Source organism: Nonomuraea sp. NPDC048901 (assembly GCF_040649695.1).
Lineage (GTDB): Bacteria > Actinomycetota > Actinomycetes > Streptosporangiales > Streptosporangiaceae > Nonomuraea.
In genome coordinates this window covers 56419-171282 of the sequence record NZ_JBEZFW010000013.1, presented here as the reverse complement: position 1 = coordinate 171282, position 114864 = coordinate 56419, and the positions used below count along the sequence as shown (strand labels likewise).

The 114864-nt window shown below is 70.7% G+C and carries 103 protein-coding genes, 2 pseudogenes and 1 riboswitch (2 of these 106 cut by a window edge); of the genes and pseudogenes, 52 read left to right on the top strand and 53 right to left on the bottom strand.

Annotated features, from left to right (window positions below; translation table 11 throughout):
* Positions 1 to 1041 carry the 3' portion of an MDR family MFS transporter gene (locus AB0C30_RS38015; protein WP_357953142.1) on the top strand. 531 nt of this gene lie to the left of the window's left edge, so only the last 1041 of its 1572 coding nucleotides appear in the window; its start codon lies off the left edge, out of view; the stop codon is at positions 1039 to 1041.
* Here AB0C30_RS38015 and AB0C30_RS38010 read toward each other — a convergent pair.
* A complete protein-coding gene (locus AB0C30_RS38010) occupies positions 1022 to 1342 on the bottom strand; it encodes an STAS domain-containing protein (RefSeq protein ID WP_357953140.1) in 321 nt (106 codons plus the stop codon). The genes AB0C30_RS38015 and AB0C30_RS38010 overlap by 20 nt on opposite strands.
* A 68-nt stretch (positions 1343 to 1410) precedes the next feature.
* Between AB0C30_RS38010 and AB0C30_RS38005 the strand changes: the two genes are divergently transcribed.
* From AB0C30_RS38005 to AB0C30_RS37980, 6 genes are all read left to right on the top strand, one after another.
* A complete protein-coding gene (locus AB0C30_RS38005) occupies positions 1411 to 2373 on the top strand; it encodes a GNAT family N-acetyltransferase (protein WP_357953138.1) in 963 nt (320 codons plus the stop codon).
* 159 nt (positions 2374 to 2532) lie between these two features.
* Positions 2533 to 3387 carry a shikimate dehydrogenase gene (locus AB0C30_RS38000; RefSeq protein WP_357953136.1) on the top strand — a complete coding sequence of 285 codons (855 nt, stop codon included), beginning with the start codon at positions 2533 to 2535 and terminating at the stop codon, positions 3385 to 3387.
* Between the two features lie 15 nt (positions 3388 to 3402).
* The gene (locus AB0C30_RS37995; RefSeq protein WP_357953134.1) at positions 3403 to 5385 is read left to right on the top strand and encodes a TIM barrel protein; all 1983 of its coding nucleotides are present in this window, start codon (positions 3403 to 3405) and stop codon (positions 5383 to 5385) included.
* Positions 5351 to 6016 (top strand): TetR/AcrR family transcriptional regulator, encoded by a 666-nt coding sequence (locus AB0C30_RS37990; RefSeq protein WP_357953133.1) that lies wholly within the window; start codon positions 5351 to 5353, stop codon positions 6014 to 6016. The genes AB0C30_RS37995 and AB0C30_RS37990 overlap by 35 nt, the downstream gene beginning before the upstream one ends.
* Positions 6017 to 6215: 199 nt before the next feature.
* On the top strand, positions 6216 to 7562 hold the full coding sequence (locus AB0C30_RS37985) for an MFS transporter (protein WP_357953131.1): 1347 nt from the start codon (positions 6216 to 6218) through the stop codon (positions 7560 to 7562).
* Between the two features lie 460 nt (positions 7563 to 8022).
* Positions 8023 to 8262, top strand: a complete 240-nt coding sequence (locus AB0C30_RS37980; RefSeq protein ID WP_357953129.1) for a hypothetical protein — start codon at positions 8023 to 8025, stop codon at positions 8260 to 8262.
* 13 nt (positions 8263 to 8275) lie between these two features.
* Here AB0C30_RS37980 and AB0C30_RS37975 read toward each other — a convergent pair whose 3' ends face one another.
* The 6 genes from AB0C30_RS37975 to AB0C30_RS37950 form a co-directional block, all read right to left on the bottom strand.
* Positions 8276 to 8977, bottom strand: coding sequence for an ABC transporter ATP-binding protein (locus AB0C30_RS37975; RefSeq protein ID WP_357953127.1), 702 nt, complete (start codon positions 8975 to 8977; stop codon positions 8276 to 8278).
* Complete coding sequence (locus AB0C30_RS37970; RefSeq protein WP_357953125.1) at positions 8974 to 10818, bottom strand: branched-chain amino acid ABC transporter ATP-binding protein/permease; 1845 nt, start codon at positions 10816 to 10818, stop codon at positions 8974 to 8976. The genes AB0C30_RS37975 and AB0C30_RS37970 overlap by 4 nt, the downstream gene beginning before the upstream one ends.
* The gene (locus AB0C30_RS37965) at positions 10815 to 11684 is read right to left on the bottom strand and encodes a branched-chain amino acid ABC transporter permease (RefSeq protein WP_225292901.1); all 870 of its coding nucleotides are present in this window, start codon (positions 11682 to 11684) and stop codon (positions 10815 to 10817) included. The genes AB0C30_RS37970 and AB0C30_RS37965 overlap by 4 nt, the downstream gene beginning before the upstream one ends.
* A 7-nt stretch (positions 11685 to 11691) precedes the next feature.
* Positions 11692 to 12837: an ABC transporter substrate-binding protein gene (locus AB0C30_RS37960; RefSeq protein WP_357953124.1), complete on the bottom strand. Its 1146-nt coding sequence runs from the start codon at positions 12835 to 12837 to the stop codon at positions 11692 to 11694.
* 107 nt (positions 12838 to 12944) lie between these two features.
* A complete protein-coding gene (locus AB0C30_RS37955) occupies positions 12945 to 14708 on the bottom strand; it encodes a thiamine pyrophosphate-binding protein (protein WP_357953122.1) in 1764 nt (587 codons plus the stop codon).
* Positions 14705 to 16153: an aldehyde dehydrogenase family protein gene (locus AB0C30_RS37950; protein ID WP_357953121.1), complete on the bottom strand. Its 1449-nt coding sequence runs from the start codon at positions 16151 to 16153 to the stop codon at positions 14705 to 14707. The genes AB0C30_RS37955 and AB0C30_RS37950 overlap by 4 nt, the downstream gene beginning before the upstream one ends.
* Positions 16154 to 16338: 185 nt before the next feature.
* On the opposite strand from AB0C30_RS37950, the gene AB0C30_RS37945 reads away from it, so the two are divergent.
* From AB0C30_RS37945 to AB0C30_RS37935, 3 genes are read left to right on the top strand one after another with little or no spacing between them, the layout of a single operon-like run.
* Complete coding sequence (locus tag AB0C30_RS37945; RefSeq protein ID WP_357953119.1) at positions 16339 to 17112, top strand: IclR family transcriptional regulator; 774 nt, start codon at positions 16339 to 16341, stop codon at positions 17110 to 17112.
* Between the two features lie 34 nt (positions 17113 to 17146).
* Positions 17147 to 18301, top strand: a complete 1155-nt coding sequence (locus tag AB0C30_RS37940) for a CoA transferase (protein ID WP_357953117.1) — start codon at positions 17147 to 17149, stop codon at positions 18299 to 18301.
* Complete coding sequence (locus AB0C30_RS37935) at positions 18294 to 19082, top strand: citryl-CoA lyase (RefSeq protein ID WP_357953115.1); 789 nt, start codon at positions 18294 to 18296, stop codon at positions 19080 to 19082. The genes AB0C30_RS37940 and AB0C30_RS37935 overlap by 8 nt, the downstream gene beginning before the upstream one ends.
* Positions 19083 to 19091: 9 nt before the next feature.
* On the opposite strand, the gene AB0C30_RS37930 is transcribed toward AB0C30_RS37935, so the two are convergent.
* Positions 19092 to 21209: a PQQ-binding-like beta-propeller repeat protein gene (locus AB0C30_RS37930; protein ID WP_357953113.1), complete on the bottom strand. Its 2118-nt coding sequence runs from the start codon at positions 21207 to 21209 to the stop codon at positions 19092 to 19094.
* Positions 21210 to 21381: 172 nt separating this feature from the next.
* On the opposite strand from AB0C30_RS37930, the gene AB0C30_RS37925 reads away from it, so the two are divergent.
* Positions 21382 to 22260, top strand: a complete 879-nt coding sequence (locus tag AB0C30_RS37925) for a ThuA domain-containing protein (protein ID WP_357953111.1) — start codon at positions 21382 to 21384, stop codon at positions 22258 to 22260.
* 33 nt (positions 22261 to 22293) lie between these two features.
* On the opposite strand, the gene aroQ is transcribed toward AB0C30_RS37925, so the two are convergent.
* The 11 genes from aroQ to AB0C30_RS37870 form a co-directional block, all read right to left on the bottom strand.
* Positions 22294 to 22746 (bottom strand): type II 3-dehydroquinate dehydratase, encoded by a 453-nt coding sequence (gene aroQ, locus AB0C30_RS37920; RefSeq protein ID WP_357953110.1) that lies wholly within the window; start codon positions 22744 to 22746, stop codon positions 22294 to 22296.
* Between the two features lie 27 nt (positions 22747 to 22773).
* Complete coding sequence (locus AB0C30_RS37915) at positions 22774 to 24078, bottom strand: AAA family ATPase (RefSeq protein WP_357953108.1); 1305 nt, start codon at positions 24076 to 24078, stop codon at positions 22774 to 22776.
* Positions 24075 to 25502 carry a hypothetical protein gene (locus tag AB0C30_RS37910; protein ID WP_357953106.1) on the bottom strand — a complete coding sequence of 476 codons (1428 nt, stop codon included), beginning with the start codon at positions 25500 to 25502 and terminating at the stop codon, positions 24075 to 24077. The genes AB0C30_RS37915 and AB0C30_RS37910 overlap by 4 nt, the downstream gene beginning before the upstream one ends.
* Positions 25499 to 26599: a hypothetical protein gene (locus AB0C30_RS37905; RefSeq protein ID WP_357953104.1), complete on the bottom strand. Its 1101-nt coding sequence runs from the start codon at positions 26597 to 26599 to the stop codon at positions 25499 to 25501. Before AB0C30_RS37905 ends, AB0C30_RS37910 begins: the two co-directional genes overlap by 4 nt.
* A 31-nt stretch (positions 26600 to 26630) precedes the next feature.
* Positions 26631 to 27431: a hypothetical protein gene (locus tag AB0C30_RS37900; protein WP_357953103.1), complete on the bottom strand. Its 801-nt coding sequence runs from the start codon at positions 27429 to 27431 to the stop codon at positions 26631 to 26633.
* A 115-nt stretch (positions 27432 to 27546) separates the two neighbouring features.
* Positions 27547 to 27975 carry a hypothetical protein gene (locus tag AB0C30_RS37895; RefSeq protein ID WP_357953101.1) on the bottom strand — a complete coding sequence of 143 codons (429 nt, stop codon included), beginning with the start codon at positions 27973 to 27975 and terminating at the stop codon, positions 27547 to 27549.
* 285 nt (positions 27976 to 28260) lie between these two features.
* Positions 28261 to 28410: a hypothetical protein gene (locus tag AB0C30_RS37890; protein ID WP_357953100.1), complete on the bottom strand. Its 150-nt coding sequence runs from the start codon at positions 28408 to 28410 to the stop codon at positions 28261 to 28263.
* A gap of 19 nt (positions 28411 to 28429) precedes the next feature.
* Entirely contained in the window at positions 28430 to 29677 is a 1248-nt protein-coding gene (gene fmdA, locus AB0C30_RS37885; RefSeq protein WP_357953098.1) for a formamidase, read from the bottom strand.
* An 82-nt stretch (positions 29678 to 29759) separates the two neighbouring features.
* On the bottom strand, positions 29760 to 30416 hold the full coding sequence (locus AB0C30_RS37880) for an AmiS/UreI family transporter (RefSeq protein ID WP_357953096.1): 657 nt from the start codon (positions 30414 to 30416) through the stop codon (positions 29760 to 29762).
* Between the two features lie 144 nt (positions 30417 to 30560).
* Positions 30561 to 30836 (bottom strand): zinc ribbon domain-containing protein, encoded by a 276-nt coding sequence (locus AB0C30_RS37875; RefSeq protein ID WP_357953094.1) that lies wholly within the window; start codon positions 30834 to 30836, stop codon positions 30561 to 30563.
* Positions 30837 to 31204: 368 nt separating this feature from the next.
* Positions 31205 to 31894 carry a class I SAM-dependent methyltransferase gene (locus AB0C30_RS37870; RefSeq protein WP_357953092.1) on the bottom strand — a complete coding sequence of 230 codons (690 nt, stop codon included), beginning with the start codon at positions 31892 to 31894 and terminating at the stop codon, positions 31205 to 31207.
* 63 nt (positions 31895 to 31957) lie between these two features.
* Between AB0C30_RS37870 and AB0C30_RS37865 the strand changes: the two genes are divergently transcribed.
* Complete coding sequence (locus AB0C30_RS37865; protein ID WP_357953090.1) at positions 31958 to 32410, top strand: hypothetical protein; 453 nt, start codon at positions 31958 to 31960, stop codon at positions 32408 to 32410.
* Positions 32407 to 33057 (top strand): TetR family transcriptional regulator, encoded by a 651-nt coding sequence (locus AB0C30_RS37860; RefSeq protein ID WP_357953087.1) that lies wholly within the window; start codon positions 32407 to 32409, stop codon positions 33055 to 33057. The genes AB0C30_RS37865 and AB0C30_RS37860 overlap by 4 nt, the downstream gene beginning before the upstream one ends.
* 257 nt (positions 33058 to 33314) lie before the next feature.
* Here AB0C30_RS37860 and AB0C30_RS37855 read toward each other — a convergent pair whose 3' ends face one another.
* The 5 genes from AB0C30_RS37855 to AB0C30_RS37835 form a co-directional block, all read right to left on the bottom strand.
* Positions 33315 to 35090: a transposase gene (locus AB0C30_RS37855; protein ID WP_357953084.1), complete on the bottom strand. Its 1776-nt coding sequence runs from the start codon at positions 35088 to 35090 to the stop codon at positions 33315 to 33317.
* 648 nt (positions 35091 to 35738) lie between these two features.
* Positions 35739 to 35903, bottom strand: coding sequence for a hypothetical protein (locus tag AB0C30_RS37850; protein WP_357953080.1), 165 nt, complete (start codon positions 35901 to 35903; stop codon positions 35739 to 35741).
* Positions 35904 to 35951: 48 nt separating this feature from the next.
* On the bottom strand, positions 35952 to 36953 hold the full coding sequence (locus AB0C30_RS37845) for a phosphotransferase family protein (protein ID WP_357953078.1): 1002 nt from the start codon (positions 36951 to 36953) through the stop codon (positions 35952 to 35954).
* Positions 36950 to 38140 (bottom strand): acyl-CoA dehydrogenase family protein, encoded by a 1191-nt coding sequence (locus AB0C30_RS37840; protein ID WP_357953076.1) that lies wholly within the window; start codon positions 38138 to 38140, stop codon positions 36950 to 36952. The genes AB0C30_RS37845 and AB0C30_RS37840 overlap by 4 nt, the downstream gene beginning before the upstream one ends.
* 83 nt (positions 38141 to 38223) lie before the next feature.
* Complete coding sequence (locus tag AB0C30_RS37835) at positions 38224 to 38817, bottom strand: hypothetical protein (RefSeq protein WP_357953075.1); 594 nt, start codon at positions 38815 to 38817, stop codon at positions 38224 to 38226.
* Here AB0C30_RS37835 and AB0C30_RS37830 point away from each other — a divergent pair, their 5' ends adjacent.
* On the top strand, positions 38818 to 39045 hold the full coding sequence (locus AB0C30_RS37830) for a hypothetical protein (protein WP_357953072.1): 228 nt from the start codon (positions 38818 to 38820) through the stop codon (positions 39043 to 39045).
* 323 nt (positions 39046 to 39368) lie between these two features.
* Positions 39369 to 39710 (top strand): DUF6285 domain-containing protein, encoded by a 342-nt coding sequence (locus tag AB0C30_RS37825; protein WP_357953070.1) that lies wholly within the window; start codon positions 39369 to 39371, stop codon positions 39708 to 39710.
* A 66-nt stretch (positions 39711 to 39776) separates the two neighbouring features.
* On the opposite strand, the gene mctP (AB0C30_RS37820) is transcribed toward AB0C30_RS37825, so the two are convergent.
* From mctP (AB0C30_RS37820) to AB0C30_RS37805, 4 genes are all read right to left on the bottom strand, one after another.
* Complete coding sequence (mctP, locus tag AB0C30_RS37820) at positions 39777 to 41387, bottom strand: monocarboxylate uptake permease MctP (protein WP_357953068.1); 1611 nt, start codon at positions 41385 to 41387, stop codon at positions 39777 to 39779.
* Entirely contained in the window at positions 41384 to 41593 is a 210-nt protein-coding gene (locus AB0C30_RS37815; protein WP_225292873.1) for a DUF3311 domain-containing protein, read from the bottom strand. The genes mctP (AB0C30_RS37820) and AB0C30_RS37815 overlap by 4 nt, the downstream gene beginning before the upstream one ends.
* A 133-nt stretch (positions 41594 to 41726) precedes the next feature.
* Entirely contained in the window at positions 41727 to 43337 is a 1611-nt protein-coding gene (gene mctP / locus AB0C30_RS37810) for a monocarboxylate uptake permease MctP (RefSeq protein WP_357953066.1), read from the bottom strand.
* On the bottom strand, positions 43334 to 43543 hold the full coding sequence (locus AB0C30_RS37805; RefSeq protein WP_357953063.1) for a DUF3311 domain-containing protein: 210 nt from the start codon (positions 43541 to 43543) through the stop codon (positions 43334 to 43336). The genes mctP (AB0C30_RS37810) and AB0C30_RS37805 overlap by 4 nt, the downstream gene beginning before the upstream one ends.
* A 210-nt stretch (positions 43544 to 43753) precedes the next feature.
* Between AB0C30_RS37805 and AB0C30_RS37800 the strand changes: the two are divergent.
* A pseudogene (locus AB0C30_RS37800) lies at positions 43754 to 44468 on the top strand (SDR family oxidoreductase); the annotation flags it as partial.
* 21 nt (positions 44469 to 44489) lie between these two features.
* Here the strand turns inward: AB0C30_RS37800 and AB0C30_RS37795 are convergent.
* The 3 genes from AB0C30_RS37795 to AB0C30_RS37785 form a co-directional block, all read right to left on the bottom strand.
* Positions 44490 to 45431: a WYL domain-containing protein gene (locus AB0C30_RS37795; RefSeq protein ID WP_357953061.1), complete on the bottom strand. Its 942-nt coding sequence runs from the start codon at positions 45429 to 45431 to the stop codon at positions 44490 to 44492.
* Complete coding sequence (locus AB0C30_RS37790) at positions 45413 to 46999, bottom strand: CocE/NonD family hydrolase (RefSeq protein WP_357953059.1); 1587 nt, start codon at positions 46997 to 46999, stop codon at positions 45413 to 45415. Before AB0C30_RS37790 ends, AB0C30_RS37795 begins: the two co-directional genes overlap by 19 nt.
* A gap of 63 nt (positions 47000 to 47062) precedes the next feature.
* Positions 47063 to 48511, bottom strand: a complete 1449-nt coding sequence (locus tag AB0C30_RS37785) for a glycosyltransferase family 39 protein (protein ID WP_357953057.1) — start codon at positions 48509 to 48511, stop codon at positions 47063 to 47065.
* Between the two features lie 293 nt (positions 48512 to 48804).
* Here AB0C30_RS37785 and AB0C30_RS37780 point away from each other — a divergent pair, with 293 nt between their 5' ends.
* The 4 genes from AB0C30_RS37780 (at position 48805) to AB0C30_RS37765 (ending at position 53959) form a co-directional block, all read left to right on the top strand.
* Positions 48805 to 50934, top strand: a complete 2130-nt coding sequence (locus AB0C30_RS37780; protein WP_357953055.1) for an anthranilate synthase component I — start codon at positions 48805 to 48807, stop codon at positions 50932 to 50934.
* A 147-nt stretch (positions 50935 to 51081) separates the two neighbouring features.
* The gene (locus AB0C30_RS37775) at positions 51082 to 52230 is read left to right on the top strand and encodes an amidohydrolase family protein (protein ID WP_357953054.1); all 1149 of its coding nucleotides are present in this window, start codon (positions 51082 to 51084) and stop codon (positions 52228 to 52230) included.
* Between the two features lie 56 nt (positions 52231 to 52286).
* Positions 52287 to 53180: an ATP-binding cassette domain-containing protein gene (locus AB0C30_RS37770; RefSeq protein ID WP_357953052.1), complete on the top strand. Its 894-nt coding sequence runs from the start codon at positions 52287 to 52289 to the stop codon at positions 53178 to 53180.
* The gene (locus AB0C30_RS37765) at positions 53180 to 53959 is read left to right on the top strand and encodes an ABC transporter permease (protein ID WP_357953050.1); all 780 of its coding nucleotides are present in this window, start codon (positions 53180 to 53182) and stop codon (positions 53957 to 53959) included. Before AB0C30_RS37770 ends, AB0C30_RS37765 begins: the two co-directional genes overlap by 1 nt.
* Here AB0C30_RS37765 and AB0C30_RS37760 read toward each other — a convergent pair.
* Both AB0C30_RS37760 and AB0C30_RS37755 read right to left on the bottom strand, forming a co-directional pair.
* Positions 53956 to 54444, bottom strand: a complete 489-nt coding sequence (locus tag AB0C30_RS37760) for a MarR family transcriptional regulator (protein WP_357953048.1) — start codon at positions 54442 to 54444, stop codon at positions 53956 to 53958. The genes AB0C30_RS37765 and AB0C30_RS37760 overlap by 4 nt on opposite strands.
* Positions 54445 to 54457: 13 nt before the next feature.
* A complete protein-coding gene (locus tag AB0C30_RS37755) occupies positions 54458 to 54808 on the bottom strand; it encodes a DoxX family protein (RefSeq protein ID WP_357953046.1) in 351 nt (116 codons plus the stop codon).
* Between the two features lie 153 nt (positions 54809 to 54961).
* Between AB0C30_RS37755 and thyX the strand changes: the two genes are divergently transcribed.
* Positions 54962 to 55744, top strand: coding sequence for an FAD-dependent thymidylate synthase (thyX, locus tag AB0C30_RS37750; protein ID WP_357953044.1), 783 nt, complete (start codon positions 54962 to 54964; stop codon positions 55742 to 55744).
* 58 nt (positions 55745 to 55802) lie between these two features.
* Here thyX and AB0C30_RS37745 read toward each other — a convergent pair whose 3' ends face one another.
* Together AB0C30_RS37745 and AB0C30_RS37740 are read right to left on the bottom strand one after the other, a co-directional pair.
* Positions 55803 to 56111 (bottom strand): hypothetical protein, encoded by a 309-nt coding sequence (locus AB0C30_RS37745; RefSeq protein ID WP_225292858.1) that lies wholly within the window; start codon positions 56109 to 56111, stop codon positions 55803 to 55805.
* Between the two features lie 3 nt (positions 56112 to 56114).
* Positions 56115 to 57194, bottom strand: coding sequence for an exo-alpha-sialidase (locus AB0C30_RS37740; RefSeq protein ID WP_357953043.1), 1080 nt, complete (start codon positions 57192 to 57194; stop codon positions 56115 to 56117).
* Between the two features lie 141 nt (positions 57195 to 57335).
* On the opposite strand from AB0C30_RS37740, the gene AB0C30_RS37735 reads away from it, so the two are divergent.
* On the top strand, positions 57336 to 58154 hold the full coding sequence (locus tag AB0C30_RS37735) for a helix-turn-helix transcriptional regulator (RefSeq protein ID WP_357953042.1): 819 nt from the start codon (positions 57336 to 57338) through the stop codon (positions 58152 to 58154).
* Between the two features lie 314 nt (positions 58155 to 58468).
* Here the strand turns inward: AB0C30_RS37735 and AB0C30_RS37730 are convergent, their stop codons facing one another.
* Positions 58469 to 59587 carry a globin domain-containing protein gene (locus AB0C30_RS37730; RefSeq protein WP_357953041.1) on the bottom strand — a complete coding sequence of 373 codons (1119 nt, stop codon included), beginning with the start codon at positions 59585 to 59587 and terminating at the stop codon, positions 58469 to 58471.
* Positions 59588 to 59907: 320 nt separating this feature from the next.
* A complete protein-coding gene (locus AB0C30_RS37725; RefSeq protein WP_357953040.1) occupies positions 59908 to 60402 on the bottom strand; it encodes a CAP domain-containing protein in 495 nt (164 codons plus the stop codon).
* Positions 60403 to 61012: 610 nt separating this feature from the next.
* Between AB0C30_RS37725 and AB0C30_RS37720 the strand changes: the two genes are divergently transcribed.
* The 9 genes from AB0C30_RS37720 (at position 61013) to AB0C30_RS37680 (ending at position 68841) form a co-directional block, all read left to right on the top strand.
* Positions 61013 to 62527 (top strand): ATP-binding protein, encoded by a 1515-nt coding sequence (locus AB0C30_RS37720; RefSeq protein WP_357953038.1) that lies wholly within the window; start codon positions 61013 to 61015, stop codon positions 62525 to 62527.
* Positions 62528 to 62576: 49 nt separating this feature from the next.
* Positions 62577 to 62975: a roadblock/LC7 domain-containing protein gene (locus tag AB0C30_RS37715; RefSeq protein WP_357953035.1), complete on the top strand. Its 399-nt coding sequence runs from the start codon at positions 62577 to 62579 to the stop codon at positions 62973 to 62975.
* A complete protein-coding gene (locus AB0C30_RS37710) occupies positions 62972 to 63328 on the top strand; it encodes a DUF742 domain-containing protein (protein WP_357953033.1) in 357 nt (118 codons plus the stop codon). The genes AB0C30_RS37715 and AB0C30_RS37710 overlap by 4 nt, the downstream gene beginning before the upstream one ends.
* On the top strand, positions 63306 to 63902 hold the full coding sequence (locus tag AB0C30_RS37705) for an ATP/GTP-binding protein (protein ID WP_357953031.1): 597 nt from the start codon (positions 63306 to 63308) through the stop codon (positions 63900 to 63902). The genes AB0C30_RS37710 and AB0C30_RS37705 overlap by 23 nt, the downstream gene beginning before the upstream one ends.
* The gene (locus tag AB0C30_RS37700) at positions 63899 to 65095 is read left to right on the top strand and encodes a cytochrome P450 (RefSeq protein ID WP_357953029.1); all 1197 of its coding nucleotides are present in this window, start codon (positions 63899 to 63901) and stop codon (positions 65093 to 65095) included. Before AB0C30_RS37705 ends, AB0C30_RS37700 begins: the two co-directional genes overlap by 4 nt.
* Complete coding sequence (locus AB0C30_RS37695) at positions 65092 to 66315, top strand: cytochrome P450 (RefSeq protein ID WP_357953028.1); 1224 nt, start codon at positions 65092 to 65094, stop codon at positions 66313 to 66315. Before AB0C30_RS37700 ends, AB0C30_RS37695 begins: the two co-directional genes overlap by 4 nt.
* A 127-nt stretch (positions 66316 to 66442) precedes the next feature.
* Positions 66443 to 67129 carry a gamma-glutamyl-gamma-aminobutyrate hydrolase family protein gene (locus tag AB0C30_RS37690; protein ID WP_357953026.1) on the top strand — a complete coding sequence of 229 codons (687 nt, stop codon included), beginning with the start codon at positions 66443 to 66445 and terminating at the stop codon, positions 67127 to 67129.
* Positions 67130 to 67138: 9 nt separating this feature from the next.
* Positions 67139 to 68053 carry an alpha/beta hydrolase gene (locus AB0C30_RS37685; RefSeq protein WP_357953025.1) on the top strand — a complete coding sequence of 305 codons (915 nt, stop codon included), beginning with the start codon at positions 67139 to 67141 and terminating at the stop codon, positions 68051 to 68053.
* Positions 68050 to 68841, top strand: a complete 792-nt coding sequence (locus AB0C30_RS37680) for an enoyl-CoA hydratase/isomerase family protein (RefSeq protein ID WP_357953023.1) — start codon at positions 68050 to 68052, stop codon at positions 68839 to 68841. The genes AB0C30_RS37685 and AB0C30_RS37680 overlap by 4 nt, the downstream gene beginning before the upstream one ends.
* Positions 68842 to 69035: 194 nt before the next feature.
* Here the strand turns inward: AB0C30_RS37680 and AB0C30_RS37675 are convergent, their stop codons facing one another.
* Positions 69036 to 70217 carry an acyl-CoA dehydrogenase family protein gene (locus AB0C30_RS37675; RefSeq protein WP_357953021.1) on the bottom strand — a complete coding sequence of 394 codons (1182 nt, stop codon included), beginning with the start codon at positions 70215 to 70217 and terminating at the stop codon, positions 69036 to 69038.
* A gap of 26 nt (positions 70218 to 70243) precedes the next feature.
* The gene (locus tag AB0C30_RS37670; RefSeq protein ID WP_357953019.1) at positions 70244 to 70834 is read right to left on the bottom strand and encodes an SAM-dependent methyltransferase; all 591 of its coding nucleotides are present in this window, start codon (positions 70832 to 70834) and stop codon (positions 70244 to 70246) included.
* Between the two features lie 187 nt (positions 70835 to 71021).
* Here AB0C30_RS37670 and AB0C30_RS37665 point away from each other — a divergent pair, with 187 nt between their 5' ends.
* From AB0C30_RS37665 to AB0C30_RS37650, 4 genes are all read left to right on the top strand, one after another.
* On the top strand, positions 71022 to 72704 hold the full coding sequence (locus tag AB0C30_RS37665) for a histidine kinase (RefSeq protein ID WP_357953018.1): 1683 nt from the start codon (positions 71022 to 71024) through the stop codon (positions 72702 to 72704).
* The gene (locus AB0C30_RS37660) at positions 72701 to 73423 is read left to right on the top strand and encodes a response regulator transcription factor (RefSeq protein WP_357953016.1); all 723 of its coding nucleotides are present in this window, start codon (positions 72701 to 72703) and stop codon (positions 73421 to 73423) included. Before AB0C30_RS37665 ends, AB0C30_RS37660 begins: the two co-directional genes overlap by 4 nt.
* A gap of 186 nt (positions 73424 to 73609) precedes the next feature.
* Complete coding sequence (locus AB0C30_RS37655; RefSeq protein ID WP_357953014.1) at positions 73610 to 74197, top strand: phosphoribosylanthranilate isomerase; 588 nt, start codon at positions 73610 to 73612, stop codon at positions 74195 to 74197.
* Positions 74194 to 75036 (top strand): GNAT family N-acetyltransferase, encoded by an 843-nt coding sequence (locus tag AB0C30_RS37650; protein ID WP_357953012.1) that lies wholly within the window; start codon positions 74194 to 74196, stop codon positions 75034 to 75036. Before AB0C30_RS37655 ends, AB0C30_RS37650 begins: the two co-directional genes overlap by 4 nt.
* A gap of 522 nt (positions 75037 to 75558) precedes the next feature.
* Here the strand turns inward: AB0C30_RS37650 and AB0C30_RS37645 are convergent.
* On the bottom strand, positions 75559 to 76929 hold the full coding sequence (locus tag AB0C30_RS37645; protein ID WP_357953010.1) for an MFS transporter: 1371 nt from the start codon (positions 76927 to 76929) through the stop codon (positions 75559 to 75561).
* A 209-nt stretch (positions 76930 to 77138) separates the two neighbouring features.
* On the opposite strand from AB0C30_RS37645, the gene AB0C30_RS37640 reads away from it, so the two are divergent.
* From AB0C30_RS37640 to AB0C30_RS37605, 8 genes are all read left to right on the top strand, one after another.
* Positions 77139 to 77720, top strand: a complete 582-nt coding sequence (locus AB0C30_RS37640; RefSeq protein ID WP_357953009.1) for a CDP-alcohol phosphatidyltransferase family protein — start codon at positions 77139 to 77141, stop codon at positions 77718 to 77720.
* A 4-nt stretch (positions 77721 to 77724) separates the two neighbouring features.
* Positions 77725 to 80229 (top strand): mannose-1-phosphate guanyltransferase, encoded by a 2505-nt coding sequence (locus AB0C30_RS37635; protein ID WP_357953007.1) that lies wholly within the window; start codon positions 77725 to 77727, stop codon positions 80227 to 80229.
* 293 nt (positions 80230 to 80522) lie between these two features.
* Positions 80523 to 81035, top strand: a complete 513-nt coding sequence (locus AB0C30_RS37630) for an FHA domain-containing protein (protein ID WP_357953004.1) — start codon at positions 80523 to 80525, stop codon at positions 81033 to 81035.
* A gap of 58 nt (positions 81036 to 81093) precedes the next feature.
* Positions 81094 to 81756: a MerR family transcriptional regulator gene (locus AB0C30_RS37625; protein WP_357953002.1), complete on the top strand. Its 663-nt coding sequence runs from the start codon at positions 81094 to 81096 to the stop codon at positions 81754 to 81756.
* A gap of 109 nt (positions 81757 to 81865) precedes the next feature.
* A complete protein-coding gene (locus AB0C30_RS37620; protein ID WP_214634355.1) occupies positions 81866 to 82336 on the top strand; it encodes a bifunctional nuclease family protein in 471 nt (156 codons plus the stop codon).
* A gap of 148 nt (positions 82337 to 82484) precedes the next feature.
* Positions 82485 to 83105: a MerR family transcriptional regulator gene (locus AB0C30_RS37615; protein ID WP_357953000.1), complete on the top strand. Its 621-nt coding sequence runs from the start codon at positions 82485 to 82487 to the stop codon at positions 83103 to 83105.
* A 34-nt stretch (positions 83106 to 83139) separates the two neighbouring features.
* A riboswitch (glycine riboswitch) is annotated at positions 83140 to 83232 on the top strand.
* Between the two features lie 156 nt (positions 83233 to 83388).
* Complete coding sequence (gene gcvP, locus AB0C30_RS37610; RefSeq protein ID WP_357952998.1) at positions 83389 to 86226, top strand: aminomethyl-transferring glycine dehydrogenase; 2838 nt, start codon at positions 83389 to 83391, stop codon at positions 86224 to 86226.
* A gap of 294 nt (positions 86227 to 86520) precedes the next feature.
* Complete coding sequence (locus tag AB0C30_RS37605; protein WP_357952996.1) at positions 86521 to 87321, top strand: tetratricopeptide repeat protein; 801 nt, start codon at positions 86521 to 86523, stop codon at positions 87319 to 87321.
* Between the two features lie 133 nt (positions 87322 to 87454).
* Here the strand turns inward: AB0C30_RS37605 and AB0C30_RS37600 are convergent, their stop codons facing one another.
* Positions 87455 to 88345 carry a helix-turn-helix transcriptional regulator gene (locus AB0C30_RS37600; protein ID WP_357952994.1) on the bottom strand — a complete coding sequence of 297 codons (891 nt, stop codon included), beginning with the start codon at positions 88343 to 88345 and terminating at the stop codon, positions 87455 to 87457.
* Positions 88346 to 88521: 176 nt separating this feature from the next.
* Between AB0C30_RS37600 and AB0C30_RS37595 the strand changes: the two genes are divergently transcribed.
* Positions 88522 to 89538 carry a zinc-dependent alcohol dehydrogenase family protein gene (locus tag AB0C30_RS37595; RefSeq protein WP_357952992.1) on the top strand — a complete coding sequence of 339 codons (1017 nt, stop codon included), beginning with the start codon at positions 88522 to 88524 and terminating at the stop codon, positions 89536 to 89538.
* Positions 89539 to 89640: 102 nt separating this feature from the next.
* The gene (locus tag AB0C30_RS37590; protein ID WP_357952989.1) at positions 89641 to 90909 is read left to right on the top strand and encodes a multidrug effflux MFS transporter; all 1269 of its coding nucleotides are present in this window, start codon (positions 89641 to 89643) and stop codon (positions 90907 to 90909) included.
* Positions 90910 to 91046: 137 nt separating this feature from the next.
* On the opposite strand, the gene AB0C30_RS37585 is transcribed toward AB0C30_RS37590, so the two are convergent.
* On the bottom strand, positions 91047 to 91400 hold the full coding sequence (locus AB0C30_RS37585; RefSeq protein WP_357952987.1) for a hypothetical protein: 354 nt from the start codon (positions 91398 to 91400) through the stop codon (positions 91047 to 91049).
* Positions 91401 to 91482: 82 nt separating this feature from the next.
* Between AB0C30_RS37585 and AB0C30_RS37580 the strand changes: the two genes are divergently transcribed.
* Positions 91483 to 92088 carry an alpha/beta family hydrolase gene (locus AB0C30_RS37580; protein WP_357952985.1) on the top strand — a complete coding sequence of 202 codons (606 nt, stop codon included), beginning with the start codon at positions 91483 to 91485 and terminating at the stop codon, positions 92086 to 92088.
* A 4-nt stretch (positions 92089 to 92092) separates the two neighbouring features.
* Here the strand turns inward: AB0C30_RS37580 and AB0C30_RS37575 are convergent, their stop codons facing one another.
* Together AB0C30_RS37575 and AB0C30_RS37570 are read right to left on the bottom strand one after the other, a co-directional pair.
* Positions 92093 to 92290, bottom strand: coding sequence for a DUF5999 family protein (locus AB0C30_RS37575; RefSeq protein WP_214634349.1), 198 nt, complete (start codon positions 92288 to 92290; stop codon positions 92093 to 92095).
* A 202-nt stretch (positions 92291 to 92492) separates the two neighbouring features.
* Positions 92493 to 93053, bottom strand: coding sequence for a TetR family transcriptional regulator (locus tag AB0C30_RS37570; protein WP_357645222.1), 561 nt, complete (start codon positions 93051 to 93053; stop codon positions 92493 to 92495).
* 113 nt (positions 93054 to 93166) lie between these two features.
* Here AB0C30_RS37570 and AB0C30_RS37565 point away from each other — a divergent pair, with 113 nt between their 5' ends.
* Entirely contained in the window at positions 93167 to 93565 is a 399-nt protein-coding gene (locus AB0C30_RS37565) for a hypothetical protein (RefSeq protein WP_357952983.1), read from the top strand.
* A gap of 161 nt (positions 93566 to 93726) precedes the next feature.
* On the opposite strand, the gene AB0C30_RS37560 is transcribed toward AB0C30_RS37565, so the two are convergent.
* The 3 genes from AB0C30_RS37560 to AB0C30_RS37550 all read right to left on the bottom strand — a co-directional run bounded on the left by AB0C30_RS37560 (position 93727) and on the right by AB0C30_RS37550 (position 96756).
* Positions 93727 to 95052, bottom strand: a complete 1326-nt coding sequence (locus AB0C30_RS37560) for a sigma-70 family RNA polymerase sigma factor (protein ID WP_357952981.1) — start codon at positions 95050 to 95052, stop codon at positions 93727 to 93729.
* A gap of 173 nt (positions 95053 to 95225) precedes the next feature.
* Positions 95226 to 95573 carry a hypothetical protein gene (locus AB0C30_RS37555; RefSeq protein ID WP_357952980.1) on the bottom strand — a complete coding sequence of 116 codons (348 nt, stop codon included), beginning with the start codon at positions 95571 to 95573 and terminating at the stop codon, positions 95226 to 95228.
* A 46-nt stretch (positions 95574 to 95619) separates the two neighbouring features.
* Positions 95620 to 96756 (bottom strand): AMP-binding protein, encoded by a 1137-nt coding sequence (locus AB0C30_RS37550; protein WP_357952978.1) that lies wholly within the window; start codon positions 96754 to 96756, stop codon positions 95620 to 95622.
* Positions 96757 to 96804: 48 nt separating this feature from the next.
* On the opposite strand from AB0C30_RS37550, the gene AB0C30_RS37545 reads away from it, so the two are divergent.
* From AB0C30_RS37545 to AB0C30_RS37535, 3 genes are read left to right on the top strand one after another with little or no spacing between them, the layout of a single operon-like run.
* Positions 96805 to 97749 carry an o-succinylbenzoate synthase gene (locus AB0C30_RS37545; protein WP_357952976.1) on the top strand — a complete coding sequence of 315 codons (945 nt, stop codon included), beginning with the start codon at positions 96805 to 96807 and terminating at the stop codon, positions 97747 to 97749.
* Positions 97746 to 99404 (top strand): 2-succinyl-5-enolpyruvyl-6-hydroxy-3-cyclohexene-1-carboxylic-acid synthase, encoded by a 1659-nt coding sequence (gene menD / locus AB0C30_RS37540; RefSeq protein WP_357952974.1) that lies wholly within the window; start codon positions 97746 to 97748, stop codon positions 99402 to 99404. Before AB0C30_RS37545 ends, menD begins: the two co-directional genes overlap by 4 nt.
* Before the next feature lie 55 nt (positions 99405 to 99459).
* Positions 99460 to 99954: a GAF domain-containing protein gene (locus AB0C30_RS37535; RefSeq protein WP_357952972.1), complete on the top strand. Its 495-nt coding sequence runs from the start codon at positions 99460 to 99462 to the stop codon at positions 99952 to 99954.
* Here the strand turns inward: AB0C30_RS37535 and AB0C30_RS37530 are convergent.
* The 4 genes from AB0C30_RS37530 to AB0C30_RS37515 form a co-directional block, all read right to left on the bottom strand.
* On the bottom strand, positions 99949 to 100299 hold the full coding sequence (locus tag AB0C30_RS37530; RefSeq protein ID WP_357952970.1) for an STAS domain-containing protein: 351 nt from the start codon (positions 100297 to 100299) through the stop codon (positions 99949 to 99951). The genes AB0C30_RS37535 and AB0C30_RS37530 overlap by 6 nt on opposite strands.
* Positions 100300 to 100932: 633 nt before the next feature.
* Positions 100933 to 103008 carry a beta-galactosidase gene (locus AB0C30_RS37525; RefSeq protein WP_357952968.1) on the bottom strand — a complete coding sequence of 692 codons (2076 nt, stop codon included), beginning with the start codon at positions 103006 to 103008 and terminating at the stop codon, positions 100933 to 100935.
* Entirely contained in the window at positions 102948 to 105380 is a 2433-nt protein-coding gene (locus tag AB0C30_RS37520; RefSeq protein WP_357952967.1) for a glycoside hydrolase family 3 N-terminal domain-containing protein, read from the bottom strand. The genes AB0C30_RS37525 and AB0C30_RS37520 overlap by 61 nt, the downstream gene beginning before the upstream one ends.
* A gap of 34 nt (positions 105381 to 105414) precedes the next feature.
* Entirely contained in the window at positions 105415 to 108027 is a 2613-nt protein-coding gene (locus tag AB0C30_RS37515) for a glycoside hydrolase family 78 protein (protein WP_357952965.1), read from the bottom strand.
* A gap of 357 nt (positions 108028 to 108384) precedes the next feature.
* On the opposite strand from AB0C30_RS37515, the gene AB0C30_RS37510 reads away from it, so the two are divergent.
* Positions 108385 to 109389 carry a LacI family DNA-binding transcriptional regulator gene (locus tag AB0C30_RS37510; RefSeq protein ID WP_357952962.1) on the top strand — a complete coding sequence of 335 codons (1005 nt, stop codon included), beginning with the start codon at positions 108385 to 108387 and terminating at the stop codon, positions 109387 to 109389.
* A 71-nt stretch (positions 109390 to 109460) separates the two neighbouring features.
* Here AB0C30_RS37510 and AB0C30_RS37505 read toward each other — a convergent pair.
* Positions 109461 to 111081 (bottom strand): annotated as a pseudogene (locus AB0C30_RS37505) (DUF4038 domain-containing protein).
* Between the two features lie 74 nt (positions 111082 to 111155).
* Complete coding sequence (locus tag AB0C30_RS37500) at positions 111156 to 112955, bottom strand: substrate-binding domain-containing protein (RefSeq protein WP_357952960.1); 1800 nt, start codon at positions 112953 to 112955, stop codon at positions 111156 to 111158.
* A 362-nt stretch (positions 112956 to 113317) separates the two neighbouring features.
* Here AB0C30_RS37500 and AB0C30_RS37495 point away from each other — a divergent pair, with 362 nt between their 5' ends.
* A protein-coding gene (locus AB0C30_RS37495) for a DUF5605 domain-containing protein (RefSeq protein ID WP_357952959.1) crosses the window boundary here: on the top strand, positions 113318 to 114864 show its 5' portion. The gene runs 202 nt beyond the window's last position; the window shows 1547 of its 1749 coding nt (coding positions 1–1547); the start codon lies at positions 113318 to 113320; the stop codon falls past the right edge of the window.

Here is a 114864-nt window from a genome sequence, read left to right as displayed (position 1 = left end):
TTCTACGTGAACCTGCCGGTCGGCGCCATCGCCCTGGTCGTGCTGGCGCTGCGGCTGAAGCTCCCCAAGCTGCACAACCGGGTGCGGATCGACTGGCTGGGCGCGATCCTGCTGTCCGTCAGCATCACCGCGATGGTCCTCATCACCACCTGGGGCGGCAACCAGTACGGCTGGGGCTCCTGGCAGATCCTCACCCTGGCCGCGGTCGCCGTGGTCACGCTGGCGGTGTTCATCTTCGCCGAAGGCAGGGCGGCCGAGCCGATCATGCCGCTCCAGCTGTTCCGCAACCGCAACTTCGCCCTGATCTCGGGCATCGGCTTCCTGCTCGGCTTCGCCATGTTCGGCGCCATCAACTTCCTGCCGCTGTTCCAGCAGACGGTTCAGGGCGCCTCGGCGACCAACTCGGGCCTGCTGCTGCTGCCGATGATGGCCTCGGCCATGGTCGTCTCGCTGTTCGTCGGCCGGGCCATCACCGCCACGGGCAAGTACAAGATCTACCCGGTGCTCGGCGGCGTCGGCATGGCCGTGGCCATGTGGCTGCTGTCGACCATGGACGTCGCCACGCCCAGCTGGCGGACGGGCGTCTACATCGCCGTCCTCGGCCTCGGCATGGGCTTCCTCATGCAGACCACGATGCTCATCGCGCAGAACAGCGTCGAGCAGAAGGACCTCGGCGTCTCCAGCAGCGCCGCCACGTTCTTCCGCTCGATCGGCGGCTCGTTCGGCGTCTCGATGTTCGGCGCCATCTTCAACAACCACCTCCTGTCGGAGCTGACCGGCCGGTTCGGCCCGCAGGCGGCGGACAAGATCGCCAAGGGCGGCGGCCGGTTGGACCCGGCGGCACTCGGCCAGATGCCGCCGCAGATGCGCACCGGCCTGCTGGAGTCACTCGCCGCGTCGATCTCCGGCGTCTTCTGGTGGGCCATCCTGTTCGCCGTGGCCGTGCCGGTGCTGGCGGTCTTCATCAAGGAGATCCCCCTGCGCGGGGGCCCGTCGGCCGACGCCTCCCAGCACGAGGTGGTCAGCCCGGCGGCAGGCTGAACAGCTTGTCGAGCCCGGTCATCCGCATCAGGTTACGCAAATAGGGCGTCAACGCCACCACGCGCAACTCGGCGTCGGCGCCCTCGACCTGCCGCTGGAGGCGTACGAGAGCGGCCAGACCAGAGGAGTCGATGAAGGCCAGCTCCGACAGATCGAGGTCGAGCCGGCGATAACCGGCGTCGAACGTCAGCCCCGCCAGCTCGGCGGCGGTGTCGAAGTCGAGGTCGCCGCTGAGCGCCAGCCGGATCGTCATTCCGTCCAGCGCGGCGACATCGATGCGCAACGGCGTCTTGTCGAGCACCGTCTCAGCTTATCCACAGCGCGGATAATGGGAGGCGTGGGGCGCCCGGGTTCGGGAAAATCGCCGCTATGAAGCCCTCTGGTGCCCATCGGTTCAGCCGCCCACGGGCGGCGGACGCCCCCGCCATCCACGAGCTCGTCGCGGCCTGCGACCTGGCCGTCATCGGTGTTCCCGACGCCACGCCGGCCGACATCGCCGACGAGCTGGCCGAGCCGGACTTCAACCTCGACACCGACGGCTGGCTCGTCCACGACGCCGACGGCACGCTGGTCGGCTGGGCCTGGGCGGGCGCCAAGGGCGACAGCGACATGCTCGACATCGAGGTCCTCGTGCGCCCCGGCGTCGAGGGGCTCGCGGACGAGCTCTGGCGCCTCGTCCTCGACCGCGCCGGGGAGCTGGCGCTGGAGCGGGGCCACGACGCCGCCACGGTCGACATCGGCATCTACCGGGCCGACACCGACAAGCAGGCGCTGGCCAAGGAGCGCGGCTTCGAGCCCGGCACCAGCTTCCACCGCATGCGCGTCGACCACGAGGGCCCGGTCGAGCCGCCCGCCCCGATCCCCGGGCTGACCCTCCACAGCGGGGAGACCGACGCCGTCCGCCGGGAGGCGCACCAGATCTACCAGGAGGCGTTCGCCGACCACTTCGGCTTCGTCAAGAACGACTACGACCATTGGCTCGAACGCAGGCAGGCGCAGAGCATCACCGACTGGACCCAGCTCGCCGTCGCCAGGATCGACGGGCGGCCGGCGGCGGTGGTGATCGGCAACAACCAGTTCGTGCCGGACGAGGACTGCGGCTACGTCGCCACGCTGGCCGTCCTGCCCGAGCACCGGGGGAAGGGGCTGGGCCGCTTCCTGCTGCGGCGCGCCTTCGCCGCCGACGCGGCGCGCGGGCGACGGGGGACGCTGCTGCATGTGGACTCCAACAACACCTCGCCCGCGCTCGACCTCTATCTGTCGGCGGGCATGCGACCGGTCCTGGTCATCGACGTCTGGCGCCGCCTGATCCGCCCCACCCGAGCCTCCTGATCCGCCCCGCCCGGCCCGCTCCGTCCGGTCCATCCGCCTGGTCTGTCCGAGCCACCCGGCCCGTCTGACGGGTGGGTCTCACGGGTGGTGGTCCTTCCGGTCTAGCGTACGAACGTACTAGTTCGTACATTTGATGGGACTGGAGGAGAGTGAGAGCGGATGAGCTCCTATCTGATCGGCCTGATCGGTGCCGGGATCGGCCCGTCGTTCAGCCCCGCGCTGCACGAGCGCGAAGCCGACGCGCACGGCGTGCGCTATGTCTACCGGCTGCTCGACATCGGCGAGCTGGGACTGGGGGCGGACGCTGTGGGAGAGCTGGTCCGTACGGCGCGGCGGCTCGGGTACGACGGCCTCAACATCACCCACCCGTGCAAGCAGACCGTGATCCCCTTCCTGGACGAGCTGTCGCCGGACGCGGCGATGCTCGGCGCGGTCAACACCGTCGTGTTCGAGGGGCGGCGGGCCGTGGGGCACAACACCGACTGGGCCGGGTTCGCGGAGTCGTTCGCCCGGGGACTGCCCGACGCGCCGACCCGGCGGGTGGTGCAGCTGGGCGCGGGCGGGGCGGGGGCCGCGGTGGCGCACGCCCTGCTGACCCTCGGCGCGGATCAGGTCGTACTGGTCGACGCGGCCGAAAGCCGGGCGGCCTCGCTCGCCGCAGACCTGGCCGGCCGGTTCGGGCCGGACCGGATCCGCACCGCGGCCACGGCCGAGCTGGGCGGGCTGCTCGCGACGGCGGACGGGCTGGTGCACGCGACCCCCACCGGGATGGCGCAGCACCCCGGGCTGCCGCTCCCCGCTGAGCTGCTGCGGCCGGAGCTGTGGGTGGCCGACATCGTCTACCGGCCCCTGGAGACCGAACTGCTGCGCAGGGCCAGGGCGCTCGGCTGCCGGACCATGCACGGCGGCGGCATGGTGGTCTTCCAGGCCGCGCACGCCTTCCGCCTGTTCACGGGCCGCGAGCCCGACGCCGAACGGATGCTCACCCACCTCACCGACCTGATCGACGCCTGACCGGGAGGTCCTCTCATGCGCAAGTCCATCGCCACCGTCTCGGTCAGCGGGACGCTGGCGGAGAAGCTGACCGCCATCTCCGCCGCGGGCTTCGACGGCGTGGAGATCTTCGAGAACGACCTCCTTGTCTCCCCGCTGAGCCCGGAGGAGGTACGCGCCAGGGCCGCGGATCTGGGTCTCGGCATCGACCTGTACCAGCCGTTCCGCGACTTCGAGGCGGTGCCCGGCGACGTACTGGCCCGCAACCTGCGCCGGGCCGAGCGCAAGTTCGAGCTGATGGAACGCCTCGGCGCCACCACGCTGCTGGTCTGCTCCAGCGTGTCTCCCGACGCGGCCGACGACGACGAGCTGGCCGCCGAGCAGCTGCGCCTGCTCGCCGAACGCGCCGCCGGACACGGCATCAGGATCGCCTACGAGGCGCTGGCCTGGGGCAGGCACGTCAACGAATACCTGCACGCCTGGCGGATCGTACGCATGGCCGGCCACCCGAACCTCGGCACCTGCCTCGACAGCTTCCACATCCTGTCGCGCGGCTCCGACCCGATCGGCATCGAGGCGATCCCGGGCGACCGGGTGTTCTTCCTCCAGCTGGCCGACGCGCCGCTGCTGGCGATGGACGTGTTGCAGTGGAGCAGGCACTACCGGTGTTTTCCCGGCCAGGGCACCTTTGACCTGGCCGGACTGGTGAGCCACGTGCTGGACGCCGGGTACGCGGGGCCGCTGTCGCTGGAGGTGTTCAACGACGGCTTCCGGCAGGCCGACGCCGGCCGGACGGCCTTGGACGCCATGCGGTCGCTCATCGCCCTGGAGGAGGCCACCGCCCTGCGACGCGCCGCGACCCCGCCGATACCGTCCCCGATCAGCCCGGCTCCCGTCCGCCTGGCCCCGGTCATCCCGCCCCCGGTCATCCCGTCCGGCTTCGCGTTCGCCGAGCTCTCCGTCCCTCCCGCCGACCTGCCCGGAGCGTCTGGCGAGCTGGCCGGACCGGGGGGGTCGCGTGGGCGGTCCGGTCATGCGTACGAGCTGGGCGGGCTGCTGGCGGCGCTCGGGTTCGTCCGCACCGGGACGCATGCCCACAAGCCGGTCGAACTCTGGGAGCAGGGAGAGGCCCGGATCCTGCTCAACTCCACCGGCGACGGACCCGCGCTCGCGGCGATCGGGCTGGAGAGCCCGGACCCCGCTGGTTCCGTGCGGCGCGCCGAGTCGCTGCTGTCACCGGTCCTGCCCCGCCACCGCGCCCCTCGGGACGCCAGGCTGGACGCGATCGCCGCACCGGACGGGACCGAGCTCTTCTTCTGCCGCACCGGACATCCCGACCATTCCAGCTGGACCGACGACTTCGAGCCCCGCGCGGAGGGTGAACCGGCCGCCGGGGGCATCACGCACATCGACCACGTGGCGCTCACCCAGCCCAGGCACCACTTCGACGAGGCCGCGCTGTTCTACCGCACCGTCCTCGGCCTGCGCCCCCAGGAGAGCCTGGAGGTCCCCGACCCCTACGGCCTGCTGCGCAGCAAGGCGATGTCCACGGCAGATGGCGCCGTACGGATGGTGCTCAACATCAACCAGGTCGGCGCCCAGCACATCCCCTGGCAGCACATCGCCCTGGCCTGCGACGACATCGTGGCCACCGCCCGCAGGCTGCGCGCCGTACACCCCGACCTGCTGCTCGCCGTCCCCGCCAACTACTACGACGACCTCGCCGCCCGCTATGACGTGCCACCCGAGCTGCGGGAGCTCGGCCTGCTGTACGACAGGGACGAGCACGGGGAGTTCCTCCACCTGTACACGATCACGGCCGGGCGGGTGTTCTTCGAGCTCGTCCAACGTGTCGGCGACTATCACGGGTACGGCGCCGCCAACGCGCCAGTCCGCCTGGCCGTTCAGCACGCCGGGGCCCAGCGGTGGGGACAACGGTCATCTAGGATTAGCGCGACCCCTGTCGGCCCGACCGTGGAGCCCCATGACCTCGCAGCCACTCGCTCGCGCCGCCGGTGAACGTCAGCGTGACGCCGACCGGACCAAGGCGGAGATCCTTCAGGTCGCGCAGCGGGAGTTCGCGCGGCACGGGTACGCCGGCGCCAGGGTGGACGAGATCGCCGAGCGGACGCGCACCACCAAGCGCATGATCTACTACTATTTCGGCGGCAAGGAGCAGCTTTACATCGCGGTCCTGGAGAAGGCGTACACCGAGGTGCGGGCCGCCGAGCGGACCGTCGACGTGGCGCACCTGGCGCCGGTGGAGGCCATCCGCACGCTGGCGGAGCTGACGTTCGACCACCACGACGCGCACCGCGACTTCATCAAACTGGTCGGCATCGAGAACATCCACGAGGCCGAGCACATCCGCAAGTCCGAGGTGCTGGCCAACCTGGGCGCGCCCGTGCTCGACATCATCTCCCGCATCCTCGACGCGGGGCAGGAGTCCGGCGACTTCGTCACCGAGGCCGATGCCATAGACGTGCACATGATGATCAGCGCGTTCTGCTTCTTCCGGGTCGCCAACCAGCACACGTTCGGGGCGCTGTTCGGCCGCGACATGACCGCGCCGGAGCACCGCGCCCGGCTGCGCACGATGGTCGGCGAACTGACCGTCGCCTACCTGCGTGGCGCCGGCGCCCCCGCGTAGCGTCGACGCCTTCGCGTAGTGCCGCCCACCCGCGTAGTGCCAGCGCTCCGGCGTAGTGCCAGCGACCGTGTAGTGCCGCCCACCTGCGGCCGGACGGCCGCACCCGATCTCGGCCGCTCGGGAGAGGGTTTGTTCACACCCTTGTAATGTACGAACCAGTGAGTTAGTTTCGGGGCTATTCTCACCCGGGAGGAGCCCCGTGACCGACATCCCCACTCCCCAGGGAAAGCCGCGCAAGGCCGCGATCGCCGCCTGGATCGGCAGCGCCCTGGAGTACTACGACTTCTTCATCTACGGCACCGCCGCCGCCCTGGTCTTCGGCAAGGTCTTCTTCCCTTCGTCCGCCCCGGGCACCGGAACGCTGCTGGCCCTGGCCACGTTCGGCGTCGGCTACCTGGCCAGGCCCGTCGGCGCGTTCGTGCTCGGGCACGTAGGGGACAAGTTCGGGCGCAAGAAGGTGCTGGTCTCCACGCTGGTGCTGATGGGGCTGTCGACGTTCCTGGTCGGCTGCCTGCCCACCTACGACCAGGTCGGCGTGCTGGCCCCGGTGCTGCTGGTGGTGCTGCGGCTGATGCAGGGCTTCTCCGTCTCGGGTGAGCAGGCGGGCGCGAACTCCATGACCCTCGAACACGCCCCGGAGGGACGCCGCGCCTACTACACCAGCTTCACGCTCAACGGCACGCAGGCGGGGCAGATCATCGCGACCGCGATCTTCCTGCCGATCGCGGCGCTGCCCGAGGAGCAGCTGCTGAGCTGGGGCTGGCGGGTGCCGTTCTGGCTGAGCATCGTGGTGGCGGCCGTCGGGTTCGTGATCCGCCGCACGCTGGAGGAGACGCCCGCCTTCGAGCGGGAGGTCGCCGAGAACGGCGTCGCCAAGCTGCCGCTGATCGTACTGTTCCGCGAGCACGGGACGGACGTCCTGCGGGTGATCGTGGCCGCGGTGATCGCGTCGGTGAGCACGATCTTCACCGTGCACGCGCTGTCGTACGCGGTCAACACGGTGGGGCTGGACCGCGCACCGATGCTGTGGGTCGGCGTGCTGGCCAATGTCGCGGCGGTGATCACGATCCCGCTGTGGGGAAAGCTGTCGGACCGGGTGGGGCGTAAGCCGGTGTTCATCGGCGGCTCGCTGGGGTGCGCGGTGCTGATCTTCGCCTACCTCTGGGCGATCTCGGCCGGTGGCTATCCGCTGATCTTCGTGGCGGGGATCCTGATGTTCGGGGTCGTGCACAGCGCGACCAGCGGGGTCTGGCCGTCGTTCTACGGGGAGATGTTCAGCACCCGGGTACGGCTGTCCGGGATGGCGATCGGCACGCAGATCGGGTTCGCCATCGCCGGGTTCGCGCCCACGCTCGCCACGGCCGTGGCCGGTACCGGCCGGGACAGCTGGCTGGGCGTCTCACTGCTCACCGCGGCGCTGTGCCTGATCAACGTGGCCGCCGTGGCCACGGCGCGGGAGACGTACCGGATCCCCACCGGCCATCTCGGCGTCAAGCCCGCCACCTCCGCACCGGTCGCGACGGCGTGCGCGACGAAAGCGGCCTGAGCGGCGGGCACGACGCGAGCGACGAGCACAGCGCGGGTGGCGAGCACAGCGCGGATGGCGGTAAGTTCCGTGTCTACGCCACCCAGTACGCGCGGCGCGACGCCTTGCGCGGTGAGCACTTCTACGGCCACGACGGGCGGGCGACCCGTAACCGAGATGCGGGCCGGTGCTCCCCTCTTCAGGCGGGATGGTGCAGGCCCGCGCATGAGTGCCCTCTGGGGGTTGAGCATGCAGTGATCGGAACTGGTTGCGATGTTTCGATCACTTAAGGTAAGGTTTCTGTGATCGAACGGGCAAGCGATAACCAAGCTGGCTGTGAGGTCACTTCCTGGATTCATCGGTACGACGAGGCCGCCGGGCGGGCGGTGACAGGACGTGGAGACTTGCCGGTAGGCGGGTCGGTGAAGCGTCAAGCATCCTGTTCCACAGTTCGTGCTGCTTACGTGGCATGGACTGCTGCGTGAGCAGCACGGGAATCTTCGCCTCTTCAGGGCGAGGAGCACGTCAAGAGAACATCGAGGACGACCGGCCGGTCCCGATCCTGCACAGCATGACCGGCATGTACGGGGCCTTCGACCGGATCAACGAGCTCGCCGACGGCCCGCACCTGGTGGTGGCCGGCCACGACCCCGAGGTGCTCACCCGCTTCCCGCCGCTCACCGGGCCCCTGAGCGGCCGGGTCGCCGTGATCGCCCCGTAAGCACCCGCATGGCTCACAGGCCGAGGTAGATGCGCCGGACCTGGGGATCGACCCGCAGGGCGGCCGAGCTGCCGGTGGCCGCGATCTCCCCGTTCTCCATGACCAGGCACGCGGAGGTGACATCGAAGGTGAGCTTGGCGTTCTGCTCGACCAGCAGGATGCTCAGCCCGTCGGCGTTCAGCCTCTTCAGCCCGGTCACGATCTCCTCGACCAGGATCGGCGACAGTCCCATCGACGGCTCGTCGAGCAACATCACCCGGGGCCGGCACATGAGCGCGCGGCCGATCGCCAGCATCTGCTGCTGACCCCCGGACAGCGCTCCGGCCAGGCGCTGCCGCATCTCGCCGAGCACCGGGAACAGATCGTAGACCTCGCCGATCGGGGTCCGCTTCCAGTTGCCGGTGTAGGCGCCCAGCAGCAGGTTCTTCTCCACGGAGAGCCCCGGGAACACGTGCCGCCCCTCGGGGACGTACCCGATGCCGTGGCGGACCAGGGTGTGCGCGGGCGCCCGCAGCAGGTCGTGCGCGCCGAAGGCGATGCGCCTGGCCTGCCGGGGCGCCAGGCCCATGACGGCCTTGAGCGTGGAGGTCTTGCCCGCTCCGTTGGCGCCGATGATGCCCAGCGACTGGCCCGGCTCCACCGTGAAGCTCACATCGTGGGCGGCCCGCACCCCGCCGTAGTGCACCGACAGTCCTTCGACGATCAGCGTGCTCATCTGGTGGCCTCCTCGGCAGCGGACCCGGCATCAGACTCGGCATCGGACCCGGCATCGGACTCGGTTGCGGACTCAGCGGTGGTCCGGGACGGTGCGGACATCGAGTCACCCAGGTAGGCCGCGACCACGTCCGGCTGGACGGCGACGTCCGCGGGCGCGCCGTCGGCGATGACCTTCCCGCCGGACAGTACGGTGACCCGGTCGCACAGCGACATGACCAGGCCCATGTTGTGCTCGATCACCACGACCGTCACGCCGGAGTCCCTGATCGAGCGGACGATCTCGGCGAGCTGCCGTACCTCCTCGCCGTTGAGCCCGGCCGCCGGCTCGTCGAGCAGCAGCAGCGCGGGCGCCATCGCCATCGCGCGGGCCATCTCGATCCGCCGCTGGATCCCGTACGGCAGGGCACGCGGCGCCGCGTCGGCGAAGTCCCGCAGCCCGAACCGGTCGATCAGCTCATCGGCCCGCACCCGCAGTGCCCGCTCGAATCCGAGCACGCTCCAGGGAAGCGCGAGGTACCGCCAGACCCAGCGCGTCCGCGTGCGATCCAGGCCGACCAGGATGTTCTCCCGGACGGTGAGGTCGCCGAACAGCCGCAGGTTCTGGAACGTGCGGGCCACCCCCAGCTGCGACAGCCGGTACGGAGCCGCGCCGGTGACCTCCCGCCCCCGGAAGAGGACCCGGCCGGACGTCGGCGTGTAGAAGCCGCTCACGACGTTGAACAGCGTCGTCTTGCCCGACCCGTTCGGCCCCACGACGCCGCGGATCTCGCCCGCCGTGATCGTGAGCGACACCTGGTCGAGCGCGGTCAGCCCCTTGAACCGCATGGTCACCCCGTCGACCTCCAGCAGGTCCACGCCCACTCGGTCGCCCGCCCGGTCGTACGGCTGGAAGGGGCCCAGTGTGGCTCTCGCCCCGGCGGCCCGGCGCCGCCGGAGACGGGCGGGCAGTCCGGCCAGCCCGGTGGGGGCGAAGACCACCACGAGGACGACCACGCTGCCGTACCCGAGCTGGGCGTAGGCCGACACGTCCAGCAGCGCCTCCCGAACCAGCGACAGCGCCACCGCCCCGACGACGCAGCCGAGGATGCTCCGCCGGCCGCCGATGATCACCATGGCCAGCAGGAGGAACATGTTGGCGATGCTGAACGTCTCCGGTGCCACGAAGCGGATGAGCCCGGCGTACAGCACCCCGGCGATCCCGCCGTACAGGCCGGACAGCACGAAGGCGGTCATGCGCAGCAGCGGGATCTCCGCGCCGAGCGCGCCGGCGGCCAGGTCGTCGTCGCGCATGGCGCGCAGCCGGCGGCCGAGCGGCGAGTGGGTCACGAACAGCGCGAACGCCAGCGCGAGCGCGAACACCACCAGCTCGACGTAGTAGAAGAAGTACTCACTGGACAGGTCCACCCCGAACAGCGGCGGCACCGGAATGTCGCTGATGCCCTCGGCCCGCCCGGCGACGGTCGCGTTGGTGATCCAGTTGACGAAGGCCAGTGCCAGTCCGAGCGTGACGATGCCCAGGTAGTGCGACTGCATCCGCAGCGCGGGCAGGCCCACCAGCAGCCCGACCAGGACGGCGGCCAGCAGGGCCAGCGCGGCGGCGGTCCAGAAGCCGAGCCCGGCCCGGGTGGTGAGGATGGCGACGGCGTAGGCGCCGACGCCGAAGAAGGCGATCTGCGCCAGGTTGATCTGCCCGGCCACGCCCATGGCCAGCCCGAGTCCGATGCCGAGGACCGCGAAGATGATCGCCACGTCGACGACGTGGATCGCGTAGCCGCCCAGCCCGTACGGCAGCAGCCAGGCCGCCACGGCGGCGGCGATGAGAGGGATCAGCCGTTTCACGCTCGGTTCACCGTCGTCTCTCCGAAGATGCCGGTGGGACGGACCATCACGATGGCGGCGAAGACCAGGAACGTCACCAGCTCCGAGTACTCCTGGAAATGGCCGGCCGCGAAGGAGTCGAGCAGCCCGAACGCCATGCCGCCGGCGATCGCGCCCCGCATGCTGCCGAAGCCGCCGAAGATCGCGGCGGCGAAGCCCTTGATGCCCAGCGAGCCGCCCATCGTGGGGTTGACGTAGAGCATCGGCCCGATGAGCCCGCCGGCCAGCGCCGCCAGGCCCGCGCCGATGGCGAAGGCCATGGCGTTGCTGCGGCCGACGTGGATGCCGACGGCGGTGGCCGCCTCGTGGTCCATCGCGACCGCCTGCATGGCCGCGCCGCGCTTGGTGCGCTGCAGGAACAGCCCCAGCAGGACCGTGGCCGCCGCCGCCACGGCGATGACCAGCAGGCTGTAGGTCGGGATCTTGATCCCGGCGACGTCCAGCGGCGCGGTCGCCACCGGCGACGGCACGGCGTGGCCGGTCGCGCCGAACACGCGGATCGCCCCGGCCTCCAGCACGGTGCCGAAGCCGATCGTGCCGATCAGCATCAGGTCGAAGTCCTTGTTCTCCAGCGGGCGCAGCACCCGCTCGATGACCAGCCCGATCAGCGCGGTCACCGCGATCGCCACCGCGACCGCGACGGGGAAGGGCAGCTTGGCGAACATGTACAGGTTGGACGCGGCGTAGGCGCCGATCATCACCACGTTGCCGTGGGCGAAGTTCACCAGGCCCATGGTGCGGTAGACGATCGAGAAGCCCATGGCGACCAGCGCGTACACCGCGCCGAACGTCACGCCGCCGATGAGGGTCTGCAGAAAGACCTGCACGGTTCTCCTAGCCGGCCGACTCGGCGACGATCTTCCCGGCCTTGATGAGGCCGATCTGGGTCGCGTGGATGCCCACCCCGGAGTCGTCATAGGCGAAGTCGCCGAGCAGGCCGTCGTGCTTGACCGCGCGGATCGCGTCGGCGAGCGGCCGGCCGCCGGCGCCCTTGGTCTGCTTGAGCGCCTCGATGAGAATCTTGGCTCCGTCGTAGGCCTTGGCGCCGTGCAGTTCGGCGGCCTCGCCGAAGGCGGCCTGGTAGGCGGCCGAGAAGGTCTTGCTGGCCTGGCTCGCGTCGTTGCTGAGGTAGGGCGAGCTGATGACCGAGCCCTCGGCGTTGTCCGCGCCCGCGGTGGTCACGTACACGTCGGTGCCCATGGGGGCGCCGCCCGCCAGGACCGCCTTCAGCCCCAGCTCGCGGGCCTGCTTGGCGATCAGCCCGGACTCGACCTCCTCGGCGCCGACGAACAGGACGTCGGGGTTCTTCTGCCGGATGGCGGTGAGGGAGGCGCTGAAGTCCTTCTGGTCGGGGGTGACGGCCTCGTCGGCGATGGGCGTGATGTTCCTGGTCTTGAGCGCGGCCAGGAACGCGTCGTGCTCGCCCGCGCCGTACGTGCCGTTGTTGCTGATCAGCGCGATCTTCTTGTAGCCCTTGTCGTCGACCAGGTACTTGGCCAAGGTCTCGTCGTAGGTCACGCTGGTCGGCGCGTTGAGGAACAGGAACGGGCTCTTGAGCGCGGCGAGCTTGGGCGACTGTCCCGAGGTGATGTTCGGGATCCCGGCGTCCTTGAGTATGGGCGCCATGGCCAGGGTGACGGCGCTTTCGGCGGTGCCGAGCATGGCGACGTAGCCCTCGCCGGCGATCTTCCTGGCCAGGTTCGTGCCGACCGTGGGGTCGCCCTGGTCGTCGAACAGGTCCAGCTGGATCTGCCGCCCGTTGACGCCGCCGGCCTTGTTGGCCTCGTCGACGGCCAGCTTGACGCCCTTGTTCTCCCATTTGCCGAGCGAGCTGAGCTGGCCGCTCTGGGCGTTGATGTTGGCGACCTTGATGGGTCCGGTGGCGTCGGCCTGCTTGCCGGACTGCTGTCCGGGGGCGGAGCAGGCGGTCAGCGTGACGATGAGCGCTACGGCGGCGATGGGGAATCTCGCGGGAAACACGGTTCACCTCGTTTGGGGGGAGTCCGACATGGCCGTGTAATGCACGAACTAGTACGTTAGTTATACGGCCGGGTGTGACCAGAGGAAATATCGAACGCGCAACGGTTTCAGGCGGGGAAGACGCCCTGGTAGATGTCCTTGATGTTCCAGTGGCCGGGGGTCGGGACGGGCTCGTTGACCATCGGCACGTCGATCACCGCGGGCCGCCGGTCCGCCACCGCCTTGCGCAGCGCCGTACGGAGATCGCCGGGCGTGGCGACCGTGTGCCCGTCGGCCCCGCAGGCCCGCGCGAGGGCGGCGAAGTCCGGGCTGTAGGGCCGTCCGGCGGGATCGGTGAAGTCGCAGCCGTGGCTGCGGCCGAAGTGGGCGGACTGCAGGTCGGAGATCGTGCCGTGCGACCGGTTGTTCATCACCACGAAGATCACCGGCGCGCCCAGCTCGACGGCCAGCGGAACGGCGGGGAGCTGGGCACCCATGCCGCCGTCGCCGATCAGCGCGACCACGGTCCTGCCCGGCTCGGCGAGCTGCGCGCCGACGGCGGCGGCGGGGCCGAAGCCCATGGTGGACGCGCCGCCGGGGGTGATGAACCGGCCCTCGGGCGGCAGTTCGTAGCACTGCGCCACGCCGTTCTTGTTCCAGCCGACGTCGGTGACCAGGATCGTGTCCGGTGGCACCGAGTCGCGCAGGTCGGCCAAGATGCGCTCGGGCCGCAGGGGGAAGTCGTCGCTGCTCCCGCGCTCCCTGCTCGCGCCGAACAGCTCCGACCTGGCCGCGCGGATCCGCTCCCGCAGCACGGGACGGCTCACCCCCGGGTGCGAGGCGGCCGCCGCGGCGATCGCCCTGATCGCCAGCGCGGCGTCGGCGACCGCGCCGATCTCCGCCGGGTAGTTGCGGCCGATCTCGGCCGGGTCGAGGTCGATCTGGAGCAGCCTGCCCTTGTCCCCGAGCGTCCAGGTGAAGCGCGGGTCCCAGGAGCTCGAGTCGGTTTCGGCGAAGCGGGTGCCCAGCGCCAGCACCACGTCGGCCTCCCGGGCGTAGTCGTTGGTGAGCTCCAGCCCCCAGAAGCCGGTCATGCCGAGGACCAGGGGGTGCGCGTCGGGCACGGTCCCCTTGGCCATCAGCGAGTGGGCGATCGGGATGTCGAGGTGCTCGGCCAGGTGGAGCAGCGCCTCGGCGGCGTCGCGCAGGCCGCCGCCCGCGTAGATCAGCGGCCGCTCGGCCCCGGCGAGCGCGGCCGCGATCCGCTCGGCGACGTCCGCCGGCAGGCCGGGCGGTTCGGCGGCGCTGAGGGGCGGGTACGGCTCGGCGGGCCTGGAGAAGACGTCCATGGGCACGTTGACCAGCACCGCGCCCGGCCGTCCTGTCGTCGCCGTCCAGAAGGCGCGCTCCACGGCCCGGCCGAGGTCCTGGGCACGATGCACGTTCCACGCCCGCTTGACGAACGGCCTGAAGACGGCCGCCTGGTCGGCGTCGGCGTGCAGGTTGATCTCCTGGTGCGGGTGCCGCCCGTGGTAGTAGGAGGGGACGTCGCCGGAGATCACCACCATCGGCACCGAGTCGAGCGCCGCGGTCAGCACGCCGGTGGTGGCGTTGGTCAGGCCGGGGCCGACGTGGACGAGCAGCACGCCGGGCTTGCCCGACACGCGGGCGTAGCCGTCGGCGGCGTGCGCGGCGGCCTGCTCGTGCCGGGCGATCACGAACCGGATCCGGCTGTCGGCGAGCGCGTCCAGCACGGCGATGTTGGTGTGGCCACAGGTGCCGAAGACGTGCGTGACACCGAGGTCTTCCAGCTGCGCGACGAGCGCGTGCGCGGAGGTGGTGGTCGTGGAGGTGGTGGTGTCAGAGGTAGCGGTCTCAGGGTGGGTGGTCACTGTTCTCCCCAGATGCTCAGGCCCCGCAGCAGGAGGGTCTTGGTCACGGTGAAGTCCTCGATCATCCAGCGCGGCGACTCGCGGCCGATGCCGGAGTCCTTGACGCCGCCGAAGGGGACGTGGTCGAGGCGGAAGTTCGACGACCCGTTGACCACCAGCCCGCCGACCTCCAGCTCCCGCCACGCCTGGACGATCCGCCGCACATCATGCGTAAATAGTCCGGCTTGGAGGCCGTACCGGCTGCTGTTGCACGCCTCGATGACCTCGTCGAAGCCGTCGTAGGGCAGCACGGCGACGAGCGCGCCGAACACCTCCTCGCGGACCAGCCGGGCATCGGCGGGCGGCGCGGCGACCACGGTCGGCTCCATGACCGCCCCCGACCGGGCGCCGCCGGTCGTGATCGCGGCGCCCTGGCCGGCCGCCTCACCGGCCCAGCGGACCACCCGTTCGGCGGCGTCGTCGTCCACCATCGAGCCGACGTCGGTCGCCGGGTCCAGCGGGTCGCCCACGACCAGGGACTTCACCTCGGCGGTCAGCGCGGCCACGAACTCCTCGAACCTGCCGCGCTGGACGTAGACCCGCTGCACCGAGATGCAACTCTGGCCCGAGTTGCTGTAGCCGGTGCGCGCGCAGACCCGCGCCGCCTCGGCCACGTCGGCGTCCTCGCACACGATCGTGGCGGCGTTGCCGCCGAGCTCCAGCAGCACCCGCTTGGGCCCGGCGGCGCGCGCGACGGCGGCGCCGGCGCTCACACCGCCGGTGAAGCTGACCACGGCGATCTCGGGCGCGGCGCACAGCCGCGCGCCCACGTCGGCGCCGCCGTGCAGCACCTGTACGGCCTCGACCGGCATCCCGGCGTCGAGCAGGATCCGCACCAGCTCCGTCGAGACCGCGGGCGCCTGCGGCGGCGGCTTGACGATCGTGGTGTTGCCCGCGGCGAAGGAGGCCCCGAGCTTGTGCGCCAGCAGGTTCGCCGGGGCGTTGAACGGGGTGATCGCCAGCACGGGACCGGCGGGGGCGCGGCAGGTCAGCGCGGTGTTGCCCACGCCGCGCGCCCAGCCGGCCACCGGCAGCACCTCCCCGCCCAGCGCCCTGGCCTCGGCCGCCGAGACCGACAGCGTGTCGGCCACCCGCAGCACCTCGCCGCGCCCGTCCTTGACCGGCTTGCCGAGCTCGACGGCCAGCAGCCGGGCCAGCTCCTCGCCGCGCGCCGTGACCTCGGCCGCGGCCCGCTCCAGGATCGCGGCCCTGGTCGCCGGGGCCAGCCGCGCCACCGCGCCGGCGGCCGGCCCGGCGTAGGCCAGGGCCCGCGTGATGTCGTCCGGGGTCGCCGTGCGGGCCCGGCTGACCGTCCGGCGCAGGTAGGGGCCGGTCCGCTCGGCCGCCGGGCCGTCTGTCAGCCACGTCCCGGCGACCAGACAGCCCGCTTGATAGATCGCATCCATCTCGACTCCACTAGGTGGTGCATCAGAACCGCACTGTGGACTTGCTCAAAGTATGAGGACATCTCAGTCCGCGCAAGAGGAACCGCGTAGTGGAACGTCTGGACCGTATAATGGACCGAGTGTTAGCGTACGGACCGCATGAGAGGGTGAGCAGGAGTTCACCTTCGACCGACAAGTGAGGACCCGTGCCCGCGAACTTCCCGGCAGAATCCGGCGAGGCCGGTGGCGTGCGCAGCGTTCAGCGAGCGTTCGACATCCTGTCCCTGCTCGGCGAGGACCGGCGGATCCTGACGATCCGCGAGGTCGTCGACGAGACCGGCCTGGCGAAGACGACGGCGCTGCGCCTGCTGCAGACCCTTGAGCACATGGGCCTGCTGTGGGCCACGCCCAAGGGCTACACCGCGGGGCCCGCCCTGTGGCGGTGGGCGCACCTGGCCCGTAGCGCGTGGGAGCTGCCGCCGGAGACCATCAAGCTCATGCGCGACCTGGCGGCCCGGCAGCGGGAGACCGTCAACCTCTACGTCGCCAGGGACGTTCACCGGATCTGCATCGCCCAGCAGGAGAGCCCGCAGCCGCTGCGCCACGTGGTGCGGGTCGGCGACGAGCTGCCCATGTGGGCGGGCGCCTCCTCGAAAGTCCTGCTCAGGGACGCGCCGGCGCGCCTCCTGTCGCGGATCGCCCGCTCCTCCCCGTACGGCGAGGCGCACCTGGAGACGCTGCGGCAGTGGATCGACCAGGCGGCGGACGACGGCCACGCGGTCAGCCACGGCGAGCGCGAGCCCGGCCTGTCCGCCGTCGCGGTGCCCGTCACCGGCGCCACGAAGGCAATCGTGGCGGCGCTCACCCTCAGCGGACCGACCGTGCGCTTCACGGACGAGCGCGTGGCGGAGTTCGTCGCGGACCTGAGCGAGGTGGCGGGGCGGATGTCGGAGCGCGGGTTCGATCATCCACTGACTTGACCGATGGGGAGCCTTAGCGATGGGGAGAGCGTGAATGCAGCAGTTGCCACTGGACGGGGTCAAGGTCGTCGATCTGACCAGCGTGCTCGCCGGACCCTATTGCAGCTACCAGCTGATGCTGTTCGGCGCCGAGGTCGTCAAGGTCGAGCTGCCCGGCAGCGGCGACCTGGCCAGGCGCCTCGGCCCTGACGACGAGCTCAACCGGGACCGGATCGGCGCCTCCTTCCTGGCCCAGAACGCGGGCAAGAAGTCCGTGGAGCTCGACCTGAAGAGCCCGGCGGGGCGGGTGGCCTTCGAGGCGATGGTCACCGGCGCCGACGTCCTGCTGGAGAACTTCCGGGCCGGCGTGCTGGCCAGGCTCGGCTACGACCGCGACCGGCTGCGCGAGCTCAACCCGCGGCTGATCTACTGCGCGATCTCCGGCTTCGGGCAGAGCGGCCCGATGAGCGGGGCCCCCGCCTACGACCAGATCATCCAGGGCCTGTCGGGCATGATGAGCGTCACCGGCACCCCCGAGACGGTGCCGATGCGCGTCGGCTTCCCGGTCTGCGACACGATCGGCGGGCTGATGGCCGCCATGGCGATCTGCGCCGCGCTCGCCGGACGGCACCGCACCGGCCGCGGCAGCTTCCTCGACCTGTCCATGCTGGAGGCCTCGATCTCGGCCATGGGCTGGACCGTGTCCAACTACCTGGTCAGCGGCGTCGAGCCGGAGCCGATGGGTGACCAGAACGCCACCGCCGCGCCGTCCGGCACGTTCGAGACCGCCGACGGGCCGCTCAACATCGCGGCCAATCAGCAGACGCAGTTCGAGACGCTCTGCCGCCTGATCGGCCGCCCCGAGCTGCCGGCCGACCCGCGCTTCGCCCTCCCCGAGGGGCGCAAGGCCCACCGGAAGCCCTTGAACGCCGAGCTCAACGCCGCGCTGCGGGCCAGGACCGCGCTGGAGTGGGAGGAGCTGCTGTCCGGTCACGGCGTGCCCGCCGCACGCGTCCTCACCGTCCCGCAGGCGCTGGCACTCGACCAGCTGCGCCACCGCGGCTTCCTCACCGAGCTGAGCTTCCCCGACGGGACCGATCGCCGCCTGACCGTGACCGGCAACGGCGTGCTCGTGGACGACGAACCACTGCGTCCCCCGGCCTCCCCACCGCGGCTCGGCGCGCACAACGAGGAGTACACCCATGAGTGAGGCGGCCGACTGGTGGGGCACCGCCGTCTCCAGGATCGAGCCGGACGTCATAGAGCTGCGCGGCAGGCCGGTCCAGGAGTTGATCGGCCGGGTGGGGTTCGCGGAGATGGTCTGGCTCATGCTCCGCGGCGACCTGCCCGACCCGCGGCGGGCGGCGCTGCTGGAGGCCGCGCTCGTCTCCTCGGTCGACCACGGCCCGCACGCGCCGTCCATCGCCGTCGCGCGGATGGCGATCACCTGCGGCGTCGGGCTGAACAACGCCGTCGCCACCGGCGTCAACCTGCTGGGGGACGTCCACGGCGGGGCGGGGGAGCAGTGCGTGGAGCTGCTGGAGGAGGCGCTGGCCTGCGGCGACACCGCGGCCACGGTGGCCCGCTGGCGGGCCCGCGACAAATACCTGCCCGGGTTCGGGCACCGCTTCCACTCCCGCGACCCGCGCCGTGATCCGTTGCTCGGGCTGGTGGAGGAGGCCGTGGCGGACGGTGTCGTGCCGGGCGGGCATCTGCGGGCGGCCAAGGACGTCGAGGAGCTGATCAGTCCGGTCCCGATGAACATCGACGGCGCGACCGCCGTCGTCTACGCCGAGCTCGGCTTCCCCGCGCCGCTGGCCAGGGGGCTGTTCGTGCTCGGCCGGAGCGTCGGCATCCTGGCGCACGCCTGGGAGGAGTCGGGGCAGGGGCGGCGCAACAAGGGCCCCCTGCCCCCCTCGATCCGGCCGACTTATCTCGGCCCGCAGACTCCGGGTCCGCAGACTCCGGGTCCGCAAACTTCGGGTCGGTAGACGAACAGGTCAGTAGACGACGATCTTCCCGGTGTTCTGCGGGAAGATCGCGTCGTTGTAGAAGTACTCGCCGGGCGTGGCGAACGTGTGCGTGAACGATTGCCCCGGCATCAGCACACCGCTGTCGAACTCGTACTCGAAGAACGACACGGCGGCGTGCGCGAAGGCGTTGTCCGCCGGATTGACGAACGTGACGGTCGTCCCCTTGGCCACCCGCAGGTGCTGCGGCGACATGGCGTTCTGGGCGACGGTGTTCTCGGCCGGCCCCGGACGCTGGTTCGCCGCGTCCCAGACGCGGCCCAGCGTGACCGTCGTGCCGGCGACGGCGGCGGCCCTGATGTCGTTGCGCTTCTTGGGCGGGACCGGGGCCGCCGCGGGTGCCACCTTGCCGCCGAGCTTGAACGCCCACAGGTGGTCGCCACGCGGGATGTCCGGGTACGGCAGCCCGTTTCCGCCCGCCAGGACCGCGATGTACTGCTCGCCGTCGATCTCGTAGCTGATCGGGCTGGTGTGCACCCCGGCGCCGCACTGGAAGCTCCACAGGATCTTCCCGTCGGTGTCGTCCATCGCGTGCAGCACCCCATCGGGGCCGCCCTGAAACATGACCCGCCCGGCCGTGGTGAGGATGCCGTTGCCGTGCGCGAGCGACCATTCCCTGTCGAGGGTCCACACCGGCTTGTTCGTACGGGGATCGACGGCCGCGATGCCCCCGGCGAAGTACTCGCCCAGCGGGCGCGAGGTGTTGACCCGGCCGTCCCGGCTGTTGGAGAAGCCGGAGTTGATCTGCCCATAGCCGACGTAGATCCAGCCCGTGTGGGGGTTGAACGACAGGTGCGCCCAGTCGGCGCCGCCGCCCGCGCCGGGGAAGATGATGGTCGCCCGATCCCAGTGCGGCGTGTAGAGGCCGCCCCAGGCGTAGAACGGCACCGGCCTGGTCGCCTTGCCGAACTCCGGTGCCTGGGTGATGAACGGCGCGCCGCCGGGGAACGGCTGCGTCGGCGCGGTCTTCTGGCGTAAGTCCTGGGGCACGGGCCGCTCCGTGACTCCATGGACCGGCTCACCGGTGGCCCGGTCGAGGAAGTAGAACATGCCGGCCTTGCTGCCGTAGACGACGACCTTGCGCACGCCGCGGCCGATCCGTACGTCCACCAGCACCGGCGCCATGACGTTGTCCAGGTCCCAGATGTCGTGGTGCACCGACTGGAAGTGCCACTTCCGCTTGCCCGTCTTGGCGTCGATGGCCACGATCGAGTTGGCGAACAGGTTGTCGCCGCCCCTGCCCGAACCGTCCAGCCGGGGGTAGGAGCCGCCGAACGTCCAGTAGACCAGCCCGAGGTCCGGGTCGATCGCGGGATGGATCCACGGCACCGCGCCGCCGGTCTTCCAGGACTCGCCCTCCCAGGTGTCGTTGCCGAACTGGCCCTCGCCGGGACACGCCCAGAACGTCCACGCCACCTCGCCGGTGGCCGCCTTCAGGGCGTAGGCGCGGCCACGGGCGCCGCCGGTGCTGCCCTGCATGCCGACGTAGATCAGGCCGTCCCAGTAGACGACCGCGCCGGCCAGGGTGCCGGTCAGGCCGCCGCACTGCCCGTTCTGGGGGTCGCAGCCGCCGGTGTCGCCGCCGCCCTCGTCCTCGGTGATGAGCCGGCGCTGCCACACCACCTTGCCGGTGTCCTTGGCCAGGGCGTACACGATGTTGGCGCCGGAGGTGGAGAAGACCAGGCCCTCGCCGAGCGCGACCCCGCGCATGTTCGTCTGCTTGGTGCCGAGGTTCGTCTTCCACTTCAGCGCCCCTGTCCGGCCGTCCACGGCGAAGACGTTCTGCTGGGTCGTCTGGACGTACAGGATGCTGTTCTCCGCGACGCAGGTGCTCTGCTGGGGCGCGGCGGTGCTGCCGCCTTCCAGGTTCAGGTGCCAGGCGCCGCCGAGGCGGTCCAGGTTGCGCGCGGTGATCTTCTTGAGCGGCGAGTGGTTGTGGTTGCCGAGGTTGCCGCAGACCTTGGGGAAGTCCTTGCCGGCCGCACCTAAGGCGGCGGACTGCTCCGGTATGGAGGTGTCCGGACGAGCGGGTACGGCGGCCAGTGTCGCGGCCGCGCCGAGGAGGAAGTTGCGTCGTTCCACTGGCACCACGCCTTCTTGTGGTCCACTAGATGGACCTATAGATCCGCTTAACGGACGCACAATAAGCCGGTGCCGCGGTGAAGACAAGACCTTGCCGGGCTTCGGTGCGCTGGCTACGCTGTGGAACGATCGATCCACCTGGTGGACTTCGGAGGTGCCCGTGAGACCCTCTACGCTCGTGACCGCCGCCCTTCTGCTGGCGGTCGCCCTGCCCGCCTCAGCCGCCTCCAACGAGCCCGCGCCCGCCGGCGGCGTGTGCCGGGGCACCGACGCCCGCTGCTACCACGACTGGGGCAACTTCGACCCGGCCAAGGGCTACCGCCTGCTCGTCTACACGCGCACGGCCGGCCCGCGCCACGCCCACCTGGGCACCGTGCTCGGGCCGGGGCTCAACCCGCCGCTCAACGACGACAACGTGGCCGTGAAGGCCGTGCTCAAGCTGGGTCAGGACAACGGCTTCGCGGTCGACTACACCGAGGACGTCACCCAGCTCGCCTCGGCGCAGAGCCTGCTGAAGTACAACGCGGTGATGTTCCTGAGCACGACCAGGGACGCGCTCGACGACGCGGCGCAGACCGCGCTGCGCCAGTACGTCAGGGCGGGCGGCGGCTTCGTCGGCGTGCACAACGCCTTCGGCACCGAGTACAACTGGCCCTGGTACGAAGGGCTGCTCGGCGAGGCCAACTTCTACGACCACGGCCCCGTCCAGCCCGCCACCGTGCGCACGGTCGATCGGCGCGACGCCTCCACCGCGGGGCTGCCGCCGGCCTGGACGTTCAGCGACGAGTGGTACAACCTGGTCCCGGCCCCCACCCGCGTCCGCGTCCTGGCCCAGGTCGACGAGAGCACCATGCTGAAGGGCACCCGCGGCAACCTCGGCCATCCCGGGCACGGCAGGGACCACCCGGTCTCCTGGTGCCAGTACTACGACGGCGGCAGGTCGTGGGTCACCACGCTCGGCCACGAGGTGCAGGCGTGGACCGGCGACCAGCGCTTCCTCGGCCACCTGACCGGCGGCCTGCGGTCGGCGATGGGCATGGCGCCCTTCTGCCGCTGATCACTTCTCTCGCTGAACGCTTCTTTCCGCTGATCACTTCTGGGCGGAGTGGTGCAGGCCGCGCATGGCCAGCACGTAGCCGTGCACGCCGAACCCGACCACGATGCTCCGCGCGACCGGCGAGATGTAGGAGTGGTGCCGGAACGGCTCGCGGGCGTGCACGTTGGAGATGTGCAGCTCCACCACCGGCAGCTCCACGCCCTCGATGGCGTCGTGCAGGGCCACCGACGTGTGCGTGTAGGCGCCGGGATTGAACACCGCGCCCACGCACCGCCCGGCCTTGACCTCGGCCCCGGCCTCGTGGATCCAGTCGATCAGCTGCCCCTCGTGGTTCGACTGCCGGAACCGGAGGTCGAGGCCGAGCCCGGCGGCCTCCTGGCGGCACATCTCCTCGACGTCGGCCAGCGTCGTCGTGCCGTACACCTCCGGCTTGCGGGTGCCGAGCAGGTTGAGGTTCGGGCCGTTGAGAACGTACACGGATGTCACACATGCCTCACTTCGTGATCGTCGCCGCTACACCCGGTGGCGGGCCAGGTGCTCCAGGACCGACTGGTTGGCCTCCCAGCCGTCGGGGAACTTCACCGGCACGCCCAGCCGTACCGGCTCGGCCGACGGATGGGCGTCGAGCAGCTCGGCGATGCCCGCCCTGGCCACCACCACGCACGCGTGCCGGTGCCGCGAGGCCAGCACGCACAGCCGCCCCGACTCCAGGTGGAAGGCGGTGGCGTCCCGGCGGCCCGACAGCGGGTGCAGCACGATCGTCACGTCGTACTCGCGGCCCTGCAGCCGGTTAGCGGTGTCGACGGTGATCTCCGGCGGCAGCCCCGCGGCCCTGATCGCCGCCACCTGGTCGCGGTGCGCCGCGCCGACCGCGATCCGGTCGGCGGTCACCGGCCGTTCGCCCTGCTCGGAGCCCGCCACCGCGCCGCGCTGCAGCAGCCGCTCGGCCAGCAGCGCCACCGCCTGCACGGCCTCGCCGTCGGTGCGCACGGTGTGGCGGTTGGGCAGCTCCAGCAGCGCCCAGCCGGAGCGGGCCGCCTCCTCCAGCGCCCGGTCGTGCACGGTGCCCATGCCGCCGGTGGCCAGCTCCAGCCGCCGCTCGCCGGCCCCGGTGCCCGACCGGAACCCGGTGAACGGGTAGAACGCCTTCGACACCACCGGCGCGGCCGAGGCGGGCAGCCGCCACGACACCGGCAGCCGGTGCACCGGCAGGTCGGGGTTGTGGCGCAGCAGCACCGAGACCGCGCTCTGCAGCGGGTCCCACGACAGGCCGGACCAGCGGTCGCCGTCCACGATCGAGAACGGGTCGAGCTGGCCGGGATCGCCCACGAACAGCGCCCGCTCGAACAGCCCGGCGATGCGCAGCAGCTTGTCCGAGCGCATCTGGTACGCCTCGTCCACGATCGCCCACGGCCAGGTACGGCCGGAGATCCACGCCCACTTGTCCGACGTGGCGATCGTGATGTCGGGGTCGCCGAGATCCTGGATCCGCGTGCCGACCGTGACACCGGTCAGCTCCAGCAGCCGCAGCGGCGGCACGTAGCCGCTCGCCGACAGCCGGCCGACCGTCAGCCGCGGGTGCCGCTCCGAGATCCGCGTCACCAGGTCGTCGACCTGCTCGTTGGTCTGGGCGACGATCATCAGCGGCTCGCCGGTCTCGGCCAGGTGGGCGGCGGCCCGGACGACGAGCGTGGACTTGCCCGCCCCCGGCGGGGAGTCGACCACCACGCCGCGATTCCTGGGCAGGTCGGCGAGCACGTTCCTGATGACCTGCTCCGGACTAATGGCCTGCTCCGGGCTGGCGTCCTCGCCGGTCACGACCACTCCTCGCGGGCGTCCTCGTCGGTGGGGCGGTATTCGCGCGGCGGGCCGCCGTGCGTCCACGGCGTGGCCTCCGCGTCGGGCAGGCTCGGCGCGCCCTGGAAGTCGTCGGTGAGCGAGGTGTAACAGACCCGCTCGCCCACCTCGGGCACCGCCCCCGGAGTGGGCGTCTTGCCCCGGCCCATGCCCTTGGTGATCTTCAGGGTGACCAGGCCGTCGCTCGCCTCGACCAGCTGGGCGCCCTGGCCGCGCCGCTGCGGGGTGCCGAGCGTGGTGCCGGGTGCCAGGCGTACGGGATCGTCGGTCTTGACCACCACGAGCGGGCGCAGCTTGCGCGAGCGGCCCTCGCCCTCGAAGTTCTCCGGCTCGGTCTCCACGACCTCGCCCGCGAACGCCTCGCCGGTCAGCCGGTATTCGGCCATGACCAGCGGGTCGTCGTAGGCGCGCTGCACCTCGTAGGCGGCCTGGGCGCGCTCCATGCGCGCCAGGCGCGCGGCGGCGGCGATCGCGCCGTCATGCCGGGCCTGCGGCGGCGCGCCGTCCTCGATCTGCGCGGCCAGGCCACTGAAGGAGGCGCGGTCCTGCTCCCACCGCTGCGCCACACTGTTGCCCTCGGGCAGGCCGGCGAGCAGGTCGATCGCCTGCCACATGAGCCGCCAGGTGGGTTCGAGCTGGGATCGGAGGGCCTCGGTGACGCGTTCGGCCGAGCCCTTCTCGATCGCCGGCGCCAGCACCTCGGCGTCGAACCCCGGATCGGTGACCGGTCCCGCGGGCGGCCAGATCAGCGGGTCCTCCGCGTCGTCACTGGGTCCCTCGGTGATCCAGGCGAGCAGCGCGGCCAGGTTCGCGTCCTCCAGGCCGCTCTGCCCGCTCGCCCAGTGCCTGCCCAGCTCGTCGGTCGCCGCGATGGTCAGCGACGACCCCGGATATCCGGCCCGCTCGGCGAACCAGGTCAGCCACCTGCCCAGCAGCGGCACCCCCGTGGGCACCGGGTAGGGACCGTCGGCCCGGCGAAATCGGGTGGACCGGCCGAGCAGCCGGGTGAACGCCACGCCCGCCTGGTTCGGCACGATCAGCTGCGGCGCGTCGAGCGCCCGCTCGTAGGGGTCGGCGTTCTTGCGCTCCACCGTCTCCGTCTCGCGCAGAAAGCCCTGGATGTACGGCAGCAGCAACCCGGCCAGCTCGGCGGCCCAGGCGAAGCGCAGATCACGGTTACGCGGCTGGGTGACCACCAGCAGGCGGGGCTCGGCCCGGTCGGTGCCGAGCATGGCGGCCAGCGGCGCGGCGGCCTCACCGGAGAGCTTGAGCGGGATGAACACCATCGGCCGCGCCGACAGATGGCAGTGCCGGACGGTCGCGATGGGCTGCGCGATGCCCTCGTCGAGGGCCCGCAGCCGGGCGAGCGAGGTGAGCAGGCTCACGTCAGGCACTCTCTGCGCAGGCGTTCGGCGTTGCGCAGGAGCCGGGCGATCTCCTCCTGGCCCGGCGCCGGGTCGCGGGTGCCGTCGGCCAGCCCGAGCGCCTCGCTGACGGAGGCCACGCCGCCCAGCTCGTCGCGTACGTTACGGCCGAGCAGGTCGGAAGCACCCTCCTGCCGGGCCTCGTCGCGGCAGAAGAAGCACAGGTCACAGGTCGACAGGCAGTCCGGCGCGTAGCGGGCGTCGGAGCGGCGCAGCGCGTCGGCCAGCTCGGCGGCGGACCGGGTCGGCAGCCCGTCCTCGCCGGGCAGCAGGTCGAACGTGACCTCGTCGGGCAGGACGTCGAGCAGCCGGTCGAGCCCCGTCATCCGGTCGAGCTGGCGTTCCAGGACGGCCAGCTGCTTGCGCACGTCCACCAGCGTCGCGACCGGCCGGTTGGCGAAGTTCTCCGGGCAGACCAGCACGACCTCGTGCGAGACCCGCAGCGGGTCGTGTCCCAGCTCGTCGAGCAGTCTGCGCAGCGCCAGCACGTACACCGCCGCCTGCCGGGCCGCCGCGGCCACCGCGGCCGGGTCCGCCTGCCCGTCGATCACCGCGAACGACTTGATCTCCACGATGTGAAAGCGCCCGCCGAGCTGGAAGGCCACCACGTCCGGCTCCAGGTAGGCGGCGTGCCCGGCGATCTCCAGGGCGAGCAGCGGATGGTCGTAGACCGTCCCCGCGTCGTGCCCTTCGGCCACCGCCCGGTCGAACAGCGCCCGGGTGTGGGCGTGGCGCAGGTGCGCGCCGACGTTCTCCACGTCGTGGTAGGCCACCTCGGCGATCGGCAGGCCGAGCTGCTCCCGCAGCATGCGCAGCAACTCGGCGCAGCCGTCGGCCTTCACCAGCGCCTCGAACACGTTCCCGCGGGTGATCGCGAACGGCGACTGGCCGAACGGCGCGGGAAACCCCAGATGCCGGGCCGCGGCGTCCTTGTCGATCCCGGCGCCGTCCATGAGCGCCCGGCGTGAGCAGCCGGGGTTCGCCGCGAGCGCGGCGATGGCGCGGGCGTCGTGCGGCTTCGGTGGCGTCGTGCCTCGCAGCGCGTCAAGCCGGTTCATCGGCTGCCTCTCGTCTCGCTGTTGCGCGCTCTCACCCAGTGATCCTTTTCTTCGCGACAGTGCTCAGCGTAGCGGCGCCGAACAGCCGCGCTGTGTCACCGAGCTGCGTCGCCGCACGTTCGGCCAGCTCAGCGCGGTCCTGCGTGTCGCGCTCCACGTGCACCGCGAGCTCTGCACGCGCCGCCTCGATGACCCGGCCGGGGTCGGGTGGCCCCAGATCGCCGTCGGCGGCGCCGGGGATGTTGCGCGCCATCCTGGCCAGCAGCCGCGCCCCTCCGGGCTCAATGAGGGCGTCGGTCACCTGCTCGGCCACCGCTATGGCGCAGGTGAGGAAGTCGACGCGGGGGCTGAGCGGGCCGACCATCCGGCGCGCCTGTGGCCACGTACTGGCCGCCAGCAGGCCACGGGCGGGGGAGAGGCGGTCGGTCAGGGCCGCGCACAGGTAGTACGGGCGGCCGTACGGGGAGGACTTGAACGAGCGTTCCTCGTCGCGGCGCAGGCTGGTGAGCTGATTGCTTCTCAGCGTGCCGCCACAGAAGGCCGCGCCCACGGCGACGATCAGCCGTGGCTGGGCGCAGGCGCCCAGCAGGAGGAGACCCTGATGCACCTGCTCGCGCACGGTCACCAGCCGCGGCGCCGGGGGCTCGGGTTCGCTGTCTTTCCGATCATCCGCTGGGGCCGTGCTCACCAGGGCGTCCCAGGTGCGCTCGGCGCCGCGCAGCTCGGCGCGCAGGGTCCTGGCCGTGGCCGTGTCCTTGGCCCGCATGGCCCTGCGCACACCGGCTCGGAGCTCGTCGATCCGCCTCTCGAGATCGTCCAGCCGGTCACTCATGGCGCGAGCGTAGCAAGAGTTCCAGTATTTCCCAGTATTTTCAGGACATCGAGACGTTCGCGTGATCTACATTGTAAAGGGTGCGGGCCTGGTTTCCCGCCAAGCAAGGCTCACGTCACGGCGTACCGGCGATGGCGCATGCTCGGCACGGGGGACGTGCGCAGATGCACTGCATGATCGCGTCGAGAACGTCCTGGTCGTGATACAGGCACCGATCATTGCAGGTGTGGCGCGGAACGAACCCCGCCTGGATCTCGTCGGGCCACGGCTCTTCGCCTTCGCGGCAGCGGACGAACTGTTCGGGGTCCTCCGAGTGCAGGCCGTGCATGCGTTCCCGGGCCTGGGTCTCCAGGGTTCGCGTCTCCGCCACCATGGCCTTGAGTTCGGCGGCGAGGTCGGCGTACCTGTCATCGCCGGTTCGTACGTGCGCGGCCCGCAGCGCCATCACCGCATTGCCCAGGAATCGGCCGGCGTCCTGGAGGTCTGTGGTGTGATGCAGTTGGATGCCGGTCACGCTTCGGACCCACACGGCGTCGTTGTTCATTGATCAATCCTTCGGAGTGGCAGGCGCACCCACCCGTTTGGGAATTGCCCTAGGTCGGGAGGCATGTCAGGGGTTTGTGCGACTACACCTGAGGATAACCATCTGTTTGCGCAAGTTTCGGGCTAGGGCTGCGGGGTTGACCGTTGGCGGAGTGACGGCGGCGGTCGAACAGCCTTTGCGCGGGGTGTGTCGAAATGGCGGCAAGCCTGGCGTGGAAGGGGGATCGCTCCATTGGAGCGCACTCTGGCGCGGTAAACGACTTATGGGGATAAATAGGGGAAGATATTACCCGGCGCCGAGCGCCGGGCGGGCCGTGATCGCGATGGCCACCGCGCGATCCGTGTTCCTCTCTCCCACGACAGGTCGTCGATGCGCGGTGGCCGTTCTCGTTCTCAGGCGCCGCTCGACCAGGAAGATCACTTCCAGGGTCGTCATACGCGTCATGCCGTGGCGGTCAGCTCGTCACGGCGCACTGTCCGCGCTCCTTCCTGACAGGTCCTTCGGCATTCGGGCGTACGTCGAAGTCGAAGATCGCGGTGGGCAGGTAGAGCGAGCAGCAGGCGTTGGGAATGTCGACGATCCCGCTGATTCGCCCTTCGATCGGAGCCGAGCCGAGGATCAGGTAGGCCTGTTCGCCGGTGTAGCCCCACTTCTTGAGATACTCGACGGCATTGAGGCATGCCCTGCGGTAGGCCACCGTCGCGTCGAGGTAATAGTTGGTGTCGGTGTCATGGTCCACCGAGATCCCGATGAACGACATGAACTCGGAGTAGCGCGGCTCGACGTTTCCGGGCAGGAAGACCGGGTTGGTGGAGACACCGTACTTCTCCATGCCGCCCTTGATGAGGTCGACGTGGAAGTCGATGAAACCGCCCATCTCGATCGCGCCGCAGAAGGTAATCTCGCCGTCGCCCTGGCTGAAGTGCAGGTCACCTCCGGAAAGTTTCGCATCCTTCACCTGGACCGGGTAGAAGACCCGGGCTCCGCGGGTGAAGTTCTTGATGTCGTGATTGCCGCCGTTCTCCCTCGCCGGCACGGTACGGGCGCCCTCCTCGGCGATCCGCCGCGCCACATCGCCGCTCGCCGTACCGGCGATGGCGTTGTCGGCCAGCGGTGGCAGGCCGAGCGGTGGGACCCGTTGCGGATCGGTGTCGATGAGCGCCTGCTCCCTGCGGTTCCAGGAGGCGAGCAGCTCGGCTGACGGCGCGGTGCCGAACAGCCCTGGGTGGGTGATGCCGGTGAACCGGACACCTGGCAGGTGCCGGGATGTGGCCACCTGGCCGTGGAAGTCCCAGATCGCCTTGTAGGCGTCGGGGAAGTAGTCGGTCAGGAATCCGCCGCCGTTCGCTTTGGCGAACACGCCGGTGTAGCCCCATCCCTGTCCCGGTGCCTGCCCGACCTGCTGGGGAACCGCGCCGAGGTCGAGGATGTCGAGGACCAGGAGATCGCCCGGCTCGGCTCCGTCCACCCCGATGGGCCCGCTCAGCACGTGCGCGACGGTCAGGTCGACGTCCCGCACGTCGTTCGCGGAATCGTTGTTGCCTATCTGGGCGTCGGTCCATTCCCTGCATTCGACTCGGAACTCATCTCCGGGGCGGACCATCTCGGCCACCGGAACATCCGGGTGCCATCGATTGTGTCCCGGGATTTTCTGGTCGCGCATTGACCTCGATTGATCGATGCTGAATACGACGTTCGGCATGATGAATGCCTTTCTTGAATACGGATGCCGTCAGGCATGAAACGCATCGACCACCTCCTTGCAGGCGTCGCGGGTCTTCTCGTCAGGTCCACCGAGGGCGATGTGTCCGGTCGCCGGCGCCCATCGCATCGGCCGGTGCCGCCGCCGTGGGTTCACGTCCACGGGTCAACGGCCACAGTCCGATGAAGACCACCACGCCGAACACGGCGAGGATGAAGGCGATGAGGTTGGTGTTCCGCCAGTAGCCCGTCAGGATCATGAACGCGGGGATCGCCGCCGTGACCCACCCCTGGATCGCCGTCACCCAGCCCGTGTACCTGGTGATCTGCTCGTGTTTCAAACCCAGCAGCACGAAGAAGAGGAACCACAGGTAACTCCAGTAGAGCCAGATGACGCCGAACGCCGGATCGCCCAGGAGCCGGAAGTTCGCGTAGGAGTATCCGAGCGCCATGATGGCCACGAACAGCGAGAAGTAGCCGACTCCCGTGGAGTCGAAACCGCCCAGCAGGTTGATCCCGACGTACAGGTAGGTGAAACCGAACAGATAGATCCCGGACGCGCCGAGGACCTGGGCCGGGTCCCCGGGATTGAGGATGATCAGCACAGTGGGCGTGATCACCTGCAGGGTGCCGACGAAGAGATTGAAGATCGCCGCCGCGCGTGGATCGATCTTCTTCAGCAGCATCATCCCGTTGATGAAGAGCACCGCGCCGACGTAGAGAAGTCCGACGGCTCCCATGAGCGACGCACCTCCTGGTGTTGTCGTGTGGCGGCATCACTCACGCCGGGCGGCCTGTCACCGCCTCCGGACCGGCGGAGCCGCGTGTGTGAGCGGTTCACACGCACGCGCCGCGTTGTTTGTGTTGATCAAGGTTTGTGTTGATCAAGGCCGAGGCAGGCGTGGCAGCGCCGGGTGCGGCGGCGGTTCGCGCCGCTTGTGAGGCACGCTCGTGACCACCTCGGGTGCTTCCCGGCTCTGCTCCTCGCGGGTGAGCGCGGCATTGACTACTGAAGGCACCCGGCTGAGGTACGGCGAGGAGAAGACTCGACGGGAGGGGCGGTGGCACGCGGGGCATTCGCGGGCCGCCGCGGCGGTCCCGATCGGTAGATGCACGTCGAATCGTCCGCAGTCGGGGCAGCGATACTCATACGTCGCCATAGGCATTCCTCCGCAGAGATCCGACTCGATCTTCTCCGGCCCTCGGCGCCGCAGAGCCATCGCCGGCCTGCGGCGATCTAGGCATACTTCAAGTAACCTCCGCCGCCAAGCCCATGTCAAGGTCGTCGAATGCTGCGGCAATTTCCCGGAAAACCAGCTCTGCGCGGAAAAGGGGGTAAGAGTAGCGGAAGGGTGTCCACGGAGGCGATAAACGTGGTCAGACTTTTAACGTCGGCGCGCCCATAATTGCCTGACCCGCTGGGAGAATTTGCCGGACATTTGATGGATTTCACGATTTTGACCAACAACGAAGACACGGCCATCGACGGCCGCGGGCAGGTCGCGGCGCGTCCGGTGTCAACGCGCGGCTACGGGAGGCCGGGGACGGCGAGTGCCCAGCCGCGGTCCTCGGTGAGGAAGCGGTCCAGGCGGAGCCCGCACTCGGCCAGTGCCGCGCGCAGGTCGTCGTCCGTCAGCCGCCAGGACGTGAACGACTGGGTCCACACCCGATCCCGGTGCGTGTAGCGCATCGTCGCGTTGAACTGGTCCGGCCCGGCCGCCTCCAGGGCCGCCAGCGTGACCGTCATGTCGCCGTCCGTCCTGCCCTGGCCGGGCCGCCGGGCGTCGTGCGTCTCGGGCGGCGTCCACTCGATCAGCACGGCTCCGCCGGGCGCCACGTGCCGGGCGCAGGCCGACAGCAGCGCCCGCCGGCCGTCCTCGTCGGAGGTGTTCACCAGGTACGAACCCAGCATGACCGCGTCGAAGCGCCGCTCCAGCCGCAGATCCTGCGCCCGAGCCTGTACGGTCCGCGCGCCCCGCACGTGGGCCAGCATCTCGGCCGACTCGTCCACGGCCACCACCTCGAAGCCGTGCTCCAGCAGCGCGTGCGTCACCCGGCCGACGCCCGCGCCCAGCTCCAGGACGGAGCCGCCGCGCGGCACCACCTCCGCGACCAGCTCCGCCTCGCCGCGGGGCTTCAGCAGCGTGTAGTACTCGACGGGGGAGCCGTCAGGGGTGATCGAGCCGGGGCCGGTCCCGGAGCGGGGGATGATCGTCATGCCTTCGAATCTAACTCCGGGCGAGCGCACATGGGATCCCGTTCTCGCGGGGACGAAGGTGCTGTGTCCCCTCAGGTGCGTCATCTGATCGGCGCGGTGGCCGGGTCGGCCGCGCTGCCCCTCGTCTACTACCTGACCGAGGCGGGCGCCAGGGCCCTGCGAGCGGCGTACGCCGCCTTCCGGCCCGCGCCCGCCGGGCTCGGCTACCTGACGGCCGTGGCGGCCATCGTGCTGCTGCTCGCCGCCTGGTCGTGGCTGTCGCCGCTGGCCGCGCTGGCCTGCGGGCTGCCGCTGACCGCCGCCGCCGCGCTGTTCGCGTTCGACCTCGACGTCGCGCTCGACCTGGCGGGCCGGCTGCCGAGCTTCGCGGTGCCCACCGGCCAGCCGGTGGGCACCATGGCCGGTGAGCCGCCGGGCGCCCTGGCCGGGATGACGGGCCTGTACGCCGTCATCGGCGTCCTGCTGGTGTTGTCGGCGCTGCTGCCGCGCAGACGGCGATCTATCCTGGGCGGATGAGCGGACGGGACCCGGATCGGCGCAAGGCGCTGCTGGACGCGGCGGACCGGGTCATCCTGCGTGAGGGCCCCGAGGCGTCCATGGCCGCGATCGCCGCCGAGGCCGGGATCACCAAGCCGATCCTCTACCGCCACTTCGGCGACAAGAGCGGTCTCTACGAGGCCTTGGCCGACCGCCACGTGCGCACGGTCATCGCCCAGCTGCGTCCCGGGTTCGCCGGGGCAACCTCCGACCTGCGCTCTGGGGCCGCGTCCGACCTGCGTCCAGGGTTCGCCGAGGAGGCCGCGACCGATCTGCGCGGCCGGGCCAGGACGACGATCACCGTCTACCTGGACCTGATCTCGGCCAACCGCAACCTCTACCGTTTCCTGTTCCACCGGGCCAGCGCCGAGGACACCCGGATGCGCTCCCACATGACCGCGCTCGTGCGCAGCCTCGGCGAGGAGCTGGGCGGGGTGCTGGCCGCCGAGCGGGTGGTGCCGGAGCCCGTACGCGCCCAGGTGCTCGGTCACGCGTTCGTCGGCATGGTGCAGACCACCGGCGACTGGTGGCTGGAGCATCCGGAGGTGGATCGGGCGGAGGTCGTCGAAGGGCTGGTGGACGTGATCGTCGCGGCCGTCAGTCACCGAAGCGGGAGAGCGTCTTGAATTCCCTGTAGTTCCCTGAAGGAATCAGGCAACTCGGACGGGCGTGGCCTGGCCTGGGCTGCCCCGGTGCTTGGCGAGCATGAGCACGGGGGTGGCTTTGGCGTGGTGGAAGCCGGTCCGGTGGTGAGAATTCCTGACATGTCCTGTCCGGTATGGCTGGTGCCGTCCCGGCTTGGGTGCATGGCCCGCCGGACGCTGTCCACCGCTGGTGGGCGGTGGGGCGGGCACCGTGCGCCGGTCGGGCACACGGCTGGACGTCATCGGGTTGTTTCGTGAGTTGGCTGAGGTGCGGGTGGGCCGTTTTGGGGTGGGGCGGTTCTTGGCTCTGTCGCGTGCTGCCGGTCGGGGTGCAGGTCGGTTCGGGTGCGGCGGGCGCGGCGGGCTGCACGAGTGGGCTTGCGTGTTCGGCGGGCGCGGGCGACATTCCCCTCCACGATGGCGTGGATGGTGCGCACCCCGGTGGAACGGTGGGTGCGGGTGGCGTTTTGGCCGAGTAGGCCGCGGGAGACGATCCGTTCGGCCGCTGCCCGGTCCCGGTCACAGGACAGGCCGCAGGCCGGGCAGTAGGCCCACCTCCAGCCCTTGTCGGTGAGCCGGTCGGGGGCCGGGCAATGCTTGAGCACCGACGTGCCGTCCCCGCACCGGGGGCAGTATCGGGAGGTGCCGCGGGCTGGGACGGTGACCACGGCGATGGCGTGCTTGGCGGCCAGATGCCGGATCGCCTCGACGATCTGCCCGCGTATCTGCCCCGACAGGCGCGTGTTCGCGTTGCCTCGGCGTCCGCGTGCTTCCAGGGTGGCCAGGTCTTCCAGGTAGATGACCGTCGTCCCGGCGGCCACGGCCTGGTCGACTGCCCAGCGGGCGGCCGACCAGGCCAGCGCCTTGTTCAGGTTGCGGATGCGCGCGCACAGTCGCTCATGTTCGACACCGAGGACCTGGTAGGCCGCGCTCAACGCGGCGTAGCGGGGGTCGGCGGCAGTCATGCCGGCCAGGAGTCGTTGCTGGCGCTGAATCTTGGCGGCCAGGTGCTCACGCTCGGCCCGCAGTCGGTGCAGCTTGGCCGACACACCGCTCGCATCGTAGAGCAGCGGCCGCCCATCGCCGATCACCCGGCCGCCGGAGATCACCCGCCCATCGGCCACAAGACGTCCCACCACACCGGTCAGCAGCCCGTTGAGGCCCCAGTCGAAGCCGCACCCGATCATATGACCGGTAGCGGGTACGAAGCCGATCAGGATCTGGAACGGCAGATCGACGCGCACCCGACCCTTGGTCACCCGCAAGGTAGGGGCGCACAACCTCGCCTCCGGCGGCACGGTCGGCGGCAAGACGACAGGCAGCACATGCCAGGCCCAGTCCCTGGGGGACGCGGGCGATTCGACCAGGGGAAGCCGCACCCGCAGCCGGGCGCTGCGGTGGCCGGTGCGCTCCAGGGTGAGCAGTTGCCGGTCGGCAGCCGCCAGCACGACCTGCGCCGCAACGTTCGGCGGCTCCTCCAGTTCGGTCAGATCTGCCGGGAAAACCTCATGCTCGTCGCGATAGGCGCGGATCTGCCGGGTCCGGTTACGGATCTCCGCCGCCGTCACCCCGTCCGGCAGCAGCGCGCGCAACGCGTCCCATTCGGCATCGGTGCGCGCACCCGGATTGTGCGGCCAGGTGGCCACGATCGCCTCCACCAGGCGGCGCCGGTGCAGCGCCAGCCGCAACAGGCGGGCGGCCTGCTCCTGCGCGCACCGCAACACCCGATCGCAGATGTACACGCCCGGCTCCGGGCCCACACCCCAGCCCAGCCGCCGAACAGCCATCCAGCCCTTCGACGGCAACACTCGCCCGTCCAGCCCCACCCCGCCGGCCAGCCCATCCAGATCAGCCGGATTCCACCGGGCTGCGACCAAGCAGCCGGCCAGATCCCGCGCCAGAGCGGTCAGCCAAGCCACCCGCCGCGCCAGCAGCGCCTGAGGGACTACCTCGCCCGTTTTCTCCACCATGGCGGCGTGGGTGGTGCACGGGGCGGTCGCGGTGAGCTTACTCACGCACCGCCCCCGTTGGGTGATGGGTTCCCAGGCGGCATCGACGCATCTGCGGTCCACCCTGCGGTCCACCCTGCACCCTGCCCACCCCACCTCTACGATGTGTGACTTCAACGCTACCAAGAGTTGACACCTTTGGATAGAACATGTGAGCGATATGCATTCGCCGGATACCAACACCGACCCCCTCGCCTCACCGCGCCAATGTCGGCACGCGCGATCAGGCCATACGCCAAAGAAGCACCTACGGGCACCGCGCCACCATCCGCACCGAGATCCGCCGCACCCCTCTGGCCAACCTCGTCCAGCCCGTGCACGCACCGCCGGGCCCGACAGTGCGGCGAGCCGGAAGATGACGGTCACGGCCCACCTTCGGGCGTCCAAGCGAACGCCGCCCCCGCCTCCGCACCCAAGGCTTGGCCGGAAACCCCACACTCGCCGCCGCCTCCGAAGACGAGACCGAATCCGTGCCCCAGACCACGTTCCACCGGCACAACACGGACTACGAGCCCATAGCAGAACCTGAGGTTCTCATAGCGAATATGAGGAACGGTTCATACCCTCCCATGCCGCCGGGCGTAGTTGAGCGCCCACCCGAACACCCCGAGTGCGGCGGCAAGATAGACGGCGTTGAGCCGACGGCGTTGAGCCCTATGAGATCCCGATCAGCCCGAGCGACCAGCCGAGCAGGAGCAGGATGCCCATGAACGGCACCAGCCCCACGCCCAGGCTCGTCACCCCGAACCCGTAGAGCACCAAGGCGAGACCCGCCATCACGGCGACCGCGAAGACCACCTTGCCCAGCGAGAACAGCATACGATCAACGGCAACGGGTTTTCGGCCGAGCGGCAGTGGCACGGGTTCTCAGCCGAGCAGCCGCAGCAGGTCCCACTCGTTCTCGCACACCCTGCGCCCGATCGCGGCCAGCTCGACCGAACGCGCGCCGCCGCGCAGGTGGCGCATCGTCTGCATCATGCAGATGACGCCCCATTTGAGCACGCCGAACGTCTCCCACCAGCGCAGCGCGTCCCGGTCGACGGGCTGCCCGCCGGCCTTCTCGTACGCGCTCACCAGGTCGTCATAACCGCCGAAACCGCCCACCGGCAGCGGCGAGCCGAACCGCCACGCCTTCACGCACAGCCAGCCGAGGTCCTCGACCGGGTCGCCCGCGTGGGCCAGCTCCCAGTCGAGCACCGCCCGGATCCCCTCGGGCCCGACGATCAGGTTGCCGTTGCGGAAGTCGCCGTGCACCACGGTCCGCCGCGCCGCCGCCGGCCGAGTCGCCGCCAGCCGCCGGAAGGCCAGCTCGAACACCGGATGCGGCTCACCGATCTGATCGAGCGCGTCCCGCCACTGCCGCAGCGGATGGTCGGTCACGGGCACGCCAGTCAGGCCCGTGGGCACGGCAGCGGTGGCCGGGTCCGGGGCGCCAGCAGGGGGGAGCGCCGACAGCGGCATCCGGTGGATCGCCGCGAGCGCCTCGCCGCACTGGGTGGCCAGCCGCGGCCGGACCCCCGCGTACGCCTCGTCACGCAGGATCCTGCGCGGGATCGTCTCGCCCGCCACCCGCGTCATGAGGATGTACGGCTCACCGGCCGCCACGACCCGCGGCACCGGCACCCCGGCCTCGGCGGCGGCCTGCATCAGCGTGGCCTCGCTCGCCAGGCTGCCACCGGCCTCCAGGGCGGCGCCGGGGGAGTCGAGGCGCAGGATCAGTTCGTGCCGTTCGTCCCCGTCGAGCACGTCGAGCGCCCACGTCTCACGCGAGGCCCCGCCGGGGAGCCGCGCGCTGAAGGGCACCGACGCGCCGGGCCCGAAGACCTCGCGGACGATCGAGTGGACGATCGAGTGGACCGGCTCCGTCATCGCAGCCCGAACTCCCAGTTCCCGCCCGCCGCGTAGGCGCCGAGTATCCGCCGTCCCACGGAGTCGATGTGCACCTCGTCGGGGCCGTCGTAGATCCGCCCGGCCCTGGCGTGCCGGTACATCCGGTCCAGCGGGGTGTCCGGAGTCAGCCCCGCCGCGCCGTACACCTGGATGGCCCGGTCGATCACGTTGTGCAGCATGCGGGAGCCCACCACCTTGATCGCGCCGATCTCGACCCGGGCTTCCGAGCCGGCGTCGATGGCCCGCGCGGCGTCGAGCGTCAGCAGCCGCGCGGCCTGGATCTCGGTGTAGGAGTCGAACACGTGCTGCCGCATGAGCTGCTTGGCGGCCAGCGGCTCGCCGAACGCGCTCCGCTCGCGCAGCCGGCGGCACATCAGGTCGAAGGCCCGCTGCGCCTGGCCGAGCCAGCGCATGCAGTGGAAGATCCGTCCGGGGCCCAGGCGCCGCTGCGCGATCACGAACCCGTCGCCGCGCTCCCCCAGGAGGTTCGAGGCGGGCACCCGGACGTTGTCGTAGCGGACCTCGCAGTGCGCGCCGTCCAGCCCCAGGACCGGTGTCTCGCGGATGATGTCGTAGCCCGGTGTGTCGGTCGGCACGAGGATCATGGAGAAGGACCGGTGCGGCGCCGCGCCGTCCTCCGTCCGGCACATCACGGTGGTGTACGCGGCCCGGGACGCGCCGGTCGTGAACCACTTGTGCCCGTTGATCACCCATTCGCCCCCGTCGAGGACCGCGGCCGTCCTGAGCTGCGTCGGGTCGCTGCTCGACACGGACGGCTCGGTCATCGCGAAGCTCGGCGAGATATCGCCGCGCACCAGCGGGTCGAGGTAGCGTTCCCGCTGCTCGGCCGAGGCGTGCTCGTGCAGCATCAGCGAGTCCTGCAGCGTGTACGTCCCCAGCGCGATCTGCCCGAACTCGCTACGCCCCTGCACCTCGTTGACGTAGACGTAGTCGAGGAAGGGCAGCCCGCCCCCGCCCAGCTCACGCGGGTGACCGAGGGCCCACAGACCCTCCTTCTTGGCCTCCGCCCGCAGTTCGTCGAGCGCCGCCCCGGCGGCCGGCCCGCCCTGGTGGAGCACGTTCTCGGCGGGCTCGACCCGCTCGGTCATGAAGGTGTGTACGGCATCGCGGATGGGGCGGACGCTGTCAGGGACGGCGAAGCTCATGACAGGATCTCAACCGATAATCGTTGCCCGGTCAACGGATTCGGTCGCGTTTCCAGGCCGCCCACCGGCCGGACGCGGCAGGGTCAGCACACGCCGGGCAACCCGCACACCTTGGCCGCCATCTTCCTGGCCTCCTTGGTCAGGCCGCCGGGGTTGTAGCTCCCCTCGTCGGTCGTGTAGATCATCAGGGCGCTGCCCTTACGTGCGACGACACCGGTGACGGTCTGGTTCACGTGGCCGTCCTGCCGCGTCTGGTACCCCATGCCCCAAGCCTCATCGCCCGCCTTGGCCTTGTTCGTCCGCCACCGGATCGAGAGTTCGGGCGACGACGGATCGCCCTTGCGCGCGCATCGCTTGACCTCGGCGCGCAGCCGGGTGAGCACGGCATGGGCGGCACGCGGGCTCTTGTAGATGATGAGCTGTTCGGAGGAGCCGCTGGGGGCGGAGGTCCCGAGCGTGATCGTGCGGGCCGCCAACCGGCCGCCGTCAACGGCGCGCCGGTGCCCGCACGGGTTCAGCTCCAACGGCCTGGTGAGTTTGTCGCTGATCTCGTAGCTGACTTCAGCGGCCTCGTCGGGGCTCAGCGGCTTGCGCGCGTCGCGCTCCATGAGCAGGAAGTTCTTCGGAATCTCGGTCACGGTCACCGGGGACAAGGCCAGCGCCAGGGAGAGGGTCACATGGATCATGAAGGGTTGGACGCCGGCGGGGACGACGTTGTTCGCGACGGGAACGCCACTCAGTGGACGGCAGGTTCGAGCAACACCGTGCGCAGCTGGGACGGCGCCGACCGCAACACGGCCGTCCAGACCACCGGAACGGACCTGGCCGCCGTCGTCTACGTCCGCGACGCCACCGACCAGATCATCCGCCGGGACGCGACCGGTGACCCCACACCCAGCGCGTGAACGGTCAGCAGGCCGCTGCGCATCAAAGTCGTCATCCGGCACTCGGCCAAGGATGTGTATTGGATCGTCGGCAAGAGAACAGCCCGGGAATACCACTACAGAATGGGTGGTAACGGCTGGCGGCTCAAGAGCTACCGTGTCGGAAAGCGGGCCGATCCGCGAATCGAAGCCGTTCCGATGGGGCTGTCTCTCCGTCTTCGCAGGCGGGATGGCCGCAGTAGGCGCCGCGTCAACGACCGGTCCATGGGGGACAGGTTGGGCCCTTATAAGGGTGGGAGCGGCGATGAAAGCCGCGAAACGCTGATGAGTCAAAGGAGTTCCTGATGGCAACCCCGCACGACGTTCCCTCGGCGGCCCACCTGGTGGCGGCCGTCCGCGACTTCCTGACCGACGACGTGCTGCCCGCGGTCGAGGGCCGGGTGCGCTTCCACACCCGGGTGGCGATCAACGTGCTCGGCATGGTCGAGCGGGAGATCGAGCTCGGCCCCGGCCAGGCGGAGGAGCACGGGCGGCGGCTGGCCGGGCTGGGGGTGAGCGACGACGCGGAGCTGGCGGCGGCCGTCCGCGAGGGCCGCCTCGACGACTCGGGCCTGGTCGAGGCGCTCAGGGACGCCGTACGGGCCAAGCTGGACGTGGCCAACCCCGGCTATCTCGGCGACGGCTAGTCGATGCTGACCGGCTGACGGCCGGTTCCCAACTGGGAACCGGCCGTCGACCGGCCAGGAAGGCGATCAGTGCGATGCCGCCAGGTCCAGGTCCTTGACCTTGGGGTCGCCCTCGTCGGCGAAGTAGTCCTCGCGCGAGGTCGCGTCCGGCCCGTCGGCCACCTTCATGGCCCGGAACACCAGCGTGCCGAGCGCCGCGACGATCAGGTTCACGGCCAGCGCCAGGAAGCCCGCGTAGATCGTCATCTTGGTGTCGATCCCGAGGTTGGCCAGCCCGAACGCCGAGCCGCCGAAGTGGGCCTTGCCGTTGGCCGGGTTCGGGATCATGTACAGCATCCAGATGCCCGCGCCCATCCCGGCGATCCAGCCGGCGATCAGGCCGCCCTTGTGGAACCAGCGGGTGTAGAGGCCCAGCCCCACTGACGGCAGCGTCTGCAGGATGATCACGCCGCCGATGAGCTGCAGGTCGATGGAGAACTGCGGGTCGAGCAGCAGGATGCAGAGCACCGCGCCCACCTTGACCACCAGGGAGACCAGCTTGGAGACCTTGGCCTCCTGGGCGTCCGTGGCGTCCTTGCGCAGGTATTCGCGGTAGATGTTGCGGGTGAACAGGTTCGCCGCCGCGATCGACATGATGGCCGCCGGGACGAGCGCGCCGATGCCGACGGCGGCGTAGGCGACGCCCGCGAACCAGTCAGGGAACATCTGGTCGAACAGCGCCGGGATGATCGTGTTGGTGTCCGCCTTGCCGTTGGCGCCCATGACCGGCTTGGTGCCCGCCGCGATCGCCATGAAGCCGAGCAGCGCGATCAGGCCGAGCAGGAAGCTGTAGGCGGGCAGCGCCGCCATGTTCCGCTTGATGACGCCGCGGTTCTTGGAGGCCAGCACGCCGGTGAGGCTGTGCGGGTAGAGGAAGAGCGCCAGTGCCGAGCCGAAGGCCAGCGTGATGTACTGGAGCTGGTTACCGGCGTTGAGGGTGATCCCGTCGCCGGGCGCCGGGCTCGCCTCGAACTTGGCCTTGGCCGCGTCGAAGATCGACCCCCAGCCGCCGAGCTTGGCCGGGATGTAGATGACCGCCGCCAGGATCACGATGTAGATCAGCGTGTCCTTGACGAAGGCGATCAGCGCCGGCGCCCGCAGCCCGGACTGGTAGGTGTAGGCCGCCAGGATGGCGAAGGCGATGATGATCGGCAGGTGCCCGGTGATGCCCATCGTCTTCAGCACGGCCTCGATGCCGACGAGCTGCAGGGCGATGTACGGCATGGTCGCCACCAGGCCGGTGATCGCGATGATCAGCGCCAGCGTCGGCGACCCGAACCGGGCCCGGACGAAGTCGGCCGGGGTGACGAACCCGTGCACGTGCGACACCGACCACATCCGGGCCAGCACCAGGAACACCAGCGGGTAGACCACCACCGTGTACGGCAGGGCGTAGAAGCCCAGCGCCCCGGCCCCGAACACCAGCGCGGGCACGGCCACGAAGGTGTAGGCGGTGTAGAGGTCGCCGCCGACCAGGAACCAGGTGATCCAGGAGCCGAAGTTCCGGCCGCCCAGGCCCCACTCGTGCAGGCTCTCGATGTTCTCGGGCCGCCGCCATTTGGCCGCCACGAAGCCCATGACGCTCACCGCGAGGAACAGCAGCGCGAAGACGACCAGCTCGGTCACGTTGGCGTTCACTTGGTCATCCTGTACACGATCGTGGTGCAGCCGACGCCGACGATGATGAAGGCGATCTGCAGCCAGTAGAACAGCGGGAAGCCGAGCAGCCGGGGCTCGTCGGCGTTGAACAGGAAGGTCAGCAGCGGCAGCACGATGGGCAGCACCAGCAGCCAGTTCCAAGGGCTGCGGTCACTGCGTGCCCGCCCGGGTTCCCCGGTTGTCATCGACCCCTCCGAAGCATGGATCAGGAGCCGGTCTACGCTCTGAACCGGCTCCTGACATCTCGTCAATGGGAGGAGATTAGCTTTTCCAGGGGATTAATCCCAATGTCGGCTGGGTTACGGTTTGGCCTAAATGTCACGTCGAACCGGACAGGTTGAGATCCTTGATGCGCGGGTCTCCCTCGTCGGCCGTGTAGTGCTCGGGGGCGGTGCCGTCGGGGCCGTCCGCGACCTTGAGCGCCCGGAACAGCAGCGTGCCGAGTGCCGCCACGATCAGGTTCACGGCCAGCGCCAGGAAGCCCGCGTAGATCGTCATCTTGGTGTCGAGGCCCAGCTTGGACAGCGCGAACGCCGAGCCGCCGAAGTGCTCGTGCTTGGTGGCCGGGTTGGCGACGTTGTAGAGCATGAGGATGCCGGCGCCCATTCCGGCGACCCACCCCGCGATCAGCCCGCCCTTGTGGAACCAGCGGGTGAACAGGCCGATGGCGACCGACGGCAGCGTCTGCAGAATGATCACGCCGCCGATGAGCTGCAGGTCGATGGAGAACTGCGGGTCGATGAACAGGATGAACAGCACCGCGCCGATCTTCACCACCAGCGAGGTGACCTTGCTGACCCCGGCCTCCTGGGCGTCGGTCGGATCGCGGTTGATGTACTCGCGGTAGATGTTGCGGGTGAACAGGTTCGCCGCCGCGATCGACATGATGGCCGCCGGGACGAGCGCGCCGATGCCGACGGCCGCGAACGCGACGCCCGCGAACCAGTCGGGGAACATCTGGTCGAACAGCTGCGGCACGACGGTGTTGACGTCGGTGCCGATCGGCTTGATCTTCGCCGAGATCGCCATGTACCCGAGCAGCGCGATGAGCGCCAGCAGCAGGCTGTAGGCGGGCAGCGCCGACATGTTCCGCTTGATCACGTCGCGGTTGCGCGAGGCCAGCACGCCGGTGACGCTGTGCGGGTAGAGGAACAGCGCCAGCGCCGAGCCCAGCGCCAGCGTGACGTACTGGAGCTGGTTGTTGGCGTTGAGCAGGGTCCCGTCGCCGGGCGCCGGGGTCGCGGCGAACTTGGCCGTGGCGTCGCCGAAGATCTGGCTCCAGCCGCCCAGCCGGGCCGGGATGTAGATGATCGCGACGAGGATGACCAGGTAGATGAGGATGTCCTTGACGAAGGCGATGAGCGCGGGCGCCCGCAGCCCCGACTGGTAGGTGTAGGCCGCCAGGATCACGAACGCGATGATCAGCGGCAGGTCGGTGAGCAACCCGCTGCCGGACACGCCCATCGTCTTCAGCACGGCCTCGATGCCGACCAGCTGCAGCGCGATGTACGGCATGGTCGCCACGATCCCGGTGATGGCCACCAGCAACGCCAGCGTCGGCGAGCCGAACCGTACCCGCACGAAGTCGGCCGGCGTGACCAGGCTGTGCACGTGCGACACCGACCACAGCCGGATCATGATGAGGAACACGATCGGGTAGGTGATCACCGTGTACGGCACCGCGAAGAACCCGGCGGCGCCCGCCCCGAACAGCAGCGCGGGCACGGCCACGAAGGTGTAGGCGGTGTAGAGGTCACCGCCGATGAGGAACCAGGTGATCCACGCCCCGAAGTTGCGCCCGCCCAGCCCCCACTCGTTGAGGCTGGCCAGGTCGGTGGGCCGGCGCCACCGGGCGGCGACGAAGCCCATGCCGCTGACCACCAGGAACAGGACGGTGAAGATGATGATCTCGGTCAGATGCTCGCTCACCGCTGCCTCCGGCGCTTGGTCATCTGATAGACCAGCGTGGTCGTGCCCACGCCGAGGGCGATGAAGGCGATCTGCAGCCAGTAGAACAGCGGGAAGCCCAGCAGCCGGGGCTCGTCGGAGTTGTACAGGAACGTCAGCAGGGGGATGGCGATGGGGAGGAGCAGCAGCCAGTTCCAGGGGCTGCGGTCACTCTTGTCATCGGGCAAGGCGGTCTCCTAGGGGAGATGCGGCTCTTGCCCTCGCAGACTAGTGAGGTGATTATTTCGGTCAGGTCACTGATCGACGAGTGGTCGGCTCCCCGCGACGAACGGTCGGTCCCGTGATGAGGCCCGGTCGCTCAGACATCCCGCTCGGGCGGCGGTCCTCGGCCGGCCGGTAGCCGGTCCCGCGTAAAACATGACAAGAGATGTCCTCTTTCCGGCATCGCGGTGCGGGTGGATCGCCTGGACCCGGCACAGGTGAAGGCGCTGGCCGAGCGGATCGAGCGCGAGCAGGGACGGCTTGATGTGCTGGTCAACGACGTGTGGGGCGGCGAGCCGCTGTACGAGTGGGACACGCCGGTGTGGAAGCACCATCTGGACAATGGGCTGCGCCTGCTCAGGCTGGCCATCGACACCCACCTGATCACCAGCCATTACCTGCTGCCGCTGCTGATCCGCCACCCGGGCGGGCTGGTGGTCGAGGTGACCGACGGCACCACGGGCTACAACGACACGCATTACCGGGTCTTCGCCGTACTACGACCTGGCCAAGGTGTCGGTGAACCGGCTGGCCTTCAGCCAGGCGCACGACCTGGAGCCGTACGGCGGCACGGCGGTGGCGCTCACCCCGGGGTTCCTGCGCTCGGAGGCCATGTTGGAGCTGTTCGGCGTCACCGAGGAGACCTGGCGCGAGGCGGCGCCCGACCCCGCGTGGGCGGTGTCGGAGACCCCGGCCTACGTGGGCCGGGCGGTGGCCGCCCTGGCCACCGACCCGGACAAGGGCCGCTGGTCGGGCCGGTCGGTCTCCAGCGGCGAGCTGGCCCAGGTGTACGGGTTCACGGACGTGGACGGCAGCAGGCCGGACGTGTGGCGCTTCATCACCGAGGTCCGGGAGGCCGGTAAGGAGGCCGACCCGGAGGACTACCGGTAGAGAGCCGCCCGCCGGTAAGGGCTACCGGTAGAGGTCCGCCAGCCGGGCCGCCGCCCCGGCGACCAGGGCGCGCAGCTCCGGTGGTTCGAGCACCTCCGCCTCCGGCCCGAAACGCAGCACCTGGCTGTAGGCCACCTGGACCGACTCCACCCCCAGCCGGACCGTCCCGTCGGGCTGGAGCGAGGCCAGCGCGTCGGGCAGGGCCGCCGGGTCGGCGATGTGGCGCAGCAGGCGCACACCCGCCTCGCTCAGCCGCAACGTGATCGTCTCGCGCAGCAGCGAGCGGGTGAACGCCGCCGACTGCCCCGTCCAGAAGGCCGCCAGGTCGAAGCCCGGGTCGCGCTCGAAGACCCGGGCCAGCACGGAGATCTCCCCGAACCGGTCCACCCGGTAGATCAGGAACCGCTCCCCGCTCCTGGCCGCCAGATACCACGCGCCGGCCTTGAGCACGAGCCCGTACGGCTCCACCGTCCGCTCCGCGCCCTTGTAGACGGCCGTCACGGCGAGGTCCCGCCAGACGGCCCTGGCCAGCGGCGCGAGCGCGGCCGGGGGCGGGGAGTCACCGGCGAACCAGCCGGGCGCGTCCAGATGGAAGCGCTGCGCGGCCGTCGCGGGCGCGTCGCGCACGCCGGGTGACAGCGCCGCGGCGGCCTTCAGCCGGGCCGTCGCGGCCACCTCCTCCAGCCCCATCTCGCGCAGCGCCGCGGGCACCCCCGACAGGAACAGCGCCTCCGCCTCGGCCCGGTCGAGCCCGGTCAGCCGGGTACGGTAGCCGTCCAGCAGCCGGTAGCCGCCGCCGCGCCCCCGATCGGCGTAGACCGGCACCCCCGACTCCGACAGCGCGAGCACGTCGCGGTGGATGGTCCGCTCGGACACCTCCAACTCCTCGGCCAGCTCCGCGGCCGTCATCCCGCCGCGCCCCTGCAGCAGCAGGAGCAGCGACATCAACCGCGCGGCGCGCACAGCGGCAGGATCATGGCCGAGGGATGCTCGGGGGAGTGGAACACCTCGACGTCGGCGGGCACCATCTCCCCGCCCAGCCCGAGCGACTGGCCGGTGCCCGGATTGCGGGCGATCGTCGGGTAGGCCCCGGCGGCGACGTGCACCCGGATCCGGTGGTCGCGGGCGAACCGATGCCCGACCGGCCACAGGTCCACCAGCACCCGCCGGATGTCGTCGGCCGCCGAGTCGGGACCCAGGCGCCGCACACCCTCGCACACGTTGAGCGAGCGGCCGTCCGGATGCACGTCGCAGACGCGCACGACCACGTCCACGTACGGGGTGCTCGACCTGACGAACAGCTCGGCGCCGACCGGCCCGATCAGCTCCACGTCCGACTCCAGCGCGGCGGAGCTGTAGACCAGCACATCGCGCCGCGCCTCCAGCCGCCGCTGGTCCCTCGGCCTGGAGTCGGCCAGCAGCACCGGGCCGCCGAGCACCGGCGTCGGATGGTCCGGGTGGTAACGGAAACGGTCGGGCTCGTCCTCCCGCGGGAGCTCGGTGCCGAGCCCGAAGCCGTGCTGCAGGTGCCACCGCTCCGGCCGCATCTCGGGCACCGGCCAGTCGGGGTAGTCGCGCCACTCCTCGGCCCCCGTCACGTACAGCCGCACCGGATCGGGGCGCAGCCCGGACGGGTCGTCCAGCAGGTGCGCGCGGAACCAGGCCAGCGCGTCGGCCATGGCCGGCCGCCCGTGCCGGCGGTCCACGTGGTACCAGGGCCCGATCGTCAGGTACGGCCGCCGCCCGGCCGCCCGCATCGCCTGGTAGTCCTTGAGCTGCCACGGCAGGAACACGTCGTACCAGCCGCCCAGCATGGTGACGGCCGCCTCCACCTCGCCGACCTTCGGGGAGAAGTCACGCTTGTCCCAGTACGGCACCGCCGGGTCGGCATGGTGCTCCAGGAGGTCCTGGAAGAAGGGCAGCGGCCGCCCGGCCGACACCTGGTCCAGTTCGGCCACCGGCCGCCCGGACAGGACCGCCCGGCGGGTCAGCCGGGGCGCCGTCAGCATCGCCGTACCTCCGAAGGGGCGGGACATGGCGTCGGTCAGCGTGGTCCAGCTCAGCGCGGACTCCAGCGCGAACGCCCCGCCCACGTAGGCGGCGTCCCTGAACTGCGAGGCGGTGATCTGCGTGGCCATGGCCTTCAGCTCCGGTCCGGCCTCGGCCGCGATGGCCCACTGCGCGTAGCCGAGATAGGAGGGGCCGAACATCGCGAACGACCCGCCGTACCAGGGCTGCGCGCGCATCCAGGCGACGGTGGCCAGGCCGTCGTCGTGCTCGTCGCCGAGGGGGTCCAGCGTCCCGCCCGAGCCGAAACCGCCCCGGCAGCTCTGGATCACCACCTGGAAGCCGCGCCGGGCGAAGCCCCGGCCGCACATCCAGCCGAACAGGCCGCGCCGGCCGTACGGGGAGCGGATCAGGATCACCGGCGCGCGGTCCCCTCCTCTGACCGGCGCGTAATGGTCCGCCAGGAGGGTCACGCCGTCGGGCATCGGAATGGGAAGGTCACGCCGGACCCGCACACGTCGCATTACCTACGAGTAACAGATGCCTCCGGGGTCCGGTAGCCCGGGGGCACCCCAACGGCCGGGGCGTCAGTCGAAGTGCTGGTAGCGGGGCCAGGCGACGCTCCACGGCTGCTTGAGCCCCCGGCACAGGAAGATGCCCATGCCCTGCAGTTCGTTGTCGACGCCGACGCCGTTGTCGACGCGGTCCTTCTGCTCGCAGCCGTCGTACTGGAAGTCCATGCCGCGCGGGCCGATGTTCACCATGACCGCGACGCTGGCGTTCTCGGGCGGCGGACCGTACTCGTGGAGCTGGTTCTGGCCGCTGTAGACGCGCGGGATCCCGGCGCGCACGAGCGCGCCGTGCTCGCCGTAGCTGCCGGTCATGACGATGGCCCGCGCCTGGTCCTGCGGCGGCAGCGCGCGCAGCACGTTCTGGACCTTGGCCGCGAACTGCGGCCAGCCGATGGACTCGCGCACGACCTCGTCGATCGCCGGTATCGGGGTGGCGGCCAGCTGGGCGGCCGGGATGAGCGGCAGCGCGATCACGGCCGACACCAGGCCGTTCACCACGAGGAACCCGGTGGCCAGGCGTACCTTGCCCAGACCCGCCGCCTCCACGCTCACGCAGCCCGCCGCGAACAGCAGCAGGATCAGGCCGGCCGTGTAGTCGAAGCGCCCGCCGCTGATCAGCGTCGCCACGGCCGCGGCGGGATAGGCGACGGCCAGCGCCCGCACCCGCCGGTCGCGCCACAGGCGCAGCCAGCCGAACGCGCCGATGATCGTCACGACCGGCCCGAACAGCGTGAGCTGCATGGGCACGAACAGCGCCCGCAGCTCGCCGCCCTTCTCCGAGCTCAGTGCCGCCGCCATCTTGAGCTGCGGCCAGTCGTGCGTGGCCTGATAGAGCAGGTTCGGTACGGCCAGCGCCGCCGCGATCAGCGCGCCACCCCACAGCCAGGGGCTGGCCAGGACCCGGCGCGGCCCCACAGCCACCAGCCCGACCGCGAGGCCCAGCAGCAGCATGACGATCAGGTGCTTGTTGTAGGTCGCCAGCCCGGCGATCACGCCGACGGCCGGCCACCACCGTGGCTGCTCGCGCATCAGCGCCTTGGTCATGAACAGGATGGCCGCCGCCCAGAACGGCAGGTCGAAGCTGAGCGTCAGCAGCGTGTGCCCGGCGATGAAGGTGTAGGCGCCGGTGGCCGTGCCGAGCGCGGCCAGGATCTGCGCGACGCCACGGCCGCCCAGCTCGCGGGTGATGAGCGTGACGAGCACGACGAGGATCGCCGCGGCCAGCGCGGGCAGCACCCTGATCCCGAAGAGCGTGTCGCCGAACACGGCGATCGACAGCTTGGCCGCCATCGGCGCGAACGCGGGCTGATCGACGTACCCCCAGGCGGGGTGCTCGGACAGCACACGGAAGTACATCTCATCGCGGTGATATCCGTAGCTCCCACTGAGCAGCAGCAGCACCGCGAACAACAAGATCGAGATCAACGTGACCGAGCGCCACGCTAGTAACGGGGGGCGTTCCATGATTGCAAAGTTAGCCGTTCGTCAGAACTCCCGTCAGGAGTTGCGCACCCCTATTTGCCGGGCGTTTCGCCCATCTGGGGGCGTCTCGGCGCGGGCGCGTTGCGTGATCATCGCGAGCCGGTTACGCTTGCCACATGCGAATCTCGTTGCAGCTTCAGTGGTGGCGCCGCTAGTAGGCGGCGCGTGATTCGCATTCCTCAACGGACGGCCGCCCCGGAAGGCGGCCTTTCTCGTGTCCGCCCCCGGGGCATCAGTGTCGGTGTTCGATCATCGGTTTTCGACAAGGGGCAGCAGTGGAGACGAGCGGATATACCACCGCCGGGGGCATCGGCGTCGAGCGCGAGGTACGCCAGGTGCCTGAGGAAGCGCTCGAAGAGATCGTGACGGCGCTCGGGGAGAGACGCGGCGGCGCCTTCTCCTCCGGGATGGACTACCCGGGCCGCTACAGCCGATGGGCGTTCGGCTACGTCGACCCGTGCCTGGAGCTGGTCGCCAGGGGCCGCCACATCTCCGCCAGGGCGCTCAACGCCCGCGGCAGGGTCGTGCTGCCCGCCGTGGTCTCCTGCCTGCTGGCCGCCGGCAAGCCCGTCGAGGAGCCGACCGCCGACCACGTCGAGGTCTACGTGCCCGAGTCGGGCGACCTGCTCACCGAGGAGATGCGCAGCCGCCGGCCCACCGTGTTCACCGCGATCCGCGAGGTCATCGCCGCCTTCCGGGGCGACGACCCGCACCTGGGCCTCTACGGCTCCTTCGGCTACGACCTGGCCTTCCAGTTCGAGCCGATCAGGCAGGAGCTCGTCCGCCCCGACGACCAGCGCGACCTGGTGCTGCACCTGCCCGACAGACTGGTGGTGATCGACCGCCAGCGCGAGACCAGCGTCGAGTACCGCTACGAGTTCACCGTCGACGGCGCCACCACCCGCGGCCTGGAGCGCACCGGCGAGTCCGTGCCCCTCACCGAGCCCGCCGAGGTGCCCGCCGACCCCAAGAGGGGCACATACGCCAAGGTCGTGGCCGCCGCCAAGGAGAAGTTCAAGCGCGGCGACCTGTTCGAGGTCGTGCCCGGCCAGGTCTTCCACGCCTCCTGCACCGACCCGTCGGCCTTCTTCCGCGGCCTGCGGCACAGCAACCCGGCCCCCTACGAGTTCATCATCAGCCTCGGCGAGGGCGAACACCTCGTCGGCGCCTCGCCCGAGATGTACGTCCGGGTGAGCGGCGACCGCGTCGAGACCTGCCCCATCTCCGGCACCATCGCCCGCGGCAGCAACCCGATCGAGGACGCCGAGGCCATCCGCACCCTCCTGACCAGCGTCAAGGAGGAGTCGGAGCTGACCATGTGCACCGACGTCGACCGCAACGACAAGTCGCGCATCTGCGTGCCCGGCTCCGTCAAGGTCATCGGCCGCCGCCAGATCGAGCTCTACTCCCGGCTGATCCACACCGTCGACCACATCGAGGGCCGGCTGCGGCCGGAGTTCGACGCCCTCGACGCCTTCCTGACCCACATGTGGGCCGTCACGGTCACCGGCGCGCCCAAGACCTGGGCCATGCAGTTCATCGAGGACCACGAGGCCACCACCCGCAGGTGGTACGGCGGCGCCATCGGCTTCATCGGCTTCGACGGCTCCATGAACACCGGCCTGACCCTGCGCACCGCCCAGATCAAGAACGGCCTGGCGACCGTCAGGGCCGGCGCCACGCTGCTGTTCGACTCCGACCCGGAGGCCGAGGAGCGCGAGACCGAGCTCAAGGCCAGCGCCCTGCTCGGCGCCCTGGCCGCGGTCAACCAGCCGCACGCCAAGCCGGTCGTCCCGGTCCGCGAGCAGCCCGGCCAGGGCATGAAAGTGCTGCTCGTCGACCACGAGGACTCCTTCGTCAACACCCTGGCCGACTACTTCCGCCAGGAGGGCGCCGACGTCGTCACGCTGCGCCACGGCTTCCCCTCGGCCATGCTCGACGACATCGCGCCCGACCTCGTCGTCCTGTCGCCGGGCCCGGGCTGGCCGTCCGACTTCGGCATGTCGGCGCTCATCGATGAGATCTACGCCCGTGACCTGCCGGTCTTCGGTGTCTGCCTCGGCCTGCAGGCGATGGTCGAGCACGCGGGCGGCTCACTGGAGCTGCTCGACTACCCCGAGCACGGCAAGCGCGGCCAGGTCACCCGGCTGGGCGGCGGCGACGCGCTGCTCGACGGGCTGCCCGAGGAGTTCGTCGCGGCCCGCTACCACTCCCTGCACGCCAAGCGGGCCGGCGTGGTCGGCTTCACCCCGACCGCGCTGACGCCCGACGGCAACGTCATGGCGATCGAGGACACCGAGCGGCGCCGCTTCGCCGTGCAGTTCCACCCGGAGTCCATCCTCACCGCCGAGGGCGGCGCGGGCGCGCGCGTCATCGCCAACGTGCTCCGCCTCGCCCGCCGGTGAGGGCCGGGTCTGGGGCGGTTTCCCACGTGCGGACCGGAGCGTTCGCACGTGTGGACCGGAGCGCGCTTTCACACGTGAGGATCTAGCGCGTCTCTCGGGTAGGTAAAACGGCCGCGGGGGCGTGCGGAGGCCACCTAGAGTCTCCGCATGCTCCCCGTAGATCTTCCCGATACGGTGCGTGACGCCCTCCTCGCCCCGCTCGTCGACCACCACTGTCACGGGGTGCGCCGCGACGACCTGTCCAGAGCCCAGTTCGAGCTGCTGCTCAACGAGGGCGGCTGCCCCGCGCCGCCGGGCACCACCCACTTCGACACGCCGATCGGCGCGGCCATCCGCCGGTGGTGCGCGCCCGTACTCGGCCTGGAGCCGCACGCGCCGCCCGCCGTCTACCTGGCGCGCCGGGCCGACCTCGGCGCCGACGAGGTCAACCGGCGGCTGCTGCGGGCCGCCGGGGTCGGGGCGCTCCTGGTCGACACCGGCATGGAGGGCGCCGAGCTGCTGACGGCCGCCGAACTGGCCCGCCACGGCGACGCGAGCGCGAACGAGGTCGTCGGCGTCGAGCAGATCGAGCAGGACGTCGTGGAGATGGCCGAGACGGCCCTCGACTACATGGACAGCCTGGCCGAGGAGCTCACCGCCAGGGCCGCCAGAGCCGTGGGCATGGCGACGGTCATCGGCCATCGGTGCGGCCTCGACTTCGACCCGTCGAGGCCGAGCAGGGGCTCGGTCATCGCGGCGGCCAACCGCCGGTTGTCCGACCCCAAGGAGCCGCTGACCGACCCGATCCTGCTGCGCCACCTGCTGTGGACCGCGGTCGACGTGGCCAGGGACCGCGGCCTGCCGCTGCAGTTCCACGCCGGATTCGGTGATCCGTCCTACTCCGGCCTGCATCGCACCGACCCGGCGCGGATGACCACGTTCCTCAGAGCGCTGCAGCCGGCCGGCGTGCCGGTGGTGCTGCTGCACGGCTACCCGTTCCACCGCCAGGCCGCCTACCTGGCCGGCGTCTTCCCGCACGTCTACGTCGACGCCGGCCTCGCGCTGACCCACAGCGCCGCCGGGTCCGCGCGGATCATGGACGAACTGCTGGAACTGGCGCCGTTCCACAAGCTGCTCTTCGGCTCCGGCTGCCACGGCGTGGCCGAGACCGGCCACCTGGGCGCCCTCTACTTCCGCCGGGCGCTGGCCGCCGCGCTGAAGTCGCGGCTCGACGCGGGGGAGTGGAGCGCCGCCGACGCGGCCAGGGTGGCCCACATGATCGGCTCCGGCAATGCCCGCCGGGTATACCGCCTCTGAACTCCTCCTTGGGTAGGAGGTGCCATCAACTCCACATTCGTGATAATTACCTCACGATGAGTGCGATCGAGATTCGAAACCTTTGCAAGGCGTTCGGACCGGTACGCGCGGTCGACGGGGTGTCGTTCACAGTGGAGCCGGGCACCATCACCGGCTACCTTGGCCCGAACGGGGCGGGCAAGACCACCACCCTGCGCAGCCTGCTCGGGCTGTGCACCGCCGATTCCGGCACGGCGCTGGTCAACGGCCAGCGCTACGTCGAGTTACCGCATCCCCTCAGTGAGGTGGGCGCGGTACTCGAAGCCACCAACTTCCATCCGGGCCGTACGGCCCTCAACCATCTCCGGGTGCTCTGCGCGGCGGCCCGGCTGCCCCGCGAGCGCGCGACGGAGGCGCTGGACCAGGTCGGCCTCGCCGACGTGGCCGGCAAGCGGGTGCAGGTCTTCTCGCTCGGCATGCGGCAGCGGCTGGCGCTGGCCACCGCGCTGATCGGCCATCCCAAGGTGCTCATCCTCGACGAGCCCGCCAACGGGCTCGATCCGGCGGGCATCCAGTGGCTGCGCGGCTTCCTGCGCTACCTGTCCCACGACCAAGGCGCCGCCGTCCTGGTCTCCAGCCATGTGCTGGCCGAGGTCGAGCAGATCGTCGACAACGTGGTGATCATCGCCAAGGGCCGTCTCGTCCGCCAGGGCAGCCTGGCCGAGCTGGTCTCCAACGCCGACGCGGCCGTCAGGGTGCGCACCACGGGGACCGCCGAGCTCGTCCCGGCCCTCGAAGGCGCCGGAGCCACGGTCGACCAGCAGGACGGGTTCCTGCGCGTACGCGGTCTCGGCGCCGAGGACATCGGCCGGATCGCGCTCGACGCGAAGGTCGTGCTGAGCGAGGTCACAACCGAACGCTCCGACCTGCAACAGGTCTTCCTGGAGCTGACGGGGGAGGGGCAGGGCTGATGACGCTGATCAGGGCGGAGCTGCTCAAGCTCCGGACCACCAGGCTCTGGTGGGTGATGCTGGGCGTCACGGTCGCCTATGTGCTCCTGCAGCTCGGTCTCACGATCGGGTTCGCCGGCCAGACCGGCCAGAACGGTCAGCAGGTCTTCCCCAGCCGGGGCACCGTGCCCTTCCAGGAGCTCCTGTGGGGGCTCGGCTCGAGCGGCGCGCTGTTCCCGATGATCCTCGGGGTCGTCATGATGACCGCCGAATACCGCTACCAGACCATCACCACCACGTTCCTCGCCACGCCCCGGCGCGAGCGGGTGGTCGTGGCCAAGCTCGGGGCGGGGGTGGTCGTCGGGCTGGCCTTCGGGCTGATCGTGCTGGCGCTGACCGCCATCGCGGTGGTCGTGTCGGTCCTGCTGTCCGGCGGTGATCTGGTCCTGTCCGCGAAGGTCCTGCGCATCGCCACGGGCGTGCTGCTCGTGCTCGTCCTCTACACGCTGTTCGGTGTCGGGCTGGGCGCGCTGATCAAGAACCAGCTCGGCGCGATCATCGTCGCGGTGGTGTGGGTGTTCATCGTCGAGGCCCTGGTCAACGCGATCCCGGTGTTGCAGCCCGTCGGTAAGTGGACGCCGGCCGGCGCGGGCAGCGCGGTGACCAACAGCGGCGTCGACCTCGGGCTCGGCACCGACTACCTGCTGCCGGCCTGGGCGGGCGCCCTGGTGCTGCTCGGGTACGCGGTGCTCTTCTCGGCGGTCGCCTCGGCCACGACGATTCGGCAGGACATCACCTAGCCGCACCCGGTGGGGTCGTGGCCTTCTCTCCCGCGGTCGTCCGCCATGCAGGCGCCGAGCTTGGCTCCGACGCTCTGCATGGCGTCGGCCAGCGCGGCGACCTGCTCGGGCGACAGGTGGTCGAACAGCACCTCGCGCAGGGCTCGCGCGTGGTCGGGCGCGATCGCGGTGATGACCGCCCGCCCCTCGGGGGTGATCTCGGCGACGCTGGCCCGGCCGTCGTTCTCGTCGGGCCGCAGCCGTACGTAGCCGCGCTCGACCAGCTTGCTGACCCGGTGGCTCAGGCGGCTGATCGAGACGTTGCCCAGGGTGGCCAGGTCGCTCAGCCGCAGCGGCCCGGCGGTCAGCGTGTTGAGCAGGCCGTATTCGATGTGCACCAGCCCGTACGCGCGGAAGGTGCGCTCCACCTGCGGAATGCCGACGAGCATCACCGCGAGCAGGCCCTGCCACGCTCGCTGCTCGTCATGGCCGAGCCCTTCGACCAAGGGACCCCCAGTGTCAGAATCGGCCGACCGCGATGATGACCGCGATCGCCAGCAGTACCAGGTTAACCGCGAAGCTCTCCTTGCGCCGACGGTGCACCTGGGCAGCGACGATCATGGTGATGGCGAGGCCGACCGCCGCCAGGGGCGTGAGGATCGGGGCGATGCCGGTGGCCCAGGGCAGCACCAGGCCGAGCGCGCCGAGGACCTCCACCACGCCGATACCCCTGACCTGCGCCTGGCTGAAGTCATCCACCCATCCCATGCGCGCCTGGAACTTCTCCTTGGGCTGGGTGGCCTTCAGGAACCCTCCTACGAGGAAGGCGGCGGCGAGCAGGATCTGGAGGACCCAGAGGACGACGTTCATAAGTTGTCCCTTCAAGTATCGAGGGTGCTGACTGTAGGGCGAAAAACTTGAAGGGACAAGTGTTCAGCCCCGCCCCGCGCCGAGTCGCGCGCGGGTCCGTGACCTGGTTTGCTGGGGGCCATCACATCGCCTAACCCGAGCGGGGGCTCGCCCATGCGCACCGTCGAACCCGAGGTGTTCCTCGTCGCCCGTCCAGAACTCGACTACGACGAGCTCGCCCGTTACCTGGGCGAGGTCGGCGGCGAGAGCTGGCTGGAGCGGCTCGACCGGGGCGACCTCGACGCACAGAACCTGGCCGAGTTCGCCGGGCGCCTGTGCTACCGCTCCTTCGAGCCCGGACTCAACCCCAACGTCGTGCGCATCCGCGAGGACCAGGGCGACTACCTGCGCAACATCCTGGCCAGCGCCCACGGCTCGGTGCTCGAGCACCTCAACTTCAGCTTCGTGCTGCACAACGTCAGCCGCGTGCTCACCCACGAGCTCGTCAGGCACCGCCCCGGGGTGGCCATCTCGCAGGAGTCGCTGCGCTTCGTCCGCCTCGACGAGCTGCCGTTCTGGTTCCCTGAGTGGGCCCAGTCCGACCCCGAGCTGATGAAGCGGGCCACGGCCCTGCTGGAGCAGATGGAGCAGTTCCAGGTCTGGATGGCCGGCCACTTCGGGCTCGACGAGGAGGGCGTGCCGTTCTCGGAGAAGAAGCACCGCACCTCGTTCATGCGCCGCTTCGCCCCGGAGGGGCTGGCGACCGGCCTGGTCTGGACGGCCAACGTCCGCACGCTGCGGCACACGATCGAGGCGCGCACGGCGGTGGGGGCCGAGGAGGAGATCCGGCTGCTGTTCCAGCACATCGGCGCGCTCATGGTCAAGGAGGCGCCCGCCCTCTTCGGTGACTACGTCATCGAGGACGGGGCCTGGGTCCCCGGCTGGCGCAAGGTGTGAACTGAATCAGCCGGGTCGGCAAGCCGGCGTGATCAGTGCACCTGACAAGCAGGCGTGATCAGGCCAGCGCGGGCATGACGTAGACCTCGGCGCCCGGCGGCAGCGCGCAGTCGAGGCTGCCGAGGCCGCGGGCGTTCTCGCCGCACACGATCATGTTGATGTGCCGGCGGATGCGCCCGTAGTCGTCGCGTAGCCGCTCCTCCAGCAGCGGATGCGTACGCCGCAGCATGTCCAGTGCGGAGCCGAGCGTCGGCGGGGTGTGCTGGTCGGCGGCGACCGCGAAGACCTTCACCTCGCTGTCGCCGCTCACCCACCGGCGCAGCGAGTTGGGCAGGACGAAGACCACCATCATCACGTTCTTGGCCATGGGCTACAGCACCGCCGCACGCACGCTGAGCACGTCGGGCAGGTGCCGGACGACCGTCGACCAGGTGCCGCCGTCGTCCCGCGAGCAGTAGACCTCGCCGTCGCGGGTGCCGAAGAACACCCCCGCCTCGGAGGCGGTCATCGCGTCACGCAGCACGCTCGCGTGCACCGGCCCCTCGGGCAGCCCGGTCTCCAATGGTTGCCAGGTGCCGCCGGCGTCCTGGCTGCGGAAGACCCGGTAGCGGTGATCGACCGGGGTGCGGTCGATGTCGGCGGTCAGCGGCAGCACGTACACCGTGTCGGGCCGGGTGGGATGCACCACGATCGGGAAACCGAAGTCGGACGGCAACGACGAGCCGATGTCGTGCCAGGAGCCGCCGAAGTCGTCGCTGCGGTAGACGCCGAAGTGGTGCTGCAGGAAGAGCCGCTCGGGCTGGGACGGGTGCATGCCCACCTTGTGCACGCACTGCCCGTATTCGGGATATTGCTGGCCCTCCGGCATGAACGGCGCGCGGATGCCCTGGTTGGCGGCCTCCCACGAGAGGCCGCCGTCGTTGGTGCGATAGAAGCCGCCCGTCGACACCGCGACGCCCATGACCTGCGGGTCGGTGGGGTGGCTGACGACCGTGTGCAGGCACAGCCCGCCGCCGCCCGGCTGCCAGTGCCGGCGGTGCGGGTGCTCCCACAGTCCTTCGGCCAGCTCGTAGGTGACGCCGCGATCCTCCGAGCGGAACAGCGCGCCCGGCTCCACCCCGGCCCAGACCACCTGGGGCTCGGCCGGAGAGGGCATGAGCTGCCACACCCTGGTCAGGGTCGCGCCCGTCTTCTCGGGGAAGGCGATGGGGGGACGCTCGGCCTCCTGCCAGGTCTCGCCGAGGTCGTCGGAGTACATCACCGAGGGGCCGAAGTGGCCGTACTCGATGCCCGCCAGGATCCGCGGCGTGGCGGCGCGCGTGTCGATCGCCACCGAGGTCACGCCGACCGTGGAGAACTGGATCGGCGCCACCTCGAACGGGCCGCCGTCCGTCGAGCGGGCGAGGAACAGGCCCTTGCGGGTGCCGATCGCGAGCACTGCGTCGCTCATAACAAGCTCCCATCGCTCCCGTGTTCGCTTCCCGGCCATCGTGCCACGCCGTGACCAGGAGCGCCGAGGACTGGGCGATTTGCCGCGCGATTACTCCCGAGGTAATCGTGCTGCTTCCCTGCTGTTCGGTAGCGTTGCCGTATGGGGTCGGTCAATGGCGCGTTCGCGGTGGGGGATGAGTCGTTCGGGGAGCTGCTGCGATCCTGGCGGCAGCGGCGGCGGGTGAGCCAGCTCGATCTGGCGATCGAGGCCGAGGTGTCGGCTCGCCACGTCAGCTTCCTGGAGACCGGGCGGGCCCGGCCGAGCCGCGAGATGGTGATGAAGCTGTCGGAGGAGCTGGAAGTGCCGCTGCGCCACCGCAACAGGCTGCTGGTCGCGGCCGGGTTCGCGCCGGTCTTCCCCGAACGCGAGGTACGCGCCCCCGAGATGCAGGCCGTCCGGCAGGCCCTCGACAAGATCCTCGCCGGGCACGAGCCCTACCCCGCCCTGGTCGTGGACGCCACCTGGAACCTGGTGGCGGCCAACTCGGCGACCGCCCTGTTCATGGAGGGGGTGCCGGCGGAGCTGCTCAAGGAGCCGGTCAACGTGATGCGGCTGTCGCTGCACCCCGAGGCGATGGGCGGCCGGCTGGTCAACCTGGCGGAGGTACGCGCCCACCTGCTGCACCAGCTGCGCAGGCAGGCGGAGGCGTCGGGCTCGGGGCAGCTGGCCGAACTGCACGACGAGCTCGCCGCCTACACCTACCCCGGCGTGGATCTGAACGTGGTGCACGTGCCGGGCCCGGCCGACCTCCTGGTGCCGCTGCGGATCAGGCACGGGACGCGGATCCTGTCGATGTTCACCACGATCGCCACGTTCGGCACGCCTCTGGATGTGACGGTCGCCGAGCTCGCCATCGAGACGTTCTGGCCCAGCGACGACGAGACCGCCGCCGCGTTCCAGCGGCCCGCCGCCACCTAGCGACGCCGCCGCGTCTGGCGCTGTCACCAGGTCCGTTGCGCGACCGTCTCCGTTACTGTGCCGGTCCGTCATGGCTGGTGTCCTTGGGATGGGATACCCCCTTCGGGGGCGCGGAAGGAGCCGGTCCGTTGTGGCTGGGGCCTCCCATGGGGGATGCCATTTCGGGGCGGAAGAAGACGGTCCGTCCTGCTCGGGGCGGATACCCCCTCCGGGGAGACGAAGAAGGCGGTCCGTTGTGGCAGAGGTCCCCATGGGGGCATCTCCTTCGGGGAGGGGGCGGCACGGAGACTCGGCGAACGGTCGTGGTCGCCGCGTCAGCGCTCTCCCTGCACGATGTCGCGGTGGATGCGGGACAGCGGCACGCCGTCGATGCGCAGGCGCCGGACCGTCTCGCTGACCATGCCGGACGGCCCGCACACGTACACCTCATGCTCGGCCCACGAGTGGAAGCGTTGCGTGACCTCCGGCAGCCGGCCGCGCATCCCCTCGTAGCCGGCCTGGCCGGAGACCACCGGCAGCACCCGCAGCCAGGGGAACGTCGACTCCATCCGGATGAGGTCGGGCAGGTCGTACAGCTCCGCCGCCGTCCGCGCCCCGAACAGCAGGTGGATGTTGGGGCGGCGGCCCGAGGCGATGATGTGCTCGATGATCGCCTTGATCGGTGCCAGCCCGGTGCCGCCCGCCACGCACAGCACGTCGCGCGAGCTGCGGTCGCACAGCGTCATCGTGCCCATCGGCGGCCCCAGCATGATCGTGTCGCCGATGCGGGTGTCTCTGGCCAGCGTGGTGGACACCCAGCCGCAGGGGACCGAGCGCACGTGCAGCGTGATCGTGTTGTCCGGGCGCGGCGCGTTGGCGATGGAGAACGTGCGCCAGACGCGCGGCCACCGCGAGACCTGCACGTTGACGTACTGGCCCGCCGTGTACGGCAGGCGCTGCGTCGGCCGCAGCGTCAGGACGGCGATGTCCGGGGCGCGGAGCTCGTGGTCGATGACCTCGGCCAGCCACCACGCGGGCGAGACCCCGGAGTCGGACTCGGCCGACTCGATCATGAGGTTGGCGGCGGCGGTGTAGGCGGCCGCCCAGGCGGCCTCGATCTCCTCGTTCCAGATGTCGGCGGCGAACCGCTTGATGGTCGCGAGCAGGGCGTTGCCGACCGCGGTGTAGTGCTCCGCGATCACGCCGTACTTGCGGTGGTCCCGCCCGAGCTGGCCGAGGAAGGACGCCAGGCTGGCCGGGCTGTCCAGGCTCCACACGATGCGGGTCAGAGCGCCGAAGAGCCGGTCGCGCTGCAGGTCCATCGCCGGGGGGAACATGCCCCGCAGGTGCGGACTCTCGGCGAACAACCGGCCGTAGAAGTAGGCGGCGGCCTTGTCGGCCACCGGCTCCACGACGGAGAAACTCTCCTTTACCAGGCGCGGATTCAACGACATGAAATTAACCCCACCCTTTGACCGGAATATTCTTCCGGTCGTGTCGTTAACACCTCCCTGACGGCTCCGGGTAATGAGCGTGCGGCGGGCCCCGGCACGACTGCTCGCTCGAATTCGAGTCTTACACCACCTCCTGAGCGTCACAACCGTTTCGCCCCGATACAGTGCGGAGCAAAACTGTCCGTGACGATAACGTGATTTTCCGCGTTCAAGGTGGGGGAGATTTTGGTCATCAAAGTGAAAGTGTGTTTTATTCGCATATGTGACTGAGGTGATCGGGGTGAGGGGAGCCGTCGGCGGCACGGCTCCCGGGCCGGAAGTCAGGCGGGACGTACGTTCTCCGCGAAGTGGCCGGGCTTATTGCCGGGCGCCTCGAAAACGAAGACGATGTAGGTCTCGAAGAAATCCGGGCCCCGTCCGGCCACACGTCCGGCGCCCATCCGCCGGCTCTCCCTCCATACCAGTTGGGTGAAGTGTCCGCAGTCGACGACGTTTTCCGGGTCGGTGAAGTCGTAGCCTTTGATTTCCTCGTACCATTCGGCAACCGCTTTCCCCGCGTCGAGCGGCCGTTGTTTCGAGCCGGCGCCCCAGAAAAGGTTCTCCCCGGTGCCTTCCCGTAACCCGTCGTGCCCGGCCTCGGTGTCCGGGTATTCCGATCGCGACGCGGCGCGGGACCTGGCGTACTCGACCAGTTCCTGGTCCAGGACCAGCGGCGGGGCGTGGTGCACGGCGCGGAGGGCATTGGCCTCGGCCAGCGCCTCGGCGAGGAAGGCGGCGCTCGTGGCGTCCGGCAGGGGGGCGCGGTAGCGGGCCACGCTCAGCACCTCGTTTGCGAGGGGGCGTACGCGAATACGTCATTGTTCGCAGGCACGATGAGTTTCCTTCCTGTGGTCCGGCGGTGTCCTCTGGATTGTGGGTGACGGGTTTTGCCCGGACAAGGGTCATAGGGGGTCCATATCTTATGACGATGACTTTTCGGGCGGACCTTATCGGCCTTTTCCTGGCCGGATATGAAGACGCGATTCATTGACAGGATCGGCCGGGAATTGTCAGGCGCGCCACGGCCTCGAAGTCGGACATTTCATGATAAAGCGGGATAAAAGGCATCTTTGGTATATATCTGACAGGCGGCGGGGAATGGATTGACTCATTCAGTAGAGTCGGAATAATCGGATCTTGGCGGAAGCGTCGCCACTGGGAGTGACGCAGAGGCAACGGACTGGAAGGGGAGATGCCGCTTGCTTCGGCAGAGGGGGTCTCCGTAGCCGCCTCCCGCTTGAGACCAGCGCATACTCCAGCCCGTTCGCGAAGGTGACCATGGCTCGTTCCCAACCCCCACCGCCACCGCCCCAAGCTCCGGCCCGCCGGACGCCGTCACCTCAGCGGCCCGCTCCTCAGCCGCCGACGCCGGCCACTCAGCCGCCGGTGACCCCTTCACCTCAGACGCAGTGGCTCTGGCCGGCGGGGCTGGCCCTGCCGGTGGTCGCCGCGTGCTGCGCCTTCGCCGCCCTGCTCCTCGACAGCCGCACCGGCGTCGTCTGGGCGTGCGTCGGCGCCGCGGCGCTCTCGCTCCTCGCCCTGGCCGCCGTGGCGGCGCTGCGCCAGGCGCACCAGGAGGCCCTGCGGACGATGAGCCGCCGCGAGAGCGCCATGCACCAGCGCGAGGCCGAGTTCCAGCACCACCTCCAGCAGCGCAACACCCAGTGGAGCAAGCACGTCGCGGCCCGCTCCAAGGCCCTGCAGGAGGCGGTCAGGCACCTGGTGGACAAGCGGATCCCGGCCGTGATCGCCCAGGGCGAGGTGCCCCCGCCGTACCAGAGCCAGGGGCTCGACGAGGACGCGGCCGAGCTGCTGGAAGAGGTGCTCGACGCGGTCGGCGAGGCCGCCGGGCAGGACCGCGAGCGGCAGGAGTCGCTGCGGCTGGCCCTGCTGGCGCTGGCCCGGCGCGTACAGACCTCCGCCCACCGCATCCAGGAGAACGTCTCGGTGATGGCCGAGCGCCATCCCGGCAACCCGGACGTGCTCGAGACCAGCATGCAGGTCGACCACGCCGCCGCCCAGCAGGGCCGCCACGCGCAGAGCCTCGCCGTGCTGTGCGGCGAGTGGCCGGGACAGCAGTGGCCCAAACCGCTCGCGCTGGTCGACGTGGTGCGGGCCGCCGCCTCCAGGATCGTCGCCTACAAGCGGGTGGAGGTGTCGGGCGACCCGGACACCGCTGTCGCGGCCCACGTGGTCGAGCCGCTCATCCACCTGGTGGCCGAGCTGCTCGCCAACGCCACCCAGTCCTCGCCGCCGGCGACCACGGTGCTCGTCGCGGTGCGCAACGTGCAGCGCGGCGCCGTCATCGAGATCGACGACGGCGGCGTCGGCATGGACGACCACCAGCTGGAGCAGGCGCGCGAAATCGTCTCCGGGCGCCGCTCCGTCGACGTGGGCGAGGTGGGGGAGATCCCGCAGACCGGGCTCGCGGTCATCGGGCACTACGTACGCCGCCACGGGTTCCTGGCCGACCTGCTGCCCTCACCGTACGGAGGGGTGCGCGCGGTCGTCCTGGTTCCCGGCCCGATCGTGGAGACGCTGGAGCCGGCCGAGGCGCCGCCCCGAGCCCGGCCCGCCCGCCACGAGGTCCGGCCGATCGACCCGGCCCAGGACCACTTCACCCAGGACCACCCCACGCTGGACGAGCCCGTGCCGGACGAGCCGGTGCCGGACGCGCCCGCCGCCCTGGGCGAGCACGTCGCGGGGACGACGGAGGACACGGCGGGCGGCGGCGCGCTGCCGCGCAGGCGCTCACGCCGTGGTGAGGCGGGCTCCGACGCCGAGCGGCTCGCCGCGGCGGGACCGGCCGCCGAGCCGGCCGCCACCCCGGAACAGGCGGGCGAGTGGATGGCCGCCTTCTTTGACCACGACCCCGACGCAGGGGCACACGACGGCGGATGACCGGACAACGGCGGATGACGGACAACGACAGATGACGAACGGGGTACCGATGCACCAAGATCAGGACTGGATGATCGCCGAGGTCGTCTGGGTCCCCGGGGTCCGCCACGTCGTCGTGCTCAGTTCCGACGGCCTGCTGAAGGCCCGCTCGGCCGGTACGGACAGGGACGTCGCCGACCGCCTGTCGGCCGCCTGCTCCGGGCTGCAGTCGCTGGCCCAGAGCGTGGGGCGTGAGTTCGGCGGCGGCAACAGGGCCGTCAGGGAGCTGATGGTGGGCTTCGAGGGCGGCTTCCTGTTCGCCCGCGCCGCCGGATCCGGCTCCCACCTGGTGGTCATCACCGATCCGGTGGTCGACCCGCGGCTCATCGCGCAGCAGATGCAGGCCCAGGTCATCAAGATCGGCGAGAGGAACTTCAGCACCCCCGCACGCCGGGCCGCGCGGCAATGAGCGGCGAGTACCACGACAGCGCGGTACGGCCCTACGTACTGACCCAGGGCCGGGCCCGCCCCACCCGCAACACCATCGGCCTCGACACCCTCCTCGTCGTGGCCGACGCCGGTAAGCCCCTGCCGCCCTCCGCCACCCGCCAGGCGCGTGACCTGCTGCGCATGTGCGGGCGGCTCCTGTCGCTGGCGGAGGCGGCGGCGCACCTCAAGCTGCCGCTGAGCGTGGCCGGGATCTTAGCCTCCGACCTGGTCGACTCCGGCCACCTGATAGCCCGCTCCCGCATCCCGGAGGCCGGGCGTCCCGACCTGACGACCCTCCAGGAGGTGCTCAATGGGCTCCGCCGGCTCAGCTGACCGCTACCTGCCCGACACCGTGCAGCAGGCGGTCAAGATCCTCGTGGTCGGCGACTTCGGTGTCGGCAAGACCACGATGATCGGCGCGGTCAGCGAGATCGAGCCGTTACGCACCGAGGAGACCATGACGCAGGCCAGCGTCGGCGTGGACGACCTGGCCGGGCTGGAGGGCAAGGCCACGACCACCGTGGCCATGGACTTCGGCCGGATCACGCTCAGCCCGTACACCGCGCTCTACCTGTTCGGCACGCCCGGCCAGCGGCGCTTCTGGGACCTGTGGGCCGGCCTCGGCGAGGGCGCCGTGGGCGCGCTCGTCCTGGTCGACACCCGCCGCATCGAGGGCAGCTTCGAGGTGATCGACCAGCTCGAACTCCGCGGCGACCTGCCCTTCGCCGTCGCCGTCAACCACTTCCCCGACTCCGCCGACCACAGCGCGCAGGCGCTGCGGGAGGCACTGGACCTGGAGCCCGGCACGCCCATCGTGAACTGCGACGCCAGGAGCCGCTCCTCCTCGGTGGACGCGCTGATCACCCTTGTCGAGCACGCGCTCGCCCTGCAGAAGGGCCCCTCATGATCCCCCTGTCCGCCACCACGACCTGCCCCGACCCACGCGGCGTCTTCCGCAGGCTGCGCCGCGAATGGGGCGACGTCGCCTGGGTGGAGCTGGAGCCGGGCGTCGGCGCCTGGCTGGTCATGGGCTACCACGAGCTGCTGACCATCACCCGGCAGGAGAAGCTGTACTCGCGCGACGCCCGCAACTGGCGGCTGTTCCAGGAGGGCGTCGTGCCGCCCGACTCGGGGCTGGGGCCGATGATGTTCTGGCGGCCCAACGTGATCGGCGCCGACGGGGCCGAACACCGCCGCCTGCGCCGTCCGATCGACGACGGGGTCGCCGCGATCGACCAGCGCCGCATGCGCCGCTCCGTCGAGTCCATGTGCCGCGAGCTCATCGAGGGCTTCGCCGACCGGGGCGGCGCCGACCTGGTGGGCGACTACGCGGCCGTCGTCCCGATGCTGGCCATCGCCGGCCTGTTCGGCCTCGACACTGGCCAGGGGCACGAGCTGCTGGCGGCGTTGCGCGCCCTGTTCGGCAGCGCCGAGGACTCCCAGGCCGGCAACAAGAAGTTCGAGGAGATACTCGGCGGCCTCCTGCGGGCCAGGAAGGAGACCCCGTCCGACGACCTGACCAGCCACTTCCTGGCCCACGCCGACCTGCGCGACGAGGCCGAGGTGCTGCAGTCGATGGTGGTGATGATCTCCGCCGGGCAGGAGACGACGACCACGTGGATCGCGCAGACCTTCCGGCTCATGCTGACCGACCCGCGCTTCGCCGGCCGGGTGCGCGGCGGGCGCCTGGGCGTCGACGACGCGCTGGACGAGGTGCTCTGGCGCGACCCGCCCATGACGAACATGCCCGCCCGGTACGCCCTGCGCGACACCGAGCTGGGCGGCCGGCGCATCGCCCGCGGTGACGCGCTCGTCCTGGGCCTGGGGGCGGCCAACGACGACCCGCGCGTCCACGGCGGCGCGACGGAGATCGAGCTGGGCAACCGCGCCCACCTGGCCTGGAGCGCCGGTCCGCACGTCTGCCCGGCGCCCGTCCCCGCCCGGCTCATCACCCGCACCGCGGTGGAGACGGCCCTGCACCTGCTGCCTGACGTGCGCCTGTCCGTGGACGCCGCGGAGCTGACCCCGCACCCGTCACCGTGGACCCGCTGCCCCGCCTCGCTGCCCGTCCACTTCCGCGCGCTTGGAGACCGTTCATGATCCCTGTAGTCACCCTCGACCCCGCCGGGACCGACCACCACGGCGAGGCCGCCCGGCTGCGGGAGCTGGGCCCCGTCGTCCGCGTCGTCCTGCCGGGCGGCGTGGAGGCGTGGTCGGTCACCCATCACGCGCTGCTGGCCGACCTGCTGACCGACCGCAGGGTCAGCAAGGACTGGCACAACTGGACGGCCGTCCGTGACGGCCGCATCACCGACGACTGGCCGCTCATCGGCATGGTCAAGGTCACCAACATGGTCACCGCCGACGGGCGGGAGCACCACCGGCTGCGTAAGTTCGTCACCCAGACGCTCACGCCGCGCCGCGTCCAGAGCATGCGGCCGCGCATCGCCGGGATCGTCGGCGGGCTGCTGGACGACCTGCCCTCGCACGCGGCCGCCGACGGGACCGTCGACCTGCGCAAGCACTTCGCCTACCCGGTGCCCATGCAGGTGATCTGCGAGCTGGTCGGGGTGCCGGAGGAGGAGCGCCCGGAGCTGCGGGAGCTGGTGGACAGCATCTTCCGCTCCACCACCGCCCCGGAAGAGGTGCTCAAGACCCAGCGCGACATCTACCTGCTGCTCGACCGGCTCGTCGCCGCGCGGCACGCCGAGCCCGGCGACGACCTGATCAGCGCGCTGATCGCCGCCCAGCGCGACGACCCGGAGCGGCTCACCGACGAGGAGCTGGTCGGCACGCTGTGGCTGATGCTCGCCGCCGGGCACGAGACCACGCTCAGCCTGATCGTCAACGGCGCCCGCGCCCTGCTCACCCACCCGGAGCAGCGCGCTCTGGCGGTGGTCGGTGGCGAGGAGACCTGGTCGGCCGTGGTGGAGGAGACGCTGCGCTGGGACGCGCCCATCGGCAACTTCATGGCCCGCTACCCGCTGGAGGACATCGAGATCGCCGGCGTCACCATCCCCGCCGGAGAGGCCATCCTGGCTCCGTACAGCGCGGCGGGACGCGACGAGGCGCACCACGGCCAGGACGCCGCGCGCTTCGACATCACCCGCGAGCAGCGCAGGCACCTGGCCTTCGGCGGCGGTCCCCACCTGTGCCTGGGCGCCCCGCTGGCCCGCCTGGAGGCCACCGAGGCGCTGCCCGCCCTCTTCCGCCGCTATCCGGGCCTGTCGCTGGCCGTTCCGTCCGCGGCGCTGGTCCCCGTACCGTCCCTGTTCTCCAATTCCGCGGCGGAGCTGCCGGTCTTTCTCACGGTGCGGTAATCACCCCTTATGCAGCAGGGATCTTCAGGAGAGGTGACATAACCGAAATGGTGTACGCCATGATGGGCGTGCGGCCGTCGTCACCACCGGCGGCGGCACGTACTCCACCAGGCACCCTGGAGATCGCATGTCCCGACCGCTGATCGGCATCACCGCCTACTTCGAAGCCGCCCGCTGGGGCGATTGGGTGCGGGAGGCGGTGCTGTCGCCCCCGTCCTACGCCAAGGCCGTCGAGCGCGCCGGAGGCGCCCCCGTGGTGCTGCCGCCGCTGAACCTGCACGCGATCGACGACTACGTACGAGGGCTGCGGGGCGTGGTGCTGGCCGGCGGGGTCGAGGTGGGCGGTAGCGCCTACGGCGAGGAACAGGACGAGCGGGTGCCCGAGGCGCAGGGACACCGTGACCGGTTCGAGCTGGCCCTGGCCCGCGCCGCCGTACAGGCCGACGTGCCGATCCTGGCCATCGACCGCGGCATGCACGTGCTGAACGTCGCCCAGGGCGGCACGCTGATCCCCTGGCTGCCCGAGGTGCTCGACAACGAGCGGCACGCCGAGCCGGGCACGCCGCACGTCATCCAGGTGAGCGTGTCGAGCAAGCTCGGCAAGGCGGTGGGCGACAAGGTCGAGGTGGTCGCGCCGCACACCCAGTCGGTACGCAGGCTCGGCAACGGGCTGCTGGCCGTGGCCTGGGCCGAGGACCAGATCGTCGAGGGCATCGAGCTGCAGGGCCACCGGTTCGGGGTCGGCGTGCAGTGGCACCCGGAGCGGGCCGAGGACGGACGGCTCTTCGACGCGCTCGTGGAGGCGGCCCGCTAGGCTTCGATCATGCCACTGCACCCCCAGGCGCAGGAGTTCGTCGAGCGCTACATGTCCGATCCCGGCCCCGGCCCGGCCGGGATGGACCTGGCCGAGATTCAGGAGGCCCGGAACCAGGACGGCCTCGCGCCCCAGCGCGGGCCGCTCACCCACCTGCCCTTCGTCCGCGACGAGAGCGCCGAGGACGTGCCCATCCGCGTCTACCGCGCCGACCGGGGCGACGGCGCGCTGCCCGTGGTGGTCTTCTTCCACGGCGGCGGCTGGGTGACCGGGGGCATCAAGCGCAGCGACGCGCTCGGCCGCGACCTGGCCATCCGCACCGGCGCGGTGGTCGTCTCCGTCGACTACCGGCTGGCGCCCGAGCACCCGTTCCCGGCCGCGGCCGACGACGCCTGGACCGTGGTGCGCGACATCTTCGCCCGCCCCGCCTTCTACCAGTGCGACGGCGGCGTCGCGGTGATGGGCGAGAGCTCCGGCGGCAACCTCGCCGCCGTGGCCGCCTGGCAGGCCCGCGACGCCGGGCTGAACCTGGCCCACCAGGTGCTCATCTATCCGGCGCTCGACGCGGCCATGGATTCCCCCAGCCACACCGAGTTCGCCACGGGCCTCGGCCTCGACGCCGAGGAATTCGCGTGGTTCCTGCGCACCTACGCCGGCCAGGCCGACCCGGCGGATCCACGGCTGTCCCCGCTGCGGCTGCCGTCCTTCGCCGGGCTGGCGCCCGCGACCGTGGTGACCGCCGAGTACGACGTGCTCCGCGACGACGGCGAGCGCTACGGCGCGCGGCTGGCCGAGGCCGGGGTGCCCGTCGAGACGCGCAGGTTCGACGGGGCGATCCACGGCTTCTTCGGCCTGCCCGGCCTGTTCGACCAGGCTGTGGAGGCCCGCGACTACGTGGCTGACCGGCTGCGGGAGGCTCTGTGACGTACCGGAACGCGTACGAGAAGCTGAAGATCGACACGCCCGCCGACGGCGTGCTGCGGATCACGATCAGCGAGCCGCGCAGGCGCAACGCCGTCGACATGACCGGCCACCGCGAGCTGGCCGAGATCTGGCGCGACGTCGACCGCGACGACTCCGTCCGGGCGGTGGTCGTCAGGGGAGAGGGCGAGGCGTTCTCCGCCGGCGGCGACCTGTCGATGATCGAGGAGATGACCCGCGACCACGCCACCCGGCTGCGCGTGTTCGCCGAGGCCCGCGACATCGTCTACAACGTGCTCAACTGCGCCAAGCCGATCGTCTCCGCCGTCCAGGGGCCCGCGGTGGGCGCCGGGCTGGCCGTCGCCCTGCTGGCCGACATCTCCGTCGCCGGGCGCACCGCCCGCATCATCGACGGCCACACCAGGCTCGGCGTCGCGGCGGGCGACCACGCCGCGATCATCTGGCCGCTGCTGTGCGGGCTGGCCAAGGCCAAATACCACCTGCTGCTGTGCGAGCCCGTCACCGGCGCGGAGGCCGAGCGGATGGGCCTGGTGAGCCTGTGCGTCGACGACGACCAGGTGCACGACAAGGCGATGGAGATCGCCGTGCGGCTCGCGGCCGGCTCCCAGGAGGCCATCCGCCTCACCAAATACTCCCTGAACAACTGGCTGCGCATGGCCGGGCCCACCTTCGACGCCTCGCTGGCCATGGAGTTTCTCGGCTTCAGCGGCCCCGACGTGGTGGAGGGTGTGCGGGCGGTGCGCGAGAAACGGTCACCGGAGTTCGGCTGACCTGCGGTTTCACCCGCGCGCCCAGGGTAGGCGTGACCCTTGGACGGTGTGGAAGGGCTGCTGCCGCACCAGTGCCGGATCGGGCTTGTCCGCCGAGGCCGAGAACGCCGCCCCGGGAGACGAAGCCGCGGCCCGCGCCGGTCGCTGGTGCGCGTGGCAGATCGGCCACACCGTCGATCGGTAGTGTCGATCGGTCAGAAGCTGCGTGGCAGCCCGAGCACCTGGGTCGCGAGGTAGTTGAGCAGCAGCTCCTCCGTCACGGGCGCCACCTTCCCGATGCGGGCGTCCGTGAGCAGCCTGGCCACCGGATACTCCAGCGAGTACGCCATCCCGCCGTGCGTCTGGAACGCGGCGTCGGCCGCCTCCCACGCCGCCTGTGAGGCGGTGAGCTTGGCGATGTTGGCCTCGGTGCCGCACGGCAGGCGCCGGTCGAACGACCACGCCGCCTTGTAGATCATCAGGCGGGCCAGCTCGATCTTGGCCTTGACCTGGGCCAGCGGGAACGCGATCGCCTGATTGGCGCCGATCGGCCGGCCGAACACCTCGCGCTCCTTGGCATATTGCACCGCGACCCGCAACGCGACCTCGGCCCCGCCGAGCGCGGAGGCGGCGAGCAGGACCCGCTCGGGATTGAGGATGTCCCACAGCACCGCCGCGCCCTGGTCGATCTGCCCCACCACGCTGGAGGCGGGCACCCGGAGATCGTCGATGAACACCATGTTCGACGGCGTCGTGTTGGCGCCGAGCTTCGGGATCGGCTGGTAGGACAGCCGCCCGGTCGCCACCGCCTCCGGCACGTTCACCAGGAAGACCGTCAGCCCGTGCGTACGCGGCCTGGCCTCGGCCGCCGGGACGGTCCTGGTGACCAGCAGCATCCAGGTGGCCCGCTGCACGCCGGTGATCCAGATCTTCTGACCCTTGATCACGTAGTCGTCGCCGTCGCGCCGGGCCGCCGTCGTGATCGCCAGCGAGTTGGAGCCGGCGTCCGGCTCCGTCAGCGCGAAACACGTCTCCACCTCACCCGTGGCCAGCCGGGGCAGCAGCTCCGCCCGCTGCTCGGCCGTGCCGTGCCTGGCCAGGGTGAGCGCGCCGAACCCGGGTGTCAGCACGTACGTGAACGCCGAGCCGCCCGCCGCCCCCGAGGCGGCCAGCGTCTCCGTCGCCACCGCCAGCTCCAGCAGCCCCTGGCCGCCCCCGCCGAACTCCTCGGGTACGGCCAGACCCAGCCACCCGCCCTTGGCCAGCTCCGCCCAGACCTCCTCCGGCCAGCGCTTGTCCGCCTCGCACCGCTGCCAGTAATCAAGGTCATAACGTGCGCAGATGTCGCCGATGCCGCGCTGGACGGCCAGGGCGCTTTCGGGAAGCGTGAAATCCATCACACCATTGTAGAAGTAAGTTCTGTTCAGGGTCGCGGCCGGCGGGCGTGGAACACGAACGCCGGAGGCGCGTTGCGCCACACCGTACGGCCCCGCACGACCTCCTCGAACCGCTCGGCCAGCAGCGCCCGGAAGCGGCGCGCCGAGTTCAGCGGAACGGCGTGAATGTAGGAGAAGGTGGTGAACGCCCCCGCCGGGCTCAGCGTCGAGGCCACCGCGCCGAGCAGCCCGCGCTGCAGGTCCTCGGGGAAGGCCGCCCAGGGCAGCCCGCTGACCACCACGTCCGCCTGCCGCAGGCCGCGCTCGCCGAGCAGGCGGCGCAGCTCGGTCGCGTCGTCGTTCGCGACGTCCACGGTGGGGAACCGCTCGGCCAGCAACGCCGCCAGCGACTGGTTGACCTCCACGGCCAGGTGGTGGCCGCGCCCGCTCAGCCGGCGCTGGATCTCGGCGGTGAAGGGCCCCGTACCAGGGCCGAGTTCGACCACGGTCGGCTCGCCGCGTTCCGGCACCGGCGCGCAGACCGCCGCCGCGAGCCACCGTGAACTGGGCGCGAGCGCCCCGATGGTGGCCGGAGCGCGCAGGAACTGGCCGAGGAACATTGCGGTGTCATTGGGCATACCACAAACGTAAGGGAGTTCTCGCCCCGATTTCGTCCCCCCAAGGGACGAAGCCGCGGCCACTTGGAGGAGACCGCCTCCTCCGGCGGGAGGAGCGGCGGGCGTCGGCGGGAGGAGCGGCGGGAGGCCCGGCTGTAGGTCCGGCTGTAGGTCCGGCGGGTGCGCGGCACCCGGATAACGTGGGCGCATGCGATGGCGTGGAGTGCCGCTCGACCTTGTGCTCGCGGCCGCGGGGACCGCTCTCGACGTGTTGCTGTCGGCCAAGGGCGGCGGCTCCGCCCTGCTGCCGGGCAACGAGGTGATCCCGATGGCCGTGGGCGTGGGCGCGCCCATGGGCCTGGTCCGGCGCGCGCCCCTGGCGGTGAGCCTCTACCTGGCCGCCTTCCTCGTCTTCACCGACCAGGTGGGGTCGTTCACCTCCAACACCGCCCAGATGCTGCTCTGCGTCTCCGTGGGCCTGGTCGCCTACCGCTCGGGCTGGCGGCCGACCTGCCTGGCCCTGGGCGTGGCCGTCGCCGCGACCGCGGTCAACCTGGCCGACCCGGGCATCGCGTTCACCACGAACGCGTGGATGTACTCGGTGCTCGTCCCCGCCCTGCCCGTTCTCATCGGCGCCTACCTGCGCGGCCCCGCCGGGCGGCTGAAGGACGCCGACCTCACCCCGGACGTGCTGCTGGCCGGCGGCGGAGTGGCCTTCACGGTGCTGAGCACCTGGACCGACTGGCACAACGGCACCCAGCCGGTCTGGGTCGTGGGACTGCTCGCGGTGCTGGGCGGGCTCTCCCTCGGCGTCGCGCGGCGCTTTCCCGGACTGGTGTTCATGTTCCAGAGCGTGCTGCTGATCGCCGCCGACCAGTATCTCAACGACACGGTCACCACCTGCCTGATCCTGACGCTGATCGCGCTCTGCGTGTTCGCGATGCGGATCGCCTCCTGGGCCTGGATCACGGTCACCTACGTGACCTGCACCATGCTCGCCTCGATCGCGATCGTCCAGGACTCGACCGAGGTCACCGCGTTCCGCGTCGCCGTCCTGATGGCCCTGGTGACCACACCCGTCGCGATCGGCCGCTACCTGGGCGTACGGCAGGCGGCCGCCGAGGCCGAGGGGCTGCGGCTACGCGAGTCGGCGCGGCTGGCGGTCGCCCAGGTACGCGCCGACCAGCTCTTCGAGCGCGAGAACATCGCCCGCGAGGTACACGACATCGTGGCTCACCACGTGGGCGCCATGGTCCTGCGCGCCAGTGCCGCCCGCTACGCCGCCCCCGAGGGGCCGGTCGCCGACGCGCTGGCCGACATCCGCGAGACCGGCCACCAGGCGCTGGAGGACCTGCGCGGGCTGCTCGACGTGCTGCGCGACCCCGGCCGCCGCCCCGACATGGCCGCCGACCCCGCGGCCCTCATACGCGAGTGCGCCGAGCGGATGACCGCCGCCGGCCTCCAGGTCGAGCTGGAGCTCGACCCCGCCACCGCGCACGCCCCCCTCGTGGCCCGCGCCTCCGCGGCCCGCATCGTCCAGGAAGGTCTCACGAACGTGCTCAAGCACGCCGGTCCCGGCACTCAGGTGAGTGTCGCCGTCACCACCGCCGGCCAAGGGCTGACCGTACACATACGCAACGGCTCCCCGCCCACCACCATCGAACGCCTGCCCTCGTCCGGCCGCGGCCTGGCCGGGATGCGCGAGCGCGTCCGCGCGCTCGGCGGCACGCTGACCGCGGGCCTCGACCAGGACGGCGGCTGGCTGCTCACCGCGACCATGCCCACCGCCGCCCCGCACATCACCGAGCTGCACGCCACCGAGTACGTGGTCGGGCGCACGGGGTGCGTCACCGAGCGCTTCACCGGCGGCCTCACGGGAGGTGGCGCGTGATCCGCGTGCTGGTCGCCGACGACCAGGCGCTGGTACGCGCGGGCGTGCGCATGCTCCTGCAGGTCACGGGCGACATGGAGGTCGTGGCCGAGGCCGTGGACGGCGCCGAGGCCGTACGCCTGGCCGAACTCCACCTGCCCGACGTGATCCTGATGGACCTGCGCATGCCCAGGGTCGACGGGCTGGAGGCGAGCAGGCGGATCCTGCTGGCGCGGCCGGCCGCCAGGATCGTCGTGCTCACCACGTTCGCCGAGGACTCCAACGTCTACGCCGCCCTGCGCGCGGGCGCCGTCGGCTTCCTGGTCAAGGACGACGAGCCAGAACGCATGGTCGACGCCGTACGCAGGGCCGCGACCGGCGAGCAGCTCCTGGCCCCCTCAGTGCTGCGCCGGGTGGTCGCCCGCTTCCTGGCCGCCGAGGAGGCGGCGAGCGTACCGGTCCCCGCCGGGCTCACCGACCGCGAGCTGGAGGTGCTGGCGCTGGTCGGCACCGGCCTGTCCAACGCGGAGATCGCCGAGGAGCTGGGCGTCGGCGTGACCACGGTCAAGTCCCACGTCGCCGCCGCCATGGACAAACTGGGGCTGCGCAACCGGATCCAGGCCGCCGTCGTCGCCTACCGCACCGGCCTGGTGGACGCGGCGTTCCGCCCGGTACACCACCCCTTGCGCCAGCCCCTCCGCCACTCCCGCGGCGGCCCCCCGGGTGATCCCCTGAGCTGACCCGCACGCTGGCCGAGGCCCTTGACCCGCGCGCTGTTCGGGGGTTTCCGGGGTCCTGGTCGCGGCCGTCCGCTCGGGGCCCCGGCCACCGCCGTTCACTCGGGGTCGCCCCGGGTCCCGGTCGCCGCCGGCCGCTCGGGGTCGCCGGGGCCCCGGTCGCCGCCGTTCGCCGTTAGGGTCGACGGTGTGTACGTGAAGATCTGCGGGTTGAGCGAGCCCGAGCACGTGGCGGCCGCCGTCGAGGCGGGCGCCGACGCCATCGGCTTCGTGCTGACCCGAAGCCCTCGTCAGGTGACCCCCGAGCGGGCCGCCGAGCTGGCCGCGGCGGTCCCCGCCCACGTCCTCACCGTCGGCGTGTTCCGCGGCGAGACCCCTGAGGCCGTCCGCGCCGCCACGCTCACCTCCGGGGTGCGCGGCGTCCAGCTGCACGGCCGGCATCCGCACGGCGACTTCACCGCGCTGAAGGATCTCGGCCACACCCTGGTCAGGGCCGTCAACGCCGAAGCCGACCTGCGCTGCGGCGCCTACGACGAGGACCTGCTCATCGTCGACGCGCCCCGCCCCGGCTCCGGCGAGCCCTGGGACTGGGCGGCGGTACGCGGCCGCCCCACGGGGCACTGGCTGCTCGCGGGCGGCCTCGACCCGTCCAACGTCGCTCAGGCGGTCGCCGCCGCGGCGCCGTGGGGCGTGGACGTGTCCAGCGGGGTCGAGGTGGCGCCCGGGGTGAAGGACTCCGACCTCATCAGACGCTTCATCACGGCGGCCCGCCCATGACCGGCGGTTTCGGCGGCGCGGATACCGGGTCTCAGGGTGACTTCGCCCGTAGCGCCGGGTTAACGCCCGACTCCGCGCGTAGTGCCGCCTTCGCGCACGACTTCGCCCGTAGCGTCGCCTTCGCGCACGACTTCGCCCGGCGGAAGGCGGGGCGGACCGTCGAGGTGCCCGGCGGGTTCGCCGTCCTCAACGACCGCTACCCCGGCTCGTACGACGACAACAAGGTCGTCATCTGGTCCGGCGACGATCCCGGCGCGGCGCTGAAGGCGGCCGACCAGGTGCTCGCCGGGTACGCCCACCGGCTGGTCAACGTCGACGACGACCGCCTGGGCCGGGCGTACGCGCCCGCCTTCGAGGCCGCGGGCTACACGCACGAGACGAACCTGGTCATGGTCTTCCGCGGCGCGTTCCCGCACGACGCGGCACCCGTGGAGCGCCTCGGCCTGCCCGCGCTGCTGCCCACGCTCCGGGCCGGCTGGCGCGAGACGCTGCCCGAGGCCACCGACGACGTCATCGACCAGCTCGCCAGGCGCGTGGAGGAGCGGCTGCGCGGCGCCGACACGGTGGGCTTCCGCGCCGTACGGACGGAGGACGGCCAACTCGCCGCGCGGGCCGACATCTACCGGAACGGCGCCGTCACACAGATCGAGGACCTCTACACGGGGGACCGCCACCGGGGCCGGGGGCACGCCCGCACGTTGATGAGGGCGCTGCTCGCCGAGGCGGCCGACAGCGAGCTGGTGTTCCTGCTGGCCGACGCCGCCGACTGGCCCAAGGACTTCTACGAACGGCTCGGCTTCGAGCCGGTAGGCCACACCCACAGCTTCCTGCGCACCTGACCGCCCGCCTCCGGCCAACCGTCCCTCCCGCCGTCGGACCTGAATGACCCCAGTCGGCTCCGTTCGGCCGACTCCGGACGCCCCCGGCCGAGCCGCTCGATCGACCCCGGCCGCCGCCTCCGGCCGACCACGACTGACGGACCCCGGCCCACCGTCCCTCCGGCTGACCGGCCCTTACTGACCCCCGCCCACCGACCACGACTGACGGACCCCGGCCCACCGTCCCTCCGGCTGACCGACCCTTACTGACCCCCGCCCACCGATCACGGTCGGCGGCCTCAGCCTTCGGGACCCGACCCCCGGTGGTGGAGGCTCCCGATGGGGGTTTCGGGCGGTGGCGGATCTCGGGTGGTGCGGTCTGGCCCGGGACGGCTTGGTGCCGGCGGTCAGCCGCGGGTCTTGGGGCGGGCGGTCAGATGCGGGCCCGTGGTGACCGGCCTTGGGTCTGGGGTGGCCAGATGTGGGCCTGGGGTGGTCGGACGCGGGTCTTGGGGCGGGCGGTCAGATGCGGGCCTGGAGTGGTCAGGTACAGGTCTGGGAGCGTACAGACGAGGGGGTTGTGGGGTGGCCGGTGGTGAGGCCGAGGGTCAGGGTCAGGGCCGTCACGCCGAGGTAGGCCACTCCCGCCACCACGGCCGCCCCATGCAGCCCGCCGATGAAGCGGGGCCCGCCGGGAGCGCCCGCCATCGCGCCGAAGACCGCGACGCCGATCGCGCCGCCCGCCTGCCGGGCGGTGTTGTTGATCGCGCTCACCAGCCCCTCCCGGCCGGGCGGTGGGTCGCTCATGGCCAGGGCGACCACGCTCGGCGTCAGCAGCGCCGCGCCGAGCCCGATGACGGCCAGCGCCGGGAGCAGCACCAGGTACGGCGTGGCCGGCCGTACGAGGAGCAGCAGCCCCATGCCCGCCGCCAGGACCACCAGCCCGGCGACCATCACGGGACGCGGCCCGTACCGGCCGGCGAGGCGCCCGAACGGGGCGGACAGCAGCGCCAGCGGCACGAACAGCGGCAGCAGCGCCGCGCCCGCCGTCATCGGGGACAGCCGCAGCACGCCCTGGAGGTACAGGGTGATCAGCAGCATCATGCCGTTGATCCCGAAGTTCATGGTCGCCGAGCCGATCGTGCCGACCGCGATCGAGGGGCGCCGCAGCAGCCCCAGCGGCAGCATCGGCGCCTCCCGCCGGCTCTCGATCGCCACGAACGCGGCCAGCAGCGCCGCGGCGGCCCCGAATCGCCGCCAGTCGGGCCCGTCACGCCCCGCCTGGATCACCGCGTACGTCAGGACCAGCAGCGTCCCCGCGCCCGTCACAGTGCCCGGCAGGTCGATCGGCCGGCGCTCGGGCTCGTCGGCCGGAGCGACCCGGAACACCGCCACGAAGATGATCAGGATGATCGGCACGTTGATGGCGAAGATCGACGGCCAGCCGAACGCCTGGATCAGCATCCCGCCGAGCAGCGGCCCGGCGGGCAGGGCCGCGCTGCCCACCGCGGCCCAGACCCCGATGGCCCTGGCCCGTTCCCGCTCGCCGGGGAAGGTCCGGGTGATGACCGCCAGCGTGCCCGGCAGGAGCAGCGCGGCGCCCACGCCCTGCACCGCCCGCGCCGCCACCAGCGCCCCGACGCCCGGCGCGAACGCGCAGCCCGCCGACGCCACGCCGAACAGGCCGAACCCCGCCAGCACCACCCGCCGGTGTCCGAAGCGGTCGCCCAGTGTGCCGCCCGTCAGCAGCAGCCCGGCCAGCGCGATCTGGTAGCCGTCGACCACCCACTGCAGGTCCGCGAGCCCGGCGTGCCGGCCGGCCGCGATGGACGGCAGCGCCACGTTCACGATGGTCACGTCCAGCAGGACGACGAACAGGCCGGCGCACATCACGATCAGGATGTTCCGCTTCATCCCCCTACACCTGCGCGGTGAGGGTCGACGCTAACCTCTCGCGACGCGCCGATCCGCGTGGCGTCGCCCAGAGAGCCGCGGGGAGTGCCGGCGGGAAAGTCGCCGGGGAGGTCGTCGGGAGTGCCACCAGGTCGCCGGGAGTGCCGCCGGAAAGGATGAGCCGCGGCCAACCCCGCTGCGGAGAAAGGCGACGCAGTAGGGTCGGCAGCGTGAGCGAAACTTCCGCCGAGGATCGGATCTGGACGGTTCCGAACCTGCTGAGCTTCCTGCGCCTCCTCGGCGTTCCCGTCTTCCTCTGGCTGGTATTGGGGCCGAAGGCGGACGCCTGGGCGATCCTCGTGCTCGCGGTCGCCGGGTTCACCGACTGGCTGGACGGCAAGATCGCTCGCGCCTTCAACCAGATGAGCAGGCTCGGCCGGATCATCGATCCGGCCGCCGACAAGCTCTATGTCTTCGCCACGATCCTGGCGCTGCTGGTGCGCGACGTCATTCCGTGGTGGCTGGTGGCGATCATCCTGGGTCGCGAACTCTTCGTCGCGTGTTTCTTTCCCGTACTTCGGAAGAGCGGTTACAAGGCACTTCAGGTGCATTTCCTGGGCAAGGCCGCCATGTTCAACCTGATGTACGCCTTCCCTCTGCTCTTCCTTGCCTCCCACACTGGGTGGTATGCCGATATAGCACGAATTGTCGGATGGGCCTTTGCGCTCTGGGGAACGGGCCTGTACTGGTGGTCGGGGGTGTTGTATGGGGTACAGGTACGACGGCTCGTAACCGCGGCCAAGGAGGAGTGATCGGGTGAAGGCGGTCGTCATGGCGGGTGGAGAGGGCACTCGGCTGCGTCCGATGACGGCCAACCAGCCCAAGCCCCTGCTGCCCGTGGTCAACCGCCCGATCATGGAGCACGTGCTGCGGCTGCTCAAACGGCACAGCATCACCGAGACCGTGGTCACCCTCCAGTTCCTGGCCGCGCTCGTGCGCAACTACTTCGGCGACGGCGACGAACTCGGCATGAGCTTGCAATACGCCACCGAGGACGTTCCGCTGGGCACGGCGGGCAGCGTGAAGAACGCCGCGGCCCGCCTGCGCGACGACCGATTCCTGGTGATCTCCGGCGACGCCCTGACCGATATCGATTTGTCGGATATGGTCCGTTTTCATCGTGAAAATTCGGCGCTTGTCACCATCGGGTTGAAACGGGTGCCCAACCCCCTCGAGTTCGGCATCGTGATCGTCGACGAGGGCAACCGGGTCCAGCGCTTCCTGGAGAAGCCCACCTGGGGGCAGGTCTTCTCCGACACCGTCAACACCGGCATCTACATCATGGAGCCCGAGGTCCTCGACGCGGTCGCCTCCGGAGAGCCCGTCGACTGGTCGGCCGACGTCTTCCCCACCCTGCTGGAGCGCGGCGCCCCCATCTTCGGCTACGTCGCCGAGGGCTACTGGGAGGACGTCGGCACCCACGAGAGCTACCTCAAGGCCCAGGCCGACGCCCTGTCCGGCCGGGTCGCCGTGGACATCGGCGGCTTCGAGGTCTCGCCGGGCGTCTGGGTGGCCGAGTCGGCCTCGGTCGACCCCGACGCGGTGCTCAAGGGCCCGCTGCTCGTCGGCGCGTACGCCAAGGTCGAGGCCGGCGCCGAGCTGCGCGAGTACACCGTGCTCGGCAACAACACGGTCGTGCGTGAAGGCGCCTTCCTGCACCGGGCGGTCGTCCACGACAACGTCTACCTGGGCCCCGGCAGCCACCTGCGCGGCTGCGTGATCGGCAAGAGCACCGACGTGATGGCCGGGGCCCGCATCGAGGAGAACGCCGTCATCGGCGACGAGTGCGTCATCGAGCCCGAGGCGTACGTCTCCAGCGGAGTCAAGATCTACCCCTTCAAGACCATCGAGGCCGGCGCCGTCGTCAACACCAGCGTCATCTGGGAGTCGCGCGGCCAGCGCAGCCTGTTCGGTCCCCGCGGCGTCAGCGGCCTGGTCAACGTGGAGATCACCCCCGAGCTGTGCGTACGGCTGGCCAGCGCGTACGCCACCACCCTGAAGAAGGGCGAGCACGTCGTCACCTCGCGCGACTCCTCGCTGGCCGCCAGAGCGCTGAAGCGGGCCGTGATCGGCGCGCTCAACGCCAGCGCCATCAACGTCCTCGACCTGGAGGCCGCGCCGCTGCCGGTGGCCCGCTTCCACACGGCCAGGGAGTCCGCGGCGGGCGGCATCGCGCTGCGCACCACCGCCGGCGACCCGCAGAGCATCGACATCGTCATCATGGACGACCGCGGCGCCGACCTGCCCCCGGCCGCCCAGCGCAAGCTGGAGCGCGTCTTCTCCCGCCAGGAGTTCCGGCGCGCCTTCCCCGGCGAGATCGCCGAGCTCCGCTTTCCCGCCAGGGCGGTCGAGGACTACGCGTACGAGCTGCTGCGCTGCGTCGACATGACCGGTATCAGGGACATGAAGGTCGTCGTCGACTGCGCCGGAGGGACCTCCGCGCTGGTCCTGCCCACGCTGCTCGGCCGGGTCGGCGTCGACGTGCTCACCGTGAACGCCCGCCTGGACGACATCTCGCCCACGGAGACGTTCGCCGAGCGCCGCAGGGACCTGCAGCGCCTGTCGGAGCTCGTGAGCTCCTCCAGGGCGGCCTTCGGGGTGCGGTTCGACCCCGTGGGGGAGCGCATCGCGCTGGTGGACGAGATGGGCCAGCTGATCGGCGAGGAGCGGGCCCTGCTCGTCGTGCTCGACCTGATCGCCGCCGAGCGCAGGACCGGCCGGGTGGCGCTGCCCGTCACCACCACCAGGGTCGCCGAGCAGGTCTGCCGCTTCCACGGCGTGCAGGTGCGCTGGACCTCCACGGCGGTCGACGCCCTCACCTCGGCCGCGGTGGACGAAGACATGATCTTCGCGGGCGACGGCAGGGGCGGTTTCGTGGTGCCCGAGTTCGGTCCGGCGATCGATGGGGTGGCGGCGTTCATGCGGCTGCTCGGCCTGGTCGCCCGCACCCGGCTCTCGCTCAGCCAGATCGACGCGCGCATCCCCGAGGCCAAGCTGCTCAAGCGTACGGTGCCGACCCCGTGGGCGGCCAAGGGCGCCGTCATGCGCTCGGTCATCGAGGCCGCCGAGGCCGAGCCGGACGGCTGCCGCGTCGACACCACCGACGGGGTGCGGGTGGCCGCCGAGGACGGGAGCTGGGTGCTGATCCTGCCCGCCGCCACCGAGCCGGTCACCGATCTGTGGGCCGAGGCCGCCGACGTGGACACCGCGCAGTCGCTCCTGGAGCACTGGGCCCGGGTGGTCGAGGAGGCGGCCTCCTGAGCCTCGGGACCGAAATCTGTACGGCAATTCGCATAGAATCATCACGGAACGTGACACTGGCGGATCGGTGGCGCCGGAACGTGCAAGATCGTAATGTAGAAACGCGCGGCGGCATGGACCTTGGGGCGCGGGCGGCGGTAACTTTGTCACCGTCCGAACCCGTCGTCCAGCGCCCCGCCTTGACCTTTGCCGCTGATCAGCGTAAGTTGCGGCATTCGCAAACTTGAAGAGCGAAGCGAGGCGCGCCCAGATCCCCGTTGCCGCGTCTTCGCGGTAGGAGGCCGAGCCGATCGATGCCGAGCGTCTACTGCACGCAGTGCGGGCACGCCAACCCCGAGGATGCCCGTTTCTGTTCCCGTTGTGGGTCACCGCTGACCAGAACCGAGGTCGCCGGGGACACCACATCGACGATCTCTGTCGCGGGAATCGAGGCGTACGAGGCTGAGACCGGTGACATGCTCCTCGCCGAGCGCGCGCTGGTGGAGCAGCTGCCGCCTGGCACGGCGTTGCTCACCGTGACCAGGGGGCCCAACGCGGGGAGCCGTTTCCGCCTCGACAAGGAGCTCACCACCACGGGGCGCCATCCCGAGAGCGACATCTTCCTGGACGACATCACGGTCTCCCGGCGGCACGTGGAGTTCTACCGCCTTCGCGGCGGCCAGTTCTCCGTGCGCGACGTGGGCAGCCTCAACGGCACCTACGTCAATCGGGAGCGCATCGAGGAGGTGCCGCTGCACTCCGGTGACGAGGTGCAGATCGGCAAGTTCCGCCTCGTCTTCCTGATGCGGACCGCCGCCGGCGCATGAGCGAGCCCAGCGAGCGACCGATAGTCACAGCGTTCATGCGGCTCACGGAGGAAGCCGCATGAGCGCGCAGGCGGCACGTTCGCACATGAGCATCGGGGAGGTGCTCGCCATGCTCCAGGGCGAGTTCCCCGATGTGTCGATCTCCAAGATCCGCTTCTTGGAGGGCGAGGGGCTCATCGAGCCGGAGCGCAGCCCGTCGGGCTACCGCAAGTTCACCCACCTGCACGTCGAGCAGCTCCGCTACATCCTCACCGAGCAGCGCGACCACTACCTGCCGCTGCGGGTGATCAAGGACAAGATGGCCGAGCACTTCGGCCGCCCGCGTGCCGTGACCGACCGGCCGGAGACGCGGGAGGTGCGGCTGAGCCGCGCCGAGCTGCTGGAGGCGGCCGGGCTCGACGAGGACACGCTGGCCGAGCTCGAGGACTACGGGCTGCTCTCGGCGACGGCCAGGCGCTACGACGAGGAGGCGCTCAACGTGGCGCGCAGCGTCGGCGCCCTGGCCCGGTTCGGCCTGCACGCCCGGCATCTGCGCGCGGTCAAGGCCGCGGCCGAGCGCGAGTGCGGTCTGGTGGAGCAGACGGTCGCGCCCATACTCAAACGCCGGGCCCCAGGGGCCATCGGAGAGGCCGACGAGGCCGCGAGGGAGCTGTCGGCGCTGCTGCTCGACCTGCACGCCGCTCTGGTGCGTACGGGCGTGCGAACCGTTCTAGGCCGATGACCGGACCAGCGGGACATACAAGGCCCCTCGGGTGTTACGTTGAAATGCAGAAGCGGACCGGCCCAATAGCTGTGCCGGGGTCGCCGACCAGTCGAATATGGAGCAGCCCGTGTTGCAGATGGAGGTCGTGGGCGTCCGCGTAGAGATGCCCACAAATCAGCCGATCGTCTTGCTCAAGGAGGCACACGGGGAGAGGTTCCTGCCGATTTGGATTGGGATGACCGAAGCCACGGCCATCGCCTTGGCCCAAGCGGAGGAGCCTCCAGCCCGGCCACTCACGCACGACCTTTTCAGGGACGTGCTGAGCGCCCTCGGCGTGGGCCTGCGCGCGGTCAACATCGTCGCCCTGCGTGACGGTATCTTCTTCGCCGACCTGGTGTTCTCCAACGGCGTAGAGGTGAGCGCGCGGCCCTCCGACTCGATCGCGCTCGCCTTGCGCACCGGAGCACGAATCTTCGCCAGTGAGGAGGTCGTCCAGGAGGCCGGGGTGATCATCCCCGACGACCAAGAGGACGAGGTGGAGAAGTTCAGGGAGTTCCTTGACACGATCACCCCCGAAGACTTTGGCCGGGCGGGGTAGGTATTTCAGTGCATTTACGCTTCACGACGCGCCGAGCGGGATCGTTGACTGCGCATGGTCACGGTCCTACGGTGCAAGTGAAACCCATGGCCGCGCTTTTACGAACCCCCAGATCAGGCCATGGGATGAGAGAAAGCCGGAGGTCCGCGTGGCGGTCAGCAGCGGCGAGGGAAAGACGGCCGGCCAGGAAGATCCGGTGCGGCGTGAGAGTGCGCGGCAGCGTGCCGGAGAGCAGGGTCTGCTCTTCGACGAGCAGCCCACGACACTGCCGAGTGACATCGGATACCGCGGCCCGACGGCGTGCGCGGCGGCCGGCATCACCTACCGGCAGCTCGACTACTGGGCGCGCACGGAGCTGGTCCAGCCGACGATAAGAGCCGCGCACGGCTCGGGCTCCCAACGGCTCTACAGCTTCCGCGACATCCTGGTGCTCAAGGTCGTCAAGCGGCTCCTCGACACCGGAGTCTCCCTCCAGCAGATCCGTACGGCCGTACAACACCTGCGTGACCGCGGGGTCGGCGACCTCGCGCAGATCACGCTCATGAGCGACGGCGTCAGCGTCTACGAGTGCACCTCGGCCGACGAGGTGATCGATCTGCTCCAGGGCGGTCAGGGCGTGTTCGGCATCGCGCTCGGCCGGGTCTGGCGCGAGGTCGAGGGCTCCCTCGCGGAGCTGCCGGGGGAAAGGGCGGCGGTCGAGGACAGCGTCCCGGCCGACCACCCCGCTGACGAGCTGGCCCAGCGGCGACGGGCGCGCCGCATAGGGTAGCAATCCGGTAGTAACCTAAGAGGCGCAAGGCTGACGACCCCCTGCGGGAGAGTCCCGGGCTGGTCCCGGGGCGCCGAAGGAGCAACCCTCCCCGGAATCTCTCAGGCACCCGTACCGCTCGGGGTAGGCAACTCTGGAAAGCAGGCACGCCCGCCAGGCGCGCCTCACCGACGGTGCAAGCCCTCATGGGGGTGAAGCTCTCAGGTCGCCATGACAGAGGGGGAGATCCGGCACTCGCCCGCGCCCAGGCGCCGGTCTCCATAGCCCTCGGGAGGCACCTTCCATGACCGACCTGTCAGCTCCGCCGTTCTCGACCCGGCACATCGGCCCGTCCGAATCCGAGCAGCAGCGCATGCTCGAGGCCGTGGGTTTCGAGTCCGTGGCCGACCTGGTGGCGGTGGCCGTCCCCGAGTCCATCAGGATCAAGGACCGGCTCTCGCTGCCCGCCGCGGCCAGTGAGACCGAGGTCATCGCCGAACTGCGGGCCATCGCGGGCCGCAACCGGGTGCTCACCTCGATGATCGGCCTGGGCTACCACGACACGATCACCCCGGCGGTGATCCGCCGCAACCTGCTGGAGAACCCAGGCTGGTACACCGCCTACACCCCCTACCAGCCGGAGATCTCGCAGGGCCGCCTGGAGGCGCTGCTCAACTTCCAGACCGTCGTCTCCGACCTGACCGGGCTCGACGTCGCCGGCGCCTCCCTGCTCGACGAGAGCACGGCCGCCGCCGAGGCGATGACGCTGGCCAGGCGCGCGGGCAAGTCCAAGAGCGACGTGTTCGTCGTCGACGCCGACGCGCTGCCCCAGACCAAGGCGGTGCTGGCCACCCGCGCCGAGCCGCTGGGCATCACGCTGGTCGAGGACGCGCTCGACGGTGAGCTGCCCGAGTGCTTCGGCGTGCTCGTCCAATACCCGGGTGCCTCCGGCCGGCTGCGTGACTTCCGCGCGGTGGCCGAGCGGGCGCACGCCGCGGGCGCGCTGGTCGTGGCCGCCGCCGACCTGCTCGCGCTGACCCTGGTCACCGCGCCGGGCGAGCTCGGCGCCGACATCGCGATCGGCTCCTCGCAGCGCTTCGGTGTGCCGTTCGGCTTCGGCGGGCCGCACGCCGCCTACATGTCCGTACGCGAAGGACTGCAGCGGCAGATGCCCGGCCGCCTCGTCGGGGTCTCGGTCGACGCCGACGGCGCGCCCGCCTACCGGCTGGCCCTGCAGACCCGCGAACAGCACATCAGACGGGAGAAGGCCACCAGCAACATCTGCACCGCGCAGGTCCTGCTGGCCGTCATCGCCGGCATGTACGCCGTCTACCACGGGCCGGAGGGGCTGCGCCGCATCGCCGGCCGCGTACACCGGCACGCCGCCGCGCTGGCCGAGTGCCTGCGCCGCGGCGGTGTCGAGGTCGTACACCGGGAGTTCTTCGACACCGTGCTGGCCAGGGTGCCCGGCCGGGCCGCCGACGTCGTCCGGCAGGCCGCCGAGCGCGGCGTCAACGTGTGGCAGGCCGACGCCGACCACGTCTCCATCGCCTGCGACGAGAAGACCACGGCGGCCGACCTCGAGCAGGTCGCCGCCGCCTTCGGCGTCAGCGGGCCGGTGGCCGGCCTCCTCGCCGACGAAGGGCTGGACACGCTGCCGGCCGCGCTGACGCGGGAGTCCGGCTACCTCACCCACCCCGTCTTCCACAGCCACCACTCCGAGACCGCGATGCTGCGCTACCTGCGCAGGCTCCAGGACAAGGACATCGCCCTCGACCGGTCCATGATCCCGCTCGGCTCCTGCACGATGAAGCTCAACGCCACCACCGAGATGGAGCCCATCACCTGGCCGGAGTTCGCCGGGATCCACCCCTTCGCGCCCGACGGGCAGGCCGCGGGCTACCACCACCTCATCGAGACCCTGGAGGAATGGCTGGCCGAGGTGACCGGCTACGACGCGGTCTCCATCCAGCCGAACGCCGGGTCCCAGGGGGAGTTCGCCGGGCTGCTCGCGATCCGGGCCTACCACCGCGACCACGGCGACGAGCACCGCGACATCTGCCTCATCCCGTCCTCCGCGCACGGCACGAACGCGGCCAGCGCCGTCATGGCCGGCATGCGCGTCGTGGTCGTGGCCTGCGACTCCGAGGGCAACGTGGACCTGGCCGACCTCGACGCCAAGATCGACAAGCACCGCGACGCGCTGGCCGCGATCATGCTCACCTACCCGTCGACGCACGGCGTCTTCGAGGAGACGATCACCGAGGTCTGCGCCAAGGTGCACGACGCGGGCGGCCAGGTCTACGTCGACGGGGCCAACCTCAACGCGCTGGTCGGGCTGGCCAAGCCGGGCGAGTTCGGCGCCGACGTCTCGCACCTCAACCTGCACAAGACCTTCTGCATCCCGCACGGTGGCGGCGGCCCCGGCGTCGGCCCGGTCGCGGTCCGCGGCCACCTGGCCGCCTACCTGCCGGGCCACCCGCTGCGCCCCGGCTCACCGGTCGGCGCGGTCTCCGCGGCCCCGTACGGCTCGGCGGGCATCCTGCCGATCTCCTGGGCGTACGTCAGGATGATGGGCGGCGACGGCCTGGCCGCGGCCACCGAGCAGGCGATCCTGTCGGCCAACTACCTCGCCCGGCGGCTGGCCCCGCACTACCCGGTGCTCTACACCGGGCGCGGCGGCCTGGTGGCCCACGAGTGCATCGTCGACCTGCGGCAGATCACCAAGGAGACCGGCGTCACGGTCGACGACGTGGCCAAGCGGCTCATCGACTACGGCTTCCACGCCCCGACCATGTCCTTCCCGGTCGCCGGCACGCTGATGATCGAGCCGACCGAGAGCGAGGACCTGGCCGAGCTCGACCGGTTCGTCGACGCGATGGTGGCCATCAGGGGCGAGATCGCGCGGGTCGCCTCGGGCGCCTACGACCGGGCCGACAACCCGCTGCGCAACGCCCCTCACACCGCCGAGGCCGTCGCGGCCGACGAGTGGGCCCATCCCTACAGCCGTACCGAGGCGGTCTACCCGCTGCCGTCGCTGCGGGAGGGCAAGTACTGGGTGCCGGTGCGGCGCATCGACCAGGCTTACGGCGACCGCAACCTGGTCTGCTCCTGCCCGCCGCTGGAGGCGTACGAGGACTGACCTGGTTTGTCGCGTCCGCGACGGCTCCGGTCGTTACGTCCGCAACTGAGCTGGCTGTCGCGTTCGCGACTGATCCGGCTGTCGCGTCCGTGACTGACCCGCACGTCGCGTTCGCGGGACCGTGGCCTTCTCCGCCGCGTAACCGTGGCCCTCTCCGTCCGCTGTGCTCGGACGGGGAGGGCTACGTCCGTTTTCTGGGATTTTTTCCCGCCACCCAGGCTGAACGTGGCCAGTGAGAAGACATGATCACCGGAACTCGTTAGGCTCTGTCCGACCGTCGCCTAAGGAGCTCTCTTGACGTTCTCAGAGCTGCAGGTCCCGCCTCTCGACACCGCTCGCCGCCTGGCCGAGCACGGTGACCTCGACGGCGCGGCGGCCATACTCAGCGAGCTGGCCGCCGACCCCGAGGAGCCCGACCGGGCGCAGGCCGCCGTGGGCCTGGCCGTGGTGCTCGACGAGCGCGGCGACCCGGAGGGGGCCCGGGCGGCCGCCCGGGTCGCGCTGGCCACCGGACATCCGGAGTTCGCCGCTCAGGCGGCCTGTCACCTCGCGCAGGGCTTCGAGCGCGAGGGCCGCGCCGAGCAGGCCAGGGGGGCGTGGCAGGCGGTCCTGGGCGTCGGCACGGCCGCCTACGTCCCGCTGGCGCGTCTCGCCCTGGCCCGGCTGGCCGTGCTGGCCGGCGACTACGACGAGGCGGAGAACGAACTGCGGGCCGCGCTGGCCGCCGCCGGGCCGGACGACGTGGGCGCGCACGCCGCGCAGCAACTGGCCGAGCTGCTGCTGGAGCGGGGCGAGCCGGGGGAGGCGGCCGAGGTGCTGCTGGAGGCGCTCGAGGTGGCCCCCCAGGACGACGTGGCCCGGCTGCGGGTGCAGCTCGGCATCGCGCACCTGGAGCTCGCCTGCGCGGAGTTCGCGGGGGCGGTGGAGGACGGCGGTGACGCGCCGACGAGCGGGCTGGCCATCGAGCTGCTGGCCAGGACCCTGCCGCTGCGTGGCCGCGTCGACGACGCGGGCCGCGTCTGGACGTACGGGCTGGAGCACGAGGACGAGACGCTGGCCGCGGAGGTCCGTCTGCGCTACGACCGCGACACCTGACCGACCTCCCCGCCCCGCGAGCGTCTCCAGGACGCCCGCGAGCGCCTTCAGGACGCCCGCGCCCGCCTGCCGCTCCATCCGCCGGCGCTACGCCGTCGGTGAGGTCTCCCTCGCCGACCTCGCCACCGACCGGTCAGTCCGCCGCCAACGGCTCCGTGTGGGTCCGGGCTTCCTGAGTGGCCGCCCAGGAGGCGAGCAGGCGCAGGCCCTCCTCGGAGGGTGAGCCGGGTTCGGCGGTGTAGATGGTGATGGTGAGGCTGGGGTCGGCGACCATCTGCAAACCCTCGAAGGCGAGGGTGAGCTTTCCGACGATGGCGTGGTTGAAGCGTTTGGTTCCGGTGCCGTGCCGGCGGACGTTGTGCGCGCCCCAGCGGGTGCGGAACTCATCGCTGCGGGTCGACAGTTCGCCGACGAGGTCGTGGAGCTCTTTGTCGTGGGGGTTGCGGCCGGCTTCTGTGCGCAGCATGGCCACGCACATGTCCGCGAAGGGACCCCAGTCCGGGTAGAAGCGATGGGAGGCCGGGTCGAGGAACGCGAACCGGGCCAGATTCTCCTGATTGGCCGGGGAGGCGTACAGGTCGGCGAAGAACGCGCGGGCGAACTGGTTGACGGCGAGCACGTCCATGCGGCTGTTCTGCACGAAGGCGGGTCCGGCGGTGATCGCGTCCAGCGTCCACTGCAGGCTGCGATGGAGCGTCTGCGGCCGGGCGGCGCGGCGCCGGGGGCGGGTGAGGACGTCCGAGCCGTCGGCGGTCTGGGCCAGGTGCAGGAGGTGGGCGCGCTCGGCGTCGTCGAGCCGCAGGGCGCGGGCGAGGGCTTCGAGCACCGCCGCGGAGGCGCCGGCGAGGTTGCCTCGTTCGAGCTTGGCGTAGTACTCGGCGCTCAGATCGGCAAGGGCCGCGACCTCACTGCGGCGCAGACCGGGGACGCGCCGCCGGGATCCGGCGATCAGGCCGGCCTGCTCCGGGGTGATCTTAGCTCGCCGCGAAGTGAGGAACTCGCGGACCTCGTCACGATTGTCCACAGCTCGACCGTACGGCGTCATCGCCAAGCGAGGGATGTACTGGGAGTACACCTCTCGCTGGTAACTCGTAACCACCGCAGAATGCCGGTTAGGTGGATTGCGGCGGAATCCTGCGCCTTCGGTACGACCGGGCGGCAGCCGCATATCAGACGCCTAACCACGTAAAGGAAACTTTGATGCGCGGAGCAGTGATCCACGGCCCCGGCGATGTGCGCTTCGAGACCCTGGAGGACCCGAAGATCCTCAAGCCGACCGACGCGATCATCCGGACGGCCGTCACCTGTGTGTGCGGCTCGGACCTGTGGTCCTACCGCGGCCTGGAGCCGGCCCAGGAGGCTCACCCGATGGGTCACGAGTACGTGGGCTTCGTGGAGGAGGTCGGCAGCCAGGTCACCGCGGTCCGGCCCGATCAGTTCGTCGTCGGCTCCTTCGCCACCTCGGACAACACGTGTGCGAACTGCCGCAACGGCTTCCAGTCCAGCTGCCTGAACCGCGAGTTCATGAGCACCTGCCAGGCCGAGTACATACGCATCCCCAACGCGCAGGGCACCCTGGTCGCCACCGACCAGGTGCCGGACGAGCAGCTGCGGCCCGGCCTGCTGGCCGTCTCCGACGTCATGGGCACCGGCTGGTACGCCGCCGACGCCGCCGAGGTCAAGCCCGGTTCGACCGCCGTGGTGGTCGGTGACGGCGCGGTCGGCCTGTGCGCGGTCATCGCCGCCAAGGAGATGGGCGCGGAACGGATCATCGCGATGAGCCGCCACGAGCCCCGGCAGCAGCTGGCCAGGGAGTTCGGCGCCACCGACATCGTCACCGAGCGCGGCGAGGAGGGCATCGCCCGGATCAAGGAGCTGACCGGCGGCATCGGCGCCGACGCGGTCCTGGAGTGCGTGGGTACCGCCGAGGCCATGCGGCAGGCCCTGCACTCGGCGCGGCCCGGCGGGAACGTCGGCTTCGTCGGCGTCCCCCACGAGGTCGCCGTCGACGGGCAGGAGCTGTTCTTCTCCCACGTCGGCCTGCGTGGCGGCCCCGCCCCCGTACGCCGCTACCTGCCCGACCTGATCGACCACGTCCTGTCGGGGCGGATCAACCCCGGGAAGGTCTTCGACCTCACCCTGCCGCTGGAGCAGGTCGCCGAGGGCTACAAGGCCATGGACGAGCGCCGCGCCATCAAGACCCTCCTCAAGCCCTGACCCCGTGCGTCAGCGGACATGTGCGCGCATGGCCGAATGACAGCCCGGTAGCGACCTTCGCCCAGCCTCCCTCCCGTCGACCTCGCGAGGAAAGCAAGAACGATGCCAGAGACCACAACGCCGTCCAAGCCTGTAGCGGGGCGATTTCTGCCGCCCCTGCTGCTCTTGCTGACGGTGTTCGGGCCGATCTCGATGGACCTGTACCTGCCCGCGCTGCCGGCACTGACGGTCGAACTCGGTGCCGCGACCTCCATCGCGCAGTTGACCGTCACCGCGTGCCTGATCGGGCTGGCCGCCGGGCAGTTGATCGCAGGACCGATCTCGGATCAGTTCGGGCGGCGAGGGATCCTCCGCCTCGGCGTCACCGCGTACATCGTCACCTCCGCGCTCTGCGCGATCAGCCCCAGCGTCGAGGTGCTCATCATCGCCCGGCTCGTGCAAGGCCTCACCGGCGGGGTCGGAATCGTCATTGCTCAGGCCGCGGGCCGCGACGTCCACTCCGGCGGCGAGCTGATCCGCTTCTACGGCCGGCTCACCGTGGTCGGAGCGTGCGCCGCGATCGTCGGCCCGCTGCTGGGCGGGCTGCTCACCGCGCTCGTCGACTGGCGTGGCCTGTTCGTGGTCCTCGCGGTCATCGGCGCCGGCATCCTGATCGCCACCCTGCTCATCTACACGGAGACACTTCCGGCCGACCATCGTGTCCGAGGCGGATTCGCCCAGACCATGCGCGACTACCGTACGCTGCTCGCCGACCGGGTCTTCCTCGGAGCCCTCCTCAACCAGGGCTTCCTCTGGGCCGCCGTGTTCGCCTATCTCGCCGGCGCCACGTACGTCCTGCAGAACGTCTACGGACTTTCCCCGCAGTGGTACGCGGCCGCCTTCGGACTCAACTCAGCCGGCTTCGCGTTCTTCGGGTGGCTCGGCGGCCGCGGCGCCGAACGATGGAGCATCACCGGCACCCTCGCCATCGGCATCCTCGTCGCCGGCGGCGGTGCCGCCGGGCTCCTCACTTCCGGCCTCACCCCGATGCCACTCTGGGTGGTCATCGCGTCCTTGTTCTTCCTGGCCGGCGGCGTGGCGATCTCCTCCGCACCCGCCAGCACCCTCGCTCTGGCGGATTACCCGCGGATGGCGGGAACAGCGTCCTCCCTGCTCGGCACGGTCAGGTACGGCTTCGGCGGTGTGGCCGCCCCGTTCGTCGGCATCGCGGGCGCCGCCAGCATCCTCCCGCTAGGCGTCGTCACCGTCGTCGCCGTCCTCCTCGGCGCGAGCGCCTGCCTCCTCTTCGCCCGCCGACACGCGCCTGCCGCGGCCACCATGGTCGGGACGGCCGAAACGACTGCGATGGCCGAAACGACCGCACCTTCATGAACGCGGTGACCCAAACGCGCGGCGCGACTGCTACGTCGCCGTTCCGGAGCCCCGCGGTTGCGGCTGGGCGGGCAACCAGCACGCCCACCACCGTTCGGGGCACGCCGGCGCGACTCACGTTCACAGTTCGGGGACGGTCAGCCGCGGCGCATGATGGCGGCCGCCGCCGCGACGTTGATCAGGACGATGGCGAACCAGGCGATGGCCAAGCCGAGCCCGCCTCCGCGGGACGCCGCGATGGCCGTCAGTGGGATGCCGATGCCCATCGACCCCAGCGCGATCGGGATCATGGCCGCCCCCGGGCTCTTGGACCTGGCCGGGACGGGACCGGCGCCGTGGGCCTGGAGCTCGGCGCGCACCCGGGCGGCGATCGTGGCGTCGAGCCGCTCCACGAACGACTCGACCAGGGCGGCTTCGTATTCGGGGCCGAGGTCGCGGCGGGCGTCGAGCGTCGCCTGCAGGTCCTCGCGGATGGGGCGCATGTCTGGCATGAGGCTCATCATCGCGGCTGCGCGGCGCGCCGTCATCAACCCTGAGGGCCATGGTGAACTCATCCCCAGGTACGGTTCTGACATGCGGATCATGACCCCGCGCGGCCCGGCGCAGGTCGACTTCGACGAGGTGGAGCGGCCCCGGCTGCTGCTGGTGCTGACGCACGGGTCGGCCGGGGGAGTGGACGCGCCCGATCTGCTGGCGGTCCGCGACGCGGCGCTGAACGTGGGGGCCGTGGTGGCCAGGGTGACGCAGCCGTTCCGGCTCGCCGGGGCGCGGGCGCCGGGCTCGGCCGTACGGCAGGACGAGGCGTGGGAGGTCGTCCTGGGAGAGCTGCGGGCGCGCTGGCCGGGGCTGCCGCTGGTGCAGGGCGGCCGGAGCAACGGGGCCAGGGTGGCCTGCCGTACGGCCGAGGTGGTCGGCGCGGTGGCGGTGGTGGCGCTGGCGTTCCCGCTGCACCCGCCGGGCAGGCCCGAGAAGTCGAGGGCCGGCGAGCTGCGCGAGGCGGGCGTGGACGTGCTGGTGGTCAATGGGGACCGGGATCCGTTCGGCGTGCCCGACGCTGCCGACGCGGCACGCCTGGTTGTGCTGCCGGGCGAGGGGCACGACCTGAAAAAGGACCCCGCCCGGGTGGGCGAGGTGGTCGCCGAGTGGATCGTCGGCTATGGGGCGCCGGTGAGCGGGTAGCGGCTCAGGCGGCGCCGACGAGCGGATCCGGGCGGTGCGGAGCGATGGCGGTGCCGCCAGGCAGGAGCTCCCCGGTGTCCTCGAAAAGGACGACGCCGTTGCAGAGGAGGCTCCACCCCTGCTCGGGGTGGCAGGCGAGGGTACGTGCGGCCTCGCGGTCGGGCGCCTCGGCTGCCGGACAGGCCGGGTCGTGCGGGCACATCGGCGTGCCTCCGATATCTCGTGAATGGCTCCCGCGGGTAGGAAAGGGGCGGGAACAGCGTGGGTGTTGTCTTTCTTTCAGTGTGCGGCGTATGTCACACGTTCGGACATAGTCCGTTAGGACTGTTACAGGAGGATGCGAAAGTGTGACCTTCGACACAGCGTGCCTTATACAGGATAACGGTCCAAGCTCGACACGCCCACTAGCTTTGCAAGCCCTTCAGCAAGGCGTCGAGACCACGCTCGAAGTCGACGTCGGCGCGTTCGTCGCGCCTGGTCCACTCGTCGACCTCGGGGTCGGCCCAGCCTGACTGCTGGACCTCGACCGCCACGCTGCCGAACACGAAGGCCCGCAGTGCTCGTACGGCCTCCGGCGCGTCGTTCAGGCCCGCGTCGGCGAGTTGCTCCGTCTGCTCCCTGATGGCCAGCGCGGTGCCGCCCTTGGGCGGTTTGGTCAGCGCGAGCGCCAGGACGCCGGGGTGCTCGCGCAGCAGCTCGCGACCGGCCCGGCACCACGCCCTGGCCGTGTCCTGCCAGGTGGGACCCTGCTCCACGTGGACGGCGGTGACATGCTCGGCCAGCGCGTCCATCAGCGCTTCCTTGCCACGGGGCAGATGATGGTAGATGGCCATGGCCTCCACCTGCAGGGCGTCGCCGAGCCTGCGCATCGTCAGGCGCCTGAGCCCTTGGGAGTCGGCGATGTGGAGGGCGGCATCGATGATGCGCTCGCGGGAGAGGGGAACCGGCGGTCTCTTGGCGGGCATGGAGATCATCTTACTATGTAAAGGGCGCGGCGCGGGTCCGATTATGGAGCGTGTCGCGGTCGGGCGTACCCTGGTCGCCTGATAGGAGCCGATTGGGATGAGGGGCAGAGTCGATGGCGTTTTTCCGGCCGCGGGTGAGCCGCGAGGCTGAGGTCCGCTACCACGCGGACGTGGAGATCTCCAAGAGCTACCCCGAGCTGCTCGACAAGGCCAGGCTGGCTGAGGGGACGCTGCGCGACCTGCGAGCCGCCGCCGCGGACGAGCTCGAGTTGCTGGCCGCCGGAGTGGCGTTCGACAAGGCGCTCAGCGAGGCGCTGCGGGCGGCCGAGAGCGGGCAGCGGGCCACGTTCGGGGTCAAGGCCTATGACGACCGCATCGCCCGCCGCAAGGCCAAGGCGACGCCCGCGGGGGCCACGTGGACCGCCGAGGTCGATCGGCTGCGTACGTTGCGCGAGGACAACCGGCTGTGGGGGATCCCGCGCGTGCCACGCCCGGTGCCCGCCGTCCGTTAGCCTTCCGACTCTTTCCCGGGTGGTTCGTCACGCGACCGTCTCGATCTCTGTGACGGTCCGTCGTGGCTGGGGTCCCTCAGGAGTCGGGGGAGAGGGCGAAGGCGGTCCGCTGGAGACATGACGAAGCCCCGGCACGAGGAGTGCCGGGGCTTCGTCGCGGATCAGCTGGCCCAGTCGAGCAAGGGGCGGGTATTGCTCGGGTGGCGCAGCTTCGAAAGCGATTCCTTCTCGAGCTGGCGGATGCGCTCCCGGGTCAGGCCCAGGTGCTTGCCGATCTCGTCGAGTGTGTGCGGTTTGCCATCGACCAGGCCGAAGCGCAGGGCCATGATCTTCGCCTCACGCGGCGTGAGGTTGCCGAGCACGCCGCGCAGCTGGTCGCCCAGCAGCTGGCGGTCGACGATCTCCGACGCCTCGGGGGAGTCGACGTCCTCGATGAGGTCGCCGATCGTGGTCTCGCCGTCCTCGCCGATCGTCGCGTTGAGCGAGATGGGCTGGCGGCTGGTGCGCAGCAGCTCTTCGATCTGGTCAGGGGTCTTGTCGAGCTCGATCCCCAGCTCCTCGGGCGTGGGCTCGCGGCCCAGCCTCTGGTGCATGTCGCGCTCGATGCGCGACAGCTTGGAGAGCATCTCCAGCACATGTACGGGCAGGCGGATCGTCCGGGCCGAGTCGGCGAAGCCGCGCTGTATGGCCTGCCTGATCCACCACATGGCGTACGTGGAGAACTTGAAGCCCTTGGTGTAGTCGAACTTCTCCACGGCCCTGATCAGGCCCAGGTTGCCCTCCTGGACCACGTCGAGCAGGGACATGCCGCGGTCGGTGTACTTCTTGGCGACCGAGACGACCAGCCGGAGGTTGGCCTCCAGCATGTGGTCCTTGGCCGCCCTGCCGTCCTCGATGACCAGTTCGAGGTCGTCACGGGCGGCGGGGGACAGGTCCGGGTCGGTCTCCAGCTTGTACTCGGCGTACAGGCCGGCCTCGATCCGCCTGGCCAGCTCGACCTCCTGTGCGGCGGTGAGCAGCGTACGGCGGCCGATCGACTTGAGGTAGGTGTGGACCGAGTCGCCCATGACCGACTGGTTGTCGTCGAGGTCGATCGTTTCGGACTCCAGCTCGGCGTCGTCCGGGGCCGTGGCGTCCGGGCCCAGCGCGAGCTCGTCGGGGGCGTCCTCATCCTGTGCGGCGGATTCCGTCTTTGGCTCCGCGGCCTTCGAGCGGGTAGAGTTCGCTCGCTTGGTCGTGGTCTTCGTCGTGGTTTTGCGGGTGGCCTTGCGCGAGGGCGCCCGCCCGAGGGACGGCTCGTCCTCGGCGGCGAGACTGACACCCGCCTCGGTGAGCTCGCGCAGGATCGACCGGCCGTCCGAGGGGCTGATGCCGGCTTCGGCGAACGCGTCACGCAGCTCCGCCAAGGAGAGGTGACCCTGAGCTCGCCCTCGGTCAATCAGCTGGTCGAGGGTCGTGGGTGGGGTCGCCACGGCGGTTCGGGGCATGAGGACACCTCCTCCATACGGAGTCGAATTCGATCAGACCAAGATTGTGGTGGGGCGGCTGCGGCCGCTCGGCGCACCAGTATCAATAACGCCGTTCAGCGTTATTTGTTCCCGGAGGGACAAAAAAGGGGGCGGACCGCCCTAAAGGTGACCCACCCCACACGCGAGGAGCGTCACTCCCCGGTGGTGAACTCGCCTGGCTTCACCTCGGGCATCGGCATGGGCTGGGCGTCCTCCATGCGCTTGTCCGTCCAATACTCGATGACCTTCTGCGGGTCAGGGTTGAGCTCCTTGGACACGACGCTGCCGTCACTCGGCGCGGGCGAGACGGTCAGCTCCGAAAGCTGATCGTTCTGGACGGACGGCGGCTGGGCGGACGGTTCCTTCTCCACCACTGCTCTGGTCTCCCTGCCGACCCTCTCGAGCCTGCCCGCCGAGGCGGCCGCCGCGACTGAGACTCCGCCGACGAGGATCACACCGACGACCGCCGCGGATGCCCACATCTTGCGGGTCTGGTTCATGAAGGCTCCCTCCTTGCTCTCCTCCATAAGACGCACCCGCAACTCATCAGGTTCCTGTCCTAAGGCTAACGAGATCCGTTTTACCATTCGCTAGCAGCGGCAAACGGGACATCAGTCGCAGTTGGCGCGGCGCGGCGTAGGCGGGGAGCCGGTCGGCGGAGTAGGCGCGGAGCTGGTCCAGCGTGGGCGGGCCCGCGGGGTCGGCGGGCACCACGACGGCCACCACGATCTCGCCCCATTCGGGGTCCGGCCGGCCGATCACGGCCACGTCGGCCACCTCGGGGTGGCCGCCGAGCACCTCGGCCACCGAGGCGGCCACCACCTTCTCGCCGCCGGTGTTGATGACGTCGTCGGCCCTGCCCAGCACGCGCAGCCTGCCTCCGGTCAGCTCGCCCAGGTCGGAGGTGACGTACCAGTCGCCGTCGAAGGGGGCGGGCTCGCCGAAGCGGTAGCCGGAGAAGAGCACCGGCCCGGCGACGCGGATGCGCCCGTCGTCGCCGATTTTGAGATCTACATTGTAAAGGGGCTGGCCGTCGTACACGCAGCCGCCGCTCGTCTCGCTCATCCCGTACGTCGTGAACACCCGAGCACCGAGCGCCCGAGCCTCGGCGACCAGGCCGGCCCGCGGGGCGGCGCCGCCGAGCACGATGGAGCGGAACACCGACAGGTCGGCGTTCAGCTCGACCAGCCGGTGGAGCTGGGTCGGCACCAGCGACACGTGTTCGGCGCCCGAGGTGAGCACCTCGTGGGGGTCGAAGCGCGGGTGGATGATCGGCTCGCTCTCGCAGAGCAGGGCGCGGACCAGCACTTGCAAGCCGGACACGTGGGAGGGCGGCAGGCAGCACAGCCAGCGCTCGCCCTTGACCGCCTCCAGACGGCGCAGTGAGGAGGCCGCCGAGGTGCGCAACGCGCTGGCCGACAGCATCACGCCCTTGGGCGCTCCCGTGCTGCCGCTGGTGGCGATGACCACCGCCACGTCGTGGGGCACGCCCTGGCCGTCGTCCTGGCGGACGCCGTTGACGTGCGTCGGGCGGAGCGCGCCGGCGGCGCTTCCGGCGGGCAGGGGGAGGATCGCCGGGCCGTCGCCGGACAGGGCGGCACGGATCGCCGCGAAGAGCTCGGGCCCTGGAGGTCCGACCACGGCGTGCAACGGCCGGTCCGGATGCGACGGCTTCCTCAACATGCTCGTAAGGTTAATGGCGACAGGTCGGTCAGCGGTGCAGGGAGGGTCGTGACGCGTTCTCCCGTGCAATTCCGGGCTCCCGTCGTCTTCCGGGTCGCGATGCGCACCCGTTTCCGTGGTCAGACCGTCAGAGAAGGCGTTCTGCTGCACGGTCCGGCCGGTTGGGGCGAGTTCTCGCCGTTCCCCGAGTACGGTCCGCGCGAGTGCGCCCGCTGGCTGGCGTGCGCCCGCGAGGCCGCCTTCGAGGGCTGGCCGGAGCCGGTGCGCGACAGTGTGCCGGTCAACGCGACCGTGCCCGCCGTGGCCGCCGAGCAGGCCTTCGAGCTCGTACGCGGGTCGGGCTGCGCCACGGCGAAGGTCAAGGTGGCCGAGCGGGGTCAGACGTTCGCCGAGGACCTGGCCCGGGTGGAGGCGGTGCGTGACGCGCTCGGCCCGGCGGGCAGGCTGCGCGTCGACGCCAACGGCGCCTGGGAGGTCGGCGAGGCCGTACGCCACCTGAAGGAGCTCGACCGCTTCGACCTGGAATACGCCGAGCAGCCGTGTGCCACGCTCGAGGAGCTGGCGGCGGTGCGGCGGGCGGTCGACGTGCCGATCGCGGCCGATGAGTCGATCCGGCGCGCCGAGGACCCGCTGCGGGTCAGGGCCGCGGAGGCGGCCGACATCGCGGTGGTGAAGGCGCAGCCGCTCGGCGGGGTGCGTAACGCGTTGCGGGTGGTGGAGGCGTGCGGGCTGCCGGCGGTGGTGTCGAGCGCGGTGGAGACCTCGGTGGGGCTGGCGGCGGGGCTCGCGCTGGCCGCGGCGCTGCCGGAGCTGCCGTACGCGTGCGGGCTGGGCACGATGCCGCTGCTCACGGGTGATGTGGTGGACGATTCGCTGGTGCCCGTGGACGGGCGGCTGGCCGTGCGACGTCCTGCGGTGAATTTTCAGCTTTTGTCGGCATTTGAGATTGAATCTCCGTCGTGGCTTCGCCGGATGCAGGAGGCGTCACTGTGAACCCCGCTACCGCGCTGGCCACGGTCCTGGTCGACGAGCTGGTGCGCTGCGGCCTCACCGACGTCGTGATCGCGCCCGGCTCGCGCTCGGCCCCCCTGGCGCTGGCGTTGCACGCCGAGTCGCGGGTGCGGCTGCACGTGCGCATCGACGAGCGGTCGGCCTCCTTCCTGGCGCTCGGGCTGGCCAGGCGTGCCGAGCGGCCGGTCGCGCTGATCTGCTCGTCCGGCACGGCCGCCGCCAACTTCCATCCGGCCGTTGTCGAGGCGAGCGAGTCGGGCGTCCCGCTGCTCGTGCTCACCGCCGACCGCCCGCCCGAGCTGCGTGGCACCGGCGCGAATCAGACGATCGACCAGATCAAGCTGTACAGCTCGGCGGTGCGCTGGTTCGCCGAGGTCGGCGTGCCCGAGGACCGGCCGGGGCAGGTGGCCTACTGGCGGTCGCTGGCCTGCCGGGCCTACCAGCGCGCCGCCGGGCCCGCCGCTCCGGGGCCGGTGCACCTGAACCTGGCCTTCAGGGAGCCGCTGATCCCCGACGGCGACACCTCGTGGTGTGAGTCGCTCGACGGCGACGCCAACGGCCCCTGGGTGCGCGCCCGCGTCGCGCCGCCGCCCATCGCCCTGCACATCCCGCCGACCAGGCGCGGCGTGCTGGTGGTCGGCGACGGCGCCGCGAACGTCCGCCGCTACGTCGCCGCGGCCGGCATGGCGGGCTGGCCGGTGGTGTCGGAGCCGAACGGCGGCGGACGCTACGGCGACCACGCCGTGTCCACCTACCACTATCTGCTCGGCACGCCCGAGTTCGCCGACGCGCACCGCCCCGACGTGGTGGTCACGCTCGGCCGTCCCGGGCTGTCGCGGCCGCTGCTGTCGTGGCTGCGGCGGGCCGGGGAGCACATCGTGGTCGCCACCGACCTCGATCGCTGGCCCGATCCGACCCGGTCGGCGACGCAGGTGGCGCAGGCGGTGGAGATCCCGGTCGCCTCGGGTGACGACACGTGGCTGCACGCCTGGCGGCAGGCCGATCAGGCGGCCAGATCGGCCATCGACGAGGTGCTCGACGCCTCGGGCACCAGCGAGCCCCGGCTGGCCCGCGACCTGGTCGACGCGATGCCGAACGGGGCGCTGCTGTTCTGCGGCTCCTCGATGCCGATCCGCGACCTGGACCAGGCGATGCGCCCCCGGCGGGGGCTGCGGCTGCTGGCCAACCGGGGCGCGTCGGGTATCGACGGGCTGGTGTCGTCGGCGATGGGGGCGGCGCTGGCGCACAACGGGCCGTCGTACGCGCTCATGGGCGACCTGTCGTTCCTGCACGACCAGAACGGCCTCATCCTGGGTCCCCGGGAGCCGCGGCCGGACCTGTGCCTCGTGGTGGTGAACAACGACGGTGGCGGCATCTTCTCGTTGTTGCCGCAGGCTGCGGTCAGGGATCCGTTCGAGCGGGTCTTCGGTACGCCGCACGGCGTCGATCTCGGTTATGTGGCCGCTTCGACGGGCACCCCGTACCAGCTGGTGGAGGATCTGTCCGACCTGCCCAAGGCGCTGCGGGGAGAGGGGCCGCGCCTGGTGGAGGTGCGTACGGACCGGGAGGCGAACGCCGTGGTGCACGCCCGGCTGCGCGAGGCCGCTCATGCCGCGGTCCGGGACTGTATGACCTGATCCGTCAGGTGGGTGATTCCCGGTGATTTGGCCGGTCTTCGCGTATCCTGCGGCTGTGGGATCCGAGTCTCCTACGGCGGTGGACACCGAGCTGGCTCATGTGCGCGCCGTGGCGGCGGCGCCAACGGTATCGGGGCGGGGGGTCGCGGAGGCGTTCGTCGCTCTGGCCGACACGCTGGTCACCGGTTCCGACGCGGCCGACTTCATGGGTCTGCTCGCCGAACGTTGCGTGGAGCTGCTGGGTGTGGACGCCGCAGGGCTGCTGGTGACCGATCAGCCTGGGGAGCTGCGGCTGATGGCCGCCTCCGGCGAGCGGGCCCGGTCACTGGAGCTGTTCCAGCTGCGGTACGCGCAGGGGCCCTGCCTCGACTGCGTCGGCGGCGGCGAGGTCGTGCACTGCCCGGACACGGACGGCGCCGAAGCGCGCCGGAGGTGGCCGCGCTTCGCCCAGCAGGCCCGCCACCATGGGTTCGCCGCGGTGAGCGCGCTGCCCATGCGGGTGCGCGAGGAGGTGATCGGCGCGCTCCCTGGGGCGCCGTTAGTCCTATAGGGGTTTGTACGGCGGCGGGTCTGTGGGGAACTGGCGGTTGAGCCCGGTGATCAGGAGTAGCCGGTCGATCTGCGGTGGGACCCCGGACAGCAGCAACGGTATGGCGTTGCGCCGCGCGTGGTCCTGAATGCTCACCAGAGCGCCCAAGCCGGCCGCGTCGATGAACGACAGCCCGCTCAGCTCCATGACGACCTCGTCGATCTTCCGGTGTCCGTTGGAGGTCTCCCTCAGGATGTCGAGCAGGTGGTCACGCAGCACCGATGTGGTGGCGATGTCCAGCTCCCCGGAGACGTGCACGATAACTTTCGCCCCCTGACGGTTCGTCGTCAGGTGCAGTGGCTCCATGCGCTCGGCTCCCCTGTTGTGTTCCCACACTGGAACATCTGCCGACTGTGGGAGCCTTCTGGGGTATGCCCGGCCGCCAACTTCGACACCTGACGTGGCGCGGGGTCCGGACGCCACGAGGAATCGCAAATGCGATTTGCACCAGATGTGTGGATCATCACTTTGTGTAACTGTGTGCTTCCAGAACGAAGTGTACAAGTCCTTTGGCGCTCGTAGGGTCAAGAGCTGTGATATGAGCCAGAAATGATGACCACAGTTCACCAACTGCTCCGACGGGCGCCTCTGGAGCTTGCTGTAGGCCTGGGGGAATTCCACGCGAGGGAGCCTTCCGGCACCCGCCGCGCAGGCGGTTGGAGGCCCAGTCGGCGCCGGTCAGGCGGGGTTCATGGGCGCGGCGCCACGCATGGCCTCCTGCGTGGCTTTGATCAGCCCGTCCGAACTCGGCTTCGCCTCGATGGTCAAACCGCGAGGATGACGCGGTTCCGGCGAAACAAAACCGATCGGTTTACGAGGGTGTTTCCAGGTCATACCCGACCCCGCTCAGTTCGCTGAGAGCGTCCGTCGCCCGGTCGAGGAGCCCGGACAGCGGGGTCGTCCCGTCGCAAGGACCTCACGCGGTGCGTACCCTCACGATCATGTTTCCAGCAGGACGCGCACGTCCCAGGGGCCGAGCCGTACCTGTGCGCCGGGCTCGTGCCCGATGTCGTCGAGCACATCGCGCACTGCGACCGGGATGGTCACCGTCGTCTCCTGCCAGGTCCAGTTGTGCAGGAAACGGACCCGGCGGCCGTCCGTGGCGGTGGCGCCGGTGCAGGTGACGCCGGTCGGCAGCAGCCCCCAGGGTCCGGCATCCGGCAGCAGCCAGCGGAACAGGCTCTCGCCCAGGGCGGGGTTCGGGATGGTGCCGACGTAGGTGATCCGGCCCTGCCCATGGCGGTGGGTGGTGACGGCGGCGAACCGCCCGAAGTGCGGGTGGTCATAGGCGGCGAGAACGTCGGCGCCGTCGGTGTGCAGCCCGTCCGCCCAGCGGGTGCCGGCCGCGCCTTCGGGCAGGGTCAGCGGCGAGCCGTCAGAGGCCTGCAACGGCAGCTCCGCGTCGAGGTTGCTGAACTCGTCGTACCAGGCTCCGGCGGCGTCGGCGAGGCGGGCGGGCTGGACGTCGCGGCGGGCGCGGGCCTCGTGGTCGGCGTAGCAGGACCGCGGCCCCAGGACCAGGTGCCCGCCTGCACCGGCGTAGGCGGCCAGCCAGTCCAAAGTGGCGTCGCCGGCCACGTACAGTCCGGCGGCCACCAGCACCGGGTGCTTGTTGGCCATTTCGGCCGGGTCCTCGGCAACGGCTTGCCCGGCGTGCAGCACTCGCGTCTGAAGGCCGGCGTCGAACGCGCCCCGGTAGAAGGCGTCGAAGATGGCGTCGTACGAGCGCCCGTCCGGGCCGCCGTCGGATGTGGCCAGGGCCGGCTGGGCGATCATGGCCCACTTGCTGGGGTGGGAGTACAGCATCGCGACGTCCGCGTCCGGCGTCAGATTCGCGACCAGGTCGCCGGCCCGCTCCAGCTCGACGCCGATGCGGGCGATCTCCCGATAGGTGCGGCCGGGGCGCCCGCTGTGGGGCAGCACGCCGCCCCAGTAGGTTTCACTGCCGAACACCAGCGTCCGCCAATGCCAGTACTCGACCATGGACGCGCCACGGGCGACGAGCGCCCAGGCGGCCTGGCGCCACTGCCCGTCGTATCCGGGCTGGTTGACCCAGGACGGGCCGATGGCTTGGGCGTTGGTCTCGGTGACGAGGAACGGCTCCTGGCGGGAGGAGTACATCCTGTCGGCCGCTCGGTAGAACGCCCACGTGTCCTGGCTCGCCCAGTTCTGGCCGCCGCCCCGCTGCGCCGGCAGGGCGAGAGCGTCCTGCATCCCGTAGTACGGGTTGCCGGTGGCGACGTCGAGCCGCCGGGTCAGGTCGTCGTCGGCGACGGCGGGCCGATCGTAGGCGACGCAGGTGGTGACGAACTGACCGGGGCGGCTGTACTCCCCGACGATTTCGGCCTGCCAGGCGATGAACTCGGTGACCTGGTCGACCTGGAAACGCCGCCAGGCCTGCTCGTACTGCGGTTGGGTGTTGCCGTCCGGCGTCCACAGATCGGCCCAGTCCGACAGCCGGTGCGACCAGTAGACCAGGCCCCACTCCTCGTTCAGCCTCCGCACGTCGCCGTACTGTTCGCGCAGCCGGTTCACGAAGCGCTGGAAGACGCCGTGGTTGTGCAGCAGGTGCAGGCCCGGCTCGTTGTCGACCTGGTAACCGATGACGGCTGGGTGATCGGCATAGCGCTCGACGACCTTGCGGATGACGCGCTCGGCGTGGAAGCGGAACGCCGCGTGGGTGAAGTCCATTTCCTGGCGCGCACCCCAGCTCATACGCTGCCCGGTCGCCGCCTCGCCGGCGATCTCCGGGTAGAGGCGGGCCAGCCATGGCGGCGCGGCGTAGGTGGGCGTGCCGAGGATGACGCCGATGCCGCGCTCGTGCGCGCCGTCCAGCGTCGGTTGCAGCCAGTCCAGGTTGAAGTGGCCGTCGTCCGGCTCCCAGGTGGACCAGACGGATTCGCCGACCCGGATGACGGAGAAGCGCGCCTCGGCCATCAGGTCAAGGTCGGTCTTCAGCAGTTCGGCGGGGTGGTATTCGGGGTAGTAGGCGGCGCCGAACAGTACTCGCGACATGCGGATTCCTTTGCGGTCGTGGTCTCGGACAGGAAGGCGCGCTCGCTGCTGGTGAGCACGCGGGGCTTGCCGATCAGCTCGAACGATCCGGTCAGCGCGCGGTCGTCGGAGTCGAAGCCGAGGAAGACTTCGACGGTGGCGGGTTCGACGGCGAAGTCGTGGGCCAGGTTGGTGCAGCCGAGCTGGGCGGCCGAGACGTGGAAGGTGAGGCGGCAGGACTGGCCGGGGGCGAGTTCGACGCGGTGGAATCCGGCGAGCTGCTGCGCCGGGCGCGTGACGCCCGAGGTGTTGATCCGCAGGTAGAGCTGGACGACCGTGGCTCCGGCGAGCGTTCCGGTGTTGGTGACGGTGGCGCTGATGCCTGCCGTGCCGGTCGTGTCCACCTCGGGATCGCATGCCAGGTCGGTGAGCGTGAAGTCGGTGTAGCTCAGACCGTGGCCGAAGGCGTACAGCGGCGTGGCCTCCATGTCCAGGTAGTGCCGGGGGATGTGGGCCGGGAGCGGGCTGCGGTAGCCGGTGCCTGCCTTCTGGTGGTGATGGACCGGGATCTGGCCGCTGTGGCGGGGGACGCTGTAGGGCAGCTTGCCACTGGGATTGACGGCGCCGAAGAGCACCTCGGCCACCGCCTTGGCCCCGTACGGCCCGCCGAAGGTGCTCACCACGATCGCGGCGGCGTCGCGTACCACCTCGGGCAGCGCGTAGGCCCGCCCCTGGACGAGCACCACCACGAGTGGCTTGCCAGTGGCGGCCACCGCTTCGGCGAGCCGGGCCTGAGCGGCGGGCAGCGAGATGTCGGCGGAGTCGCTGTCCTCTCCCTCGGTGCGTTCACCGGTGAACCACAGACTCGCGCCGCCCAGGGCGAGCACCACGACATCGGCTCCGCGGGCGGCTTCCACGGCCCGCTCCACCGCCTCCTGCCCCAGTGGCCGGGTCATCGTGCAGCCCGGCTCGGTCAGCACGTCGCCGGCGAATGCGGCGATCTCCTCGGCGAGCGGACGGGCTCCATAACGGTCGCGGGCCAGGGCCGCCACGTCCACCGGTGAGAACAGCCTGTCGAACCATGATGATTTGATCCCCTCGGCGCCCGCCATGGTGCCGTGTTCGCCGAGCTCCAGGCCGTTGACCGCCTCCCGCCACGCCGGATAGGTGTAGGCGGCGAACTGCCGGATCACGGCGTCGGCGTGCGGGCCGATGACCGCTACGGTCGGCCCCTCCTGAGGCAGGGGCAGGATGCCGTCGTTCTTGGCGAGCACCACCGACCGGCGGGCGAGCCGCTGCGACAGCGTCTCGCCCTCGCGCGCCACGGCGGTGATGTCGATGTGCTCCTGCGGATACGGGTTCTCGAACAACCCGAGCTCGAACTTGGCCCGCAGCACCCGCCGTACGCAGGCGTCGACGTCGCGCACGTCGAGCCGCCCCTCTTCCACCTCCGCGACGAGCGCGGACCCGTAGGCGAACGGTGTCGGGAACTCGACGTCCAGCCCGGCGGTGATCGCCAGCCGGCCCGCCTCGCCGGGGGTCGACGCGGCCCGTTGCCGGGTGACCACTTGTTCGAGGGTCGCGTAGTCGGCCGACACGAAACCGTCGAAGCCGAGTGTCCCGCGCAGCAGGCCGGTGAGCGTCTCCCGGGAGATGCCCGCCGGGACGCCGTCGATGTCGGCGTAGCCGTTCATCACCGACTTCAGGCCGGCGATCTGGATCGCCGCCTCGAAGGGGTAGGCGAACAGGTCCCGGGTCTGCCGGGAACCCGCCTCGAACGCCGACTGGTTGCGCCCGCCCGCCGTGACGGCATAGCCGAGGAAGTGCTTGCCCGTGGCGACCACGCCTTCGGCGAGGTCGGCGCCCTGCAGACCGCGGGTGAAGGCGACGCTGAACGCGGCCGCCAGGTACGGATCCTCGCCGTAGGTCTCGTGCACCCGGCCCCACCGGGGATCGAGCGCGACGTCCATCACCGGTGACAGCGCATGCGGCAGCCCTGTGCGGCGCATCTGGCGGCGGATGAGGTCCGTCATCTCCTCCACCAGCTCAGGGCTCCAGGTGGCGGCGAGCCCGATGGCGGTCGGGAAGACCATGTGACCGCCCGCGAGGAACCCGTTCAGCGCCTCGGCATGGAGCAGCGCCGGAATGCCGAGCCTGGTCCCCGTCACGAACCGATGCTGGATCGTTCCCACCAGGCGGGCCAGTTGAGCGGGGTCGTCGACGATCAGCTGGGCGACATGACCCGGCGGATTCACCAGCAGCTCCTCGGCGCCCTCCGCGGCTGAGCCGTCCGCGCGGACCAGGGACCACGGCATGACCGAGGTGAGCTGGCCGCACTTCTCCTCCAGGGTCATCTTCCTCAGCAACAACTCGGCTCGGTCATCGGCCGGCAAGCCGGTATCCCAATAGTTCGTCACTGTCGGTTCCTCAGTCGATGATGTCGATGAAGGTGTGGGTGCCCGGACCGGCGCTCTCGTGACGGCCGCTGGGCAGGACGACGGTGGCCTCGGTTCCGGCGGGCACGGCCAGGCGTAGGTGAAGAGCGCCGTCGTCGATCCGCCACCCGGCCTCGATCCGCCCGTACGGCGACTCGTGGACCGCCTCAGCCCAGGTCAGGCCGCCGCCGGGGCGAGGTCGTACCAGGAAGCGCCGGTAGCCCGGTTCGAGCAGCTCAAGTCCGGCCACGTAGCTGTGCAGGAACGAGACGACCGCGCCCTTGGAGTAGTGGTTCAGCGACGCGGTGGCCTCCCCGTCCGAGGAGATGCCGTCCCAGTGCTCCCAGACGGTGGTCGCACCCCGGTCGATCATGAGGAGCCAGGACGGCTCGGTGTCCTGCGTCAGCAGTTCGTAGGCGAGATCGAGGTGACCGGTGTCGGCCAGCACCGGCAGCAGGTACGGTGTCGCCAGGAACCCGGTGCCCAGGTGTGTGCCCGCCTCGCGTATGAGCTCGGCCAGCCGTGCCGCCACAGGGGGCCGCAGGGCATCGTCGACGAGATCGAAGGCCAGGGCGCGCACGTGATCGGCCTGCGTCAGCGGCCCGCCGGCGTACTCGGCCTGCCACGCGGCGCGGACCTTCTCGCTCAGATCGCGATACCGCTCCGCCTCCTGCCTCCGGCCGAGCACCTCGGCGATCCGCGCCGCCAGCCCTGAGCTGTACGCGTAGAAGGCGGTGGCCAGGGCTCCGTGGTCGAGCCGGGCAAGGTCGGCGATGTCGAGGTGTTCGCCGGGCGCGCACCATTCGCCCCAGTGTGCGCCCGTATCCCATAGATATTCCTCATGGGGCGCGGGAACGGCCGTTCGCGAGGGGTGCCGCCGGGTGCGGGCGAGGTGTTCGGTACGGTTCAGCCACGCCACGACGCTCGGCCACGCTTCGGCCAGGATCCGGGCGTCGCCGTAGGCCCGGTACAGCTCCCACGGCACGATCACGGCGGCGTCGCCCCACCCGGCCGATCCGTGGAGGTGGGCGGCCACGCTGCCCTGCGCGTCATGCGGAGAGCAGGGAACGATGTTGGTGACGGTCCCGTCGGGCCACTGGTCGGCGGCCAGGTCGCGCAGCCATTTGGTGGAGAATCCGGCCACGTCGAACAGGAACGCCGCAGTGGGCACGAACAGCTGCCAGTCCCCGGTCCAGCCGGCGCGCTCGCGCTGCGGGCAGTCGGTCGGGATGTCGCACGCGTTGCCGCGCAGGCTCCACACCACCGCCTCGTGCAGCCGGTTGATCCGTTCGTCGCTGCAGGAGAACCAGCCCGTGCGCCGCAGATCGGTGTGCACCACGACGCCGGTGACATCCTGCGGCGTCAGGTCCTCAGGGTGGCCTTCGATCCGGACGTACTGGAATCCGTGGGTCGTGCGGCGTGGCTCGAAGACGTCACCGGGGACACCGGCCGAGATCACCTCGTCGATCTGCCCGGCCGGCAACGGCTCCGCGACGCCGGGCACCCACGGGCGCAGGTGGTCGGTCGTCACGTCGCCCGAGGCGTCGAGTGACTCGCCGTGGACCAAGCGGATCGTCGTCCCCATCGGGCCGAGCTCGGCCAGCCGGACCCAGCCGTTGATGTTCTGTCCCAGGTCGACGATCTGCCGGTGCTCATCCAGCCGCCGTACCGACACCGGCGTCAGCTCCTGCACCCGCCGCACGGGCGGCGCGGGGGAGCCGACCAGCTCATCGAGGCCGCGCGGGACGGTCGTGACCGGTAGCCATGCCGAGTCGTCGAATCCCGCCCGTGACCAGCCGCGCGGCAGACGGCGCAGATCCCACCGCTCCCCGGCGATCAGGTCGGCGGCCACCACGTGGCCGTGCGCGCCGCGCCACCCCGGCCCGGTGCCGAGCACCGTCACCGTGCCGTCGGTATGGGTCAGGTGCAGTTGCGTCAGCAGGGCCGGCCGCTCACCCCATTGATCGGCCACGCGGAAGTAGCCGATGAGGCCGCGGTACCAGCCATCGGCCAGGATGACGCCGAGCGCGTTGCGGCCCGGCTGGACAGCGGCCGTGATGTCGTAGGTCTGCACCTGCAGCCGGGTGCGGTACTGGGTGAAACCCGGCGCGAGTTCGGCGTCCCCGATCCGTTCGCCGTTGAGAAAGCCCTCGTAGATGCCGTGCGCCGTGCCGTACAAGCGGGCCGAGACGATGGGTGCGGCCACCTCGAACTCCCACCGCAGCAAGGTCGCGGGCCGCTCGCCGGGCGGGCCGCCGGGGCTCTCACCGGGGGTGATCCATTCGGCCTGCCAGTCGGTGGCGGCGAGCAGTCCCATCTCAAAGGCGGCCGGCGCCGACCACTCACTCTCGCCGGTGTCGGTCCATACCTTGACCTGCCATTCCACCTGTTCGGCCGAGCGCAACGGCGGTCCGGCGTAGGGCACCAGGACGCTTTGGGCAGAGGAGATCCGGCCGCTGTCCCAGCCGTTGCTCGTCCGGATCCGATAGGCGCTCTGTTCGGCGGCGCCCGCGGGCGGCCGCCATGATAGCCGGGGTTGGGTGACGCGGATGCCGAGCGTCTCGTCGAGGTGCTCGACGCGCAGGGTTGTCGCAGGGGGCCTCATGTCACTTCCTGGTGCGATGAGTGAGGATCATGTCGCGGTACGCGCGCCTTCAGGGTTCACCGGAAGGTGCCGGGGTGGATGGGCGCGACGCCGTGGCGCTCGGAAGGGGAATCCGGATCATGTGCAACGTTCGACACGGCAGCGTATAGAGGCGATTTAAGCCCCGTCAAGGACCTTCTGGGTCGTTTAGGCAACGGTCTACACAGATCCGATACTCTTGCCCGTGTGGACAACGGCGCGGCCGACACTGCTCAGGGGAACGACAAGGCCGATCCGGGCCCTGGTTCAGGTGCCGGACAGACGGCGCGGCGCCGGGCACGAGGTGGTTCCGCGCCGCCGTCCTCCGACCCGCATCGCGTGACGATTCATGACGTCGCGCGTGAGGCGGACGTCTCGATGTCGGCCGTCTCGAAGGTGGTGCGCGACGCCTACGGCGTCAGCCCCGAGATGCGGGAGAAGGTCACCGCGGCGATCGAGAAGCTGGGGTACCGACCCCACGCGGGCGCGCGGGGCATGCGGGGGCGCTCGTACACGATCGGGGTCATGCTCACCGAGCTCACCTCTCCGTTCCAGCCGGAGATCGTCCAAGGGATCACCGGCGAGCTCGAGACCAGCCCGTTCCAGGAGATCCTCATCGCCGGCGGCACCACGCCCGAGCGCCATCAGCGCAGCATCGAGGCTCTCGTCGATCGGCAGGTCGACGGGCTCATCCTGATCCAGCCGTGGACGAGTCAGGCCTGGCTGGAGCAGCTGGCGTCGAGACTGCCCACCGTGGTGATCGCGCGCCACGGCCACACCTCCGTCTACGACACGGTCGTGGACGACGACCATGCGGGCGCGCGTCTCATGGTCGATCACCTCGTGGCTCTCGGTCACCGGAGCATCGCGCACATCAGCGCACCGTCGCAGGACCTGCCGGAACCCTTCATCCTTTCCCACACGGCGCGCTGCCAGGGCTACGTCAAGGCCATGCGCCGGCACGGGCTCGAACCGTACGTCATCGAGAGCACATACTCGGAAGAGGGCGGCTATCGGGCAGCCGCCGAAGCGCTCGCCGGCCCCACTCCGCCGACCGCCATCTTCGCCGGCGCGGACATCGCCGCGCTCGGCGTGCTACGCGCGGCGGAAGAGCGCGGTATCCGAGTGCCGGAGGACCTCACGGTGACGGGCTACGACAACATCTACGTCACGACGATCGGCCGCATCTCTCTCACCACCATCGATCAGTCGGGCAACCTCACCGGCGCGAGCAGCGCGAGACTTCTTCTGGAACGACTCGACGGCCGCACGCAACCCGTCAACTACGTCGTGGCGCCGCGCCTGATGGCCCGCCACACGAGCGCGCCGCCGCCCCGGTCGTAACGGCCGGGCCGAGACGTCTGAAGCTGCTTCCTGCCCCGCTGCCTCATGGCCTGGCGTGCAACGTTGCACGCTCATTCCTGTGAGGACCGATCGTCTTCGGAGCGAGCGACGAGGAGCCAGTCCCGGCCGTCCGGCTTCGCCGGGACGGCCAGCGTCCCGCCTACGGGCTCTGCCCGTTCCTCTTCGACGCGCCAGTGCCCCTCGCGTGGGTCGAACCAGTCCAACCTGTACGGCACCGCCCGCAGACCAACGAAATCGGCGCGGCCTTCCATGCGGTAGGTCTCCCCGAAGTGGGCCACAACGGTGGTCATGTCCTCGTCGGCGGACACAGAGGGTGCGTACATGTGGTTGTTATGGATGTACGTCGCACGGAAGCAGCAAGGGTCCGGACGCAGGCGTGACCAGCCGACCTCCTCATAGAAGCGGCGGAGGTGGCCGAGCTGCTCGGCGCCCGGGAGATCGACTCCCTCACGCCAAGGCATGTCGCCCCACATGCTCGCCCGCTCACCCGGCTCCCAGGCCGCGTTCCAGCAGCCCTGCGCGCCATAGGTGTAACCGCAGCATCCCGACTGCATGGCCCGGTAAGCGATCTGGCGGACCATGGTGTCCGTGACGGGGCGCCGCCCGGCGCGCTCGACCGTGAGCAGTCCTTCGTACAGGCTCTCGCCCTCCACCAGGGGCCGGCCGGGATGCGTGGCCCAGGTGGGCGCGGTAGTGGTCCGTGGACAGGTCGAAGTCCCCGTGCGCGTGCTGGTTGAGCGTCAGGTCGAGCCAGTCCTCGTCCTGGTAGTAGGGGACGATCGGCCGCTCCGCCGTGGCGTGGGCGGTGATCGGGTGACGGTAGCCGTCGGCCGCGCGGATCGTCAGAGCCACCTCCCGCCACGCGTCGATCCGGTCTTGACGCAGCTCGGGCTCGTAGCCGGCGACCTCGCCTCCGAGCGTCCACACCACGGGGTAGGAGCCGTAACGCGCCACCACGTAGCGGGCGAACCGCTGGACTCCTTCGAGGTGACGGTCGATGACGGAGTACCACCCGAGCCCGAGGGCGTTGACGAGTCCTCGCTCGGCGATGTAGGCGAGCCGCGGGTCCACAGCCGTCTTGAAGTAGTCGACGTCGATGTCCTCGAACTCCCGGCCCTCCAGCCAATACGACGCCGTGCCTGCCCAGTCTGAGTCTGCTTTGTCGGTCACCATCAGGTTCGTCTGATAAACCGTGAAACCCTGCCTCACCCGCAGGTCGACCGTGTCCCGGAACTGCGAGCTCCAACCAGGCTTGTTGGCCTCGTCCCACCGCTCGCACATCAGCTGCCAGTGAGTGTCTCCGAGCCAGAAGAAGGGCGTGCCGTCAGCGTGTGCGAGGAACCGTCCGTCCGGTCCCCTGCGCAGGAAGCCGTGGCGGTAGATCGGCCGGTCTGTCTCCTCGAGCCGGCATTCCAGCTCCCCCGTTCTGTGGTGCAGCCCGTGGTCCGAGGTGTCGCCGCACGTCGTGCGGTAGCTCCAGCGGCCCGGGGCCGTCGGGGCGAAGCGTACCCGCCAGGTCCGTCCACCGTCCCAGAAGGCGGGCCGCCGCACCTGGACGTCGCCCGGCCCGGTGAAGACCACCTGTACGTCGAGGTCGCGATAGGGGTTGACGTGCTCGCGGGCCGCCTCGAAGGCGAGCTCGTTCGTCCACCAGGGGGTGGCTGTCGGCATGTGGGCTCCTCAGTGATTGAGCGGTCAGAGCAGAGCTGGGCCTGGTCGCGCCGGTCGGCGTTCCCGCGGTGCCGTCAGGTGCGGTCCCGCTCTGGCGGCGGGGCGCTCGTGCCGCGTACGACGAGCCGCGGGCTGATCACGTGGTGCACCGGCTCGACTCGGCCGGCGAGCCGTTCGAGGAGGAGCCGCGCGCTGTCCGCGCCAGTGGTCTGCGCGGACTGGTCGATCGTCGTGAGGGAGATTCGCCCGATCGTGGACATGTAGATGTTGTCGTACCCGACGACCGTGAGGTCCTCCGGCACACGGAGCCCCCGCTCCTCCGCGGCCCGCAGGACGCCGAGAGCGGCGATGTCGGCACCTGCGAAGATCGCGGTGGGGGGAGTGGGACGAGCGAGCGCCTCGACCGCCGCTTCGTAGCCGCCCTGCTCGGTGTGGGAGGTGACGATGACGTCGGGCTCCAGGTCAAGCCGCCGCATCGCTTGCATGTACCCGTCGGAGCGCAGCGTGTTGGACACCACGAACGGTCGCTCCAGGCCCCATGAGGACTGGCCGATGTGCACGATCCGTTCGTGTCCGAGGTCGACGAGGTGCTCGACCATGAGCCGGGTGCCTTCGTCCTCGTCGTCGACGACCGTGTCGTAGCTCGTCGAACCGCCGTGCCGGGCGACGACCACCGTCGGCACCCTCTTTCCGAGATCCTCGAGCCACTCGGGGTCCATGAACGGTGAGATGAGGACGAGTCCATCGACCTGGCGGTCCAGCAGCGCCTCGATGCTTCGCCGCTGCAATCCGGGGTCGCTGCCGGCGTTGACGATGATCGGCTGAAAGGGGGTCGTCCCAAACTTGCCCGTCAACCCCTCGACGAGTTCGGGCTGGAAGGGCGAGGAGATCGCCGTCAGCGTGACACCGACGGTGTACGACCTGCCGCGCATGCCACGCGCTCCGGCGTTCGGCCGATAGCCGAGCTCTTCGATGGCGGAACTCACACGGGCGCGCATCTGCGGGCTCACGCCGTAGGCGTCGCGGAGCACCTTGCTCACCGCGGAGGGGGACACGCCCGCCTTGCGGGCGACGTCCTGAATCGTCGCGCGGCGCACGGCCTGGTCGTCGGTGGGCCCGCGTCCCCACGACTCGGGACGTTGGCTACGTGACGTCTCCGCGGACTCACCGCCGCCGGCGCTCGCCACGTCGTGCGGCGAGACGCTGCTGCGGTCGTGTACCGGGTCCTGCCTGCTCGAATACGCCGGCCCATCCTGGGCCTGCGTGGCAGCGGGCTCGGCGAAGAGCGCGCGGACGAACTCTTCGATCGGACCCTTGATGTCGAACTCCGGGTCCAGAAGCCATTGGACCATCAGCCCGTCCTGCACCGCGAGCCAGAGGGCCGCCGCCCGTTCCGGATCGACCCCCTCTCGGAGGGTCCCCACCTCCGCGCACTCCAGGAAGTCGTTGCGCAGGCGCTCGCGGACACGCCGGTAGCGGTTGCTGAAGTAGTCGTGTGAAGGGTGGTCGGGCCGAGAAGCGGCCACTGCTGATTCGGTACGGAGTAGCGCGAACTCGGGCGAACGCCGCCACTCGTCGGCTGCCCTGTGCAGGAGCGCGACGAGCGCGTCGGGGCCACTCGTCCGGTCATCGGGTTCGGGCGACCCTCGTCGCTCTGTCTCAGTGTCCTGCCGCTCGATGAGGGCACGCAGCAACTCGTCCTTGCCCTTGAAGTAGTGGCGCAAGCCGGTGTGGGTGATCCCGGCCCGCTGGGCGATCTCCCGGAGGGAGGAGGCGGCGAAACCGCGTTCGGCGAAGCTGTCGAAGGCCGCGCGGAGGATGACGGCTCGCGTCGCCGAGGCGCGGGCGCTCATCGTGGGCATGCTCTCGGTCATGGCTCTAACTTTCCACCTGGAAGGCAAATCGCCGATCGGGTACGAGTCGCCCTCCCCATTATGTGGGTGGACGGTGCGGCGAAACCTGCTGCTAACTCCGCGCGTTGCTGAATTGTGACCACTGGTCCGCAGGGGTCCCTTGACTCGTTTCAACGAGGTTCCTAGCCTCGGTGTCGATCGATGCACACGCTGAACGGCGGACCTCCCGGCAGGCAGCGCGACGGCCGCTTGAGCGTCATCTTCGCTGCATCGAGGCGATCAGCTGGGGTCACCGCTCACTTCGACGCGTCCCATCGATGTCGCGCGGGCCCGCTGACCACAGAGCGTGCCCGCCCACACGCCATTGTTCACAGGAGTTGGTAATGCCCTACGGTCCTTCATCCATCCTCGGCGACGTGCTACGCGACGAGCGGGCCGCGGACGTGGTCCGCAAACACCTGCCCGGCCTCCAGCACGACATGAGCGTGCAGTGCATGCACGGCACGCTGGAGCAGGTCACCGGCATCGTGGCAGGGATACGGACCAATCCCGCGGCCAAGGAGGCCTTCTACGCCGAACTGGCCACGGTCGCGGAAACGGCTCACCAGCCGCCGCCCCCTGCCGAGGCGCCGGCCGTTCCATCCTTGGATTACGAGTCCGCGGATGTGCCCATCGGCAGCGCCCGGCTTCTGCGGCAGGAGGGCGCCACCCAATGGCGGACGTTCGAGCTGGAACTGCACGGCCCGGCACACGGCAACCCGTTCACCGAGGTCACCCTGCGGGCCGAATTCCGCCTCGGCGAGCGCAGCCTCGCGGCACATGGTTTCTACGACGGCGACGGGGTCTACCGCATCCGGTTCCTGCCCGATGAGGAAGGCGACTGGACGTTCCAGACGTTCAGCAACGCCCGTTCCCTGGACGCGATCGCGGGGGAGTTCCGCTGCGGGCCGGCTGACAGCGGCGATCACGGTCCGGTCCACGCGCACCGGACCCACCACTTCCGCCACGCCGACGGCACCCGCTACCTTCCCGTGGGCACCACCGCCTACGCCTGGACCCATCAGGGCGACGAACTGGAGGAACAGACCCTCCAGACCCTCATGAGCAGCCCGTTCAACAAGATCCGCATGTGCGTCTTCCCCAAGTCGTTCGTCCACAGCACCAATGAGCCGCCGCGCTACCCCTTCGAGGGCTCGCTCGATGACGGCTGGGACTTCCAGCGTCCCAATCCCGGCTACTTCCGCCATCTCGAGCGGCGCATCGCGCAGCTCGGCGCGCTCGGCATCCAGGCAGACCTCATCCTCTTCCACCCCTACGACCGCTGGGGGTTCTCCGACATGGGCGCCGCGGCCGACGACCGCTATCTGCGCTATGTGGTGTCCCGCCTGGCGGCCTATCCGAACGTGTGGTGGTCGCTGGCCAACGAGTACGACCTCATGTGGGCCAAAGACGTCACCGACTGGCACCGCTTCGCCGCCGTGATCGGCGAGCACGATCCGCACGGCCATCTGCTCAGCGTGCACAACTGGGTAGAGCTCTGGGACAACGACGCGTCCTGGGTCACCCACGCCAGCATTCAACGGGCGCCGGACGACACCGCCGAATGGCGCACCCGCTGGCGCAAGCCCGTGGTGGTCGACGAGTGCGGCTATGAGGGCGACATCGAATGGGGCTGGGGCAACCTCATGCCGCAGGAGATGGTGCGCCGTTGCTGGGAAGGCGTGGTACGCGGCGGCTACGTCACGCACGGCGAGTGCTTCCTGGCCGACGACGACGTTCTGTGGTGGGCCAAGGGCGGGGCTCTCAAGGGTGAGAGCACGCCCCGCATCCGGTTCCTGCGGGCCGTCCTCGACGAGTTGCCGGCCGACGTCGCCGGCATCGATCCCTTGCCGGCCGACTTCGACGTCCCGGTCGGTGGTGTCGAAGGCCG

Coding starts and splice junctions, on each gene's coding strand:
- AB0C30_RS37560 (WP_357952981.1), bottom strand. CDS start 95,052: ATGCCCCGAACCGCCGTGGCGACCCCACCCACGACCCTCGACCAGCTG.
- AB0C30_RS37990 (WP_357953133.1), top strand. CDS start 5,351: ATGACCTCGCAGCCACTCGCTCGCGCCGCCGGTGAACGTCAGCGTGAC.
- AB0C30_RS37995 (WP_357953134.1), top strand. CDS start 3,403: ATGCGCAAGTCCATCGCCACCGTCTCGGTCAGCGGGACGCTGGCGGAG.
- AB0C30_RS37850 (WP_357953080.1), bottom strand. CDS start 35,903: ATGCTGTTCTCGCTGGGCAAGGTGGTCTTCGCGGTCGCCGTGATGGCG.
- AB0C30_RS37870 (WP_357953092.1), bottom strand. CDS start 31,894: ATGACGATCATCCCCCGCTCCGGGACCGGCCCCGGCTCGATCACCCCT.
- AB0C30_RS37585 (WP_357952987.1), bottom strand. CDS start 91,400: ATGCCAGACATGCGCCCCATCCGCGAGGACCTGCAGGCGACGCTCGAC.
- AB0C30_RS37550 (WP_357952978.1), bottom strand. CDS start 96,756: ATGTTGAGGAAGCCGTCGCATCCGGACCGGCCGTTGCACGCCGTGGTC.
- AB0C30_RS37670 (WP_357953019.1), bottom strand. CDS start 70,834: ATGCCCAATGACACCGCAATGTTCCTCGGCCAGTTCCTGCGCGCTCCG.
- AB0C30_RS37775 (WP_357953054.1), top strand. CDS start 51,082: ATGCTCCCCGTAGATCTTCCCGATACGGTGCGTGACGCCCTCCTCGCC.
- AB0C30_RS37690 (WP_357953026.1), top strand. CDS start 66,443: ATGTCCCGACCGCTGATCGGCATCACCGCCTACTTCGAAGCCGCCCGC.
- AB0C30_RS37570 (WP_357645222.1), bottom strand. CDS start 93,053: ATGCCCGCCAAGAGACCGCCGGTTCCCCTCTCCCGCGAGCGCATCATC.
- AB0C30_RS37840 (WP_357953076.1), bottom strand. CDS start 38,140: ATGAGCTTCGCCGTCCCTGACAGCGTCCGCCCCATCCGCGATGCCGTA.
- AB0C30_RS37625 (WP_357953002.1), top strand. CDS start 81,094: ATGAGCGCGCAGGCGGCACGTTCGCACATGAGCATCGGGGAGGTGCTC.
- AB0C30_RS37935 (WP_357953115.1), top strand. CDS start 18,294: ATGAGTGAGGCGGCCGACTGGTGGGGCACCGCCGTCTCCAGGATCGAG.
- AB0C30_RS37710 (WP_357953033.1), top strand. CDS start 62,972: ATGAGCGGCGAGTACCACGACAGCGCGGTACGGCCCTACGTACTGACC.
- fmdA (WP_357953098.1), bottom strand. CDS start 29,677: ATGCCGAACGTCGTATTCAGCATCGATCAATCGAGGTCAATGCGCGAC.
- AB0C30_RS37815 (WP_225292873.1), bottom strand. CDS start 41,593: ATGACAACCGGGGAACCCGGGCGGGCACGCAGTGACCGCAGCCCTTGG.
- AB0C30_RS38005 (WP_357953138.1), top strand. CDS start 1,411: ATGAAGCCCTCTGGTGCCCATCGGTTCAGCCGCCCACGGGCGGCGGAC.
- AB0C30_RS37525 (WP_357952968.1), bottom strand. CDS start 103,008: ATGTCGCGAGTACTGTTCGGCGCCGCCTACTACCCCGAATACCACCCC.
- AB0C30_RS37950 (WP_357953121.1), bottom strand. CDS start 16,153: ATGGATGCGATCTATCAAGCGGGCTGTCTGGTCGCCGGGACGTGGCTG.
- AB0C30_RS37745 (WP_225292858.1), bottom strand. CDS start 56,111: ATGGCCAAGAACGTGATGATGGTGGTCTTCGTCCTGCCCAACTCGCTG.
- AB0C30_RS37555 (WP_357952980.1), bottom strand. CDS start 95,573: ATGAACCAGACCCGCAAGATGTGGGCATCCGCGGCGGTCGTCGGTGTG.
- AB0C30_RS37905 (WP_357953104.1), bottom strand. CDS start 26,599: ATGAACCGGCTTGACGCGCTGCGAGGCACGACGCCACCGAAGCCGCAC.
- AB0C30_RS37500 (WP_357952960.1), bottom strand. CDS start 112,955: ATGACCGAGAGCATGCCCACGATGAGCGCCCGCGCCTCGGCGACGCGA.
- AB0C30_RS37700 (WP_357953029.1), top strand. CDS start 63,899: ATGATCCCCCTGTCCGCCACCACGACCTGCCCCGACCCACGCGGCGTC.
- AB0C30_RS38000 (WP_357953136.1), top strand. CDS start 2,533: ATGAGCTCCTATCTGATCGGCCTGATCGGTGCCGGGATCGGCCCGTCG.
- gcvP (WP_357952998.1), top strand. CDS start 83,389: ATGACCGACCTGTCAGCTCCGCCGTTCTCGACCCGGCACATCGGCCCG.
- AB0C30_RS37530 (WP_357952970.1), bottom strand. CDS start 100,299: ATGGAGCCACTGCACCTGACGACGAACCGTCAGGGGGCGAAAGTTATC.
- AB0C30_RS37675 (WP_357953021.1), bottom strand. CDS start 70,217: ATGGATTTCACGCTTCCCGAAAGCGCCCTGGCCGTCCAGCGCGGCATC.
- AB0C30_RS37900 (WP_357953103.1), bottom strand. CDS start 27,431: ATGAGTGACCGGCTGGACGATCTCGAGAGGCGGATCGACGAGCTCCGA.
- AB0C30_RS37685 (WP_357953025.1), top strand. CDS start 67,139: ATGCCACTGCACCCCCAGGCGCAGGAGTTCGTCGAGCGCTACATGTCC.
- AB0C30_RS37790 (WP_357953059.1), bottom strand. CDS start 46,999: ATGCGACGTGTGCGGGTCCGGCGTGACCTTCCCATTCCGATGCCCGAC.
- AB0C30_RS37830 (WP_357953072.1), top strand. CDS start 38,818: ATGGATCATGAAGGGTTGGACGCCGGCGGGGACGACGTTGTTCGCGAC.
- AB0C30_RS37580 (WP_357952985.1), top strand. CDS start 91,483: ATGCGGATCATGACCCCGCGCGGCCCGGCGCAGGTCGACTTCGACGAG.
- AB0C30_RS37875 (WP_357953094.1), bottom strand. CDS start 30,836: ATGGCGACGTATGAGTATCGCTGCCCCGACTGCGGACGATTCGACGTG.
- AB0C30_RS37695 (WP_357953028.1), top strand. CDS start 65,092: ATGATCCCTGTAGTCACCCTCGACCCCGCCGGGACCGACCACCACGGC.
- AB0C30_RS37740 (WP_357953043.1), bottom strand. CDS start 57,194: ATGAGCGACGCAGTGCTCGCGATCGGCACCCGCAAGGGCCTGTTCCTC.
- AB0C30_RS37630 (WP_357953004.1), top strand. CDS start 80,523: ATGCCGAGCGTCTACTGCACGCAGTGCGGGCACGCCAACCCCGAGGAT.
- AB0C30_RS37940 (WP_357953117.1), top strand. CDS start 17,147: ATGCAGCAGTTGCCACTGGACGGGGTCAAGGTCGTCGATCTGACCAGC.
- AB0C30_RS37890 (WP_357953100.1), bottom strand. CDS start 28,410: ATGACGACCCTGGAAGTGATCTTCCTGGTCGAGCGGCGCCTGAGAACG.
- AB0C30_RS37715 (WP_357953035.1), top strand. CDS start 62,577: ATGCACCAAGATCAGGACTGGATGATCGCCGAGGTCGTCTGGGTCCCC.
- AB0C30_RS37705 (WP_357953031.1), top strand. CDS start 63,306: ATGGGCTCCGCCGGCTCAGCTGACCGCTACCTGCCCGACACCGTGCAG.
- AB0C30_RS37735 (WP_357953042.1), top strand. CDS start 57,336: ATGGGGTCGGTCAATGGCGCGTTCGCGGTGGGGGATGAGTCGTTCGGG.
- AB0C30_RS37825 (WP_357953070.1), top strand. CDS start 39,369: ATGGCAACCCCGCACGACGTTCCCTCGGCGGCCCACCTGGTGGCGGCC.
- AB0C30_RS37590 (WP_357952989.1), top strand. CDS start 89,641: ATGCCAGAGACCACAACGCCGTCCAAGCCTGTAGCGGGGCGATTTCTG.
- AB0C30_RS37785 (WP_357953057.1), bottom strand. CDS start 48,511: ATGGAACGCCCCCCGTTACTAGCGTGGCGCTCGGTCACGTTGATCTCG.
- AB0C30_RS37665 (WP_357953018.1), top strand. CDS start 71,022: ATGCGATGGCGTGGAGTGCCGCTCGACCTTGTGCTCGCGGCCGCGGGG.
- AB0C30_RS37565 (WP_357952983.1), top strand. CDS start 93,167: ATGGCGTTTTTCCGGCCGCGGGTGAGCCGCGAGGCTGAGGTCCGCTAC.
- AB0C30_RS37595 (WP_357952992.1), top strand. CDS start 88,522: ATGCGCGGAGCAGTGATCCACGGCCCCGGCGATGTGCGCTTCGAGACC.
- AB0C30_RS37880 (WP_357953096.1), bottom strand. CDS start 30,416: ATGGGAGCCGTCGGACTTCTCTACGTCGGCGCGGTGCTCTTCATCAAC.
- AB0C30_RS37860 (WP_357953087.1), top strand. CDS start 32,407: ATGAGCGGACGGGACCCGGATCGGCGCAAGGCGCTGCTGGACGCGGCG.
- AB0C30_RS37515 (WP_357952965.1), bottom strand. CDS start 108,027: ATGAGGCCCCCTGCGACAACCCTGCGCGTCGAGCACCTCGACGAGACG.
- AB0C30_RS37755 (WP_357953046.1), bottom strand. CDS start 54,808: ATGAACGTCGTCCTCTGGGTCCTCCAGATCCTGCTCGCCGCCGCCTTC.
- AB0C30_RS37730 (WP_357953041.1), bottom strand. CDS start 59,587: ATGTCGTTGAATCCGCGCCTGGTAAAGGAGAGTTTCTCCGTCGTGGAG.
- AB0C30_RS37770 (WP_357953052.1), top strand. CDS start 52,287: ATGAGTGCGATCGAGATTCGAAACCTTTGCAAGGCGTTCGGACCGGTA.
- AB0C30_RS37765 (WP_357953050.1), top strand. CDS start 53,180: ATGACGCTGATCAGGGCGGAGCTGCTCAAGCTCCGGACCACCAGGCTC.
- AB0C30_RS37845 (WP_357953078.1), bottom strand. CDS start 36,953: ATGACGGAGCCGGTCCACTCGATCGTCCACTCGATCGTCCGCGAGGTC.
- AB0C30_RS37975 (WP_357953127.1), bottom strand. CDS start 8,977: ATGAGCACGCTGATCGTCGAAGGACTGTCGGTGCACTACGGCGGGGTG.
- AB0C30_RS37645 (WP_357953010.1), bottom strand. CDS start 76,929: ATGAAGCGGAACATCCTGATCGTGATGTGCGCCGGCCTGTTCGTCGTC.
- thyX (WP_357953044.1), top strand. CDS start 54,962: ATGCGCACCGTCGAACCCGAGGTGTTCCTCGTCGCCCGTCCAGAACTC.
- AB0C30_RS37575 (WP_214634349.1), bottom strand. CDS start 92,290: ATGTGCCCGCACGACCCGGCCTGTCCGGCAGCCGAGGCGCCCGACCGC.
- AB0C30_RS37895 (WP_357953101.1), bottom strand. CDS start 27,975: ATGAACAACGACGCCGTGTGGGTCCGAAGCGTGACCGGCATCCAACTG.
- AB0C30_RS37650 (WP_357953012.1), top strand. CDS start 74,194: ATGACCGGCGGTTTCGGCGGCGCGGATACCGGGTCTCAGGGTGACTTC.